The 100,756-nt window shown below is 34.7% G+C and carries 91 protein-coding genes and 3 tRNA genes; 53 read left to right on the forward strand and 41 right to left on the reverse strand.

Features of this window, described 5'->3' with window-relative positions; genetic code table 11:
• Positions 1 to 644 precede the first annotated feature (644 nt).
• Both BKH43_RS04375 and BKH43_RS04380 read right to left on the reverse strand, forming a co-directional pair.
• The gene (locus BKH43_RS04375) at positions 645 to 2,594 is read right to left on the reverse strand and encodes an acetate--CoA ligase family protein (RefSeq protein WP_253248045.1); all 1,950 of its coding nucleotides are present in this window, start codon (positions 2,592 to 2,594) and stop codon (positions 645 to 647) included.
• A gap of 275 nt (positions 2,595 to 2,869) precedes the next feature.
• On the reverse strand, positions 2,870 to 3,964 hold the full coding sequence (locus tag BKH43_RS04380; RefSeq protein ID WP_095228969.1) for an NAD(P)-dependent alcohol dehydrogenase: 1,095 nt from the start codon (positions 3,962 to 3,964) through the stop codon (positions 2,870 to 2,872).
• Positions 3,965 to 5,349: 1,385 nt separating this feature from the next.
• Here BKH43_RS04380 and BKH43_RS04385 point away from each other — a divergent pair.
• Both BKH43_RS04385 and BKH43_RS04390 read left to right on the forward strand, forming a co-directional pair.
• Positions 5,350 to 5,706, forward strand: a complete 357-nt coding sequence (locus BKH43_RS04385) for a hypothetical protein (protein WP_095228971.1) — start codon at positions 5,350 to 5,352, stop codon at positions 5,704 to 5,706.
• A gap of 112 nt (positions 5,707 to 5,818) precedes the next feature.
• Positions 5,819 to 6,589 carry an ATP-binding protein gene (locus BKH43_RS04390; protein WP_095228973.1) on the forward strand — a complete coding sequence of 257 codons (771 nt, stop codon included), beginning with the start codon at positions 5,819 to 5,821 and terminating at the stop codon, positions 6,587 to 6,589.
• Between the two features lie 135 nt (positions 6,590 to 6,724).
• Here BKH43_RS04390 and rho read toward each other — a convergent pair whose 3' ends face one another.
• From rho to BKH43_RS04445, 11 genes are all read right to left on the reverse strand, one after another.
• Positions 6,725 to 7,963 carry a transcription termination factor Rho gene (gene rho, locus BKH43_RS04395; protein ID WP_253248049.1) on the reverse strand — a complete coding sequence of 413 codons (1,239 nt, stop codon included), beginning with the start codon at positions 7,961 to 7,963 and terminating at the stop codon, positions 6,725 to 6,727.
• Positions 7,964 to 8,196: 233 nt separating this feature from the next.
• Positions 8,197 to 8,273: transfer RNA gene (locus BKH43_RS04400), tRNA-Met, on the reverse strand.
• A gap of 10 nt (positions 8,274 to 8,283) precedes the next feature.
• Positions 8,284 to 8,358: transfer RNA gene (locus tag BKH43_RS04405), tRNA-Gln, on the reverse strand.
• 609 nt (positions 8,359 to 8,967) lie between these two features.
• Positions 8,968 to 11,265: a carbamoyltransferase HypF gene (gene hypF, locus BKH43_RS04410; RefSeq protein ID WP_095228978.1), complete on the reverse strand. Its 2,298-nt coding sequence runs from the start codon at positions 11,263 to 11,265 to the stop codon at positions 8,968 to 8,970.
• Positions 11,266 to 11,358: 93 nt separating this feature from the next.
• On the reverse strand, positions 11,359 to 13,065 hold the full coding sequence (gene ggt / locus BKH43_RS04415; protein ID WP_095228980.1) for a gamma-glutamyltransferase: 1,707 nt from the start codon (positions 13,063 to 13,065) through the stop codon (positions 11,359 to 11,361).
• A 179-nt stretch (positions 13,066 to 13,244) separates the two neighbouring features.
• A complete protein-coding gene (locus BKH43_RS04420) occupies positions 13,245 to 13,580 on the reverse strand; it encodes a hypothetical protein (RefSeq protein ID WP_172402313.1) in 336 nt (111 codons plus the stop codon).
• Positions 13,581 to 13,638: 58 nt separating this feature from the next.
• Positions 13,639 to 14,763, reverse strand: coding sequence for an alpha-1,2-fucosyltransferase (locus BKH43_RS04425; protein ID WP_095228984.1), 1,125 nt, complete (start codon positions 14,761 to 14,763; stop codon positions 13,639 to 13,641).
• Positions 14,764 to 14,777: 14 nt separating this feature from the next.
• Entirely contained in the window at positions 14,778 to 15,851 is a 1,074-nt protein-coding gene (locus BKH43_RS04430; protein ID WP_095228986.1) for a M24 family metallopeptidase, read from the reverse strand.
• A 10-nt stretch (positions 15,852 to 15,861) separates the two neighbouring features.
• Complete coding sequence (locus BKH43_RS04435) at positions 15,862 to 16,944, reverse strand: argininosuccinate synthase domain-containing protein (protein WP_095228988.1); 1,083 nt, start codon at positions 16,942 to 16,944, stop codon at positions 15,862 to 15,864.
• Positions 16,941 to 18,602, reverse strand: a complete 1,662-nt coding sequence (gene dnaG, locus BKH43_RS04440; RefSeq protein ID WP_095228990.1) for a DNA primase — start codon at positions 18,600 to 18,602, stop codon at positions 16,941 to 16,943. The genes BKH43_RS04435 and dnaG overlap by 4 nt, the downstream gene beginning before the upstream one ends.
• A 7-nt stretch (positions 18,603 to 18,609) precedes the next feature.
• Complete coding sequence (locus BKH43_RS04445; RefSeq protein ID WP_095228992.1) at positions 18,610 to 23,865, reverse strand: AsmA-like C-terminal domain-containing protein; 5,256 nt, start codon at positions 23,863 to 23,865, stop codon at positions 18,610 to 18,612.
• Here BKH43_RS04445 and mltG point away from each other — a divergent pair.
• Positions 23,864 to 24,769 carry an endolytic transglycosylase MltG gene (gene mltG / locus BKH43_RS04450; RefSeq protein ID WP_253248046.1) on the forward strand — a complete coding sequence of 302 codons (906 nt, stop codon included), beginning with the start codon at positions 23,864 to 23,866 and terminating at the stop codon, positions 24,767 to 24,769. The genes BKH43_RS04445 and mltG overlap by 2 nt on opposite strands.
• A gap of 499 nt (positions 24,770 to 25,268) precedes the next feature.
• Here mltG and lpxD read toward each other — a convergent pair whose 3' ends face one another.
• The 5 genes from lpxD to BKH43_RS04475 are packed head-to-tail and all read right to left on the reverse strand — an operon-like array spanning position 25,269 to position 29,584.
• Entirely contained in the window at positions 25,269 to 26,303 is a 1,035-nt protein-coding gene (gene lpxD, locus BKH43_RS04455) for a UDP-3-O-(3-hydroxymyristoyl)glucosamine N-acyltransferase (protein ID WP_095228995.1), read from the reverse strand.
• A gap of 41 nt (positions 26,304 to 26,344) precedes the next feature.
• Entirely contained in the window at positions 26,345 to 26,539 is a 195-nt protein-coding gene (locus BKH43_RS04460) for a hypothetical protein (protein ID WP_095228998.1), read from the reverse strand.
• Positions 26,526 to 27,359: a class 1 fructose-bisphosphatase gene (locus tag BKH43_RS04465; RefSeq protein WP_172402318.1), complete on the reverse strand. Its 834-nt coding sequence runs from the start codon at positions 27,357 to 27,359 to the stop codon at positions 26,526 to 26,528. Before BKH43_RS04465 ends, BKH43_RS04460 begins: the two co-directional genes overlap by 14 nt.
• 30 nt (positions 27,360 to 27,389) lie before the next feature.
• Complete coding sequence (locus BKH43_RS04470) at positions 27,390 to 28,784, reverse strand: M23 family metallopeptidase (RefSeq protein WP_095229002.1); 1,395 nt, start codon at positions 28,782 to 28,784, stop codon at positions 27,390 to 27,392.
• 11 nt (positions 28,785 to 28,795) lie between these two features.
• On the reverse strand, positions 28,796 to 29,584 hold the full coding sequence (locus tag BKH43_RS04475) for a sulfite exporter TauE/SafE family protein (protein ID WP_095229004.1): 789 nt from the start codon (positions 29,582 to 29,584) through the stop codon (positions 28,796 to 28,798).
• Positions 29,585 to 29,728: 144 nt separating this feature from the next.
• On the opposite strand from BKH43_RS04475, the gene BKH43_RS04480 reads away from it, so the two are divergent.
• From BKH43_RS04480 to argB, 10 genes are all read left to right on the forward strand, one after another.
• Entirely contained in the window at positions 29,729 to 31,066 is a 1,338-nt protein-coding gene (locus BKH43_RS04480; protein ID WP_172402314.1) for a glycosyltransferase family A protein, read from the forward strand.
• Between the two features lie 90 nt (positions 31,067 to 31,156).
• Positions 31,157 to 32,248, forward strand: a complete 1,092-nt coding sequence (pstC, locus tag BKH43_RS04485; RefSeq protein WP_095229008.1) for a phosphate ABC transporter permease subunit PstC — start codon at positions 31,157 to 31,159, stop codon at positions 32,246 to 32,248.
• Positions 32,241 to 33,083: a phosphate ABC transporter permease PstA gene (pstA, locus tag BKH43_RS04490; RefSeq protein WP_095229010.1), complete on the forward strand. Its 843-nt coding sequence runs from the start codon at positions 32,241 to 32,243 to the stop codon at positions 33,081 to 33,083. Before pstC ends, pstA begins: the two co-directional genes overlap by 8 nt.
• 16 nt (positions 33,084 to 33,099) lie before the next feature.
• Positions 33,100 to 34,050 (forward strand): phosphate ABC transporter ATP-binding protein PstB, encoded by a 951-nt coding sequence (pstB, locus tag BKH43_RS04495; protein WP_343217644.1) that lies wholly within the window; start codon positions 33,100 to 33,102, stop codon positions 34,048 to 34,050.
• 222 nt (positions 34,051 to 34,272) lie between these two features.
• Positions 34,273 to 35,586, forward strand: coding sequence for an adenylosuccinate lyase (purB, locus tag BKH43_RS04500; protein WP_095229012.1), 1,314 nt, complete (start codon positions 34,273 to 34,275; stop codon positions 35,584 to 35,586).
• A 2-nt stretch (positions 35,587 to 35,588) separates the two neighbouring features.
• On the forward strand, positions 35,589 to 36,434 hold the full coding sequence (locus tag BKH43_RS04505; RefSeq protein WP_095229014.1) for a radical SAM/SPASM domain-containing protein: 846 nt from the start codon (positions 35,589 to 35,591) through the stop codon (positions 36,432 to 36,434).
• Positions 36,435 to 36,582: 148 nt separating this feature from the next.
• Complete coding sequence (metG, locus tag BKH43_RS04510) at positions 36,583 to 38,637, forward strand: methionine--tRNA ligase (protein ID WP_095229016.1); 2,055 nt, start codon at positions 36,583 to 36,585, stop codon at positions 38,635 to 38,637.
• 61 nt (positions 38,638 to 38,698) lie between these two features.
• Complete coding sequence (locus tag BKH43_RS04515) at positions 38,699 to 40,123, forward strand: DegQ family serine endoprotease (protein WP_095229018.1); 1,425 nt, start codon at positions 38,699 to 38,701, stop codon at positions 40,121 to 40,123.
• A 226-nt stretch (positions 40,124 to 40,349) separates the two neighbouring features.
• On the forward strand, positions 40,350 to 41,564 hold the full coding sequence (gene argJ, locus BKH43_RS04520) for a bifunctional ornithine acetyltransferase/N-acetylglutamate synthase (protein ID WP_095229020.1): 1,215 nt from the start codon (positions 40,350 to 40,352) through the stop codon (positions 41,562 to 41,564).
• On the forward strand, positions 41,564 to 42,349 hold the full coding sequence (gene argB, locus BKH43_RS04525; protein ID WP_095229022.1) for an acetylglutamate kinase: 786 nt from the start codon (positions 41,564 to 41,566) through the stop codon (positions 42,347 to 42,349). Before argJ ends, argB begins: the two co-directional genes overlap by 1 nt.
• Positions 42,350 to 42,414: 65 nt before the next feature.
• On the opposite strand, the gene BKH43_RS04530 is transcribed toward argB, so the two are convergent.
• From BKH43_RS04530 to BKH43_RS04570, 9 genes are read right to left on the reverse strand one after another with little or no spacing between them, the layout of a single operon-like run.
• Entirely contained in the window at positions 42,415 to 42,915 is a 501-nt protein-coding gene (locus tag BKH43_RS04530; RefSeq protein WP_095229024.1) for a flavodoxin family protein, read from the reverse strand.
• Between the two features lie 41 nt (positions 42,916 to 42,956).
• Positions 42,957 to 44,189 carry a radical SAM protein gene (locus BKH43_RS04535; protein WP_095229026.1) on the reverse strand — a complete coding sequence of 411 codons (1,233 nt, stop codon included), beginning with the start codon at positions 44,187 to 44,189 and terminating at the stop codon, positions 42,957 to 42,959.
• A 43-nt stretch (positions 44,190 to 44,232) separates the two neighbouring features.
• Positions 44,233 to 44,979 carry a hypothetical protein gene (locus BKH43_RS04540; RefSeq protein WP_095229028.1) on the reverse strand — a complete coding sequence of 249 codons (747 nt, stop codon included), beginning with the start codon at positions 44,977 to 44,979 and terminating at the stop codon, positions 44,233 to 44,235.
• Positions 44,976 to 45,773 (reverse strand): ABC transporter substrate-binding protein, encoded by a 798-nt coding sequence (locus tag BKH43_RS04545; protein WP_095229030.1) that lies wholly within the window; start codon positions 45,771 to 45,773, stop codon positions 44,976 to 44,978. Before BKH43_RS04545 ends, BKH43_RS04540 begins: the two co-directional genes overlap by 4 nt.
• 23 nt (positions 45,774 to 45,796) lie before the next feature.
• The gene (locus tag BKH43_RS04550) at positions 45,797 to 46,564 is read right to left on the reverse strand and encodes an ABC transporter ATP-binding protein (RefSeq protein WP_095229032.1); all 768 of its coding nucleotides are present in this window, start codon (positions 46,562 to 46,564) and stop codon (positions 45,797 to 45,799) included.
• Positions 46,564 to 47,541: an iron ABC transporter permease gene (locus BKH43_RS04555; RefSeq protein WP_095229034.1), complete on the reverse strand. Its 978-nt coding sequence runs from the start codon at positions 47,539 to 47,541 to the stop codon at positions 46,564 to 46,566. Before BKH43_RS04555 ends, BKH43_RS04550 begins: the two co-directional genes overlap by 1 nt.
• Positions 47,531 to 49,519 carry a TonB-dependent receptor gene (locus BKH43_RS04560; protein WP_095229036.1) on the reverse strand — a complete coding sequence of 663 codons (1,989 nt, stop codon included), beginning with the start codon at positions 49,517 to 49,519 and terminating at the stop codon, positions 47,531 to 47,533. Before BKH43_RS04560 ends, BKH43_RS04555 begins: the two co-directional genes overlap by 11 nt.
• A gap of 9 nt (positions 49,520 to 49,528) precedes the next feature.
• Entirely contained in the window at positions 49,529 to 49,918 is a 390-nt protein-coding gene (locus BKH43_RS04565) for a biopolymer transporter ExbD (RefSeq protein WP_172402315.1), read from the reverse strand.
• Positions 49,919 to 49,950: 32 nt separating this feature from the next.
• Positions 49,951 to 50,646 carry a MotA/TolQ/ExbB proton channel family protein gene (locus tag BKH43_RS04570; protein ID WP_253248051.1) on the reverse strand — a complete coding sequence of 232 codons (696 nt, stop codon included), beginning with the start codon at positions 50,644 to 50,646 and terminating at the stop codon, positions 49,951 to 49,953.
• A 212-nt stretch (positions 50,647 to 50,858) separates the two neighbouring features.
• On the opposite strand from BKH43_RS04570, the gene hutX reads away from it, so the two are divergent.
• The 6 genes from hutX to BKH43_RS04600 all read left to right on the forward strand — a co-directional run bounded on the left by hutX (position 50,859) and on the right by BKH43_RS04600 (position 57,893).
• Positions 50,859 to 51,353 carry a heme utilization cystosolic carrier protein HutX gene (hutX, locus tag BKH43_RS04575; protein ID WP_095229042.1) on the forward strand — a complete coding sequence of 165 codons (495 nt, stop codon included), beginning with the start codon at positions 50,859 to 50,861 and terminating at the stop codon, positions 51,351 to 51,353.
• A gap of 892 nt (positions 51,354 to 52,245) precedes the next feature.
• Entirely contained in the window at positions 52,246 to 53,277 is a 1,032-nt protein-coding gene (locus BKH43_RS04580; RefSeq protein ID WP_095229044.1) for a putative sulfate exporter family transporter, read from the forward strand.
• 186 nt (positions 53,278 to 53,463) lie between these two features.
• Positions 53,464 to 54,684: an NRAMP family divalent metal transporter gene (locus BKH43_RS04585; protein WP_253248047.1), complete on the forward strand. Its 1,221-nt coding sequence runs from the start codon at positions 53,464 to 53,466 to the stop codon at positions 54,682 to 54,684.
• Between the two features lie 21 nt (positions 54,685 to 54,705).
• A complete protein-coding gene (locus BKH43_RS04590; RefSeq protein WP_095229048.1) occupies positions 54,706 to 55,470 on the forward strand; it encodes a 5-oxoprolinase subunit PxpA in 765 nt (254 codons plus the stop codon).
• Between the two features lie 18 nt (positions 55,471 to 55,488).
• Positions 55,489 to 56,277: a putative hydro-lyase gene (locus tag BKH43_RS04595; RefSeq protein ID WP_095229050.1), complete on the forward strand. Its 789-nt coding sequence runs from the start codon at positions 55,489 to 55,491 to the stop codon at positions 56,275 to 56,277.
• Positions 56,278 to 56,285: 8 nt separating this feature from the next.
• On the forward strand, positions 56,286 to 57,893 hold the full coding sequence (locus BKH43_RS04600; RefSeq protein WP_095229052.1) for a 5-oxoprolinase/urea amidolyase family protein: 1,608 nt from the start codon (positions 56,286 to 56,288) through the stop codon (positions 57,891 to 57,893).
• A 142-nt stretch (positions 57,894 to 58,035) separates the two neighbouring features.
• On the opposite strand, the gene cybH is transcribed toward BKH43_RS04600, so the two are convergent.
• From cybH to BKH43_RS04615, 3 genes are read right to left on the reverse strand one after another with little or no spacing between them, the layout of a single operon-like run.
• Positions 58,036 to 58,743 (reverse strand): Ni/Fe-hydrogenase, b-type cytochrome subunit, encoded by a 708-nt coding sequence (cybH, locus tag BKH43_RS04605; protein ID WP_095229054.1) that lies wholly within the window; start codon positions 58,741 to 58,743, stop codon positions 58,036 to 58,038.
• 17 nt (positions 58,744 to 58,760) lie between these two features.
• On the reverse strand, positions 58,761 to 60,497 hold the full coding sequence (locus BKH43_RS04610; RefSeq protein WP_095229056.1) for a nickel-dependent hydrogenase large subunit: 1,737 nt from the start codon (positions 60,495 to 60,497) through the stop codon (positions 58,761 to 58,763).
• A gap of 25 nt (positions 60,498 to 60,522) precedes the next feature.
• Positions 60,523 to 61,683: a hydrogenase small subunit gene (locus tag BKH43_RS04615; protein ID WP_095229162.1), complete on the reverse strand. Its 1,161-nt coding sequence runs from the start codon at positions 61,681 to 61,683 to the stop codon at positions 60,523 to 60,525.
• 458 nt (positions 61,684 to 62,141) lie between these two features.
• Here BKH43_RS04615 and BKH43_RS04620 point away from each other — a divergent pair, with 458 nt between their 5' ends.
• The gene (locus BKH43_RS04620) at positions 62,142 to 62,552 is read left to right on the forward strand and encodes a hypothetical protein (protein ID WP_095229062.1); all 411 of its coding nucleotides are present in this window, start codon (positions 62,142 to 62,144) and stop codon (positions 62,550 to 62,552) included.
• A gap of 265 nt (positions 62,553 to 62,817) precedes the next feature.
• Complete coding sequence (locus BKH43_RS04625) at positions 62,818 to 63,042, forward strand: hypothetical protein (RefSeq protein ID WP_095229064.1); 225 nt, start codon at positions 62,818 to 62,820, stop codon at positions 63,040 to 63,042.
• 252 nt (positions 63,043 to 63,294) lie between these two features.
• On the opposite strand, the gene BKH43_RS04630 is transcribed toward BKH43_RS04625, so the two are convergent.
• Complete coding sequence (locus tag BKH43_RS04630; RefSeq protein ID WP_095229066.1) at positions 63,295 to 63,531, reverse strand: hypothetical protein; 237 nt, start codon at positions 63,529 to 63,531, stop codon at positions 63,295 to 63,297.
• A gap of 62 nt (positions 63,532 to 63,593) precedes the next feature.
• Between BKH43_RS04630 and BKH43_RS04635 the strand changes: the two genes are divergently transcribed.
• The 4 genes from BKH43_RS04635 (at position 63,594) to BKH43_RS04650 (ending at position 65,820) form a co-directional block, all read left to right on the forward strand.
• The gene (locus tag BKH43_RS04635) at positions 63,594 to 63,788 is read left to right on the forward strand and encodes a hypothetical protein (protein WP_095229068.1); all 195 of its coding nucleotides are present in this window, start codon (positions 63,594 to 63,596) and stop codon (positions 63,786 to 63,788) included.
• A 466-nt stretch (positions 63,789 to 64,254) separates the two neighbouring features.
• Positions 64,255 to 64,731 (forward strand): hypothetical protein, encoded by a 477-nt coding sequence (locus BKH43_RS04640; RefSeq protein WP_095229070.1) that lies wholly within the window; start codon positions 64,255 to 64,257, stop codon positions 64,729 to 64,731.
• 223 nt (positions 64,732 to 64,954) lie between these two features.
• Positions 64,955 to 65,191 carry a transcriptional regulator gene (locus tag BKH43_RS04645; protein ID WP_095229072.1) on the forward strand — a complete coding sequence of 79 codons (237 nt, stop codon included), beginning with the start codon at positions 64,955 to 64,957 and terminating at the stop codon, positions 65,189 to 65,191.
• 401 nt (positions 65,192 to 65,592) lie between these two features.
• The gene (locus tag BKH43_RS04650; RefSeq protein WP_095229074.1) at positions 65,593 to 65,820 is read left to right on the forward strand and encodes a transcriptional regulator; all 228 of its coding nucleotides are present in this window, start codon (positions 65,593 to 65,595) and stop codon (positions 65,818 to 65,820) included.
• 481 nt (positions 65,821 to 66,301) lie between these two features.
• Here BKH43_RS04650 and BKH43_RS04655 read toward each other — a convergent pair.
• A tRNA-Ser gene (locus tag BKH43_RS04655) sits at positions 66,302 to 66,389 on the reverse strand.
• Between the two features lie 148 nt (positions 66,390 to 66,537).
• Here BKH43_RS04655 and BKH43_RS04660 point away from each other — a divergent pair.
• The 6 genes from BKH43_RS04660 to BKH43_RS04690 all read left to right on the forward strand — a co-directional run bounded on the left by BKH43_RS04660 (position 66,538) and on the right by BKH43_RS04690 (position 73,840).
• Complete coding sequence (locus tag BKH43_RS04660) at positions 66,538 to 67,230, forward strand: outer membrane beta-barrel protein (protein WP_095229076.1); 693 nt, start codon at positions 66,538 to 66,540, stop codon at positions 67,228 to 67,230.
• A gap of 495 nt (positions 67,231 to 67,725) precedes the next feature.
• Complete coding sequence (gene feoB, locus BKH43_RS04665; RefSeq protein WP_095229078.1) at positions 67,726 to 69,747, forward strand: ferrous iron transport protein B; 2,022 nt, start codon at positions 67,726 to 67,728, stop codon at positions 69,745 to 69,747.
• A gap of 180 nt (positions 69,748 to 69,927) precedes the next feature.
• The gene (locus BKH43_RS04670; RefSeq protein WP_095229080.1) at positions 69,928 to 70,713 is read left to right on the forward strand and encodes a hypothetical protein; all 786 of its coding nucleotides are present in this window, start codon (positions 69,928 to 69,930) and stop codon (positions 70,711 to 70,713) included.
• 278 nt (positions 70,714 to 70,991) lie between these two features.
• Positions 70,992 to 71,708 (forward strand): hypothetical protein, encoded by a 717-nt coding sequence (locus BKH43_RS04675; RefSeq protein ID WP_095229082.1) that lies wholly within the window; start codon positions 70,992 to 70,994, stop codon positions 71,706 to 71,708.
• Between the two features lie 480 nt (positions 71,709 to 72,188).
• Positions 72,189 to 73,187 carry a polyphosphate kinase 2 gene (gene ppk2 / locus BKH43_RS04685; protein WP_095229086.1) on the forward strand — a complete coding sequence of 333 codons (999 nt, stop codon included), beginning with the start codon at positions 72,189 to 72,191 and terminating at the stop codon, positions 73,185 to 73,187.
• Positions 73,184 to 73,840: a CinA family protein gene (locus tag BKH43_RS04690; RefSeq protein WP_095229088.1), complete on the forward strand. Its 657-nt coding sequence runs from the start codon at positions 73,184 to 73,186 to the stop codon at positions 73,838 to 73,840. Before ppk2 ends, BKH43_RS04690 begins: the two co-directional genes overlap by 4 nt.
• A 75-nt stretch (positions 73,841 to 73,915) precedes the next feature.
• Here the strand turns inward: BKH43_RS04690 and thiC are convergent, their stop codons facing one another.
• Positions 73,916 to 75,265, reverse strand: a complete 1,350-nt coding sequence (thiC, locus tag BKH43_RS04695; protein ID WP_095229090.1) for a phosphomethylpyrimidine synthase ThiC — start codon at positions 75,263 to 75,265, stop codon at positions 73,916 to 73,918.
• A gap of 149 nt (positions 75,266 to 75,414) precedes the next feature.
• Between thiC and ispF the strand changes: the two genes are divergently transcribed.
• Genes ispF through BKH43_RS04715 form a run of 4 tightly spaced genes read left to right on the forward strand, consistent with a single transcriptional unit; the run spans position 75,415 to position 79,295 of the window.
• A complete protein-coding gene (gene ispF / locus BKH43_RS04700) occupies positions 75,415 to 76,716 on the forward strand; it encodes a 2-C-methyl-D-erythritol 2,4-cyclodiphosphate synthase (RefSeq protein ID WP_172402316.1) in 1,302 nt (433 codons plus the stop codon).
• A 14-nt stretch (positions 76,717 to 76,730) separates the two neighbouring features.
• Positions 76,731 to 77,618 carry a hypothetical protein gene (locus tag BKH43_RS04705; RefSeq protein ID WP_095229094.1) on the forward strand — a complete coding sequence of 296 codons (888 nt, stop codon included), beginning with the start codon at positions 76,731 to 76,733 and terminating at the stop codon, positions 77,616 to 77,618.
• Between the two features lie 16 nt (positions 77,619 to 77,634).
• Positions 77,635 to 78,807: a sulfate adenylyltransferase gene (locus BKH43_RS04710; RefSeq protein ID WP_095229096.1), complete on the forward strand. Its 1,173-nt coding sequence runs from the start codon at positions 77,635 to 77,637 to the stop codon at positions 78,805 to 78,807.
• An 11-nt stretch (positions 78,808 to 78,818) separates the two neighbouring features.
• Positions 78,819 to 79,295 carry a hypothetical protein gene (locus tag BKH43_RS04715; RefSeq protein ID WP_095229098.1) on the forward strand — a complete coding sequence of 159 codons (477 nt, stop codon included), beginning with the start codon at positions 78,819 to 78,821 and terminating at the stop codon, positions 79,293 to 79,295.
• A gap of 56 nt (positions 79,296 to 79,351) precedes the next feature.
• Here the strand turns inward: BKH43_RS04715 and BKH43_RS04720 are convergent, their stop codons facing one another.
• The 4 genes from BKH43_RS04720 to BKH43_RS04735 are packed head-to-tail and all read right to left on the reverse strand — an operon-like array spanning position 79,352 to position 82,178.
• The gene (locus BKH43_RS04720) at positions 79,352 to 80,308 is read right to left on the reverse strand and encodes a biotin-dependent carboxyltransferase family protein (RefSeq protein WP_095229100.1); all 957 of its coding nucleotides are present in this window, start codon (positions 80,306 to 80,308) and stop codon (positions 79,352 to 79,354) included.
• The gene (locus BKH43_RS04725) at positions 80,301 to 81,173 is read right to left on the reverse strand and encodes a carboxyltransferase domain-containing protein (RefSeq protein ID WP_095229102.1); all 873 of its coding nucleotides are present in this window, start codon (positions 81,171 to 81,173) and stop codon (positions 80,301 to 80,303) included. Before BKH43_RS04725 ends, BKH43_RS04720 begins: the two co-directional genes overlap by 8 nt.
• A 4-nt stretch (positions 81,174 to 81,177) precedes the next feature.
• Positions 81,178 to 81,414: an acetyl-CoA carboxylase gene (locus BKH43_RS04730; RefSeq protein WP_095229104.1), complete on the reverse strand. Its 237-nt coding sequence runs from the start codon at positions 81,412 to 81,414 to the stop codon at positions 81,178 to 81,180.
• On the reverse strand, positions 81,408 to 82,178 hold the full coding sequence (locus BKH43_RS04735) for a 5-oxoprolinase subunit PxpA (protein WP_095229106.1): 771 nt from the start codon (positions 82,176 to 82,178) through the stop codon (positions 81,408 to 81,410). The genes BKH43_RS04730 and BKH43_RS04735 overlap by 7 nt, the downstream gene beginning before the upstream one ends.
• Before the next feature lie 241 nt (positions 82,179 to 82,419).
• Here BKH43_RS04735 and gabT point away from each other — a divergent pair, with 241 nt between their 5' ends.
• Entirely contained in the window at positions 82,420 to 83,679 is a 1,260-nt protein-coding gene (gene gabT, locus BKH43_RS04740) for a 4-aminobutyrate--2-oxoglutarate transaminase (RefSeq protein ID WP_095229108.1), read from the forward strand.
• A complete protein-coding gene (locus BKH43_RS04745) occupies positions 83,676 to 85,109 on the forward strand; it encodes an NAD-dependent succinate-semialdehyde dehydrogenase (RefSeq protein ID WP_095229111.1) in 1,434 nt (477 codons plus the stop codon). The genes gabT and BKH43_RS04745 overlap by 4 nt, the downstream gene beginning before the upstream one ends.
• A 1,005-nt stretch (positions 85,110 to 86,114) precedes the next feature.
• Here BKH43_RS04745 and BKH43_RS04755 read toward each other — a convergent pair.
• From BKH43_RS04755 to BKH43_RS04765, 3 genes are all read right to left on the reverse strand, one after another.
• Positions 86,115 to 87,548 carry an APC family permease gene (locus BKH43_RS04755; RefSeq protein ID WP_095229115.1) on the reverse strand — a complete coding sequence of 478 codons (1,434 nt, stop codon included), beginning with the start codon at positions 87,546 to 87,548 and terminating at the stop codon, positions 86,115 to 86,117.
• A 223-nt stretch (positions 87,549 to 87,771) separates the two neighbouring features.
• The gene (locus tag BKH43_RS04760) at positions 87,772 to 88,509 is read right to left on the reverse strand and encodes a glycosyltransferase family 25 protein (RefSeq protein WP_095229117.1); all 738 of its coding nucleotides are present in this window, start codon (positions 88,507 to 88,509) and stop codon (positions 87,772 to 87,774) included.
• Positions 88,502 to 88,924: a hypothetical protein gene (locus BKH43_RS04765; RefSeq protein WP_095229119.1), complete on the reverse strand. Its 423-nt coding sequence runs from the start codon at positions 88,922 to 88,924 to the stop codon at positions 88,502 to 88,504. The genes BKH43_RS04760 and BKH43_RS04765 overlap by 8 nt, the downstream gene beginning before the upstream one ends.
• 104 nt (positions 88,925 to 89,028) lie before the next feature.
• Between BKH43_RS04765 and ccoS the strand changes: the two genes are divergently transcribed.
• The 16 genes from ccoS to BKH43_RS04845 all read left to right on the forward strand — a co-directional run bounded on the left by ccoS (position 89,029) and on the right by BKH43_RS04845 (position 100,069).
• Positions 89,029 to 89,223: a cbb3-type cytochrome oxidase assembly protein CcoS gene (ccoS, locus tag BKH43_RS04770; RefSeq protein WP_095229122.1), complete on the forward strand. Its 195-nt coding sequence runs from the start codon at positions 89,029 to 89,031 to the stop codon at positions 89,221 to 89,223.
• Positions 89,220 to 90,212 (forward strand): NAD(P)-binding domain-containing protein, encoded by a 993-nt coding sequence (locus tag BKH43_RS04775; RefSeq protein ID WP_095229124.1) that lies wholly within the window; start codon positions 89,220 to 89,222, stop codon positions 90,210 to 90,212. Before ccoS ends, BKH43_RS04775 begins: the two co-directional genes overlap by 4 nt.
• 15 nt (positions 90,213 to 90,227) lie before the next feature.
• Positions 90,228 to 90,767, forward strand: a complete 540-nt coding sequence (locus BKH43_RS04780; RefSeq protein ID WP_095229126.1) for a DUF502 domain-containing protein — start codon at positions 90,228 to 90,230, stop codon at positions 90,765 to 90,767.
• A gap of 17 nt (positions 90,768 to 90,784) precedes the next feature.
• Positions 90,785 to 91,660 (forward strand): menaquinone biosynthesis prenyltransferase MqnP, encoded by an 876-nt coding sequence (mqnP, locus tag BKH43_RS04785; protein WP_095229127.1) that lies wholly within the window; start codon positions 90,785 to 90,787, stop codon positions 91,658 to 91,660.
• Between the two features lie 12 nt (positions 91,661 to 91,672).
• The gene (locus tag BKH43_RS04790; RefSeq protein ID WP_095229129.1) at positions 91,673 to 92,221 is read left to right on the forward strand and encodes a hypothetical protein; all 549 of its coding nucleotides are present in this window, start codon (positions 91,673 to 91,675) and stop codon (positions 92,219 to 92,221) included.
• 25 nt (positions 92,222 to 92,246) lie between these two features.
• Positions 92,247 to 92,762, forward strand: a complete 516-nt coding sequence (locus BKH43_RS04795; protein WP_143429031.1) for a hypothetical protein — start codon at positions 92,247 to 92,249, stop codon at positions 92,760 to 92,762.
• 11 nt (positions 92,763 to 92,773) lie between these two features.
• A complete protein-coding gene (locus BKH43_RS04800) occupies positions 92,774 to 93,355 on the forward strand; it encodes a queuosine precursor transporter (protein ID WP_095229133.1) in 582 nt (193 codons plus the stop codon).
• A 2-nt stretch (positions 93,356 to 93,357) separates the two neighbouring features.
• Positions 93,358 to 94,095: an arginyltransferase gene (locus tag BKH43_RS04805; RefSeq protein WP_095229135.1), complete on the forward strand. Its 738-nt coding sequence runs from the start codon at positions 93,358 to 93,360 to the stop codon at positions 94,093 to 94,095.
• Between the two features lie 21 nt (positions 94,096 to 94,116).
• Positions 94,117 to 94,926, forward strand: a complete 810-nt coding sequence (locus tag BKH43_RS04810; protein WP_095229137.1) for a phosphatidylserine decarboxylase — start codon at positions 94,117 to 94,119, stop codon at positions 94,924 to 94,926.
• Positions 94,927 to 94,938: 12 nt separating this feature from the next.
• Complete coding sequence (locus BKH43_RS04815) at positions 94,939 to 95,382, forward strand: M67 family metallopeptidase (protein ID WP_095229139.1); 444 nt, start codon at positions 94,939 to 94,941, stop codon at positions 95,380 to 95,382.
• Positions 95,383 to 95,391: 9 nt separating this feature from the next.
• Positions 95,392 to 96,015, forward strand: a complete 624-nt coding sequence (gene serB / locus BKH43_RS04820) for a phosphoserine phosphatase SerB (protein ID WP_095229141.1) — start codon at positions 95,392 to 95,394, stop codon at positions 96,013 to 96,015.
• A 53-nt stretch (positions 96,016 to 96,068) separates the two neighbouring features.
• Positions 96,069 to 96,827: an outer membrane beta-barrel protein gene (locus BKH43_RS04825; RefSeq protein ID WP_095229143.1), complete on the forward strand. Its 759-nt coding sequence runs from the start codon at positions 96,069 to 96,071 to the stop codon at positions 96,825 to 96,827.
• Between the two features lie 149 nt (positions 96,828 to 96,976).
• The gene (locus BKH43_RS04830) at positions 96,977 to 98,056 is read left to right on the forward strand and encodes a cytochrome-c peroxidase (RefSeq protein ID WP_095229145.1); all 1,080 of its coding nucleotides are present in this window, start codon (positions 96,977 to 96,979) and stop codon (positions 98,054 to 98,056) included.
• Positions 98,057 to 98,230: 174 nt separating this feature from the next.
• Positions 98,231 to 98,932, forward strand: a complete 702-nt coding sequence (locus tag BKH43_RS04835) for a Sir2 family NAD-dependent protein deacetylase (protein ID WP_172402317.1) — start codon at positions 98,231 to 98,233, stop codon at positions 98,930 to 98,932.
• A 15-nt stretch (positions 98,933 to 98,947) separates the two neighbouring features.
• Entirely contained in the window at positions 98,948 to 99,625 is a 678-nt protein-coding gene (locus BKH43_RS04840) for a SprT family zinc-dependent metalloprotease (protein WP_095229150.1), read from the forward strand.
• 36 nt (positions 99,626 to 99,661) lie between these two features.
• Positions 99,662 to 100,069 (forward strand): YbgC/FadM family acyl-CoA thioesterase, encoded by a 408-nt coding sequence (locus BKH43_RS04845; RefSeq protein WP_095229152.1) that lies wholly within the window; start codon positions 99,662 to 99,664, stop codon positions 100,067 to 100,069.
• Positions 100,070 to 100,316: 247 nt separating this feature from the next.
• On the opposite strand, the gene BKH43_RS04850 is transcribed toward BKH43_RS04845, so the two are convergent.
• On the reverse strand, positions 100,317 to 100,756 hold a 440-nt coding region (locus BKH43_RS04850), incomplete at its 5' end, for a methyl-accepting chemotaxis protein (RefSeq protein WP_253248048.1).

Below are 100,756 nucleotides of genomic sequence, written 5' to 3' on the forward strand. Positions count from 1 at the left end.
CGTTAGCTCGCCCGTTTCGTGGTGCAAAAAAATGGAAACAAGTAAGCAGAAGTGCGAACGCCATTTTTTTGCTAGAAACGGAATTAGCGAGGCTCTCCCCTTGATTGCCGAAAAAGTACCTTTTTCGCAGGTTTTGCGGGAGTGAGGAGGGGTTAAACCCCTTTTTGGTTAAAAGAAAACATAAAAATAGTAAACAGTGTGAAAGAGAAACTGTTGGAATAAAGATTTAGCCAATCTTGTAAAAAGAGTAATCTTGCCTATGATATACGATCCATAAAAATAAAATAAACCCTAATATATCACTGATAAAGACTATATATCACTAATTAATATTTACTATTTATCCTAATGCTAATATGACCATAAAGTTTTAAAATAAAAGCTAGCTTACAAAGTGTCAACTTAAGTTGCTGCATCATGCTTGCTACACTCCTAGTAATTAAAATATAAAAACTTACTTAAATTTTATGATAAATGAGTTTTATAATAAATGCTAGGTTTGCATTTTATAACATGGTATTTATAAATTAGAAAAAAAGATAAAGATAAAATTAGGGTGTATTAAAACTATGGAATCTAAAAAGATTCCATAACTACTAAAGTCTAAAGCTAGGCTTTATATAAAAACTTAAAGGCTTACAATACTAGCAAAGTGTATCTCTAGCATCTACTATGTTGTCAAAGTATAAGATTTTATTTTTCAAGCAGTATTTTCTTGCTTCTTCCATAGTAGATCCACCCATTAAGATAGGAACTACTTTATGTTTGAATTTATTTTCAACTAAGATTTCTACAGTACCTAGAGGATCAGTCATATCTTGAGGGCTTATTATCATATAGATTAGATCTAAGCCTTCAAACTCATCTACGATTTTTAGTGTTTTTTCATATCTATCTTTTAAAGCATCCCCTATGATGTCAATTGGATTTGATCTAGGCCATACACTTGGTAAGATAGCATCTAGTTTTTTCTTATCATCTTCGCTTAACTCAAAAAGTTCTCTTCCTCTTGAAGCTATACCATCAGTTAAAACAGTTCCTGGACCACCAGCATTAGTTATGATAGCTATCTTTTTGTCGTTATGGAACATTGGTGCTAGGATTAGTGCATCTAGGTTATCTACTACATTTACACCTAAACTTTTCATAACACCTTCAAACATAGCGTAATTACCACTTAAGTTACCAGTGTGAGAAAAAGCTGCTTTTGCAGATGCTGCGCTTTTTGCAGATTTAAATAGATAAACTGGTTTTTTGCAAGCCCTTATAGCATTACATAAACTTCTACCTCTATTAACGCCTTCTACGTAAACTGATATAGCTTTACATTCAGGTGCAGAATTAAACATAGGGATAAACTCTGCAGTTCTTAAATCCATAGCATTACCAACACTTACAAGGTGAGAAAAGCCAATGCCAAGCTCATAAGCCCTATCCATTTGTGCGGCTAATACAGCACCTGATTGAGACATAAAAGATATATAGCCTGGTTTTACGTGGTCAGTTCCAAAAGTTAGGTTAAGGTGAGTTTCAGATGAGTAAAATCCTAAACAGTTAGGCCCTATAGCATTAATGTTATGTTTTTCTATAAGACGTGCTAGCTCTTCTTCTTCTGCTGCATGTCCACTTTCTTTAAAACCAGCTGTTATAACAACTAGATTTTTAAGACCTTTTTTTATTAATTGCTGTACTGTTGGTATTACAAATTTAGCAGGGATGGCGATAGCTGCTGTATCTATATTATCACAAGGGATTTCATCTACGCTTTTATAAAGTGTGTGACCAAAAAGCTTTCCGCCTTTTGCATTTACATAATAAAGATTCCCAGTAAAGTTAAGCGCATTTTTAGCTACAGCATATCCAGCTTTATCAGGCTCTGTGCTTGCACCAATTATTGCTACATTTTTATTATCTAAAAAGTTTGGTCTGTTTTCTCTTTTCATATCTTCATGATAAGTTTTAGTGCCTCTTTTTATCCTAGCATCAACTGCTACTAAACCATCTTTTGTTAGTTTTAATGGGTTTAAGTCAAGCTCTAAGATATCTTCGTTTTCTTTTAACATCTTTTGAACACTTTGTATAAAGCTAACTGCTTCTTTTAAAGTATGAGAACTTCCTCTAAATCCTTCAAAAAGTTTAGCTATCTTTGTAGTATTAAGCGCACGAACTATTTCTTCTTCAGTTGCATCACTTACAACATAGCATACATCTTTATATAACTCTAAGTAGATTCCACCCTTACCAAAAAGTATAACGTGGCCAAAAGTATTATCTTCAACACAGCCGATGTAAAGCTCTTCACCATCTATCATCTCAGTGATGATAAAGCCATCTTTAGAATCTAAAGTGATGTTGTGCTTTTTTAGATTTTCTATTATTTCTTTTCTGCCTCTTTCTAAGTCTTCATTACTTCTTAGATTTAAGACAACACCACCTACATCACTTTTATGCACGACTTTTGGAGACTGTATCTTAATAACAGCTGGAAATTTATCAAAACTGATTTTAGAATCTAAACCCACGGAGGTAGTTTTAGGAGTTCTTATGCCATATTTACCTAGAAATTCATAAAGCTGACTTTCATTCATGTCCATATTAAATCCTTCTTTTTTTTGATCTCTTGCACTTTTGCAAGACAAATATATCTTCCTTGCTCTTTACAAGCCTATTTGGTATATTTGAACGTATTTTAACGCTTTTTAAGACAATTAGGATTTAGATTAATAAGCTTTTTTTAAGAAAATGATATAAGTAGATTCCTTGAGTGGATGAAATTTGCGCACCTAAAGCCCATGAGACAGCTAGGAATCTTAAAACTCCTAACTGCTAATTTATTTTAGAAAAAATTAAAGCCTAGCTCACTTAAGTGCTACCAAGTGATCTTAACTGTTGGTTTAATAAGCCCTTTAGGTTTATCTTTCATGATAGCAAGTGCAGTTTCAATCTCACTAAAGCCACTTAGTCTATTAGTCATTAGTGGTCTTACATTTAGCTTTTTGGTTTGAAGTAGACTTGCTAAAGTCTCCATCCTATAGCGGCCTCCTGGAGTTAGTCCACCTTTTATGGTCTTGTGTCCCATACCTACGTTCCAAGAAAGACGAGGTATAGTTATAAACTCTCCTTTACCTAGATAGTTAACATTTGAGACTATACCTCCATTTTTTAAGCAATCACACGCTGCTCCTATAGTAGTTAAATCTCCACCTGCTACAAGAACTTTATCAACTCCAACGCCTTTAGTAAGCTCTATAATTTGTTCTTGGAAGGGTGCGTTTTTAAAGTTTACATAGTGGGTTGCACCATAGTGTTTATGGGCTATCTCATATCTATCATCTACTGCATCAACTGCATATATATGGCTAGCTCCCATTAAGTTAGCACCCGCTGTTGCCATAAGACCTACTGGCCCTAGACCTATAACTGCTACGCTTTCACCATGCTTTATCTCTGCGTTTTCAGCACAGTGAAATCCTGTAGTTACCATATCAGTTAAGATTACAGCATCTTCTATATCTACGCCCTCTGGAACCTTAGCTACGTTAGCATCAACGTCATTAACATGGAACTTGCTAGCAAAAACTCCATCTTTAAAGTTAGAAAATTTCCACCCGCCAAGTGCGTCACTTAGCAGTCTTCCACTGTGTTGGGCAAAGCCTCTTTGGGCATTTATAGTGCCCCAGTCTGGAGTGATAGCTGGGACTATGACTATATCTCCTGGTTTAAAATCTTTTACATCTTTACCAACTTCTAGTATCTCAGCTACGCTTTCATGACCTAAAAACATATCATGACGCTCGCCTATACCACCTTCATAAACAGTGTGTAAGTCACTAGTACAAGGAGCAACAACAACTGGACGACAGTAAGCATCTCTTGGACCAAGAGGAGTTAACTCTTTTTCGTCTTTTTCTATCCAGCCAACTGATCCGATTTTTAACATCGCAAAACCTTTAACAGTACCCATAACATATCCTTTATCTATACAATTTAGCAGTTTCTTAAATGTCTTTTAAAGATGCTTAAGCTTTTAACATCTAAACATATAGAAACTATGAATAATCTATCACTGAAAAATCTTTTTAGTAACAACACAAGCATTTTTATTAGAAATAAAATGCTTGCCTTTACTAAAAGTAACTACTATAAAAAAAGTATGTGTAAGCATTCACATTTTGAAACACTCACACCCTTCTTTGTCTTGCTACTTTTAATAAAAAGAGTAAGTTTTTATAGTGCGAACTCTCCATTAAGTTAAAGATTCTATGAAAGAAAAAAGTTAAGAAGAAGATAAACTAAGGTGTCTTTAGATCTAGTCTTTTAAGGCATATCACGCTTAAGAGATTTTAAAAATATTTCAAGTAAATCTTAGCTTTATGATACAAAGTTGCAAGAGAAAATATAAAGGTAGTAAATATTATATAAGTGTTAATTAAATGTTAATTATTCTTAATATATAATCCAAGCGTGCATTTACATACAACTAACTTGCACAAACTAACACTGCATTATTTTGTAATCACACTCCTAAAACTCTATGACTTACTTACCACAAGTCATAGGGCGTTTTTACTAACTACTTTTAGCTTTCTTAATTAACCTAAATATCCTAGCTTTTAAGCAAACTAGTATCTCTTAAACTTTAAAGATTATTTGTAACTTTTTATATAAGTAGTGTGTATATTTAACACAAAAGTTAAGTAAATATTTAATTATTATAATAAAATAAGATTCTATTAGCCAAATATCTTTAATTTTATAAATTATTAATTTGTAATAAATATCCTTAAACTTCATAAACTAGGGCATATATGTATCAATATGCTATCTTTTTAGACAAATAAAAAAAGTAAATCATTAATTAATATCTACTTAAGAATTCTTAACATATAATTCCACTGTGTTTATAGCATTTTATGTTCAGGCGCTTCTAAGAATATATTTACTGCTTTAGGCACATGGTTTTTTGGTCCTAGTTTTCAATCAGTCCTAGACTAACAGCATTAAGTACTTCTCATTAGTGCACTTCCTAGTCATTACTCCAACACGAACGGAAGTGCATTTATGTTTTTATCATTCCTTATAGCATTAACGTTGTTCTGATACCTATAACAAGGTGTCAGAAATCTAAAAAACTTAAATCCATAAAACCATACAAATATTTATTAGGCAAAAAATAGCAAAAGTGGTAAATATGTAGCCATATTTATGAACTTTTGGTTTACAATATGCAGTTTACTTAGAGCTCGGGTAGATCTTGTCCGTAAAAGTAGCATTATTTGATGCATTAGATTAGTGAAAGTAAGGTTGTTTTAAACACTTTATTTTCTTAGATTATCCTAGGAGGATATTATGTTAGATGAAAGTTCTCTCTGCCAAGCTGTAAAAGATGAGTTGTTAAAAAAGTGCTGCATAGTAAAAGAAGATGATGAAGTCTTAACTGATGCACTTAACTCTGTGGTTATAAAATACCTTCAAAACGTAGACCTTGCAACTCTGAAAAATATATCAGCTACTCAAAAAGAGCTTGACTCTCTAGTAGATGTCTTGTGTGCTGAGCTTATAAGTCAACTAGAAGAACTCATACGTAACTATAAAAGTTTTATGCATGATTTTGGTTCAACTTTAATAAAGCAAGTAGTAGACACAAGAGAAAACCACTCTAAGATTGAAGAAATAGATCTAGATAAACTAACCCCTAACTGCTAGTTTTTAAAATATAAAAAAAGCTAGGCGTTATGCCCATGCTTGCAGCCTTATGTTAAAATGCCTTTTTTGACTATACCTAGTCTTTAATATACAACTTAACCAAAGAACACCCATGAGTATAACGATAAGCAAAAAAATTCTAAACACAGTAGGAAGATGTAACGCAAAATATAAGCTAGTACAAGATGGTGATAAAGTCTTACTTGGTCTTAGTGGCGGGAAAGATTCCACACTGCTAGCTACTATCTTAAAACATATGCAACGCCATGCACCTTTTGATTTCGAGTTTTTAGCACTCACGGTAGATTACGGAAGAGGTGGGGAGCATGTTGATAACTACATACACTCACAAAACTATTGTAACTCCCTTGATATCCCTTTTAAGATTCAAAGAACAGACATTTATCAAACCTTAGAAAACTCCAAACGTGAAAATAGCATCTATTGCTCTTTTTGCTCACGCATGAGACGAGGTGAACTCTACTCTTACGCGCTTAAAAATGGCTTTAATAAAATAGCCCTTGGTCACCACTTAGATGATGCCTGTGAAAGCTTTTTTATGAATCTCACTTATAATGGCGCCTTACGATCCATGCCCCCACGCTATAAGGCTGAAAACGGCCTTGAAGTAGTGCGCCCCTTAATCTTTGTTAGAGAAAGACAGATTATAGATTTTATAGAATCTAATAAGATTTATATAGCTCCAGATTGCAATTGTCCTATTAACTGGCTTCCTGAAGATAAGCGTCCGCGTGCAAGAGCTGAAAATAAAGAGCTTTTAAAAGACTTAGAATCTAAAAATCCCAATCTTTTTAAGTCTTTAAAAAGTGCTTTTGAAAATATACATTTAAATAGTTTTTTTAATGAGGAGTATCTAGATTAGCTTTTTTTAATAGAGCAATCTAGTATTTTTATAGTTTATTAAAAAACTAGATTCTATAAAAGCTATGAGCTTTTTTTAATGCTAGTTTGATCACTCCTTACTTACAACAAAGTAGTAGTGGCATAATATAAGTTTTTAATTCATAGCGCTTAAAAACTCATCGTTATTTTTAGTATCTTTTAGCTTTGAGTAGATAAAAGTTAAGGCTTCTATATCATCCATTTGCTGCATAGTATTTCTTAGTACCCACACTTTGCTAAGCTTATCTTCACCAAGTAATAAGTTATCTTTTCTAGTACCTGACTTTAAGATATCAAAGGCTGGATATATACGTCTATCAGCGATATTTCTAGCTAATACTATTTCAGAGTTACCAGTTCCTTTAAACTCTTCAAATATAACTTCATCCATACGTGATCCAGTCTCTATAAGAGCTGTAGCTATGATGGTTAGTGAACCACCATTTTCGATATTACGTGCCGCTCCAAAGAAACGCTTTGGTTTGTGAAGTGCATTAGCATCAACTCCACCACTTAAAACCTTGCCGCTTGAAGGAGTGACTGCATTATAAGCCCTTGCCAAACGAGTTATAGAATCTAATAATATAACTACATCTTTACCTAGTTCTATACGTCTTTTTGCACGTTCTATAACTATCTCAGCCATGCGTATATGATTACTTGAAGGCATATCAAAAGTTGATGCAAAAACTTGTCCTTTAACACTTCTTTGCATATCTGAAACTTCTTCTGGTCTTTCATCTACTAATAAGACCATTAACTCAACTTCTGGATGATTATAAGAGATACCATGGGCTAGTTCTTTCATAAGCTCAGTCTTACCAGTACGTGGAGGGGCTACTATAAGGGCACGCTGACCTTTACCTATAGGAGTAAAAAGATCTAACATGCGACCTGTAACTTTTTTGTTGTTGTATTCTAACTTTAGTTGCTCAGTTGGGAAAACTGGAGTTAGGTTTTCAAAAAGTGGACGAGACTTTATCTCTTCAAAACTTACGTTATTAATACCTTCTATCTTTAAAAGGGCGTAGTACTTTTCTTGATCTTTTGGCGCGCGTACTTGACCAGTTATTATGTCACCATTTCTTAAAGCAAACTTTTGAATCTGACTTTGGCTTACATAGGTATCATGCTGGGTATCTGAAAACTTTTCATCCATACTTCTTAAAAAGCCATGACTATCATTTACTATCTCTAAGATTCCTGAGATAAGGATATATCCACCTTGTGAAACTTGGATTTTTAAAATCTCAAATATTAAATCTTGCCTTAAAAACTCATGGGGATTTTGTACACCTAGACTTTGGGCTATCTCTACTAGTGTTGAAAGGGGCTTTATCTTTAAGTCTTCCATCCTATAAGCATTAACAGGTGTATGAGTACGTTTTTCTTTAACTTCTTTTTTGTGTTTGTTTTCGTTGTTTTTTTCTTCTTGATTTTTGCCTGCAACTACTTTTTCATTCATAAAAACCCTTCTGAATTAGTACATGTTTTGGAATCGTAAAATCTCAATACCTTTTAGGAATAATATTATTAAATTTGGTAGAAAAATATTTATGCTCAATAAGACTAAATTAAAGTAAGAATTGGTTGCGGAGAATGGATTTGAACCACTGACCTTTGGGTTATGAGCCCAACGAGCTACCTGACTGCTCTACTCCGCGATAAAATAAATGGCTGGGATAAAAGGATTCGAACCTCTGAATGCCTGGACCAAAACCAGGTGCCTTACCGCTTGGCGATATCCCAACAATGATCATAATCTCGTAATTGAAAGTTGAATACTATCTTATTAAAAACTAAAAGTCAAGGAGGAAAACCCTTCTTTGTCCTAATAGAGATTCTTATAGAACTACATCATTTTATATAAGAAATTCCAATCTCCTTACATTATTGACCAGATATTTATTCCAATACTTTCTTTTTCTATATTTTCTTATCTATATATTTTTCTTCAACCAAACAAGTTATTAGATTTATAAAAAAGCAAAAAAAGAAAGTAAGGATAAGAAAGTAAGGGATAAGGTATAATTTTTTAGAGGTTGTCTACCCTAAGGGTAACAACCTTAGGGTAAATAAAAGCAATCTCCATCCACTCTAAACTTTTAGCAGAAGTTAAAAAGTGGATGTAAGGAGACTTAGCAATGTTTTTCCTTGAACTATTAGTAAAAGTTCTAGTCATTATTATAGCAGTTATTGAAATATATAAGCTACTAAGATAAAAACTAGAATTTAAGCAAGGCTTTAAAGCCTTCCCCTCTTTACAAAAAAAAGGGGGGTAATAGTTCTTAAAAAACCACTTCTTTCTTCCTTCCTTTAAAGCAAAAAGGAGAAAATATATAGAGAACTTTTTATAACTTAAACTTTTGCTTCTTTGCTTTCTAATAAAGCCGCGTACCCTGCTTGTCCTATACTTATAGAGTAATCCCCACTAGGAAGAAAGGGGAAAAATACCTCTAGTCCCCTTGTTTTAAACTGCCTTTGTATCTTCTCACAAAGCAGCATATTTAAAAACACTCCACCTCCAAAGGCTGCTTTCTTTTGCCCCATCCAAAGAGTTATATTTAAAGCGATATCAGCTAGCGTGTCTAAAAATCTATTAGCTATAAAGCATTTTTCTTTAGAATCTAAATCCTTAGCTATACCTTCAAACATCTCTTTTAAATCTATCTCATCTTTAGTTAGTTTATAGCTATAAGGACTATGCAAGAAAGTATTGCCCTTGCTAGCTAGACTTGCTATAAGCTCTCCACTTTGGCCTTCATACTCACTCACACTTACAAGACCTAGCATAAAAGCTACTACATCAAAGATCCTTCCAAGCGAACTAGATTCTATTAGATTAAGTCTTTTGTCAAATAAGGCTTCTAATATATTTTCATTTTCAAAGTTAAAGTTTTTAATCTTCACACCTAAGCTTTTAAACATAAAAAAAGTAGTCTTTTGAGCGTCTTTTATACTAGCTTCATTTCTCATTAGATAAAAATACTTAAAGTGAAAAACTCTTTTTATATCTTGCACCCTATCTAAAGACCCGCTAAAAACTTCGCCACCCCAAAGTTTTAAATCTAGCCCTAGCCCACTTCCATCCCATATAAAAGCTAGTACATTTTCATTTTTAGCGACTTTTGCTTCCATACAAAGAGCTATAAAGTGAGCATGATGATGATAGATTTCTAAAAGCTTAATATTAGATTCTAAGGCTAGGCTTTTAGCAAGCTTAGTGCTTTCATAACTAGAGTTTGCATCACAAACTAAGATAGTAGGCTTCCCAAAAAGTGCACAAAAATGCAAAAAAGTATTTCTTAAATGCTCTATATTTTCTAAACTATCAAGATTGGAGATATAAGGAGAGCTTATACATTCATCTCCTTGTAAAAATGTAAGTGAAGTCTTAGAGTGGGCGCCAAAAGCAGCTATCAAGCTTTTAGATTCTATACTTTTAAGCTTCATACTAAAAGGTGCTATCCCCCTGCTAAATCTAATCCCTCTTAAAAAATCCCCACTAATACAAACTATACTATCGTCCAAAGACTGAGTAAGCACTCTATTATAAGTTAGCACGCCATCTACTTCTAAGCCCTTTAACTCCTTAGCACTTTTAGCAATGTGTGCACCCTTAAGGTTTGCTGAAGTAAAACAAAGCACATAGTCTGGAAGAAAAGAAAAAAGCAAGCTTAAGTGCGCGCTAAAAGGTCTTGTGATAGCTAGGGTGTTATTAGGTGAGATTTCTTTTAAGATTGCTTGCATTTGTGGTGCTAGGTTTTTAAGTTTAGGGGCTATAACCATAGGCGAGCTTTGACCTAAAAGGATAGCCCTTAGTTTTAGATCTAGCCTTACTAGCTTATCTATGGTTGAAACTTCTGCCATCAAAGCTATGGGCTTAGTCTTTCTATGTTTTAAAGCCCTTAGTCTAAGCACAGATTCTAAGTTTTTAGCATCACATATTAATGCATAGCCTGTTATGCCTTTAAGTGCTAAGATCTTTCCTTCTTTTAAAAGCATGGCTGCGCGCTTTAAAATATCTAGTTCACTTTTAAAATCTAACTTTTTAGATTCTATGAGTTTAAGCTTCATCCCGCAAGTTTCACAGCTTATAAGTTCAGTGTGAAAACGCCTATCAGTTGGGCTTTCATACTCTTTTAGACATTCTTTACACATAGTAAAGTCACTCATAGTTGTAGAGCTTCTATCATAGGGAAGAGACTTTATAAGCGAGTATCTTGGACCGCATTTTGCACACGCACAAAAAGCGTAGTTAAAAAAGCGAGAGTTTGGATTTGTTGCATCTTGCATGCACCCTTTGCAAGTGGCAAAGTCAAGTGGGAGATTAAGACTAAGCTTAGTGTCTTTAATGCTTTTAAATATCTTAAAGCCTTCCCAAAAATAGCCACTTTTTAACTCTTCTAATACGGCTTTTTTATAAGGCAGTGCTTCAATGTTAAACTCTAAAACTTCAAAGTTTTTCAAAATAGATTCTATAAAGTTGTAATTTAAAGAATCTAAAAGCACGCAAGCATTTAATCCAGCATTTCTAACATAGCCTTTAAGCCCTAGCTTTTTTGCTAGGTTAAAGACAAAGGGGCGAAAACCCACTCCTTGGACACTTCCTTTAAAAGTTAAAATATAAGCATTACCTAGGTGTAAAATTGTTATGGCCTACTTTCATATTTTTTAACCCCCTCCTTGAACGCCCCTTAAATGCTAGTGTTGTTCCTTAAAACCCTTTTGTCTTAATATTCTTTTGCCTTAGTATTCCTTCCTTGGATCAGGACTTGCATAAAAGATGCCATTTTCTGGGATCATTATAGCGTTTACATCACCCATAGGAGCTTGAACACTTATAGTGTAACCCATATTTTCTAGCAATCTTTTTGTATCTGGACTAAGAGTATCTTTTTCAACGCGAAGTTCATCTGGTAGCCACTGCATATGGAATCTTGGTGCATAGATCGCTTCTGAGATATTCATATGATGATCTATAACATTACTTATAACTTGAAGCACGGTAGTTATTATCCTAGAGCCACCTGGACTTCCTACTACCATGAAGATCTTATTATCTTTTAAAACTATAGTTGGAGTCATAGAGCTAAGTGGTCTTTTATTAGGCTCTATCTCATTAGCCCTGCCACCTACTAAACCATAAACATTAGCCACGCCAGCTTTAGCTGAAAAATCATCCATGGTGTTATTTAGTAAAAAGCCTGCCCCTTCAATCGAAGCGCCACTTCCATAGGCTTCATTAATAGAGTAAGTTAAACTTACTGCATTACCAAACTTATCAGCTACTGAGTAGTGAGTGGTGTTATTACCCTCTTTTAAAATTTTAAGTTTTGCTTTTATAAGGCCCATACCAGGTTTTACATCTTTACTAGGTTTAGCACTACCTATCCTAATGCTTTCAAAAACTTTTTTAGCATACTCTTTACTATCTAACTGTGCTATAGGCATGTTTTTTACAAAGTCTGGATCACCTAAGTAAGCTGACCTATCAGCGTAAGCCTGCCTCATAGCCTCTGCCATAATGTTTATAGTGCTTGCACTATTAAAGCCAAGCTTAGAAAGATTAGCATTTTCCATAACATTAAGCATTTCTATAAGATGTACTCCTCCACTACTAGGTGGTGGCATGGAAACTATAGTGTAGCCCCTATAAGTGCCTACAACTGGCTTTCTCCATATGACTTTATAGTCTTCTAGGTCTTCTTTAGTTATAAGGCCGCCATTTTTTTCCATATCTTTTACTATTAGATCTGCAACCTTGCCTTTATAGAATCCATCCTTGCCTTCTTTTTCTATAGCTTTTAAAGTGTTGCCTAAGTCTTTTTGTATAAACTTATCCCCTGCTTGATAGTCACTCCCATCTGGCTTTAAAAAGTATCTTTTTGAACCAGCAAAGCGTAAAAACTTAGCCCTTGCAGCTTGCATACTTTTGGCTTGATGAAGTGGCATCTTATAGCCCTCTTCTGCTAGTTTGATAGCTGGCTCCATAAGTCTTTCCCTACTCATAGTCCCATACTTTTCGCGTAACTCTTCAAGACCTGCTACAGTTCCTGGAACTCCTGCACTTTGAAAGCCATCTGTACTTGCACCAGGTATAACATTACCCTTTTTATCTTGATACATCTTAGTTGTAGCTGCATTTGGGGCTGCTTCTCTAAAATCAAGGGCTAGATTTTTACCATCTTTAGTTCTTATGATAGCAAATCCCCCTCCTCCAAGGTTGCCTGCAACTGGGTGAACCACTGCTAGTGCGTAGCCTATGGCCACTGCTGCATCAAAGGCATTTCCTCCATCTTTAAGAACATCATCACCTATCTTTGTAGCAATATCTACACTACTCATAGCTATGCCATCTTTACTTTCTACAGGCGCAGGGGCTGCTGCAGAAAGCACTAGTGTAAAGCTAAGGATAAAGGCTAAAAATAAAAATGCTTTTTGTTTGAGTTTCATATGTTTCCTTTTTTGATTAGAGTTAATAAGATTGTATAGAAAATATCAGGGGATTTAAAGTTTTTTTAACAACTTTAAGGTTTTTTGGTACTTTTAGTATCGTTTTATATGACATTAACTAGTCATTTTTACACATATTAAAAGAAAAAGATTCTATATTTATATAAAAAAAGACTTGCTTAAGATAGCTTGCCGCTTTTGCTTTTTAATCTAGCTCCAACCTTTGCGCCTTCTATAATCTCTAGCTTAACTAAGCTTATATCTAGGCTTTTTATCTCAGGGTACTTTATAAAAAGCTGCTTTGAGATATCTAAAAGTGCTTCTTCTACTAAAGAGTAGCCTTTAGTTTTAAGTCTAGATTCTATGTACTCTAGCAAGGAGGCATAGTCTAGATATCTCTCTTCATACTCATACTTTATCTTAGCTTTTAGACTTAGGCCTTGAGGCTTAGTTTCACTTTCAAGTATGCCTATGATAGCTTTAAGTTTAGATTCTATAAGCAAGGTAAAAAGCACTATATCTCCTTTAAGGTTTTAGTTATTTTCTACAAAAGTCTTAAAGCCCGTAAAATTTTTATTGACCATATCTGAAGGTGTTACCCCCCCCCCCCCCAGAGGAGTTATGGAATCTAAAGTATGAACTAGTGCTTTTTGAGTTGCTTTCTTGCTTATTTTTTGTTTTTAAGGTTTCATATAGATAGTCTTCTTTTTTTAGTACGTCCCCACTTTTATAATCAAGCACTATCCAACTATCAAGCAGTAAGTCTACATTAGAGTGTATAAAGTGAAAAGGAAAAGGTGCTATAACTACTTTTGGTTCTTCTATCAAGTAAGCACCCCACCAACTAAAACTAGAATTAGCAGTGATAGCTCCCTTACAAGCCCTCATAAGCTCTAAGTCTAAGTAACCTTCATTTTCACCATGTAAGTCCATAAACTCACACTCTAAGCCTTCAAAGCCAAGTAAGCTCTTACCTTCTTCTTTAACCCAAGCTATATCATCACTAAAGATATAAAACTTAGCATCTGGAATCTTTTCTAAGGCTAACTTTATAGCACTTTTATAGTAGTTAGCCCCTAAGCTAGCATATAGTGTTATATTAGCTGGGGCTAGGTAGTCCCCACGTCTAATATGCACAAAGATAGCTTTGCTATCTTGTCTTATCTTTGTAAGTGCTTTTTGTGTCTTAGACTTTAAAGGTGCTTTAAGAACAAAGTCTTTTTTTAAACTCTCTTTTATATCTTCAAAGTAAAGCTCACTTTGAAAGTAACCAAGTAGACACTTATTAAGACAGTCTTTTATGACATTTTCATCAAACTCACCTTGAGTATAGGTTTCAGTAAGTATGGGGAGTTGTATGTAAAAAGACTTCTTTTTTGCAGTATCTTTGATGCCTATTCTTATAACAGTGCCAGTAGATAAATATATAGCCTTTCTTGTAGCTCTTAAAAAAAAGTTAGAAGAAGAAATCCTACTGCCATAGAACTTTAAGTCAAATAAGCTAAGATCTATGTTGTATTTAAATATATCAGCACTAGCTAAGTTTTCATACTCATCACAAAGCAGTATGACTTTAGTCTTCTTGATATCTAGATTATCTGAAGACTGAAGTTTATGAAGTAAACTTTTAGCAAAAGCGTAGATAAAAAACTGATTGCCAAGTCGCCCTTGCATTTTGATTTGCACTTTGTTTTTCATTTTTACTTTTTGCCTTAAAGTATTTCTGCTCTACCATCTCTCAAAACTACCAAATCTTCTATCCTTATGCCAAACTCACCTGGCAAGTAAATCCCTGGCTCTATAGAAAAGACCATATTATCTTCCAAGATAGTCTCACTTCTAGCTGTTATAAAAGGCTCTTCATGTATATCAAGTCCTATGCCATGACCTAGTGAGTGTATAAAGTACTTACCATAGCCACCTTTTTCTATGATGTCTCTAGCTATAGCATCTAGCTCGCAAGCCTTCATGCCACTTCTTGCTTTTTTAGTGGCTTCATCTTTTGCTTTCTTCACTAAATCATAAATCTTTTGATGCTCTTTTTTAGCAAAGCTTTGTTTTTCTTTAAACTTAAAACCTTCTTTTATATAAGCACTTCTAGTTCTATCACTGCAGTATCTTTCATACTTTAGCCCAGCATCTACTAATAAGCAATCTCCCTCTTTTAAAAAGACTTCCTTGCTAGGGAGGGCATGAGGTTTAGCTGCGTTACCATTAATTGCAACTATAGGGTCAAAACTTAAAGGATAGTTACCTTTATCTTCTAAAAAGCTTTTCATCTTAAACCATAAAAACTGCTCACTCAAAGGTTGGCTGCTAGCTTCACATAAAAAAGTGTTTATAAACTTTGCTAATTTTTTATAGGCCTTTTTATTAAGACTTTGAGAGTGCTTTAAAAGATCTAACTCATAAGGTGCTTTTATAGCTCTTATCTTTTGAGTAAAGTTTGGAACCTCTTTTAAACTAACTTCATCTTTTAGTCTTAGATACTCACTAGCACTCATTCTTAAAGGATCAAAAACTAGTGTTTTTATCTTTTGCTTTTTTATAAGACTTAAGGCTGTATCTAGTAAATCTTTAGATTCTATAATCTCTACGCTTTTACACTTTTTGTGCTCGCTAGCGTTTATAACCTCTTTAGCCTCTGTTGTGTATCTAGAATCAGTTATAAAATAGCCTTCATCTCCATTTTTTAAAAATAAAACATTATCACAAGAAAAGCCACTCTCACTAAAAGCCGCGCTCTCATCCCTAGTTATAAAACTTAAGTTTTTAACCTCTTTCATAGCTTTTCCTTTAAGTTAGAAATATATATTTATGTGCTTCCTCTTTTGGTAGAGGACTTAGTTTGTAAATTTCGCCGCCTAATTTTACATTATAAAGCTTGTCTTTTTCAGCCTTAGAGTAACCTAAAACTATACTGCAAGCTAGCATCTTATCTCCCTTGCTGGCATCTTTTTCCACTAAAGCTATAGGACCTACTATATCAGGCAAGCTTATATGCTCCATTAAGGAGTGAGGCAAACTTAGTTTTTTACTCTCTTCTTCATTTCTTGCAACAACACACCTTGCTCCATCTTTTAAGACTAGATAACGCCCAACTTTTAAGATACTTAAGTCATCAAAAACTATCTTTCTGTGACTTTGTAAGTCTTTCATCTTTGAAGACACTCCAAGATCTGTTAGCAAACAGCCGCCACCAGGCTTTTCATGATACTTCCAATTATACTTTTCTACAAGGCTAAGCTGTAAACTCCTACCTCTTCCACTCACATCTAGCAATCTTTCTCTATCCACCCAGCCTATCTTTTCAGGAAAACTTGGTTCTAATAACTTTGCACTCATAGGCCTAAGGATTAACTCATCTAAACTTTTTGGCTTAGAAGCATCACTTCCATCACGGCTTAATATGGAATCAAATATAGCCTCATTACTTAGCTCACTAACTAGTTTTTTAACTTGATTAAGCGCGTCTTTTCTTTGGCTTTTTGGTCTTTGTCCTAGCACTTCTCCACTTATAGCAAAGTGAGCACCAAGTTCTACCATCTTATAAAAGGCAAAGCGAAACATATTTGCATGGCAGTCTATACAAGGGTTAAAAAAACGCCCATAGCCATACTTTGGTTTAAACAGTACTTCATCAAAAAACTGTTTTTTAATATCTACTGGGACAAACTTAGCGCCAACTTGCGCGCTTGCATTTTTAAAGTACTCACTTTTATCTTTATTACTCCCAAAGCCTATGTTAAAGTTTAAAGCATAAACTTCTATACCCTGCTCGCTTAAAAGCTTCATAGCTATCATAGAATCTAGCCCACCACTAAAAAGTGCTACTGCTTTAATCTTCTTATTTTCTTTTACTGCCTCTTTTGCACTCATACTATCACTAACTCCCCACTTCTTAGTTTTGCTATCTTTTTTTGTAACTCTGTAATCTGGCTAAATCTCTCTTTTGGATCTAGCATAATATTATTTTTTAATATCTCTAAGTTTGACATAGCACAGCCTAGTAGCAAAAGTCTTAGTTGGGCTGTGAAATCTTCAAGGTTTAAAGTCTTAAGATTATCTTCAACATATAAAAAGTTAAGTGTTTTTGTATCTCTATCTTCTAAAAGAGCTTCAAAAAAGTAAGGCTCGCTAAAATTTTTAGAATCTAGATAATTAAGCCCTAACTCAAAAAGGCTAACATCTTCTTTCATAGATAAAAGGATATTTTTTTCAGCTATGGAAAGATGAGATTTTATACTTGTAGGCTCTATCTTATTTGTCTTTTTAGCACTTTGTACATTAAGTCTTTTAGGGGCTATAAGTTTAGAATCCATCCCTAAAAGCAAACTTACATAGCTTTTATATTCATTAAATAAGAAAGGATCTAGGGTGTTTAAAAAACTAAGGCACTCTTCATAAGCCTTCTTTTTTTCTACTGGATGCGAAAGATTATAGTTTTTAACTATCTCTTCTAAGACAAATCTAAAAAAGTCTTTTGAGTTTTTTATCAAACTTAAAAACTCTTCTTTCTTATTAAGGCGCATCATATCTGCTGGATCAAGACCTCCTTCTATGATGCTTACACTTCCATCAAATGAGTGCTTAGCTAGCAAACTAGCTGCGCGAAATGCCGCCTTCACACCAGCACCATCCCCATCAAAACAAAGCCTTATCTTAGAATCTAACTTTTTTAACTGAGATACATGCTGCTCATTTAAAGCTGTGCCTAGGGTTGCTACTACGTTTTTAATACCAGCTTGAAAAAGCATAATGACATCAAGATATCCTTCAGTTATGATAACTTCTCTAGCATTATAGATATAAGGCTTTGCAAGGTTATAGCCATAAAATAGTTTTGATTTGTTAAAAAGTCTACTTTGAGGAGAGTTTAGATACTTAGCTATATTTTTTTCAGCACTTAGTGTACGACCTCCAAAACCTACGACATTGCCAGTATTACTTTGTATGGGGAAAATTATGCGATTAGCAAACTTAGCATAGATTCTATCATTACCCTCAGTTATAACACCTAGTTCTAGGGCTTCACTTTTAGAAAGTTTATTAGCCTCTATAAAGTTCATAGTTTCTATACTGCTAGCACAGTAGCCTATCTTAAAAGCCTCTATGCTTTCTTCGCTAACACCTCTTTTAGTTAAGTACTCTAAAATCTCTTTATGCTTATAAATATTAGAGTGATAAAACTTAGCTAAAACACCTAAGATATCACTTAGTGGTTTATCTTTGCTAAAGCCTTCATTAGTGTACTCTAAGGTTACATTAAACATAGAAGCAAGCTTAGTTGCTGCTTCGTTAAAATCTAACTTTTCATATTCCATCAAAAAAGAGATTCCATCTCCACTTTGACCGCAGCCATAGCAGTGATAAAAGCCCTTTTCTTTGTTTATGACAAATGAAGGCGTTTTTTCATTATGAAAAGGACAAAGGGCCATATAGTTTATACCGGCTTTTTTTACTTCTATATAGTTACTTATTAGCTCTACTAAGTCTATGGAATCTTTTAGCCGCTCTAAGCTCTCTTTTTTTATCATTTTATTTCTACTTATTGTTATCTATGATGGAATCTATTAAAAAATCTATTGGAGTAAATACTCTTTTTAGTATGTTAAAAGGTGCTTTTATAACATCTTCTGCAAGACTTATATTAACTTTTGGGTTATCATACTTGCCTGTTAGGATTAAGTTAGTGCTTATCTTGCCTTCTCTTCCTAGTATGATATATCCTACAACTGGTATCCTACTAAGTAGGCTACTTACGTTTTTGATAGTTGAGATATTAAGCGTGATAGAAGTTTCTTTACTTGCAAGATCTATTATCCCCTCTCCATTTATATCCATAGTAGAACCCACTAAGTAGATATTTTCTAATCCTAAGTAGTCTTTATTCATAGCAAGTTTTATTATCCCTCTATCAACTTTATAGCCATCAGCGCCAAGGTGAGGATTTTTAAAAACTATTAAAGAAGGTACAGTGTCTATTAAAGCAAAGATGTTTTGTACAACTTTAAAGTCAGTAAAAGCAGTGTTATTCATACTTATAGTTGCACTTATATTACCACCTCTCATAAAAGCCTTTAAGTTAAAAAGCCCTCCACTAACTATATCTTTACTCTCACCATTAGACTTAAGTACTCTGTTAACAAAATCACCACTAAAATTTTTAGCATCAAAAAACATCACGCCATCTACCATGGTCATATTAAAGATTCCATTACCATAGGAGCCATCAACTATAGTCTTATGGCTTTTAATGCGTGCATTAACATCTTCTAGTGGAATCTTATAGCCTTTAAACAAAAAGGTCATATTATTTAATACTATATTAAAGTCCATAGCATGGAGGCCTAGCTGCTTTCTTAAGGTAGCTTTTGCTTGTTCTAGTTTTGCATTTTGTTCTACTTCTTCTTTAGAAACTGGTAAGGAGTTAGTATCTTTAAAAAGCTCAGCTAAGAAAGGTATCTTAGAATCTAGTGCTGCATCCATATCTATAGTGTAGCCACCACTTTTAAGCATGCTTAAAGAATCTTTGCTCTTATAGACTATGTTTTTATCACTAGTGATGTTTAAAAAGCCATTTTTACTCTCTCCACTTAAAGATATCTCAGTTAGCTTTTTATCATCTTGTGAGTAGATAGGGTAATCAAGTTTAGTAAGCTTGCCTTTAAAGCTAAAATCATGGGTTTTATTATCATCTAGTGGATAAGCAAGGACTGCATCTCCATCTTTTAGGCCATAGTAAACTAAAAGTGGTGATATATCAACTAGCTTTTGTAGGTTGCTTGCTTGTACGTGCAAGATTCTATGCAGTGGCGTGCTAGGTTGTGGCGTGCTAGTAGGATCTGTAGTAGTTATATCTTTAGCGTCTTTGGTGTTAGGGTCTATGCTAGTTTGACTAGCATCTTTTAAAGAAGTATCTGGAAGCTCATCTATGCTTAGGTTAAGGTCTAAAGTTGGGATTTTTAAAACTAGGTGATGCTTAAAGTCTATCTCTATGGCAAGCTTTTTATCTTTGATATCTAGCAAGTCTTGATCTAGGTTTAATTCCTTTTCTTTTTCTACTTCTTTTTTTGCTAGATTAGCTATCTCTTTAGGACTTAACTTTTTAAAAGGCCTAGTTTCTTGTTTTTGAACCTTTAGCTTATCCCATACTTGACTTTTAGTAGGCTTAGTTATGATCACATCTTTTGTGCTTTGTGCATCTTGCAAGTCCTTAGTAGCTTGTGGGTTTTGGATGGTGTTATCTTGTATATTTGTATCACTGGGTGAAGTTAGCAAGGCCTTAGATGCACTTTGGGCATCTTTTAAGTCTTTAGAATCTTGTGAATTAGCACTATTAATATTTGGTTTTATATCTTTGTTAGGTTCTAAAGTTTTATTAGCATCTTGATTAGTATCTTTAGGTGTGCTACTAGCGTTTTGAATAGATTCTTTAGTAGGTTCTTTGCTAGGTTTAGCACTAGTATTTGAAGTGCTTTCTAGCGGTGTGATAGGAGCTATGATGATAGGTGCACTTGGAGTAAGTGGAGCTAGTGGAGTGCTTGGAACTTCTAGTTCATTAGAAGTTGCTTTAGTGTCTTTATCCTCACTAAAAGTATTTATAGTTTCTTCTTTAGGTACGCTACTTTTACTACTAGTGCCATCTATAGGAGGTATAGTATCTTTTATAGGAGAAGGCTTAGAGGCTTGTATATCTGAGTGGAGCTCAAAGTATAAATTCTTATCTTTAGTATCTAGCTCATTAGGCCTACTTATATCAGCATCTAGGTTTTTAGTTTCATCTGGGGTAAAAGCAGTTTTTATAACTTTAAAGCCATAAGGGTTAAAACCTACCTCATCACTAAAACTTATAGGTGAGTTTACTTCTAGACTTGGTGCTTCCTTAGCTTTAGGTGTTTCATATAACTTAGTAGAATCTACTTCTTTTAAAGGGGTAAATTTATCTAAATCGCTAGTAGCTATCTTAGCTTTTTTTATTAGAGTATTAGCCTTTAAGACTTCAGATTTCAAGTCTAAGGAAGCTTGCATATTGCCATTAACTAAGTCTTTGTAAGTAACATCATCACCTGTTATATAAAGCATCTCTTGGGTGTGGTTTATATCAAGGGCTACTTGTAAGTTCTTAGCACTTAGTGGATAGTCATAAAGTGCAAGCTGCATATTTTTGCCAGTTATAATCCCCTTAGTATTAAACTCATCTTTTTTAGTCTCAGGGTTATAGATAAGATTCATAGCAAGACTTAGCTTCATGGTATTATCTAGCATATTACTATTTGTAGCATCTTCTTTTGAAGTATCTGTACTGTGTGCATTAGTAGCTACATCTTCTTCTTGAGTGCTAGTGTCATTTGTAGCTTGTGCTTCATCTAAACCTGTGCTAGTTTGTGTATCTTCTTTTTGCATATCTTCTTGAGGCTTTGCTTGCAAGTCTTCTTGTGAGCTCTCTTGAGCGCTCTCTTGTGTGTTTAAAGAGGTATCACTAGACTTATCATTTAAAGCAGTACTAGTTTGTTTGACTTGGCTAAAAGTTTCTAAAATAGCCTTTGTTGGGATATCAAGCTGTCTTATAGGCATATGAACATCATAGTGGTTTAAGATAGCTTCTAAGCTTTTATCAAGGGTGGCATTTTGTGCGATTATGTTGATATGTATATCTGGATGAGGCATATTAACTATATCTACACTTGATCCATCTAAGATGGCTTCATTAAAGTTAGCTTTAGGAGTTTTTATATAAAGGCCCTTATCTTTATAAGTAAGATAGGCATTAGGCACACTTATAGGATCTAGACCTGAGGCTAGAGTGACATTTAAGTCTTTGAAGCTTATCTTAGCATGGGTTTTATGCAAAAAATCCTCAGCTATATCTTTTGGATCTAACCTTACATCTAACCTTAAGTCTTCTATCTTAAGACTGCTGTAAGCGATATTAGTATAAAGCCACTCTTCTAAAGTATCTTTTAGGTGTTTATCTTCTATTAGATCAAAATACTTTTTAAACATATCTAGACTTGCTAGATTAGTGCTTTGAGTGCTAAGACGTAGCTTTTTAGTAGTGCTTATACCTGTAAAAGTTAGGGCTTCTTTTCTAGTAAAGTTGGCTTTTATATTAAAAGCTAGCTCTTTTTTAGGCACAGAGTAGATTAGATCCCCGCCTAATATTGCATCAAAGCCTTTTATCAAAAACTGCTTTACATTTAGCACCAAATCTTTGCCTTCACTTACTATGCTAAAGCTAGCATTAACCAAAGGTGTTTTTAAGATATAGCTTTTACCATCAAATCTAACACTACCAGTATACTTGTGATTAATGCTTATATCTTTTATCTCTAAAAACTTAAAGTAAGAAAAGATGAAGATACTTTTTTGTATGTAGTTTATAGCGTCATTAACATTTTCTTCTATGGTTTTAGTGTTTTCTTGCTTAGCTTTAGAATCAGTTACATCAACCTTATCTATGGTTAGTACAAACTTATTTTCTAGTTTTAAGAAGGCATTTTGCACTTCTATACCAGCTATATTCATATCTTTGATATGTATACCACTTGCTAGGATTCTATAAAATACTACTAAGATTATGATGATAACTATGACAACAATAGAAAGTTTTAATAAGCCCTTGTTAGATTTTTTTTTTGCTATATGCTTGGGATTTTGAGGTGGTTTTTTAAGAGAGTTTAGATTAGGTGTATCTTGCTTTGTTGATGTATGGTTAAGTGAAGAATCTGATGCATTATTTAATGAAGGTGATAAAACCTCATCTTTACTAGGCTTAGCTAAATTTTCTAGGCTTTTAGTGTTTTTTTTTAGATCACCATCTAAGGGCATGTCTTCACTAGAGTTTTCTTTTTTAGCTTCATCTACACTAGTTTTTTCAACACTTGTAATTGCTTCTTTTTTATTTGTCTCTTCTTTGTTTGAAGTAGTATCTTTTTGCTCATCTAAGTTTTTTATCTCATAAAGTTTAAACTTTGGTGATGAAAGCTCATCTACCAAAAGAGTTTGATGTGCAAAATCTTGTGTTTTTTTAGTATCTTCATGCAAACTAGTTTCTCTAGTGTTATCTAACTCCCTAGCCTTTGCTTCTGCTTCAAGTAAGGAATCTTTTATGGTTTTAAGGTTACTTAGATTAAGATTTAAAGACTGTTCGTTTGGATAGTCTTCAACTTTTATAGCTTTTGGACTTATATCTTCTAGAGGGATAGTTTTTACGCTAGGCTCTTTTGAAGGCTTTTTATCTTTTGCTAAAGTCTTTTGTGTAGTATCTTCTTTTGGAGTACTTGCTTGTACTGCTAGCCCATCTTTAGATTTAAGCTTACTTTCTTGCTTGGAATCTATTTTGGAATCTATTTTAGAATCTGGCGCGCTAGATTCTAAATTTTTTTCTTCCTTACTGCTAGCTTCATCATAGGGCTTTAACTCCAACTCTGTATCTTCACCTAAGTCAAGATTTTTTATCCTAGATATATCATCATCTAAAATGTTAAGACTTTTATCTCCTTCTTGACTTATAATATCTCTAGTTGGAACAGCTTTTGTTATCCTAGTCTTTGTACCAACTGGCTCTGCTAAGATATCAATCTTTTTATCTTTCTTACCAAAGAGCCCTTTAAAGAAGTGCGCTAGTTTATTCGAAGGAGCTTTTTTGTCAGCATCTACATCTTTTAGCAAGCTAATATCTCGCTTCTTTTTTACTTCCATCTTTTCTTTTAAACGCTCACTTCCTAAAGGTTTAGAATCTACTTTAGTATCAGCTAGGATACTGCTAAATTTTTTATTATTTTTATTGATTGCCATGTCTTTTTATATCAGCTACCCTATGAAGTCAGCAGTTGTTTTATATATCCCAAAAGGAACTACTAAAGAGATTATAACACAGTTAAAGAGCCAAAATTACGATGTAAGCAAGGTGGATGCTTATATCACTAGACTATTTGGCTTTACTCAAAGTGGTTACATAGAAATGCCTTCTACCACACTTACAAAGGGTGAGTTTTTATACTATCTAGTTAAATCAAAAGCGGCTACTAGAAAGTTTACTTTAATACCTGGTGAGACAAGCTACTTCTTTTTAAGGGACCTAGCAAGTGCGTATAATCTAAATATAGACAAGCTTGAAAAGCTATATAACCAAAAGTTTCCCTACACTGATGGTGTCATCTTGGCTAATACTTACTACCTACCTTATACTGCAAGTGAAGAACGCCTAACTGACATACTTTTAGATACTTCCATGCAAGAACAAAAAAGGTTAGCTATAGAGCTAACTGGTAGTTATAATCAAAAAAAGTGGTTTAAGGTTATAACTAAGGCTTCTATCATACAAAAAGAAGCGGCTAACACTAGTGAGATGCCTATCATCTCTGGAGTTATAGATAATCGCATAAAGATTGGCATGCCTTTACAGATGGATGGTTCACTAAACTATGGCAAGTACTCTCACATAAGAGTAACACCTGAGCGCATACAAAATGATAAGACTACTTTTAACACCTATAAATATTTAGGCCTCCCAAAAGAGCCTAGTGGAAGTGTAAGCATAGCTGCTATAAAAGCTGCCTTGCATCCTGCAAAAGTCCCCTATCTTTACTTTATGAGAAATGACAAAGGTACTCATAACTTTTCTACCACCTATCAAGCCCACTTAAATAATGTAGAAAAACGCCAAAAAACACTAGATATAACAGATAAGGCCAGATAAAAAGAAATAAAAAAAAGAGATAAAAAGCGTATACAAGCTTTTATGTTAAATAGATTCTATTTAACAGGCAGCTATGTATACATAATGAAGTTTTTAATAATTATACCTTCCTAAGCTAAAGGCATTCTCGCTTTGTTTCGTGGTGCAAAAATCGCAATAGAAATGAAGTAGTAGTGTTGAATGCGTGATGTTTCAAAGAAGCTTACGTTTTCAAGGAAACTTCGTTTTCAAGAAAGCTTACGCTTTGCTAGAAATGAATACGTGCCAAGACCCTTCCCTTAGCTTACGTCAAAAAAAACACTTTTTTTTTAAAGGGCTTGTGAGGAGTAAGGCGTAGGCAAACCCCCCCCTTTTTTTTTGTTAAAAAAACATATAAGTTAGAACAAATAGAAAAAAGAAACTGTTGAAATAAAGATTTGGTTAATAGTACAAAGAGTTTGAAGATGCCTATTAGACAAGGTACAAAATCCACTACAGACTATTTTTACTTTAGTTTTTATCAGTCATTTTTATGATTTTTTAAAAGCATCTTTTTAGTCATAGCATGGAATCTTAAAAAGTCTTTTAATGGCAAAGCAGGCATACCACTCCACTTACTACCAGGAGTTAGTAAAGACTTAGTGATACCAGCTTGTGCACCTACTTGCACAAAGTCAGCGATATGTACATGCCCACCTACTCCAGCTTGACCACCAAAGACTACATTACGCCCAGTAGTTGTGCTTCCTGCTAAGCCTACTTGAGAAACTAGCAAGTTACTTTTACCAAGCACACAGTTATGAGATATCGCTATAAGCTCGCCAAGTTTAGAGTTAGCTCCTATTATGGTTTTATCAAAAACTGCCCTTGATATAACAGTATTAGGCCCTATTTCTACCTCATCTTCTATAATGGTTATGCCATTATGAAATATCTTTTTGTTTTCACCCATTTTTGAAGTACCAAAACCAAAGCCATCACTTCCTATAACCACTCCAGCGTGTAATCTTACATCCTTACCTATAAGGCTTTTATGATAGATAGTAACGTTTGGATAAAGGATGGTATTATCCCCTATAACTACGCCATCACAAAGAACTACATTAGGCATGATAGTGACATTAGCCCCTATATAAACATCATCTCCTATAGTGACATTAGGCATGATAGTAGTGCCTTCTTTAATTACTAGATTCTTTCCTGCTAGTACGTTTTGATGGATTTTTACTTTTATAAAACTTTTAGAATCTAAAAGATTAAAGTCATTACCTTCAAACTCTCTTACTTCAAAAAAAGCACTAAGCCTAGCTAGGTTAAAGTGCATATCTTCAACCACTATGCTTTGTAAGTTTTTTGGTGCATGTGCCACAAACTCTTTTGACATAAAAACAGCACCAGCCTCAGTTTCTTGCAAATCTTTTAAGTACTCTTTTTGCATGATAAAAGATATATCTTTAGGACTAGCCTTATCTAGTGTAGTTAGATTTTCTACTTCAAAGTCACTACTTAATTTGGAATCTATTTTTAAGATTCCTAGTATTTCACTTAGCTTCATCTTTTCTCCTTGTGTATAAAGGCTAGGTTTTTTATAAGGCCTTAGTTAAAGTCAAAACTTCCGCCCTGCCCGTTATTCATACTTTCATAAACTGAACTTACATAGCTTTTTCTAGTATCGCACTCAAAAACTTTCTCGCACTTAAGACAAGAGCTCAAGGCTTTTTGTTTTTGACAAGCTTCAAGTTTAGCCTTACTTTCTTCTAAAGCAAGTTTTAATTTCTCATCTGTAGACATCACTAACTTCTTTCATCTCTTCTTTACTTCCAAAAAAGCAAGGTGTGCTTGCATGAAGACTAGGCACTTTTATATCTAGTAGCCTATCTTTGCCATTGGTAGCAAAACCACCAGCTTTTTCATATATAAAAGCAAAAGGAAAAACTTCAAATAAGATTCTAAGTTTTCCACTCTTAGCATCACTTGTAGCTGGATAGCTAAATATCCCGCCTTTCTTGCATAAGATCTGATGTAAGTCTGCAACCATCCCCCCACTATATCTAAGCCTATAACCTTTAGCAAAAAAGGAATCTATTAAGGCTTTATGTTCCTTACTCCAGTGTTGTTGGGTGCCTCCAGGAGAGTTTAACTTGCCCTTAGATTCTAAGTTAAAGTCTTGGATAAACTGCCATTTATCTTCACTATAAACATAGTGTTTAGCCTTAGAGCTAGCTACTACCATCTCAAGTCTAGGTCCATAGATAAAATAAAGTGCACAAACTAGTTTATCACCACTTAAAGTGCCATCATAGATTCCAAAGATAGAGCCTATGGAGAGGTTAGAATCTACTAGTGAAGAGCCATCTAATGGATCAAAAGCAACTATTAAGTTAGCATCTTTATTAACATCTACAAACTCAACTTGCTCCTCACTCACATAGCCCTTTACACACTTAAGCTTTTTTAAAGTATCTCCAAAAAGTAAGTCAGCTTTCATATCTATCTTTAATACATGATCCCCACTTGCATTATTACTCTCAGAGTATCCAGCAAGACGCACTTTTAGCATCTTACTTAAAGTCACTGCACTAACTTCTAAAGCACGTAAAATCTCTTCTATATCGTTATTATTTGGCATTACTACTCTCCGTTATTTAGCTTCATTTATATTGCCATAAAGTTTGGTTACTGTCTTTATAACCGGGTTAATATTAGTATTAATCCAGTCTTCATCCATCCACTCACTAGGTCTTACATAAAGACCTTGTACTAATGTCTCAAGATGCACATGATCCCCAAAAGCAAGCCCTGTATCACCACTTAAGCCTAAAAGCTCACCTGCACTAAGATTGCTTCCAAGCTTTTCAACCTTAGACATATGTGCATAAAGCGTGCTAAGGCCTAGTTCATGATTTACCATTAAGGTGTTTCCATGCACACTTAATCTTTCATTAATAACTACTTTCCCATCATTTTGAAGTGTTAGTTTAGTGTGTCTATGAGTATCTACTAAGTCTATACCCATGTGCATGGCAGTGCCTATGTTTTGCCCTTTAAACCAGTAAGTTCTTTTATCATAAAAACTACCTACTATACGAGGATTTTTAAAAGGAGTTATAGCGTTAAATGGCTCTAAGGTAGTTACTTCATAGTTAGTTGGCGTAGCCTTATCTAGTATCTTTTGGGCATCTTGTGTACGCAAAACTTCATTTACATATCTAAAGCGATCTATAAAATCACTTGGAGCATCAACGTTTGTGACTTTTATTATCTCATTAATCTTTTTTCTAAGAAAAGATTCTCTAAGTCTGATATTTGACTTCCTCATCATAAAGCCTACACTTTTGTTGATATTAAGCCTTACTTGAGTTTTATTTAAAGCATCATCAATTGCTATTATCTTACCTTCAAAAAAGTCATTACTACTAGGCCAAGCCATAAGTGTTATATAGATGTCTTTACCATCTTTTTGTTTATATAAAAAAGGCTTAAAGGTATTTATCCCATTACTTAAAGAGACACTTTTTACATTTTTACCTTTAACGCTAAAAGCAACTATCGCACTTCCACCATTACTAATCTTAGGAGACATGGCTATGATTTTTACAACTGGAGACTTAGTATCAACTATGAAGTCTTTTTTTACTAAGGTTTTATTGCCTCCAAAAAAGCCTGCATTACTCCAGTCTTTAACTTCTAGTAGGTAAGTTATCTTATCACCATCTTTTAAGTTAGCAACTTTAGGAAGATTAATGTCTATATTTTTATCTTTTTTTAAAAAGATTCCATATTTTTCGCCTATGACCTTAGAGTTAGAATCTAAGATCTTAAAGCTATACTCTCTTAATCCGCTACTATCAAATGACGTGAAACTAACTGCGTTATTTGGATTAATGTACTTAGAATTTAGTGGCACTTTTTCATGGCTAGAGTTAGTTATATAAAGCGTTACGCTGGGCTTTACTCTTTCAAAACTTGAACTATCAAATAAAACATAGGCAAAAGCAAGTATGATGATGCAGATAACAAACCCGATATAACGCATTAAAACCTAACCTAAAAAAGATTTGCTACAGACACGTGGAAAAAGTACTCTATGACCTTATTTAAAGTAGCTAGAACTGAAAGCACATAAATTATTATTAAAACTATCTTGTGCCATTTTAAGCTCATCTTAGTTATTAAAAAAATGCCTATGCTTACGCCTATGATGCTTCCTATACCAAGTATGGATCCATTTTTTAAGACCACGTGATCAACAACGTGTAATCTTAGCAGAGATACCATCCCAGCAATAGAGCTAAAAACTATAAAAAATAGCGCAACTGGTGCTATCTTTTTACTATCAAGCCCTAGTATCTTTGAAAGCAAAGGCCCTAGTATAACGCCTCCACCTATACCTAAAGGTATGGCAAAGATGCCAGTTACAAAGCCTATAAAAAGCATACCTATGAATCTTTTTATCTTATTAACCTGCCTTACTACTGCTTCTTTTTTCTTGTTAAAAATAAAGTTAAGTAAGGAGTAAATACCTACTAGTAAAAAGATAAGCATAAGCCATCTTGAAGGTATATAAGTTAAAGCTACTCCACTAAAACCAGCTCCTATAAAGCCACCTATACCAACTGTTAGTCCAACTAAGATAGAAAGCTTTTTAGTCTTAAGATTAATTATCGTTCCAAAGATTGAAGAAAAAATCATCTGCATAACAGATATGGCAACAGCCTCAGTAGGAGAAACAAAGTAAAGCATAACTGGGACTATAACTGTTCCCCCACCTATACCAAACATCCCGCTTAAAGCCCCTGTAACTATGCCAAGAATGGCAAAATACACTATATCCATACTAACCTACCCTTCATAAAAGACTAACCACTTAGTCCTAGAACTTTGTAATAACGAAAAAAACTAAGTCTATTGAGAATGAAAATATTTTAGCCAAAAAGACTGCTACAATTAAAAAGTAAATTAAATGCATAACGGATGGCTATGTCGGATTTCAAACCTCTAATCTCAATTATCACGCCATTTTACAACACTGCTGCTTACTTTAAAGAATGTTTGGATTCTTTAACCAAACAGACTTATAAAAACTTAGAAATTATCCTCATAGATGATGGCAGCAGCGATAAAAGCCTAGCTATCGCAAAGGAGTATGCAACTAAAGATCCTAGAATCTTTATCATCTCTAAGCCTAATGGAGGACAAAGCAGTGCTAGAAACATAGGCCTAGAGTTTATAAGTGGCACAAATCTAAGAGAAGCACTAAAAAGTAAAGATTATGTAAACCTAACAGCTAGAGAAAAAGAGTTTTTAGAACTAGTAGAGATAAAAGATGCTAATCACATCTTTGTTAAAAAAGAAGTACTAGAAGATGCTATCTCTAAACTTCCTGAAGATAAATATATACACTTTGTAGATAGTGATGACTTTTTAACACTAGAGTGTATAAAAGACTGTGTAGATACCCTAACGCCTGAAGTTGATATAGTATGGCATGGAATGTGTACTCAAGTAGAAGGCTATGGGTTAGGAGAGTTTATAGCTGACTACTATATGATTTCTTTAAGCAGGTATCCTAAAAAGATACTCTCTACTTATCAGATACTTAATGACTTAGAGTTTGGCCATCTTCCTTGGACTTGTAATGGCATATTTAAAGCTAGTAAATTAAATGTACTAGATTTAAGATTTCGCTACATAGAGTGTGAAGACCATCTTTTTGGCTTACTGCTTTTTATGAGCTGCTCTATAGGCATAACTAAGCAAAGCTACAAAACACACCCAAACCTTAAGCTAGTAAACAAGCAAAGCTATATCTATAGGATAAGGACTAACTCAACTTGTGACTACTTTAAAAGTAAAGATATAGACTTAGTACCTGAACACCTAAAGCCTATATCTACTTATTTCAAAAACTTTAAAAAACTTAAAAAGTACTATCATGCCTACTGCTTTTCTATAGTTTTAGATGAGATATTAGCTCATAAAGACAAGCTTCAACCAGAGGCTTTAAGAGTTATAGTTGCTTCTTATGTGCATATAAGTTTAGGTCTTAAAAACCCAAAAGTAGACCCACTAAATGCAAAAGCACTAGATATCAAACTTTTAGAATATATCTACACTCAAAATAAATTTTATAGATTTATCTCAACTAAACCTAAAACTAGTAAGGTCATCTTTGCTTTTAAAGATGGGGCATTTTTAACTTATAAAGCTGCTAGAAAAACAGCTGTGATGATAATAGTGACACTAGGACTAAAACAAGCTATCAAAAAACTTTTAAAAAAAGGTGAGTTTAAAACTCCTCCTTCAAATACTAACTAATCAAGAAACAAACAAACTAGTCATAATTAAGTCACTAAACATTCTTACAATGCAAACACTACTTACATTAACTCAAAGATAGGAGAGTATATGAAAGGACAAAAAGACAAAAAAGCTTCCAAGCAAGAACAAGCAAACTCTAAGTACTTAGAAGAGCTTGCAAGGGCTAACGAGCTAGAAGCTAGATCTAAAAGCGAAAAGCCTTTAAAGTTTATACTTAGTCCTCTAGCTAAAAAAGAACGTGAAAAAAAGAGAAAAAAACTAAGATTTTTAAGAAAATTTAGAAGGCTTAGAAAAAATCTAAGACGACATAGAATCACAGTAGCAGACATCATCTATCAAAACATCTCCACTATCTTTGCTTGGCTAGTAGTGCTAGTCCTTTTTGCCATAGCAATTAGCATCATCATAAACTCAATCCCCGCTTTTGAAAAATTTGGCTTTAGCTTTTTAATCTCTACTAAATGGGATTCTGGCCGTGAGACCTTTGGGGCATTAAATGCTATTTATGGAAGTATCATAGGCGCAATAATAGCCATGGCTATAGCAGTTCCTATCTCAGTTGGCATAGCTATCTTTTTAACTGAGCTTGCCCATAAGCATGTAAAAACAGTAGTTGGAGTAGCAGTAGAACTACTAGCTGCCATACCTTCTATAGTTTATGGCATGGTTGGGCTTATATTTTTAGTACCACTAGTTGCTAAGCTTAGTAGTGATGGAACTAGTATAGGGGTTGGAATCTTAAGTGCCTCTATAGTCTTAAGCATCATGGTGCTTCCTTTTATGGCGTCTTTAATGAGAGATAGCATAGATGCAACTCCAGACATGCTTAAAGAATCTGCTTATGGATTAGGGGCTACTCGCTTTGAAGTTGTAAAAGATGTAGTTTTTCCTTATGCAAAAACTGGCGTTGTAGGCTCTATGATACTAGCCTTATCGCGTGTTTTAGGAGAGACTATGGCAGTGGCACTTTTAATAGGCGGCACACAAAAGATTCCAGCTTCTTTAATACAACCAGCAACTAACATCCCTTCAACCATAGCTATAAACTTTGGGGAAGCTGGTGAAGGTATATATAGCTCAAGTCTTTTCTACCTAGCCTTAGTCTTGCTAGTCTTAAACTTTATCATCATCTTCATAGCTAAAAAATTTATAAACAAAAAGGGAGTTAAACATGCATAATGCTAGATTAACAAGACGAAAAGTAGTAAATGTCATAGCTCTTAGTTTTAGTTATATCTTTGCGATATTTGGCGTTTTAGTCTTACTTTTTATAATAGGTGCTGTGCTTTATAAAGGCTTAAGTCACTTTGGACTTCATCTTTTTATAAATGATGACTTAGGGCCAAGGGATGCTAATAGTGGTCTGCGTGCTGCCATAGTTGGACAGATAATCTTAGCAGTTGGAGCAAGCATTATCTCCATACCTATAGGCTTACTAGCTGGGACATTTTTACGTGAGTACTGCCGTAGTCAAAAGTTACTAGGCCTTGTAAGGATGTGTAGTGACTTATTAAACTCTATGCCAACTATCATAATAGCTACTTTTATATACGCCGTAGTAGTGCTTCCAACACATGGCTTTAGCGGCTATGCTGGAATCTTAGCCTTAAGCATAATCATGATTCCTATAGTTTTAAAAGTAACTGATGATATGCTTTCTTTAGTACCTGATAACTTAAAAGAAGCTGCCATGGCACTAGGGGCTTCAAAGTATAAAATGATAACCCAGATAGTTTATAGAGCTGCAAGAAAGGGGCTTATGACTGGAATCTTACTAGCTTTTTGCAGGGTTAGTGGAGAAAGTGCGCCTTTACTTTTTACAGCTAGCAACTCTCAAATCCTAACCTTAAACCCAGTAAATCCTATGCCTAGCCTTAGTATATGGATGTATAACTTTGCGACTAATCCAGAACATATCTATCAAACCTTAGGGTGGAATGCTGCTTTTTTACTAACTGCGTTTATCTTAATAGTAAACATAGCAACACGCCTACTAATAAACAGAAAGAAATAATTTAAGGAGCCTTGTAATGAAAGACAACAAAAAGCTTGATATCCACAAAGAGATAAAAACTAAGCCTATGACTAAAGAAGATTCTAGTGCTATAGAATCTAAAGACCTTAAAAGTGACTTAAAAGATAAAAGTATAAAAAGCCCTAAGCATATAAAAGAGATAAAAGTCACAAAAGACTTAAAAGAGATAAAAGCCCAACCTAAAGAACAAACCATCTTGCAAGTTAAAAATCTTAGTTTTTATTACCCAAAGGCAAAGGTTGCAAGTATAAAAAATATAAATCTAAAAGTTGATGCTAATAAAGTCTTAGCTCTAATAGGACCTAGTGGCTGCGGTAAAAGTACACTTTTAAGGTGTTTTAATCAGATACATAGCCTTTATAGTGGAGTTAAATACGAAGGTGAGATAATTTATGAAGGGCACAATATCTTAAGTAAAAAAACTGACCTTATAAATCTTAGAAGCAAGATAGGCATGATATTTCAAAAGCCTACTCCTTTCCCTATGAGCATTTTTGATAATATCGCCTATGGACTAAGACTAAAAGGCATACATTCTAAAATGGAACTTTATCCTAGGATAGAAAAAGCACTTAAAGGGGCTAATCTTTGGACTGAAGTAAAAGATAGGTTAGATGATAGTGCCATGGGTCTAAGTGGAGGGCAGCAGCAAAGACTTTGCATAGCAAGGGCTATAGTTTTAAACCCTGAAATACTCCTTTTTGATGAGCCAACTTCCGCCCTAGATCCAATCGCAACTAAGGCTATAGAAGAACTAGTAATAGAGCTAAAGAAAAAAGTCACTATCTTAATAGTCACTCATAATATGCAACAAGCTCAGAGGGTAAGTGATGAAACAGCTTTTATGTACCTAGGGAATCTAATAGAGCTTAATAAAACTAAAGATATCTTTGAAAATCCAAAAGAAAAGCTAACTAAAGAGTACATTGGCGGTAAGTTTGGTTGATATGACAAAATATTAGATTACTACCTAAGTTTATATGCATTCACTCCTAGCACAGGGAGTTTTTAAGAATAGATTCTATACTTAAAAGATAAGAATCTAAGTGCAAAAAGCCTTTGTAAGTATCACATCTCTAATATCAAAGCCCTAATTCTAGCTTATGGCATTATTTGCTAAAATCTTAAAAACTCTTTTAAAACCCCCACATAAAAAAGGATAAACATCATGGTTAGTAGATACGCAAGAAAAGAGATGCTAGATATCTGGAGTGAACAAAGCAAGTATGAAGCTTGGCTAAAAGTGCAAAAAGCACTAGTTTTAGCGTGGCACAAACTTGGTCTTATAAACAAAGAAGAAAATGACAAGATTCAAAAAAATGCTAGCTTTAACATAGAACGCATCAATGAGATAGAAGCAGACACTAAGCATGATTTAATAGCCTTTACTACTTCAGTTGGGGAAAGTTTAGGAGAAGAAAAACGCTGGATTCACTATGGAATCACAAGTAGTGACTGCATAGATACAGCCTTAGCTTTGCAGATAAAAAGCGCTTTAAGGCTTATCATCCAAGATGTAGAAACTTTGATAGACACTTTAAAGACTAGGGCTTATGAACATAAAGCTACTCTTATGGTAGGAAGGAGTCATGGCATACATGGTGAGCCTATAACCTTTGGGTTAGTTTTAGCAAACTTTGCCAATATGCTTAAGCTTAATCTTAAGAATCTAAAAGAAGTTTTAGATTGCGCAAGTGTTGGTCAGCTAAGTGGTGCTATGGGGAATATAGCCCATACTCCTTTTGAGTTAGAAGGCATGGTTTGTAAGACTTTAGGGCTCAAACCTGCCCCTATAAGCTCTCAAGTTATCTCACGTGATATACACGCAAGGGTTATAAGTGAGCTAGCCTTACTAGCTAGTACTTGTGAAAACATAGCCCTAGAAGTAAGACACCTTCAAAGAAGTGAAGTTTATGAAGCTGAAGAGTACTTTTCACCTAAACAAAAAGGCTCTTCAGCCATGCCCCATAAGAGAAATCCAGTCTTAAGTGAAAACATAACAGGCCTTTGTAGGATGATAAGAAGCTATGTCATCCCAAGTCTAGAAAATGTAAGCCTTTGGCACCAAAGAGATATAAGTCATAGCTCAGTTGAACGCTTTGTCTTTCCTGATAGTTTTATAACGGCTGATTTTATGCTTGCTAGGCTTACAGGGCTAATTAAGAATCTAGTGATATATCCAGATAATATGCTTAAAAACTTAGAGCTTACTGGTGGGCTAGTCTTTTCTCAAAGAGTGCTTTTAGAGCTTCCTAAAAAAGGTTTAAGCCGTGAAGATTCTTATAAGATAGTGCAAAAAAACGCCATGAAAGTTTGGGAAAGACTTCAAAGTGGGGAAAATGTAAGGGGGCTATTTTTAAAGCTACTTTTAGAAGATGAGACTTTAAGACAGCATTTAAGTGAAGCAGAGATAAAAGAGTGTTTTGAATATAACTACTATCTTAAAAATGTAGATTTGATACTAAAAAGAGTTTTTGGCTAGTTTTGAAGTGGCATAAAGTTTATATAGAGTTAAGTGATATCTGTCATCTAAAGTGCTCTTTTTGCACACCTAAAAAAGGTGTACGAGGCGTTATGGACTTAGGACTTTTTGCAAAAATTACCTCTTTTTTAAAGGGCAAGACTAAACTTATAAGCCTTCATGTACTAGGTGATCCTTTAATCTTAAGTCCAGAAAGTTTAAAAGCCTATCTTGATATAGCTAAGACTTATGAGCTAAAAGTAGACCTTGTAACTAGTGGCTTTTTTTTAGATGAAAGCTACTTTAAGATTCTAAGTAGCCCTCCTTTGCATCAAGTAAGCTTTTCTTTAGAATCCTATTTTGCAAATACACACAAACCATCTAACTACTTTGAAAATATAAAGCATTTTTGTGCTTATAAGCTAGAGTGTAAAAGCGAAGTCTTTATAAACTTAAGACTTTTTAGTGATAGCTTGCATTTAGATTCTATAAAAGAAGATTTTTTAAGTTTTTTTAAAAAAAATGGATTTGAAAAAGAAGTCAGAGCAACTAAACATGGCTTAAGACTAGCCCCAAAAGTCATACTTAAAACCCATGATAAGTTTAACTGGAGCACTAATACTGCTAAATCTAAGCCTTTAAGAAGTTCTACTTGTCTAGGGGCTATAAAACAACTAGGCTTTTTATCTAATGGAACTATAGTGCCTTGCTGCATGTGCACAAGTGGTGAGATAAGCTTTGGAAGCACTTTAACTAACTTAGAAAATTTTTTAGATTCCAAAGACTTTTTAGACTTTACTAGTGCCATGAAACAAGGGGTATTTATAGAAGACTTTTGCAAGACTTGCACTTTTAAAGGTATAGCCTAAGAAAGGTTGCTTTTAAAACTCTAGGCTACCTTTCCACTTAGCTACCTTCACTTAGGCCAAAACCACTAAATGCAAAAAAGTTGTATTACAATACTCACATACTAAGATAGACACAAAATGTAATTCTCCAACAAGGAAGTCTCTAGACATGAAACAAAACTATATAACCACGCCTATATACTATGTAAACGACAAACCTCACATCGGCCACGCCTACACAACTATAATCTGTGACTTACTTAAAAAGTACGCTGAGATTAATGGAATCCCAACTTTTTTACTAACTGGTACTGATGAAAATGGCCAAAAGATAGAGCAAGCTGCCACTGCCCATAACACCACGCCTCAAAAGTATGCTGATATGATTAGCGCTAAGTTTAGAAGCGTTTGGGATAGCTTTGATATTGATTATGACAAGTATATGAGAACTACTGACTTAGAGCATAGATATGGCGTGCAAAAAGCCTTTGAGCTTATGTATAAAAAAGGTGATATTTATAAAGGTGAGTATGAGGGGCACTACTGCGTATCGTGTGAGAGTTTTTTTACAGCCACTCAAGTTATAGATGAGCTTTACTGCCCAGACTGCGGCAAACCAACTACACTAGTAAAAGAAGAGAGCTACTTTTTTGCCCTTTCAAAGTACCAAGACAGACTTTTAAAGTGGTATGAAGAAAATCCAACTTGCATCTTGCCTCTACATAAGCGTAATGAAGTAGTGCGTTTTGTGAGTGATGGTTTGCAAGACTTATCTATCACGCGTACTAGCTTTGATTGGGGAGTTAAGATACCAGAAAGCTTAAATGACCCAAAACATATAGTTTATGTTTGGCTTGATGCGCTTTTAAATTATGTGAGTGCTTTAGGTTATGGGCTAGATTATAAAGATGCAAAAGAGGCTTTAAGCAAGCTTGCAAGAGAAGACATTAAACGACTCCCAAGCTTGGAATCTAAAATGGAGCTTTTTAACAACACAACCCACGTTGTAGGAAAAGATATCTTACGCTTTCACGCCATCTACTGGCCAGCGTTTCTAATGAGCCTTGATTTGCCTTTACCGCGTCAGATTCTAGCGCATGGCTGGTGGACACGCGAAGGCGTGAAAATGTCTAAAAGTTTAGGTAATGTCATAGACCCACTAGAAGTAAAAGAAGCCTATGGCACAGAGGCATTTCGCTACTTTTTACTAAAAGAAGTGCCTTTTGGGCAAGATGGCGACTTTAGTGAGCTAGCTTTTAAAAATAGGATAAATGGCGAGTTAAGTAATGACTTGGGGAATCTTTTAAATCGCCTCATAGGTATGAGCGAAAAGTACTTTAGTTTTAGCATAGAAGGAAGTAAAGAAGAGTTAGAAAAAGACTATAAAGATGAGTTAGAAAAGATAGATTCTATAATCTCTAAGCTAGCAAGTTTAATGGAAAACGTGCAGTTTCATTTGTATTTAGAAGGAGTTTGGGAGCTTTTAACTTTGGCAAATGGACTTATAACAAAAATGACACCTTGGACTTTAATGAAAGAAGGGCGCATAAAAGAGTGTAATGCCTTTTTAGTCCTAATCGCAAACATCCTTTTAAAAACCGCCCTCTTGCTTTACCCCTTCCTTCCAAAGTCAACCAAAAAGATAGGAGAAAGCCTAGGCGTAAGTATAGATGCAAACAACTATAAGCACTTTATAAAAGAAAAAGGCTTAAAAGAAAGCTTTCATATAACTAAGTGTGAAGCCCTCTTCCCAAAAGTTGAAGACTTAAGGATGCAAACTACAGAATCTAAAAAAGTACAAGAGACTAAAGTAGCAGACTCTAAAACAAAAGATTCCAAAACAAAAGATTTTAAAGTAGATTCTAAAAACCAAAACCTCCCTGAAAGTAGCACAGAAAATCTAATCAGCATAGAAGAGTTTAAAAAGATAGATATAAGAGTAGGCAAGATAGTAAGTGCAACTGAAGTTCCAAAAAGCACAAAGCTTTTAAAGCTTGAAGTGGACCTAAACGAAGGACGGCTTCGTCAAATCCTAGCTGGTATAAAAGAAACTTATACTTCAGAAAGCCTAGTAGGAAGGCAAGTAGTAGTGCTAGCTAATCTAAAGCCGGCCAAACTTATGGGCCTAACTAGCGAAGGCATGCTTTTAGCTTGCAAGGATGAAAACGGCCTTAACTTACTAAGCATAGAAAACTCTAAAATCTTAGGTTCTAAGATTAGTTAGCCAAAATCAAACTTACTGGTAATACAATGCACAGATATTTGTATTAACGTAAGGAGTTTTAATGAAAAAACTAACATATGTAATGGTAGCTTGTGCTTTAAGTGCAAGCTTGCAGGCTTTTAGCATAACTGAGATGCCTTCAACTTCAAACAGAGTTGCCCCAAGCAATCATAACAGTATCTACTCTTACCACGATTCCATAAAAGATGCTTCAAAAGCTGTAGTTAATATCACAACAGAGCAAAAAGTAAAAAACAACAACTCTCCGTTTAATGATCCTTTCTTTCAACAGTTTTTTGGAAACATGATGCCCCCACAAATGCAAAACAGAGAACAAACTGGTCTAGGATCAGGAGTTATCATGACTAGTGATGGCTATATAGTTACTAACTACCACGTAGTAAAAGGTGCAGATAAGATAACAGTGACATTGCCAGGAGATAACAAAAAGTATAAAGCTAAACTTGTAGGCAAAGACCCTCAAAGTGACCTAGCAGTCATTAAGATAGATAAGAAAAACCTTCCAGTTATAAAGTTTGCTGATAGTAATACTTATAAAGTCGGAGATGTAGTTTTTGCTATAGGGAATCCTTTTGGTATAGGAGAAAGTGTCACTCAAGGCATAGTTTCAGGGCTTAACAAACATGGCTTTGGTATAAGCAACTATGAAAACTTTATCCAAACTGATGCAAGTATAAATCCAGGTAACTCAGGTGGAGCCTTAGTAGATAGCCGTGGAGCTTTAATAGGTATAAACACAGCCATCATCTCAAGAACTGGTGGAAACAACGGCATAGGCTTTGCCATACCTTCAGATATGGTTAAAAGCATAGCTACTACTTTAGTAAAAGATGGCAAGGTACAAAGAGGATTCTTAGGTGTTATGATGAAAGATCTTGATAGCTCTCTAAGTTCATCTTATAACAATGCACAAGGTGCTTTAGTTATACAGATAAGTCCAAATTCTCCAGCTAAAAAAGCCGGCATACAAGTATGGGATCTAATAACTGCAGTAGATGGCAAACCTATAAAAGGAAGTGCTGATCTTAAAAACACTATAGGCGCTTACGCACCAAATACTAAAATAACTCTAACTATCATGCGTAACAAAAAGCTAGAAAAAATCCCTATCACTCTAGCAAAACAACAAAATGATGATGATGGTTTTGCCACTATGGATAATGGCAGTTCAACTGAAAATGCTGAAGGTATAACTGGCTTAAGCGTAGCACCACTTGATGATCAAGTAAGGCAGCTTTATAATATCCCAGATGAGATACATGGCGTTATAGTTGATAAAGTTAAACCTAACTCAAAGGCTGATATAGCAGGCTTTAGTAAAGGAGATATCATATCACGTGTAGAAAATGATGATATAAAAAATATATCTGACTTTAATAAAGCTATGCATAAATATAAAGGCAAACTAAAAAGAATCCTTGCTTACAACATAGATGGAACAGTAAAAGCCATCACTTTAAACTAAGCTTTTTACAAACTCCCTATTTGTAGATTCTAAAAGTTTTTTTAGAATCTAAGTTTTGCTTTTTAAGTCTACTTTTTACTCAATCTAGACTTAAAGAGCCAAGCTTATAAACTTAGTAAACTTGTCTTTTAAGAAATTTTTATCATTCCTTCCTTCTACCCTTGCTAAATCCCACAGACTAGATAAAATATACTAATTAACATTACATATATTACTAGGGATGAAAATGGAAATTTTACAAGGTGGGATAAGTACTCCAAAAGGTTTTAAAGCAGGTGGAAAGGCTATAGGCATAAGAAAAGTTAGAAAAGACTTAGCCCTAATAATAAGTGATGATCTTTGCACATTTTCAGGAGTGTTCACTCAAAATAAAATCAAAGCAGCCCCAATCATATGGAGTAAAAAACTACTTCATAGTAAGATAAAAGGCATAGTTATAAATAGTGGTAATGCTAATGCTTGCACAGGTGAGCAAGGCTATGAAGATGCTAAAACTATGGCTGCAACACTTGCTATGAACTGTAATATGGAGCCAGAAAACATCCTTGTAGCAAGCACAGGAGTTATAGGCGTGCCCTTACCTATAGAAAAGATAGTTAATGGCATAAAAAGCATGAAAGACACTTTAGAATCTAGTGCAAGCGCAGACTTAGACTTTGCTGAAGCTATCATGACTACTGATACTTACTCTAAAAGCTACTGTGTGGCGACTGTGGTAAATGGCACTAGAGTGATAATAGGTGCTAGTGCTAAAGGCTCAGGCATGATACATCCTAACATGGCAACAACTTTGTGCATGATAACTAGTGATGTAAATATAGATAAAGCCTTGCAAGATGAGATATTAAAAGATGTTGTAGATGATACTTTTAATATGATGAGTGTAGATGGCGATACTAGCACTAATGACTGCATGTTTTTAATAAGTAATGGCGAAGCGGGCAATGTGATATTAGATTCCAAAGGGGCTAGTTATGATAAGTTTAAAGCAGCCCTTTTTGCTGTTTGTAAACACCTAGCCATTGAGTGCATAAGAGATGGTGAAGGTGCTACTAAACTAATGGAAGTTAGCATTAAAGGTGCAAGAAGTAAAAAAGATGCAAAAGTTATGGCAAGAAGCGTTACAAGCTCGACCCTTTTTAAGGCCGCTCTTTTTGGAAGTGATGCTAACTGGGGGCGCGCCCTTTGTGCTATAGGCTACTCAGGCGCTGAGTTTGATGAAAACAAAGTTGATATATCTATTAGAAGCATTAAAGGTACTTTGGAGTTAATGACAAGCTCTAGGCCTATAATCTTTGATGAAGAAAAGGCAAAAGAGATCCTTTTAGAAAAAGATATCTACATAGATATCAATCTAAATGATGGAGATTATAGTGCTACTGCTTGGGGTTGTGATCTAAGCTATGAGTATGTAAAAATCAATGGAGACTATAGATCATAATGCAAAACATTATAGTTATAAAGTATGGTGGCTCCGCTTTTGTAAATGAGATAAATAGCATCATAGATGACATAGTAGCCTTATATAAAAGTGAGTTTAAAGTAGTTTTAGTCCATGGTGGCGGTAAAGATATAAGCGAGGCCTTAGCTAAAGAAGGCATAGAATCAAGATTTATAAATGGCTTAAGGGTTAGTGATAAAAAAAGCATGGAAGTTATAGACTTAGTCCTAACTGGCAAGATTAATAAAAATCTAAGCTTTCTTTTAAGCTTGCAAGGAGTTAACGCCCTAGGGCTTAGCGGCAAAGATAGTTTACTTTTAAAAGCAAGTCCACTAGATCTAGATACTCTAGGTCACGTTGGGAAGCTAGAATCTATCAACACAACCATGCTTTTAAGCCTTTTAGATTCTAAGTTTTTACCTGTTATCTCGCCTATTGGAGTAGATAATAAGGGCAATATTTATAATATCAATGCTGATCATGTAGCCTTAGGCGTAGCCTGCTATCTTAAAGCTAGCAAGCTAATCTTTTTAAGCGATATAGATGGGGTGCTAAAAGATAGGCTAGATCCAAGCACTAGAGTAAGTAAGCTTAGTAAGGCTGAGGCCCTAAGTTTTATAGAATCTGGCGTTATTAATGGCGGCATGATTCCAAAAGTGACTTGCGCACTAGAAGGAGTAGAATCTGGGATTAAAGAAGTAGTTATACTAAATGCTAATAGGCCTAATGTCTTAAAAGGCTTTTTACTAGAAGGACTAGATCTAGGCACTAGGTTTTATAAGTAAAAGGCTAGGTGTTATAATATTTTAATTACACATAAAGCTTTTATATTTTAAAAACAAAATGCGAACTACTTAAACTTCATAAAAGCCTTTACTGCATTTAAAACATCATTTTCATCAGGATGACTTTTAGCCCTCTCCCAAAGGGCTTCTCTCTCAGGTGTGATAGGAGTGCCTTCAGCTAGGGCTTTTTGTCTTACTTGCTCGATTAACTCCTGACTTATAGCACCTTGAGCGCAAAAAAGCTCTAAGACTTCATTATCATTACTTACAAAAAACTCTTCTATCCTTTCTTTTAAAGCTACTACTCTCTCACTTTTTGGATCCTCACCTAATGTAAAAAAAATCCCCATCTTTTTGTTTCTAATCTCACTAGCTATCTTTTCTACTTCTAAACTCATAAAGCCCTTATCTATATAAAAACCAAAGATGATATATCTAAAATCTTTTAAGTCTTTAAGACTGCAAGTTTGCATATCCCTAGCCTCACAGTTTAGATTCCTAGCTATAGCTAAAGCTAGCTTTTTTGTATTCCCTGTCACACTTGCATAAAGCACTATGTTTTTCATAACTCTTCCTTTTTTTATATTAAGTTGTTAGCACAAAGGATTTAGCAAACTTGATCTTTTATAAAACTAGCTTTGCTTAGCTCTATAGCCTTTGTAGCTATGGTGTTACCCCAAAAGATTCCATCTAGGTTATAAGTGATAAGATTATCTTTTAAACACACAAGACCCTCTTTCTCACATAGTTTAAAAAATGCATCTACTTCCTTAAAACTTGCTTCATTTAGATAGCTTTTAATATCACTAAGAGAAATTTTATCGTACTGAAAAAGATTAGAGTATCTAGCAAAGTTAGATTCTACTGGGCTTATTTTAGATACTACTTTTAGCCTCATTTTTGGATTAACTATACTAAACTCCCCTAGCCTTCCAGCCGCCCCTACACCAAGTGGTAAAATATCAACGCCCTTATGAGAAAGACGTATATAAAGATATCTATCACGCTTTTTGCGCGCAACCTTAGTGTACTCTAAAACTTCATAAGTCCCATCACTTAGCATACTTTCTAAAAAGGCATTATGCAACTTATGATCTATCTCTAAACTATAGTAACTTGAATCATACTTTTGTGAAAAAAGTGATCCTTCTTGAAACTGCAGTGAGTAAAAGCTAGCACTATCAAGTTTTAAGTCTTTTATCACTTTTGCGTCATTTAAAACCTCATCCATACTTTCTTCTGGATAGTTATAAATTATATCTATGCATATCATGCCTTTAAAACTTTCTCTTATTAACTCTAGTTTTTTAATAGCATTTAGTCCACTTCCTACTCTATTTAAGAGTTTTCGCCCCTTATTAGAAAAAGTTTGCACACCTATACTGTAGCGATTAACCCCATGGCTTTTCATGATTTCAATCTTAGACTTATTTAGATTATGCAAAGTAGTTTCCATGCTAAACTCTACATCTTTTGCTAACTTAAAGTGCTTATTAATAGAATCTAAAATTAGATCTAGTTGGTCTTCTTTTAAGATACTAGGAGTTCCCCCACCAAAATAAATGCTTTTAAAAACTTTGCCTTGTATGTATGGAAAGCTTGAGTAGTGCTCTATCTCATCTAATAAAAACTTTGTGTATCCATCTAGTTTGCTTTCAAGCTTAGTTCTATTTAGATTACAAAAAGAACAGATATTATCGCAAAATGGCACATGAACGTAGATGATGCCTTCCTTAGTAGAAGGTGCTTTTTTTAAAAGGCCCTCTAAGTCATTTAAGCTTGCACTTTCTTTAAGCCCTATGCTTTCTCTATGATGTCCTTTTACCCTTTTGCTAAACATTTTATTACCTTTTTATAATGCATTAAAGCCATACTGAAAGCCCTTATCTTGCTTCAAAGATAAAAGGCTTTATTAGATTACACTTTGCTACTTTGTCATTTAGCACTTTTATATTAAGTGCCTTTGTTAGTCTTATAGCCTCATCTTTAAAGATCGCATTTGATGCGTAGGCTTTGATGATTTCTATCTTGCCTTTATTTAGTTTGAAGCTAACTTCAGCCTTATAGCGTCCTTTAAGACCTAACATTTTTGCTTTTCTAGGGAACTCATAGCTTTGCTTTGCATCTATAACTTTAAAGCCTTTATCTTCTTGACACATATCAGTTTCACTTGCACCATTTTTACCATAGCCTGCTTTTAAAGCCTGGCTATTTAGTGTTGCAAGCTTTGAAGTTTTATTAGCCAACGCTTGTGTATTTTCTATCTTTTCACTTTCTACATTTTTATTTTCTGCCTTTTTATTTTCTAATTGCATGGCCTCTTTTACTTGAATATTTTTTGTCTCTTTTGGTTTTATAGAATCTTTTAGTACTTCTTTTGGTTTGTACTTTTTATGCTCTTTATGAGTTTGTTTTTTGTGTGTATGCTTTTTATTAGTTTGTACTTTGTTGGTTTGAGATCTTTGGGATTTTGGAGTGGACTTAGATTCTATATCTTGTCTTCCTAGTCCACTATCACTTATAGTTACTTTTAGTTCTTGCTCTTTGCCTTTTAAGCTCTTGCTTTCATTAAAAAAAGGCAAAAACAAAAGACTTAGGTTTATAACCAAAGAAGCAAGGATAAATCTCATTTAATAAACTCTCCATGAAGCTTTTCTATCTCATCAACTATCCTTGGGCTTCCTCTAAGCATGGCTGATTGACTAACTACAAAAATCTTATTGTTTTTAGCAGCCTTTGTATTAGCTAAAAGTGGATGCTCGCTTAAAAAGCTTTTAACACTGCTTGCCCCTGCTATGACCATAAAGTCTGGGTTTTGTTCTATCAAAAACTCTGGCGTTATGATGGGCGTTTTGCCACTTAAGTTATCAGCTAGATTCTTAACCCCTAAAGTTTTAAAGATATCATCAGGCAAGGTTCCTTTACCAAAGGCCATTAGGTTAGCTGTAGCATAGAAAAATACTGCCTTTTTATTAGTTAGCTTATCCTTACTTAGACTTGCTAGTCTTTGTTTGTAGCTAGCTAAAAGCTTGCTTGCAGCTTCCTCTTTATGACACATAGCCCCAACCATGCTTATGCTTTTATAAATGTCTTCTAAGCTATCACTAGGCATTTCTTCATGTTTTATTTTTAATCTATCAAGATCTGGGATGATAGAGCTTGAGCCAAAGCTAGTTATGACCATGCTAGGAGAGAGAGCTACTATCTTTTCTAAATTAGGCTTCATATAAGTGCCTACGCTTAAAAGCTTATCAGTCTTATCTTTAGGCCATATCTCACTACTTTGCGTTTTAGCAATGGCAGCTATTTTATCCTCGCACTTAAGCATGTAAAATATCTCTACGCTAGCTGGATTTAGCACCACTACTCCTTTTCCAAAAACTACACTTAAACCAAAAAGCGTTGTTAAAAGTACTTTTTTCATTTTTACTGTCCTTTATTTTAAAGTTAAAGGGCTATTACAACAGCCCTATTTTTATAATGCATAATCTCACACTCCAAGTCATAAACTTCTTTTAGAATCTCCTTTGTTAAAAGCTCATTTGGAGTGCCCTTATAAGCTATATGTCCATCTTTTATCATCAAAACCTCATCACAAAGCAAGGAGGCTAGATTTAAATCATGAAGTATCACTACACCTACTATATTTCTTTCTCTAATTATGTTTTTACATATTTTTAGAATCTGCACACCGTAATTTAAATCTAACGCAGAAGTTGGCTCATCAAGTAAAAGCACTTTTGGGCGACTTACTAAAGCACGCGCAAGCATCACTCTTTGAAACTCCCCTCCACTTAAAGAAAAGGCTATGCGACCTTTAAAACTCTCCAAGTTTAAAAGCCTCATAACATCTTCTACTTCTTTATAGTCACTTTTCATATAGCCCATAAAGCCACTTTTAAGATTAGAGTAACGCCCCATTAAAATCACATCTTCTACTAGTAAGGGCATAGCAAGCTCACTTTTTTGAGGCACAAAACCTATCATTGAACTAAGCTCTTTAAGACTATATTCACTAAGTGCTTTTTTTTCTATGTGTATAAGTCCAGCACTAGGCTTATAAATATTAAGTATGTTTTTTAATAAAGTGCTTTTCCCACAGCCATTAGGCCCTAAGATTCCAACAAAGCAGCCTTTTAAGGCTTTTAAATCAATACTATTTAGAATCTCTTTTTTACCAAAAGAAAACTTTAGCCCTTCGATATCTAAACTCATCATCTGCCTCTATTAAAAAGTGCTAAGAAAAGGAAAAATGGCGCACCAAAAAAGGCAGTTACTACGCCTATTGGAATCTCAGTTGGAGCAAGCACACTTTTTCCTATGTCATCACTAACTAGCAAAAACAAAGCGCCAACAAGAGCTGAAAAAGGGATAATGACTGCATTATCTGAAGTTTTAAAAAGCAGCCTTATAGTATGGGGGATAATTAGTCCTACAAAGCCTATCATCCCCGTAAAAGCTACACTAAAACTAACTGCAAGGGCTGAGACTATCAAAAGATGTTTTTTAGACTTTTCTACATCAACACCCAAACTTTTTGCCTCACTATCCCCACTTAAAAGCACATTTAGCTCATGCCTTTTAGAGTAAAAGTAAGCTAGTGTTAAACAAAGTGGGATGATGATAATCCCAACTTTTCCCCATGAAGCCCCACCCATATAGCCCATCATCCACGCTACTATCTTAAAGCTATCTTCTCCTATCATATAAGTAGCAAAGGAAGTAAAGGCTCCAAGGAAGGAAGAAAACGCTATGCCTATGATTAGCAAAGTCGCTATGCTTCTTGCTCTAACATACATTTTAAAAATCACTAAAGATAAAATTGCCGAAAAGATAAAAGCAAAGATTCCATAAAAGATATCTGGGAGCTTTAAAAAGTAGGCTACCACCGCACCAAAAGTAGCTGAACTTGCTATACCTATAATGTAAGGATCTGCTACTGGGTTTAAAAACACACTTTGAGTGACTACCCCACTAGTGCTTAAAAGCATACCTATTAAGATAGCCATCACTATGCGAGGTGCCCTTATGTCAAATAAGATTATTTTGCTAGATTCATTTAAAGTGCCAAAGACTGCTTTCCACATCTCTTCTAAGCCGATATTTGCCCCTCCTAAGTGCATGGAAAACAAAGCCACTACTATAGTAAGCACAAAAAGAGTAGCAAAATATATCCTTTGTCTAGAAGTCATACCTTGCCTCGATGTAATAGCTTCTACCATCAGCTACACGAAAGGCATCTCTTGCAAAGTCTGCTGCTATAAAATACTCAGTATCAAAGAGATTATTTATCCCACCTGTGATACTAAAGCTTTTTATTTTATATCTAACGCCTACATTAGTTACATTATATGGAGCTATCTTATCGCCACTTGAAAAGATTTGCTTGCCATAAAAGATGCTATCAACAAAGGCTATTAAATCCTTTCTTAAGTTATAGTCTGCTCCTAAGACTATCTTATAGTCTGGGACGTTTGGAACTCTAGCGCCTTTTTTAACCCCTCCTATATTCATATTTCCTATGCTACTTACTACAGTTTGTTTAATCTCTGTGTATATGTAGCTAATGCTTTCACTTAACCTTAAAGTATCTGCAAGCAAGCTTTGTTCTGAGTAAAGCTCAACTCCAGTGCGCAAAGTTTTGCCAATGTTATAGTGTGTAAAACAGCTTGGTGGGCTACACTCTGGTGTAAAAGGAGTAAAAATCTCATTTCTACTATCTGTATAAAAAGTACTTATACTAAAAAACTGCCCAAAGATAAGATCTTTTAGTCCTAGCTCAAAAGTATCATAGGTTTCAGGCTTTATATTACTAGGTGAGTAACCTGTAGTTTTGCTTCTATTTAGCATCTTATTAACTGGAGGGGAAGTAAAACCTCTTTCGTACTTAAAGTAGACATTACCTGTATCTCTATACTGGATGCTTGGAGTAAACTCCCACGCATAGTTATTTAAAGCTCTTTTATCTCTAAAAGCAGAAGTTGCAGGTATAGTCGTACTGCCATTGCTACCTCCAGGAAAAGAGCTTTGTGGCTTTGCAGAACGCCTACTATCATAGTAGGCATTTTCATATCTAAACCCAGTAGTTAAAGATAGCCAGTCTACATAGAGGTTAACTTTGTTAAGCAAAAAAACTGAATTACTTAGCTTTAAGACTGGATCGCCTGTAGCACTACCACCATCATTATAGATAAGATCATAACCACCTATAAGATTACCTATCTTATAGTCATATTTAAGCTTATTTCTAGATCCTATCTTTCTATCTACAAAGGCATTAGGATCGTTTGCAAAGTTATAAGAACTATCTTGGAAAAAAGGCATGATATTTACTTCGATATGGCTTCCAAACTTGCCTGTATAGCTGACATTTAAGTTAGTGTTTTTAACTAGTGTTTTATCCACTCTGCCATTATCACTGCGCCTATCTTTTCTTAACTGCTTTGAAGTAGCATTTCCTGCTATAAAACTTGTACCTCCAAAGCTAGAAAATATAGCATTTATAGAGTGGTTTTCATTTATAGCATAGTTTAGCTCAGCACTGCCATATAGCCCAGTTTCTTTATCTCCATATCTATAGCCTTGGTTATTATAGGCATTAAAACTTAGTTTATAAGAAAGCTTATCTTTGATGATGGGCCCTCCTACGCCAAACCAGCCATTTATCTGCCCAAAGCTTCCATATCTTGCAGTTGCATGTGCATAAAACTTTTTAGCTCCAGCCTTAGTTATGATATTTATAACACCACCTTGAGTGCCATTACCATAAAGCACTGCTCCACCACCAGGAATGATTTCTATCTTTTCTATATCATCTATAGAAAAAGAATTTATTGGTATAGCCGTATGAGAGCTATCATTTAAGTTAGTTGAAACGCCATTTACCATAACTTGCACATTAGATGTTGCCCTACTTCCTTGCCCTCTCATATCTATACTAGACCCAAAAGCTGTTGGCACTAGTGTGATGCTAGGGGCACGCTGTAAAACTTGCTCTAAGTTATTTTCGCTACGCTTTTTGATATCTTCTTTTGTGATGACATTAACATTACCTACTTCTTGACCTATAGTTTCTTCAAAACCAGTAGTTGATATAACGCTAGTTTCTAGCCTCGTATCAGCATAAATTACACTAAAGAGTAGTGCACTTAATATACAAACTCTGCGCATATTTGTTCCTTACTTATCTACTTGTATATCTAAACTTATATTTGATACACCATTACTTTTTAAAGCAGTCATTAACATCACTATACGTCCATAGCTTAGGTCTTTATCAGCACTTACATGTATAGTTTCATAGCTATTTAGATTTAGTGATCTTAAGGTTTTACTTAACTCATCAAAGCTTGTAGCTATAGGTTTTTTGCTTCCTATGACTATTACAACTTCACCATTTTTTTGATAAAAGATAGTTACATCTTGTTTTTTATCTTTTTTAAAAGACGCCTTGCTTTTAGGGAGGTTTACATCAAAGCTTTGATTTTTCTTAAAAGTAGTAGTAAGCATGAAAAAGATAAGTAGTACAAAGATGACATCTATAAGATTTAATATAGATATGCTTTGCAAGCTCCTTCTTCTTTTTACCCTACTCATAAGCCCTACTCATAGTTTTGACCTTGTTTAGATTCCATAGAATCTAAACAAGCCGCGTTTTGATAATCAAGCTTAGGACATATAAATTCCTTACTAAACCTTCTTAAAAGCAGCATCTCAAGTCTGTCTAACTCACTAATAATTGAATCATTTTTCTTGCCTATACCTACATGGATGATTAATACTGGCACTGCTACTATTAAACCAAAAGCTGTTGTATAAAGTGCCTCTGAGATCCCACTAGCAACACTTGCGGTATTTTCTATATGACTTAGGGCGCCAAAAGACCTTATCATCCCAACTACAGTCCCTAAAAGCCCAAGCTGTGGGGCAGCCCCCACACAAACTCCTAATATCCACCCGCCTTTTTCAAATCTAGCTATTTCGTCATTTATAGTTATATCAATGTTATATTTAAGCTCATCTACATCTAAACTAGATTTGCTTTTTAAACCAACCTCACTTTGCAAACTGTCCATAAATAGCAAAGTAGACTTCGCAAGTGGGTTTTTATACCTCTTACAAAAATTTATAATTTTTTTAATATCACCTTCAACTATAAGGTTTGAAAGACTGGCTTTAAACTTCATAGTTAAGTCGCGATTAATAAACATATAAAAATATAGTTTTTCTAATATCACAGCAAGGGCAGCTATAGCTAATATAAATATAGGCCACATGAATAATCCACCAACTTGCATGTAATACAACAATGCTCAATCCTTTATATTAAGATTAATATTAATAATCATTACTAATATAAACTTAATCCTTTATTAAGAAACTTATTTTTAACTAATAATATTTTTGCTACAAAACTAAAGTTTACTTGCCATATAAAAAACAAAACTTTTTTAGATTCTATATTTAATTTTAAGTATAATTATTATTATTAATATATAAAGGAGACGCTATGGAAAGCCTTAAAGATAGGGTTGATGAACTTTTCAAAGATAAAAAGATGTCAGTAGTACAAGCAGCAGCAAAGTTAAAAGTCCCAGAATATGAAATCTTATCTCTTAGAGGAGGTGAAGAGTTTAAAGAGGTTAGTGGCTCTAAACTAGATGAAGTTTTAAAAGACTTAGAATCTTGGGGCGAGCTAATCTTTTGTAAAAATACACCTGATTTTATTATGGAGTTTAAAGTAAAGGTAGGCAAAGTAGCAAATGATAATGGCTACTATAACTTTAGTTGCAAAAGTGGCTTTTTAGGTGGGCATCTAAAAGAAGATTCTGTTAAAAAGATAGGTTTTGTGTGCACCACTTTTATGGGCATGCTAGGCTATAGTGTGCATTTTTATAATGAAAAACATGAAACTATCTTTAAGTTTTATATCACTCGTGATGAAAATATGCTGCTTAATCAAACACAGATAAAAAAGTTTGAAGCCTTGAAAAAAAGACTATAAACCTTAGGCTTAAGTGTATAAAAAATATAACTTTAAAATGCTATGAGAAGATTTATAGCATTTTTATCTTGCAAACTTGTCATATTTTTAAATCATATAGCGTGCGCAGTATTACTCTTTTTATAATTTTTACAAGCCATCATTACAAAGGGTGTGTAAAACGCCCTGTGGCAAGTACCAGATAAGCACTTAAGTTTTTTATTACATAGAATCTACTTTTATAAATTTCTATTTCTTTGGCAAAAGGGATAAAGGGACCTAATTGTGAAGCGGTCCCCTTATCCCCTGTAGTCCCCGCACGCTTGTTTTTGCTAATGCAAAAACGAAAGGTAAAGATTACCAAGTAGATGATTACATAATCTCCTGGCACATGACTCAATACAGTGAAATGTTTGGTGAAGCACTACTCGAGCCCGTTTCGTGGTGCAAAAAAGCGGAAGCAAGTAAGCAGTAGTGCTTACGCCGTTTTTTTTGCTAGAAACGGAATTGAGCCAAGGCTCTCCCCTTGATTGCCGAAAAAGAGCCTTTTTCACAGGTTTTGTGGGAGTAAGGAGGGGTTAAACCCCTTTTTCAAGGAAGCTTCGCTTTGGTTAGAAAAAATCTACAAATAATAAATAATATGAAAAAGAAAGTGTTGAAATAAAGTTTTAGTTAATAGCATAAAAAGAGTGAAGTTGCCTATATAAAACTAATCATTACAAGCATCATAAATACAACTATGGACAAGTCACAAAAAACATAAAATAGCTATAATAAAGCAGTATTACACAAAATTTTGGGTTTAGATTATAAAAAGACTTTAAGCCTTATATGATAGGTCTTACTTAAACTTTTTTTTGGTTTTTGGGTTATAGTCTATTAAGTGCCCTTTTATGTTTCATAAAGGATGTTGATGCATTTTATAGTTCAATTTAAAAATAAGCTTATAAGCATACTTCCAGGCTTGATAATATCTATCATCATAGCAGCTATTAGCCTGTATCTTGCACGCTTTGTACCAAAGCTTGGCGCTGCTACTGTGGCCATATTTCTAGGTTTGATACTAGGGAATTTATTCTTAGGGAAAAAAGTCTTTCAAAGTGGCTATAAGTACTCAGAATCTAGTCTTTTAACCTACTCTATTATCTTACTTGGTGCAACTATAAGCGTTTCGACCATAGCACAAATTGGCGTAAGTGGTGTTGCATTTATTATCATACAGATGATAGTTACTATCTTGGCTGTTTTATACATAGGCAAAAAACTAGGCTTTAATAGAAGCTTTAGTTTCATGATGGCTGGGGGGAATGCCGTTTGTGGCTCTTCAGCCATAACTGCCATATCTCCAGTTGTAAATGCAAACGATAAAGATAGAAGCATGTCTATAGCTATAGTAAATGTCACGGGTATAGTGCTAATGTTTGTTTTGCCAGGTATTGGCAAGATTTTATATGATTATGAAACCTTGCATACTTCAGCCTTGCTTGGTGGAGTTTTACAGTCCATTGGTCAAGTGGTAGCTGGTGGGGCCATGGTTAATGATGGAGTAAAAGATCTAGCGACTATTTTTAAGATAGTTCGTATCATATTTTTAGTAGTTGTTGTCTTAGCTTTTGGATACTTTTATCATAAAAGCAGCAAAGAAGTTATAAGCGAAGAAGAAGGCGCACTAAAGGCTAAAAAGATAGTTGTGCCTTGGTATGTTATAGGCTTTTTTGTAATGTTTGGACTGTTTTCATTTCATCTTATCTCACCTAGTGTCTCCCATGTTTTTAAGGTTATAAGTGGTTACTTAGAAGTCATAGCCCTTGCTGCTATAGGTCTTAGGATAAACATTAGAGAGCTTATAAAACAAGGTAAAAAGCTTACAATCTATGCTCTATGCGTTGGGATAGTGCAGATAGTTTGCGCCCTTATACTTTTAAGCTTTATATTTAAACTATAGAGTTTTTAAAGATTGCTTATTAAATGCCTAGTGGTAACACTCCATTAGGTATGAGTATATTTTTTTTAAGAAAGTTCCAAAGTAATTTTGCTAGAATGAATTACTTAGGCCCTAAATTATTCACATTATAAGGAAACTTAAGAACAAAAAACATGCATTAAGCAAGTGAATTTATAAGGGATGCAAATGCCAAACATGAGCTCCAAATCACGCAAAGAATCCTTACTAGCAGCCATTTTTTTAATGGCAACTTCAGCCATAGGACCAGGCTTTATCACTCAGACTGCAACTTTTACATCCTTGCTTGGTGCATCTTTTGCCTTTGCCATACTAATCTCTATAATCATAGACTTTATCATCCAACTAAACATCTGGCGTGTTGTAAGTATCACTAATATGCGTGCTTCAGATATAGCTAATGCTGCAATACCAGGAAGCGGCTACTTGCTTGCCATCTTAGTTATCATAGGTGGACTTTTTTTTAACATAGGAAATATTGGTGGTGCTGGTCTTGGGTTAAATATCTTATTTGGACTTGACCCTAAAGTTGGAGGCACTATAAGCGCTCTTTTTGCCATTGCTATCTTTTTATCAAAACGTGCAGGCATGGCTATGGATAAGTTTATAATCCTAGCAGGCATAGTGATGATACTTTTAACGCTTTATGTGGCCTTTAGCTCTAATCCTCCAGTGCTTACTGCTTTGCACCAAACTTTTTTGCCTGAAAAAATCAACTTCGCAACTATAACAACTATAGTAGGTGGTACAGTTGGTGGTTATATAACCTACTCTGGCGCACATAGACTGCTTGATAAAGGTATGGTTGGAGTTAGCAATATCAAAGCTGTAAATAAAGCAGCTCTAACTGGCGTTGCCCTAACTGGCATCATGAGATACATACTTTTTATAGCCATCTTTGGAGTTGTTGCTAGCGGGATAGTCCTTGATACAGTAAGCAAAAGCGCAAATCCTGCCGCACAAGCCTTTCAAGCTGCAGCTGGAGAGATAGGCTTTAAAATCTTTGGGATAATCTTTTGGTCAGCAGCTTTAACTAGCGTTATAGGTGCGGCTTATACTTCAGTTTCTTTTATTAATAGCTTTAAAAAAGGCTTAAGTGAAAGAAGTAAAAATATAGCCACAGTTATATTTATAGCCATCTCACTAATAAGCTATATTTTCATAACCACACCTCCTGCTGCCATGCTTGTTTTTGTAGGTGGGCTAAATGGACTAATACTGCCTCTTGGCTTTAGTATATTTTTATTTGCAATGTGGAAGAGAAAAGACTTAATGGGGGATTATAAATACCCTTTAGTGCTGTTTTATCTAGGGGTGTTAGTTTGCATCCTAACTTGGTATATGGGGATACAATCAATAGGGGCTATCTTTAAAATAATAAATCTTTAAACTATATCAAAGGAGAGATAAGTGGAAACTATAGACTTAAATAGTGACTTAGGAGAAAGCTATAGTGCTTGGAAGATGGGTGATGATACTGCCATGTTAGAAATAGTAAGTAGTGCAAATATTGCTTGTGGATTCCACGCTGGAGATCCAAGTGGAATCTATGACACACTGCAAGCTGCCATATCAAAAAATGTAAAAATAGGCGCACATATTTCTTATCCTGATAAAGCTGGTTTTGGAAGGAGATTTATAGATATAAGCTCTAAAGATCTATTTGCTGAAGTTATATATCAGATAAGTGCACTTGATGGCATGGCTAAAACTTTAAATGGAAAAGTAAGCTATATAAAACCGCATGGTGCTCTTTATAATAGGATGGCTACTGACTTAGAACACGCCAAAGTTGTGCTTGATGCTTTAAAGGCTTATAACCCTAAGCTTAAACTCCTAGCCCTTGCTAACTCAGCACTTATCAATTTTGCAAAAAACTTGGGGGTAGATGTGATAGCTGAAGCCTTTGCTGATAGGGCTTATACTAGTAAAGGGCATTTAGTAGCTAGAAATATTAAAGGTGCCTTGCTCCATGATGTAGATAAGATTTGCGCGCGTATGATTAAGCTTGTAAAGACTGGAGAGTTAGAATCTATTGAAGGTAAGAGCATTAAGATTGATGCTAGTTCTATTTGCGTTCATGGTGATAGTCCTGATGCTGTTGCTATAGCTAAGGCTATAGCTGTAGCCTTTAAACATGAAGATATATCTATAAAATCTTTTATCACAACTTAATACAACAAAGGATAGAGCATGGCTAGTGCTAATCAAACAAAAGCTAATGAAGCTAGGCTTAGATACAGAGCTGGAAGTGTAGAGCCAACTGCTGGAGTTGCTTTAGGGTACACACAGGCTAATCTTGTAGTGCTTCCAAAAGAATGGGCCTATGACTTTTTAGTTTTTGCTCAAAGGAATCCAAAACCTTGTCCTATACTAGATGTAAGTGATGTAGGAAGCTTTAAAACTTTCTTAGCTCCTAGTTCGGATTTAAGAACTGACTTGCCACTTTATAGAATCTGGCGTGATGGAAAACTATCTGAAGAACTTAGAGATGCTAGAAAAGCTTGGGATGAAAGAGATGATTTAGTAAGTTTTCTAATAGGCTGTAGTTTTACTTTTGAATCTGCCTTACTTGATGCTGGCATCAGTCTTAGACATATTGATCAAAACTTAAATGTAAGTATGTATCTAACTAATCAAAGCTGCCGTCCTGCTGGGCGTTTAAGTGGGAATCTAGTTGTTTCAATGAGACCTATAAAAGCTAGTCTTGTGCAAAAAGCTAGAGATATAACCGCCCTTTATCCAAGCGTGCATGGTGCCCCAGTTCATATAGGAAGTCCAAGCGAGCTAGGTATAGCTAGCCTTTCTAAGCCAGACTTTGGCGATGCTGTAGAGATAAAGAATGATGAAGTGCCTATGTTTTGGGCTTGTGGAGTAACACCTCAAGCTATAGTCATGGCTTCTAAGATACCTTTTGCAATCACCCACGCCCCAGGTCACATGTTCATAACTGATGTTTTGGAATCTAATTATAAAGTCTAAGGTATAAAATGCGTTTTTTACCCATAAATCTTAATTCATTTCTAATTGAGCTAAAAGATTTAAATGAAACTCTTAGACTTTTTGATATGCTTAATGAACTATCTAGCAAAGAGATAACTTTAATAATCCCAGCCATGAAAACGCTTCTAATCTCATTTAATAAAGACCTAACTACCAAAGAAGAGCTAATTAAAAAGATAGCAAGTTTAGATTTAAGTAAGAGTTTTTTAAAAAAACAAGATAGCAAAAAAGATTTAGTCACCATACCTATAACCTATGATGGAGAAGACTTAGAAGAAGTAGCTAGGCTTTGTAAACTAAGTGTTAAAGAGGTTATAAAACGACACAGTAGTAGTGAGTATAGAGTAGCATTTTGTGGTTTTACTCCAGGTTTTGCCTATCTTAGTGGTGGAGATAAAGTTTTAAAAGTACCTAGGAGAAAAAGCCCGCGCATTTCTATCAAAAGAGGTTCCATAGCCCTAGCTGATAACTTTTGTGGTATCTATCCAACCAACTCTCCTGGTGGCTGGCAGATAATTGGCAGTACTACACTTAGTATGTGGGATCTAAGTAAAAATCCAAGTGCTTTGCTTTTACCTGGGTTAAGAGTGCGCTTTGTAGATGCTTCTACTTTAGATTCTGCTTTAGATTCTAAAACTAGGTGTGATGAGACTATCTTAAGCTATGACATGATGCAGATAGATAAACTTGATAAAGCTATAGAGATAACTAAAATGCTACTTCCTGCAACTATTCAAGATCTCGGACGAAAAGGGCAAGAAAAGCAAGGAGTTTCTAGTGCTGGCGCACTTGATAGGGCCTCTTTTATAAGCGCTAATAAAATCTTAGGAAATGAAGAAAATGCTCCTTGTATAGAAATAGCCTTAGGTGGATTTAGCTTTAAAAGCCTAGCTGATATTAAGATAGCCATAACAGGTGCTACCTTGCCAATAACTATAAAACGAGATGGAGTTGAGATAAGGGCTAAAAGTTATAAGGTTTTAAAAATTCATAGTGGAGATGAGGTCATTTTAGGTATGGCAAGCCATGGAGTGCGAGCTTATATTGGCGTTTTTGGAGGGTTTAAAGTTAAAAAGATTCTAGGAAGTGCTTCAAGTGATACTTTAGCTAACATCAACCCTCTTCTTATTAAAGTTAAAACTAAGCTTTTTATAGATGATAATGCTTCCAAACTAACTCACACTCACATCAAAAAGCCTAGTTTGCTCCCAAAGGTAGGAGATATAGTAGTACTTGATATAGTACTAGGTCCTCGCACTAACTGGTTTAGCTATCAAACAGTAAGCGACTTTTTAACACAAGAATGGCTAGTAACTCCTAAGTCAAACCGTATAGGCATTAGGCTTTTAGCAGATAAATTAATTAAATCTAAGTTTGAAGATGAACTACCAAGTGAAGGCACGCTAAATGGAGCTATACAGATTCCTCATGATGGACAACCTGTGCTTTTTTTAGCTGATCATCCCATAACTGGTGGCTACCCTGTGATAGCTAATGTAGCAAACTATCATCTTGACCTAGCAGCACAGATACCAATTGGCGCTAAGATTAGATTTAATGTGATTGCTGATTTTGATGAGATTAGAGTAAAGTAAGTCTACTAGTCTAAATAAAGTGAGTAAAAAGATAAGATTTACTTTTAATGAAATCTAAGATTTCATTAAAAGTAAAATAGTACTTTAAAGCACTCTTAGAAATAAGGATACTTTAATAAAAAGATTTAAATAAAACTAATACTTACTTAGCAGGTTGTGCTACATCTTCAGCATTAGGATCTGGGAAATAGTGTCTACCACTTACCATTAAGTCAACTCCGCCATTTGGATACTTAACAGAGTTCCATATAACCATATAAACATGTACTGGTATGAAAAGCATAAAGCCCCACATACAAACATGGTGTATCTCTCTAACTACACTTAGTCCACCAACAAGAGGAGTAACCCAACCAAATATATCTCCTAAAACTTCACCAAGTCCTAGATGATAAACATTAGAGTAAAGCACAACTCCAGTTATAGAAACTAAAAATGTAAGCACAGCTAAACAGAAATAAACCACATACTGAATCGGGTTATATACACCTTTAATCTGTGGATGTTTAGATACAAAAAGGTAGTTCCCTAAAATCCCAAGCCAAACCTTACCACTAAAGATCTGTTTAAATGACGCGCGCTCACTTTTAGATGAAGGTGCAAATATATAAAGATACAGCCTAAAAAAAGCAGCACAAATCAAGATAAAACCAAAGATGATATGCCCACTTCTAATATAAGCTTGCAAAAACATAGTTGGCTTACCATCAGTCAAAGGCTGCAAAAATGGGAAGGCTATATAAAATCCTGAAGCTATAAGTATAATAATGCTTATAGCTCTCACCCAGTGCAAAAAGACAGTAGTACTGCCCATCATCACATCTTGTTTATAAAAAGTAGGTTGCTTCATACTTGCCTCCTTAAGACTTAGATTCTTGCCATGGAAGGATCTACTTTATAGTTACTTATCTCATTACCTTTAGTATCCACTAAGTGAACCGCACAAGCTATGCATGGGTCAAATGAGTGAATGGTGCGGATGATTTCTAATGGCTTAGTTACATCAGCTATCTTAGTTCCTATAAGACTTGTCTCATAAGGTCCTTTTTTGCCCGCTTTATCTCTTGGGCCTGCATTCCAAGTTGAAGGAACTACGCACTGATAGTTTTCTATAACTCCATTTTTAATGCGCGCCCAGTGACTAAGCATACCACGAGGCACATCACCTATATATCTTCCTTTATACTCTTTATCTTTATCTATAGAGTATGGGACACAAGTTGACTTATCTGACTTAAGGTTTTCTATCAAGGCATTAAAAGTAAGTATTCCGTAATCTGCGATAATCTTAGCTTCTATACCTCTTGCAGCAGTTCTTCCTAATGTGCTAAAGACAGCTTTTAGAGGAAGCCCAGTTTTTTTCAAAAAGTCAGTAGCAGTTTTTTCTACTCTTTCATTTTTGGCAGCCAAACCTACAACTAAAGATGCAAGTGGACCAACTTCCATAGGCATAGAATCATATCTTGGAGATTTAATCCAGCTGTACTTATCATCAGTTCTTAGCAGCTTAGAAGGCTCATTTTTACCGCTTAGTCCTATACTTTGTCCATCTACAAAACCTGTGTAGTTTGGATTAGTCTGACCATCATAAGGCTGTAAAGCTATCTCGTTAGTATTTTCATACTTATACCAAGAGTGAGTAACTTCTTCTTTGATTAAGTCTTCATTGATTGGATGAAGTTTGCTTATATCTCCATTTAACACTATCCCACTTTCTAGTAAAAAGTCATCACGCCCTACTCTTATCTCTTTTGAACTCATAAAGTTTAGTAAGTTACATCCTGCAGTTGCACTAGGTTCATTTACATAAACTTCTCCAGCCATGATAAGGTCTGGATAATAAGCCCTATTAACAAAGTCAGCGACTTTATCAAACTTAAACTTATACTCAGCCAAACGACTAGGGTCTAAAACATCCATTACAGAAGTTATACCACCAACTGTTAAGCTTTGAGGGTGAGGTTGTTTGCCACCAAAGATAGCCATCATTTTTGCTGCTTCTCTTTGAATCTCAAGCAGTTTTAGATAGTGAGAAAGCACTATCAAGTTTTGCTCAGGGCTAAATCTATAAGTAGGATGTCCCCAGTAGCCATTATTAAACGGCCCTAAAGCGCCTTTTGATACAAAGTCTTTTACTCTTTTTTGTACTGCAGTTAGTTCATCTTCACCAGCTGAGATTGGATTATCAGTATAAGCAAAGGCTAGTTTTGCAGCCTTTGCTGGAGAAGCGCTTAAAGCAGATACTACATCACACCAATCTAAACCGTGCAAAGTGTAAAAGTGCACTGTGTGATCGTGCAAGAAAAGTGCTTGATCCATCAAAGCCCTCACAAGTTGGGCGTTATAAGGTGGAACTATGCCTAATGCATCTTCAACTGCCATGATCCCTGCTCTATAATGGGAGTAAGTACAAACTCCGCATATCCTGCCAGCCAAAAAGCCCGCATCTCTTGGATCTCTTCCTTTTAAGATAGTCTCTATCCCTCTCCAAAGAGTAGAGCTTGAGTGGGCGTCTGTTATGACATTATTCTCATCTACTGTTACTTCTATCCTTAAGTGCCCTTCGATTCTAGTTATAGGGTCTACTACTATTTTCTTTGTCATCACTATCTTCCTTGTTTTTTAGAATCTATTTTGGTTTAGTTACACTAGATGCTACAGCATGCGCTGCTATGCCTATAACAGTTATGGCCAAAAGTACTATACCGGCAGTATCTGCGGTCTTATCAGCACCAAACCCTGCATAAGCTGTGCTATAAAGCCTATTACCTAAAGGCTCTTCAAAAGGACTCATAGTATCCCAAAAGTCTGGTTCACTACAGCCTATACAACCATGCCCCGCACCGATTGGCCAGTTAGTGTGAGTGTTAAACTTAAGTCTTGAACAGTTATTAAATGTATAAGGTCCCTTACAGCCCATTTTGTATAAGCAAAAACCATTTTTTGCATTCTCATCGCCAAAATGTTCTACAAACTCACCTGCATCAAAGTGGCCACGTCTTTCACAAAGATCGTGGATTCTATGTTGGTAAGCCCACTTTGGTCTATTAAAAGAATCTAGTGCTGGAAGAGAGCCCATAAGGATGTAGTTTACTAGGTTACCAACTATGTTTTTCTCACTCGGTGGGCAACCTGGTACATTTATAACTGGCTTATCTATCATCTTGCTTAGTGGCTGTGCATTAGTTGGGTTTGGATTTGCCGCTTGGACACCTCCAAAACTTGAGCATGTTCCTATAGCAAGGATGGCTGCTGCACCCTTTGATGCTTCTCTAGCTTCCTCAGCTCCAGTTCTACCTTGTGCGCCTATAGTTAAAAAATACTCATCTTTTGGTATACCACCTTCTACCATTAACACATAACGACCATAGTAGTTTTTCATAGCATCACGAAGGCTTTTTTCTGCTTGGTGCCCAGCAGCAGCCATAACAGTCTCATGATACTCAAGACTAATAAGATCAAATATTACAGAATCTATACCCGGATCTTCTGTCCTAAGTAAACTCTCACTGCATCCTGTACACTCAGCCATATGAAGCCAAATCACTGGCACTCTATTAGCCAACTCTGCTGCTTTCAAAGTAAGTGGCGCAAAGCTTGCAGGAAGGCCTATGGCTGCAGTCATAACAGCAGCCCATTTCATAAAATCACGCCTTGAAAAGCCACTTCTTTCTAAAGCCTCTGCTATATCTTTAGAATCTTCATCCTTATAGTAGGGCTTAAGTTTTGCTAGATTATTAAGTCTTTTTTGTATCCTTTTAAAAAGCTTAGCTTCTTCAGCTGAACTCATTTTAGACGGATTGGTGACTTTTTCTTCATTATCCAAACCTGTATCTTGCGGTGAAACTGGAGATATCATAGGGTCCCTTTGTAATAGAATCAAGTTAAAACATGCCACTAACTCTAGCAAAAATTACAAGAAATGCATTATGAAAGTGCTACAAGTTTGGTAGATTCTAGGACTAAAATGTTTAAAAAGGTAAATCAAAATTAATTTTTATTAAAACATGATAATGAGAATTTGCATTTTGTAAAAGATAAACTAACTATGACAGTCTATATGCCAAATCTAGCAGCATTTAAACACATGTTACTAACTGCTACATGACACAATGCAAGCCTTAGCTTAAAAAAATTAGTTTAATTACGCATAAATTTTCCTTTTTAGGTAATATTTTATTAATAATGATATGCAATAAAGGGCTGAAAGATTTTTTTAGCATTCAAAAAGAGCACAAGGAGATAATTATGTGGATTATGTGGTTTGTAGCGTGTTCATTTATCCTTATAGTTGTGGCTTTTAAGATAGTTGTTAGCTTGTTCAAGTTTGCATTTTGGGTTAGAGAAGACATTAAACTGGCTAAAAAAGATCACTATGAAAAACATCCTGAAGATAAAGAGTTTCGTGATATGCTGTATAAAGACTTTTTGTTTCAACTATTCTATGTGTTTGGTGCCTTATTCATTCTTGTATTTTTATGTGCTTTTGTCAAAGGCTATAATCTTTGGTTCTTTGGAGCTATAGACCTTGCTTTTTGGATGGGTTGCTTAGTTAGGATTTGGAAAATAAACTCTAAGCATGCATTAATTTTGAAAAAAAGAAATGAAAAAAAAGACATTTTAAAACTATTACCAAAAGAGCAACAAATAATGGTATAGCAAATAAAGACCTTACTCCAAATAAAAAAACTCTTCAAGCCTTAAAAGAAAGCGAAGAGATTATAAAAGAGATAAAAGCAAATAAGCGTCATGGCTACAAAACTAGAGAGGAGCTAGAAAGAGCACTAGATGCTTAAATCTTATCTTTATGAGATTAGCTATACAAAAAGCTTTAAAAAAGACAGAAAAAACTAAGTAGTGAAGACAAGGAAGTAAACTATGCTAGTCTTAAGTAGATATATAAAAATATGAGATAGCAAAACTAGTGCGCATCTTGCATCCTAAAAAAGATACATCCTTTCAGATGTACGCCAAACCAGTAGATAAATCCAAGCTAAAAGGCAAAGTTTTAAAAAACTATGAAGACTTAAAGGCAAGAATGGGAGAAGTACTAAGCTTTGATAGCTATGAAGACTTTAAAAAAGACATACTAGACCTACTAGAAACACCAGAAGTAAAAGGCGTTTTTGACAGGCTTAAAGACAAGTAGGTGTAATCCTTTTGCCGACAAAAAAAGTTAATCTTTTTGTGAAAGAGAGCGGGTTTTAAAGGTTTTTGACTTTTAGGGCTTGTTTTCCTATTTTTTAACTTCTTGCCCTTCATCGCTTTTTAATGAATCTTTTTTAAAACTATGCCTACTATTTCACATCTTTTAAACTGTCTCATATAATACATCTTAAAACCTTGCCTATTATCTTTATAAAATTTTTAAATCTATGGAAGCCTTTTATAGGTTTGCTTATTAAGGTCTCTTACTTCTTTGAGAGGCGATATTCCCAAGGTTTAGGTTAGTCTTTAACCCAGCTGTGGCTTTTTTTATAGAATCTCCTAAAGTATTAGTTAAATTGGCACCAGTAGCTCTAGTAATTCTATTTATAGCTTTACTTAAGTTATCAAAGTCTGGCTTTAGCTTTAAGGTTAGTTCAATTACGCATAAATTTTCCTTTTTAGGTAATATCTTATTAATAATGATATGCAATAAAGGGCTGAAAGATTTTTTTAGTGTTCAAAAAGGACTAAAACAAGCATAAAGGAGAGTAAATGTGGATAGTAACTGCGTCTATAGTGTTTTTATTTTTTCTTATGTTGCTACTTGTGGCCTTTTATGCAGTTAGGTGGTACATAGGGCTTATAATACGTGCGTATAGATTTAGTGCACGCAGTATAGAACTGCTTGAGCAACAAGAAAGGGAGAAGGAAAAACAAAAACAGTCTTTGCATCAAAACGCTAACTAAGCTTATGTGCGGTAGTTTTATATTGTGCTTCCCTTATATTAAAAGGGTAGCGTCCTTGTCGCACCCTTGCTAGTCAAGGCTACTAACCACTTACAAAGCCAACTATATAAATCTAACTATCCACCTTATATATGCCTTTATATGGGTATGTAAAATGCCATTTTTAACGATGTATTTTAAACTACCTATATAATGCATCTTAAAACCTTGCCTATTATCTTTATCAAACTTGTAGCTTTTATATTATTTGTAATCACTTTATGCTATACCCAACTTACATCGAGAGAGAAGGAGGCTATGTAAATCTAAAAAGGGATAAAAGGATAGATAAGTTCACCATCTCACAAGTTACCCACACCTTAGATTCTAGTGGCTGGAGTATGAGTTTAGTTTTAGAGTAAAAGTTATGTAGCGTTTACAAAAGTTAATAAAGTGTAGTATTATCACGCAAGATAAGGAGTTAACTATGCTTTGGATTATTCTTGCTGTTATCATTGCTCTACCTATTATTAGCTTATTTATCCCTGTTTTTGTCTTGTTTTGCAAGCAGGTTAGAAGGCAGCATAAAATTTATAAAAGTCAAAATGAACAATATATGAGTGAAATTAAGAAAAATAATGAAGTCAAACAAGAAAGCATAGAATATAGAAAAAGATTAAGACAAGAAACACAAGAATATAAAATCCAACTAAAAAAGAAAATGGAAAACTCACCTAATAACTCAACGCTCTATAGCATTATGGCGGCATGTGTCCTGTGGTGCATACTATGTGCTATAGGCGCTATAGTATCTTTAATGTTTTTTAATAATTTTTGGACTGTATATCTTTCTTTAAGTTCTGTTGTGCTTTTAGTGATTGCTGTTTTATTGAATAAAAAAATTAAAAAGAAAAGTTGCAATAAAAGTCAGTTAGAAGTTGGTATCTTACCCTCCAACTCCTAGCCCTACCTCAGCAAACTTTTTAGCATACTTTGTCAAAGTCTAAAAACTCTCCTAAAGTCATATCTTTTATATCACTTAAACTAAAATGCAAGGCATAGCCTATAATTTAAATAAAACTAATAACAAATATCTAAAAGGCCTATATTTAAGCCCATCTTTTACCGTGCTTAAAACTTAAAAAAGTTATAAGATAAAATCTCATAAAAACACTAAGGAGTAAAAGATGACTGGAAGCGAGCTAAAAGCCTTTTGCAAAAAGCAAGGACTAACTTATAAAGAGTTAGCTGAGAATATAGGCTATGGTGAAGGTGCTATAAAAGGAGCTATAGCTACTAATAAGGTATCTTCACCAATGGAGTTTGCTATAAGTATGTATCTAAAGATAAAAAAGCTAGAAAGTGAAATTAAGAGCTATCAAGAGTTAAAAAAAGTGCTTAAAGAGATTATAAAAGAAGATTAAAATATGTATTTTAGTTTTAAAAAAAAAGATTATAAAATCTCTCTTTTATCTTAACTTATCAATAGTATTATTATATAATAATATTATAAAAGGTTAAGGATTTAACCTTTTAGTCCAAGATTTGAAAGAGGTGCAAATGGAAACACTACTACTGATAACGGCAATTATCAATCTAGTGGTTGCTTTCTTTTAGCTTTTTAAGAAACTAAAGTAGCTAGGAGGGGAGGGCTTAAAAAGCCCTAGTGTTCCCATAACGCACCATGAGATATATTAACATAAGGAGGCTTAAAATGGACATTATAGAGATAGTGTTAATTATACTTTTAGGTATATGGGTAGCTGTAAATGAGTACAGGCTTAACAAATTAGAAAAAGAAGTAAAAAAGCAAAAGGATAGTTAAATGGAAGCTAAAGATATTAAAGCTTTTTGCAAGAAGAATAATATAAGCTACAAAGACTTAAGCACCTTTATAGGCTTTACTGAGCCAAGCCTAAGGACTATACTTTCAAGCGGTAAGATAAGCCCACAAGTTGAAGCTTCTATAAACCTTCTAAAAGAAAACTATAGGCTAAAAGAGGAGCTTAAAGACTGGCAAACTTTTAAAGAGATGATAAAAAAGATAAGCTAGCCCCATAGTCCCTCGTAATCCACTCTTTACCACTAGTAGGTAATATGCATTCATTAAGTAGTTCCATGTGCTTTATGTTTGCTTTTTCACTCCAGCTACTAGCTTTAGTATCAACTCCTGCGCTTCTTTGCTTTTTTTATTTATATAGCCTACATAGTAGGCTATATCTTTATTGTTTAATTCCTTTAAAACATACACCTTTATATTTTTTACTACTCTTATATATGCCCATTTCCTAGCTCCTTATAAGATTTTACAGTCCATATATAGTCTATTTGAGTGATTATTATAGGTTATTTTAAATGCCTTTGAGATTATTTTTTGATTAATAGACTACTTGAAATATGCATAACTACACCTTACAAGTATTGACTAAACTTCCTAAACTAGGGCTTTAAATGATGTAAAATGATATAAAAGTAGCTAAGAGTGACTAAGTATGGTTTTTAAGATTAGATTAAATTTAAGGGGGATTTTATAGTGGCGGAAAGAGAGGGATTCGAACCCTCGAAGGCTTGCACCTTACACGCGTTCCAGGCGTGCTCCTTCAACCGCTCGGACATCTTCCCACAAGAGAGAGGCTAATGCTAGTGGATTATTGTTAAAAAATAGCTTATAAAAAGACAAAAAAACATCACAAACTAAAATAAATCTTGTAAAATCCGAACTATTATCAGCAAGTATCACATCAACAACTAAAAAGGATTTGGAAAAACGATGTCTAATGTAAAGAAAATACAACTAGCACTAATGGCACTTGTAGCACTTGGTACGACTTTTATGTCAGCAAACGAAAGAGCTATAAGAAGATGTAGCGATGGAATCTGTACTAACTCAAGAGCAGCATATGCACATGATATAGTAACTGCTACTGATAAAACAGGAGTCTTTATAGGTATAGAAACTGGCTTTTCTATAGGTAGATACTATAATACTGGTGGAAGCCATCTAGATGACTCCTTAGGAGAGTTTGTAGGTGCAAAAGGTGGATATAACTTTTTCTTTAATAGGTATATAGGGATTAGAGCTTATGGAAACTACAGTTATGGGCCAATAGCATCCATAAAACTTAGTAGATACCTCCCTGTACCAACTATGCATGAAATGTATTTTAACGTCGATGCTTTACTTGATATTTATAGTGCTAATGACTTAAGTTTTGGAGGATTTGCCGGTCTTGGTGCTGGCTATATGTCAGGTCAAAATGTCTCTGGATTTAACGCAGTAGCAAACGTTGGTATAAGTGCTTTAATAAATATAAGTAATAAATTTGAAATCTTTGCAAGGATACCTATACTAAGAAATGACTATCTAAGTGGTAGCATTGATCCAACTCACTTTGTAGCGCCCACAATAATTGGCAGTTATAGACCTATACATATAGGGGTAAGCTACTCTTACGTATTTTAAGTAGTTTATATATAGCAACAAGCAAGAGTTCTTCTCTATAAAAGCACTTTTGCTTTCTTTTTAATCTTAGTTTTATCTATACATTACTTCCCCTACTCTATTTTTATACTCTTTACTAAATGATCTTAAAGGTTTGGAATCTTTTTTTCATAAGGCAAGGTTTTAAGTAAACTTAACAAAGTAGCAATATCTATAAACCATCATTTAATTAATAGTCATCCTTAAGCTATCAACTACTTAATTTCATACCATCTTATTTGCACTTACCCACTAAAATACCTCTTAAGATAAGGCATTAATACATCTTAATATAACTTGATTCTAAGACACAAAATGAGTGGTAAAACGAAAGTAAAAAATCTTCAAAATAAAAGTAATTTTTATTTGCATTTAAGCTTAAATTTTATTTAGATGATTATTATTATTATTATATTTACACGTAGAAAATCTTTTCTTATGTAATATTTTGCTATATTATAATTACAGGATTAAAATATGAAAAAAACATTCACAGTTGTGCTAGTTGGCCAGCCAAATGTCGGTAAAAGCTCACTGATAAATGCTATAAGTGGCTCCAAGCTCCGGGTTGGAAACTTTAGCGGTGTAACCGTAGAAAAAGCAGAAGCAAAACTCCACTATGAAGACTACATAATAGACATCATAGACCTCCCTGGCACCTATTCGCTAAATGGCTACTCATTAGAAGAAAAAATAGTAAGTGACTTTTTAAAAAATGAACAATATGACATCATCTTAAATGTTTTAGATTCCACAAACCTCGAAAGAAATCTAGTTTTAACCCTGCAGTTAAAAGAACTTAATAAGCCCTTATTCCTAGCTCTTAATATGACAGATGAAGCAGAAAAAGAAAATATAAAAATAAATTATGGTGAGTTAGAATCTAAACTTGGCGTAAAAGCTTGCCCAGTTAGTGCTAAGGGCCTAAATCTTAAGCTACTTTTAAAAGAAGTAGTTGAAATGTATAAGGATTTAGAACAAAAAAGCCCAAGTGCCAAAGAAGCGCCAAAACCAACTATAAAGCCAAGTATCACTAGTTTTAGTAGAACTGCAAAGCTAGAAGAAAGTGCCCCTAACATCTTAGTATCAAGTAATATAAGTGCTTATGCCATCTCAGCAAAAGCACTTGCAAGAGAGTGCCAAACAGTACCGCGGAATAGAGCAAAAAACACCCAAAAGATAGATTCTGTACTTTTGCATAAGCTATGGGGTATACCTATATTTTTAGTTTTAATGCTTATAGTTTTTGAAGTGGCCTTTGAGATAGGAGGCTGGCTACAAGATGTTATACAAGGCTGGATAGACTGGCTAAGTGGACATGTAGGAGTAATAATAACTAATGCCACACTAGCCTCTTTAGTTGGTGATGGTGTCATACAAGGAGTGGGGGTAGTTTTAAGCTTTGTGCCACTAATCGTCATCCTTTACATAGGCATAACCCTCCTTGAAGGTAGCGGTTATATGGCGCGTGTGGCCTTCTTGCTTGATGGCCTCTTTTTTAGATTTGGACTTCATGGTAAAAGCTTTATACCGCTAGTTACTGGCTTTGGTTGTTCAGTGCCTGCTTACATGGCTACAAGGACCTTACAAAACAAAAGAGAAAAAATGATCACGCTTTTTGTTATAGGCTTTATGAGTTGTAGTGCAAGACTGCCCATCTACTCGCTTTTTATAGCGGCCTTTTTTCCTATTAGGTACGCTGGGATCATCCTCTTTTTTATCTACTTTGGAGGGTCTTTTGTAGCCCTACTCTTAGCTAAGCTCTTAAAACTAACCATATTTAGAGGGGATAATGAACCTTTTGTTATGGAGATGCCAAAGTATAGGATGCCGACTTTAAAAGTACTTTGGTTTAGTGTGTGGACTAAGTGCTATATGTATATAAAAAAGGCAGGAACTGTTATCTTACTAGGAGCTATCATAGTTTGGGCTATATCAAACTTCCCAAGAAGCAGCGAAGTAGAACATAAATATGAAAGTCAAATCGCAGCGTTAAAAACTCAAAACGAACAAGCAAAAGCTGCTAATCATCCTTACTTAAAAGATGATGAGTTAGACGCCAAAGTAACTGACTTACAAAACCTTGAAGCAGAAAAACAACTTGACTACAGCATAGCTGGAAGGGTTGGAAACTTTATACAACCTGTATTTGCCCCTATGGACTTTGACTGGCGTTTAACTATATCTTTAATCACAGGCTTTAGTGCAAAAGAGATAGTAGTAAGTACGCTAGGCGTTCTTTATGCCCTAGGTGATAGCGATGATGGTGGTGGCTACAAACTACAACAAGCCTTACAAAAAAGTGTAAGTGTGCCAAGCTCAGTTGCCTTCATACTCTTTATAATGTTTTACATACCTTGCTTTGCTGCAACTATAGCTTTTGCCCAAGAAGCAGGTCGTAGGTGGTATGCCCTCTACTTACTAGTCTTTACTACAGTAGTAGCATATATCTTTGCTTATATAGGCTACCTTATAGCCTCACTCTTTTATCTCCACTAGCATTTATACCCCTTAAAAGATAGGCATAACTTTATGCCTTCCTTGACTAGGGCCCTTCAAATGGGGATATATTTCAAGATATATTGAGATATACTTTTAAAACAGGATAGTTTTTACTACTTAGTAAAACTAAGGCGCCTAAAAACTTTTTTAATAATTTTAAACTTTAAAGAGGAAGCGATGAAACCTTTAAAAAAGATAACTCTTGCAGTACTAGGCATATCTTTACTTAGTACTTCTTTTTTAAGTGCAAAAGATTCTACTAGGATGAGTAATCTTGTCAGTATAGAGTTTGGTACTGGCATAGGCTTTGATTTTAGGAGGGACTTTAGTCCTAATACTTTCTTTATAAGTGGTAATGTAAGGCCAATTGACGCTAACTTTAATAGCTACTCTACTAGGCTTACTCCAGGGATATATATAAGGCCTTGGATAGGGACTATAGTTAGATTTGCCCCTTTTATAAAGTTTGACTACTCTTTTGGGCTTATAAACTATCAGCAAAGAGATAGCATAGTTCAAGCCCAAACAACAATTAATGGGGGCACTACAACTACAACAGTAACTGAAAAACGGGTTAATAACCACGTAAACTATAACCCTAACTCTTCAAACTACGTTCCAAATAATAAAGGTGTTTTAGCAGGAACTGCTGACTATCCTAACATTATGTCTGGTGCTCTTTTAGGCTTTCAGATTCCAGTTATTAACGCAACTGTGTTTGCAGGGGCTAGTTACTCTACTTTTTTTAATACTAATGTATCAAACACATGGGCTATAAACTATGGCTTTAAGATTAATGTAGACTATGGCTATAACTCCAAAAATGAAAAAAGAGATAGATATGGTCTTCGCCGCTCACCAGTAGTGGGTATAGAAGGAAGCTATCAACAACCTTATGTTCAATCAGTAGGTGCAAAAGTACCACTTAATAGAATCCAACTTATACTAGGTATGGAATATTAGAACAAAAAGATCTTAGCTAGCTTTTTAAGTTTTAAAACTAAAGCTTGCTAGGATTTTATCTTTTATAAAATATGTATAAAACTTAACAAACTCCTTTTAAAAATATCAATACCACACTATATAGCCCTTAAATTTGTTAAAATATCTTAACAGTTCTATAAATACACTAGTCTGTTTGGTTTGAAACTAAAGTAGTTTTAGCTTATCTTTAAAGTTTTAAAGCACTTAGAGATAACGCTTTCTTAAACAAACTTTAAAAAACAAAAAAGGATAAAACAGTGATCTTAGATAAAAAAATATCAAAAATAATTATAAGTCTTACTATGCTTAGTGCACTAAGTACTTCAACTTATGCTTCAGATATGTTTCACTTTGAAGCCGGAGCTTCTTTAGGCGTAGATGCTAGGAGGGATAGCAGTCTTCATACAATCTATATAGATAAAAACACTAAGCCAAGTAACGCTAGCTTTGAAGACTACTCAGCAAGGACTAGTATGGGTCTTTACATAAGGCCGTGGATAGGTAAAACCTTCCGCTTTGCACCCTTTGTAAAGTTTGACTACTCAGCCCTCATATATGCAAATCAGCAAGGCGATAATATAATCGGGACAACTAGTAGCACTCAAACAACCATCACCACAAGCAAAAAGCCAAAACTAGACTATAGCTCTAAATTTATAAAGACTGATTATGGAGTAGTAGCAGGCACTATAGACTATATAAACTTGATGTATGGTGGTTTAGTTGGTGTGCATATAGATTCTATATGGACTACATTTTTTATAGGAGCTAGCTACTCTCAATTTTTACAATCAACTATGCATAACACTTGGGCAGCAAACTATGGCTTTAAGATAGACTTGCCAAAATATGGCAGCACTAAAAGCTACTCAACTATAGGTTTAGAAGGCTCTTTTCAAACCCCTTATGTATCCCAGCTTGATGCTAAGGCGCCACTACATAGAGTACAGATAACTTTTGGCATAGCTATATAAGTTATCTTTGCATCAAAATAAGAAAGTGTGATCTTATAAGTTTGATATGACACATTTTTTTTGTTGATAATATGCAAGTTAGGTTAAATTTAAAGATGGTATTTTAGTAAATAAATCCCATTCTTAAGAGTTTGAAGTATAATCAAGATAGCTACAAAGATAGCTACTATCAAAGTTGCTTAGTCTTAAAAAAAGAACCAAAAAGAGGAAAGATGGAAGCCTTAAGCAAAAAGTCTAAAACAAATATAAATCCTAAAAATATAAATATCCTTGCTGGGGCTTTTATAGGTTTTATTTTTAACATCTATTTAAAAAAATCTTTTACAAACCACATTGTTTTTAACAAAAAATCCCCTCTAATGCGCATCAAAAAAGTAGACTTTAAGCATGCTTGATACTATCTATAAACTAGTATTTATACCTACAACTTACAGCAAATGTTTTAAATCATGCAATTTTTAATATCCACAAGGAGTAAATATGGGCAAGAAACAAATAGTAATAAGACCAGAAGAAGAAAAAGACTTTAAAGATGTTTATGAGAAAACCAAAAAAGGTGGAATCTATAGGCTAAAAGAAGAGTTTTATGAAAAAGAGTTTAGAAAGCTTGAGATAGAGTTAGTAAAACTCCAAAGGTGGGTAACTAAGACTGGTCAAAAGATAGCCATCATCATGGAAGGAAGAGATGGGGCCGGGAAAGGTGGTACTATAAAAGCTTTGACTAATCACTTAAATCCAAGAGGATGTAGAGTAGTAGCACTTAATAAACCAACCGATCAAGAAAAAACACAGTGGTATTTTGCAAGGTATATATCACAGCTTCCTAATGGTGGTGAGATAGTCTTTTTTGATAGAAGTTGGTATAACAGAGCAGGCGTTGAAAAAGTCATGGGTTTTTGTACCCAAGCACAGTATAAAGAGTTCATCTTACAAGTGCCTAATGTAGAACAGATGCTAAATGCAAGTGGTACTATGATATTTAAGTATTTTTTAAATGTAAGTCAAGATGAACAAAAACGAAGGATACTAAGACGAAAAGATGACCCACTTAGAATCTGGAAGCTAAGTCCAATAGATGGAGAGTCTTTAAAACTTTGGGATGACTATACAGAAGCTTTTGAAAAGATGTTTTCTAGAACACACACTACACATAGTCCTTGGGTGATAGTTGATTCTACAGATAAAAAAAGAGCTAGGCTTAATATCGCTAGAGATCTACTAAGCCGCATAGACTATGAAGGCAAGGATCAATCAAGTGTATGTCTTTTAGCAGATCCTAACATCACAGGTCTTTATGCACAAAATTTTTGTAGAGTGACAAAAGAAAGAGAAAAGATGATAAAAGAAGAAGAAAAAGAAGAGCATAAGCATCACAATCACCACCATAAAGATCAAGATTCTAAAGTAGATTCTAAAAAAGAAGTAGATACAAAAAAAGATCTAGATTCTAAAAAAAGTATAGAAGTTAGCAAGAAGTGAGAAGCTTTAGTGTTTTAGGTTTTGAAGCTAGCAATATAGTTAGCCTAACTGCTAGCCTAGCTAGCAAGTATCAAGTTAGTTTAAGTGCAAAAAATGAAGATGAGATCTTTGCTAAGGGCAAAGACTTAGAATCTTTTTTCACTGAGCTAAAAACTCTTTTTAATCAAAGAGTGATAGTTGGAAACATCTACAAGGCTTTTTTAGATACTTTAGTATCTAAGAGATTAACTTTAAGCATGGCTGAGAGTTGTACTGGAGGCTTGCTAGCTAGCAAGATAACAGCTATTAGTGGTGCTTCACAAAGCTTTAAAGGAAGTATTACTAGCTATAGTATAGAATCTAAAGTTAATGTACTAAAAGTACCAAAAGACATCATAGATACTTTTGGCGTTTACTCTGAAGAGTGTGTTAAACACATGGCAAGATGTGCTTTAGAGCTTTTTAAAAGCGACATAGCATTAGCAACTAGTGGCATTTGCTCCCCTATAGAAAACCTTCCTTACAACTTAAAACTAGGTAATGTCTTTATAGCCATAGTTTCAAAAGACAAGCTTCCTTTAGTAACTAAAGAAAGCTTTGAAGGCACTAGGATAGAGATGCAAACTAAGGCCTGTAAACAAGCTATCTTAAATGCCTTAAGTTATCTATCTTAAAGATTCTAAGCTTTTAAAATGGCTTAAAAGCTAGGCTTTAAGCCTAAGCCTAGATGCTTACAAAAAGTTAAAGTCTTAGCTTTCTTCTTTATAGTTTTTAAATATATCTTGTGTGATTTTATAACTACAAAATTTTGGTCCGCACATAGAACAAAACTCAGCATCTTTAAACACATCTTGAGGCAAGGCTTCATCGTGATACTCGCGTGCCCTTTCACTATCAAGTGCTAACTCAAACTGTCTATTCCAGTCAAAGCCATATCTTGCATCACTCATTAAATCATCTCTAACACGTGCATTTATACGCCCTCTTGCTATATCTGCGGCGTGTGCTGCTATCTTATAAGCGATTATCCCTTCTCTTACATCTTTTGCATTAGGAAGGCCAAGGTGCTCTTTTGGAGTAACATAACAAAGCATAGCTACGCCCTTCCATGCTGCCACGCACGCACCTATGGCACTTGCTATATGATCATAACCTGCAGCTATGTCAGTTACTAGTGGCCCTAAGACGTAAAATGGCGCATCATTACAAAGCTCTTTTTGAAGCTCGACATTGCGCTCTATTTGATTTAAAGGTACATGCCCTGGTCCTTCTATCATCACTTGCACATCTTTATCATAAGCCCTCTTAGCTAGATCACCTAAAACTTTTAACTCAGCAAACTGTGCTTCATCACTAGCATCAGCTAGACAGCCTGGACGTAAAGAATCTCCTAAAGATAAACTTACATCATACTCTTGGCAGATTTTAAGTATCTCATCAAAGGCTTCATAGAAAGGATTTTGCTTATGATAGTGCATCATCCAAGATGCCATCAAACTTCCGCCACGAGAAACTACGCCCATCTTTCTTTTTGCAACATAAGGCATATGTTCTAATAAAAATCCACAATGTATCGTAAAGTAACTTACTCCTTGTTTTGCCTGTTTTAACAAGCAATCAAGCATAATGTCTATGTCTAATTTCATAACGTCATTTTTAACATCATGCAAGATTTGATACATAGGTACTGTGCCTATAGGAACACAAGAGGCGGCAATGATTGCCTCTCTTATGGAATCTAAATCGCCACCTGTGCTTAAGTCCATAACAGTATCTGCACCGTACTTTATAGATACTTTTAGCTTTTCTACTTCTTCATCTATATCTTCTACTATCTGAGAGCTACCTATGTTTGAGTTAATCTTAGTTTTTAAGGCTATGCCTATACCCATAGGATTTAGGGCCTTGTGGTTAATGTTGGCTGGGATTATAAGTCTGCCACGTGCCACTTCGCTAAGTATAAGTTTAGAATCTAACTCTTCAACGTTGGCCACATACTCCATCTCTGGAGTTATGATGCCCTTTTTAGCGTAATAAAGTTGTGTTCTAATCTTATTGTTTTTATTTTGTTCTATCCATTCATTTCTTGAAACTGACATGTTATTCCTTAAGTAGTTTATAGTTGGACTATCTTTGGTCAATTATATTATGTTTTAGCATTTTTCATAAAAATTAAATGTTACTATTTAGTCAAATCCATCTTTAATGTGTGTATAATTTTGCAACAAGAATATTTATGGGGGTGCTGATGCTGTCTTTGTCTGTTGTGATTCTAGCCGCTGGAAGCTCTAGGCGCTTTGCCTATGGCTCTAAAGTAGATATCAAAAAACAATGGCTTAGAAAGCACGATCTCCCACTCTGGCTGTATAATACTTACAAGATTCAGAAGATTCTTGTTAAGCTATCTAGCAAGATGTTACTAAACTACACTTTGGATGAAGTTATAGTAGTTGGCTCAAAAGAAGATGTTTCTTATATGAAAAAACTAGCTAACTCAGATATCAAAGTTGTAACTGGTGGAACTACTCGTCAAGAAAGCTTACAAAACGCCTTAGATTATACTAACTCAAACTTAGTTTTGGTAAATGATAGTGCTAGATTTAACACATCTACAAAAATAGTAAAAAGGCTCTTAAAGGCCTTAAAACAAACAGCTACAAAAAATGGTGTTTTACTTGAAAACACCTCTAATAAAAATTTTAACAACTCCCCCCTCTTAGAATCATTACCAGCAAGCATAGTACCTTACTTAAATGTAACTGACAGCGTAGTCTTAGATCTAAGTGCTTCAAAGGATCAAAACTTTAACTACTTAGATAGGTCTAAAGTCTACTTAATACAAACCCCACAGCTTTCTCAAACCAAGATCTTAAAAGCAGCTCTTTTAAAAGCTAGGGATGAAAACAAAGAATACAGTGATGAAAGTAGTGCTATTTATGCCTACTTGAAAAACAAAAAAGATAACTATAAAACTCCTTTAGTGTTCATTAAAGGAAGTAAGGCCTTAAAAAAAATAACCTACATAGATGATGTAAAGTTAAAATGGGATAAGTCTAGCATTAGTGCTAGTGGTATAGATATCCACGCCTTTGAGATGGGCAAAAAAATGTATCTTTGTGGAGTACATATAGAATCTAGTTTTGGATTTAAAGCTCATAGTGATGGAGATGTAGGCTTGCACGCCATAATAGATTCCATCCTTGGGTGTATGAACTATGGTGATATAGGAGAACTCTTCCCAGATACAAATGCACTTTATAAAGATGCGGATTCTAAAGTGCTTTTACAAAATGTTTACAACTACGCAAAAAGCGTAGGCTTTAAGCTCATCTCCTTAGACTTAACCTTACTTGCTGAAGTCCCAAAGATAAACCCTTATAAGACACAGATGCAAGAAAGTTTAAGCAAGATTTTAGGAGTGAGTAAGGACAAAATTAGTATTAAAGCAACTACTACTGAAAAACTAGGTTTCATAGGCAAAAAAGAAGGAATCTTAGCCCAAGCAGTAGTTAATATGAAAAAAATATCATTAAAAATGTTAAAGAAATAGGAAGGAATATAGCCATGAAAGTTTTGATTTTAGAAAATGAAACATACCTTGCCCAAAGCATTTCTAGTAAACTAGGTGATAATGGACATTCATGTACCATAGTTTCAAGCGTAGAAGAAGCACTTAACAAACCTAGCAACTTTGATGCCCTCTTGCTTTCAACAAGCGTAGCAGGCTCACAGTGTAAAGATATCATCTTAAAGTTTAGAGACAGTATCATCATACTGCTAGCCTCTTATGTTAGTGATGATACTGTTATGCGTCCTTTGCTTTTAGGCGCAAAAGATTACATCATAAAACCTTTTATCATGGATGAAGTGATAAGAAAGATAGAACACTATAAAGAGTGTGAAGATTTAAAGACTAAGATTAGATTCCTAAGAAGCTACTTTGCTTTTATAGAAAATGAGCTTCAAGTCCCAAATCTCCCACAGTATGCTCCACCTATACTGATAAAAGCCAACTCTCAAAGAAGTGCAGATATCTATGCTATGAAATATGCTAGAGAAAAGCAAACTTTTTTTAAGTTCTTAAATCTTAAAAGCATAGACTGGAATGAGTACAACTTTGATGATAATGAAATCTATTATATAACTAACTTTGAGTATTTAAAAAAGCAAGAGAAAAAAGACTTCTTAGACTTTGCTTTAAAAAAGAAGTTTATAATCTCTATGATTTCTGATGATAAGGTCATATTCCCTCAAATTGTCGACATAACAAGCATGGCTAACAACCTTGAAATAGGCAGCGAGATACTAAGCGTAAAAGACTATGAACGTATAGTGATATCAAAGTTTGAAGGACGCTATCCTGATGTAGAGCTTGCTAAAAAACTTGGTATGAGTAGAAAAAGTCTTTGGGAAAAACGTAAAAAATACGGAATCTTGAAAAAGAAGAATTAAAAGGAGAAGTTAGACTATGAGAAAACAGATTTACATAGACAAGGAGGCCTTAGCAGTGCTTTCACTTGCTAAGGCAGAACTTTTAAGCCCTGTCACTAGGCTTATGAACAAAGAAGAGATGGAGCAAGTAAATCGCGATTCCATGTATGAAGGTAAAAGTTTCCCTTGTCCCTTGCTTTTAAATCCAAGCGGTAAGCGCAACAAAGAAGTCTTAAAGTCTTTAAAGAAACATGAGCTTATAGATCTAGTAACTGAAGGTGAAGTAGTTGGCGAGCTAAAAGTAGATTCTACATTTAACATAGACTTAGATGTTAGGATAAGAAAACTTACTGGTGGAGACTTTAGCGCACACGACCTACCTTCCCTAACAGCACGTATGGGAGATATAGCTATAAGTGGGGAGTATAAACTAAAAGAAAATCCTCAGCTTGACTACTTCAAAAAACTTCACAGCACCATAACTTCTCTTAATGCAAAAAATATCACCGGTTTTTTTATAAGGGCTGAACCACTTCATAGAGTGCATGAAAAGATACTTCGCGAAGCCTTGATGAATACTGATATATTAGTTATCTTCTTGCTTAAGCCTTATAAAAAAAGTTTTATAGACTATGATTTAAGGCTTAGATGTGTGGAGTTTTTTATAGATGGCTACTTGCAAAAAGAAAGAGTAGTTGTTATACCAATTGATGATACTTACCTTTATGCTGGGCAAAACAAGATGGCACTAAATGCCATAGTAGCTAAAAACTACGGCTGTACTAAGATAATAACTGGTGAACATAACCCTGGACTTGGTGTGTACTATAAAGATAGGCAAATCCACTCCATACTTGATGAGCTAAAAGGCATAGATATAGATTTTGAGATAATCTCAGAGTTTGTATATTGCGATACTTGTAGAACTATAGTTTCTACTAAAGTTTGCCCTCACGGCCACCACCACCACATAAGCTATAACTCAGAATCTTTTATAGAATTTTTCAAGCTTGGACTTTTACCACCAGCTATGTTTGTAAGACAACAGATTTCTGCGATTATGCTTTCTCATATCTTCCCTAATAGATTTAAGAAACTAAATAGATTTTATTACGACATGATGACTTCAAAAGGTATAGTACAAGAAGCTCCAGAAGAAGAGTTTTACTTAAAGCTTATGCAACTATATCAAACTACATCTCTTACTTAAGCTTTTTAGTTTTGATTAATATAGCCACACTTTTTGGAATCTATAGGCTTGGGACTTTTGGCACTTTGCTTTGTTATATCTTTAGTTTAATAACTGGCTTTTTAGTTTATACCTACTTCAAAGAAAGTATATTTATAGCCTCTCTTGTTCTAGCAGCTCTTTGTTTTAGAGTAGTAAAAACAGATAACTCCTTAAAAGAAAAAGTACTTTTACAAAAAACAGCAGGCATATGGCTAGGCTTTTCATTTCTTGTCATGATTAACCCACTTAGTCTAATACTATGTTTTATAATCTTTATCATACTTGAGCGTTTTAGGTTTTCATTTATGAAAAAACTAATAGCTACTAATAAGAGTTATGCCCTAATCTTAGTCACACTTTTAAATGGCGTCATAAGTGGGTTTTTTACCGTAGTTATCTATAAGTTTTTACTTGAAAAAAGTGAGTTTTTAAATAGTTTAGGCCTAAGGATAGAACATCTTTTATAAGATATAAAAACTATTTATAGAATCTTTTAAAGATTCTATAAAACTAGATTCTAAAACTAGCTTACTAGCTTAGCTTTTATATCAAGTAGGCGTTTTTTAAACTTAGCCCTTTCAGCTAGGGCTTGCTCAAGGCTCACTTCTATGAAATATATCTTTTCAGCAGGCCTTAGCTGCCCAAGCTTTGATAGATCAGTAGAGATGATGGTTGCAAGGCAAGCATAGCCTCCACCAGATACAGCATCACTACAAAGGGCTATAGGCTGATTACCACCTGGAACTTGGATAGATCCTATAGGATAAGGCGCATCGACTATATTTGAAGGGTCACTTCCTGCACCAAAAGGAGGCTTTCTTTCTTTAAACTTTAAAGCCCTCCCACCTTTAAATCTATACCCTACCCTATCAGATTCTTGACTTACTTCCCACTCATCTTCTAAAAAGCTTTTTATAGAGCTTTCTTCTAATAAGTGAGCATAGATTCCTATAGTTATCTTTAACTCTTTTATAGGTTCAAGTTTTAGGTCAACTGACCTTAATTTATAAGGATGTGGGGGAAAAGTTTTTATCTCATCACCATCTTCAAGCTTTCTCCCCTTAAATCCTCCTATCTTTCCTAAAAGATAAGTAGATCTAGAGCCAAGTATCACTGGCACATCTATGCCCCCACTTATAGCTAGGTAAGATCTAAGGCCTATGGTTGCAAACTTAGTACTAAAGATATCACCCTTTTTAACTTCTATAGATGTGTTAAGTGGTCTTTCTTCACCATTAACTAAAGGCATCATATTAGAACCACAAAGTGCGATACTTGTATCTTCCATAAACTCTATAGTAGCCCCTAAGAAAGTAAACTCTAAGACTGCAGCATTTTCATCATTACCAACTAATAAGTTTGCTACTTTATAAGCTAGCTTATCTAAAGCCCCACTAGGTGGGATTCCAGCTTCATAAGTGCCATCTCTTCCATAGTCTTGCACACTAGTAGCAATGCCAGCTTTTAAGATCTTAATCATGCAAAACCTCCATTATCTTTTTGTTATACCCAAGCATATCTTTTTGAAAAGCTTCAAAGTTAAACTTAACTGGCTTTATATTTGGTTTAAATCTTCCTTGCTTTATCTCTTCACTTATGCGCGCATACTCTGCTTCATCTATAACTCTAAACTTAACTATATCCCCTGGCTTATGAAAGATTAACTCGCCATCAAAGTAGGTTACATCAAGATTAGAATTAAAAATATACATAGGAGAGATTCCAAGTTGTTGATAGCCTCCACCTCCTCTAACTGAGTAAGTAACCGCAAAGCAGCCTGCATGTCCTATAGTGTGTTGTAAGGTATCAGTTCTTGGACTTAGATATTTTGGAGCTTCTATCTGATCTTTTTTATCTACCATCTGATAAAACCAAGGAAGGCCTGCCACAAAGCCTACCATAGTTACCATCCATGGATTAGCGCTATGTTTTTCTATAAGACTTTCTACTGAAGGTAAGTTATTAATCTTTGCGGTGTATTCAATATCAGTTAGACTTGGGTCTTGATGTCTATCCCTAAAACGCATAACTATCTCTTTAGTATAAGGGTCATTATAAAAAACTGGCACTTCTATGATCCTAGTATCAAGATTTATAGAATCTAGTTTTAAGTCTCTTTCATAGTCTTTTAAAATCTTAAGTAATCTTCTACCATCAAGCAAATCTGGGTTATATCTTACTTGATAGCTAGCATTAGCTGGGCATATATCAATTATGCCTGGTAGTTTTAGAGCCTTAAGCTTATTAGTTATCTCTAGTGCTTTAAAAAAAGCCTCTAAACTCATATCCTCTTGTATCTCTACAAAGATAAACTCATCACCCGCTAAGCTATATCTAAATCCCATAGCTTCACTCCTCTACCCTAAAAAGAACACTTCCTGCCTCTACTACTGCTTCACTTTGAGCTAAGACTTCTACTATCTTTCCACTACACTCTGCTTTTATCTCTATAAAGGTTTTCATAACTTCTACTAAAGCTACTACTGTATCTGGAGTAACGACACTCCCTACACTTACAAACTCTGCTTCAGTAGGTGAAGGCTTTCTATAAAATGTTCCTGGTATTGGGCTAATTATCTCTAGCATGTTGCTCTCCTTATAGTTATATTATTATCATCTAAAGCTTCTTTAACAGCTTTTATTAGACTTAGGCAACCTATAGTGTCGCTATGTATGCACATAGTTTCAAAGTCTATATCTATCTCTTTGCCAGTGACTGATTTTATGCACCCCTTTTTTAAGGCTAGCTCTACTTTATCTTTGACTTCGCTAGGCGTGTAAGCCCTAGCCTTACGCACTAAAACAAAATTACCATCATCATCATAGTCCCTATCAACTAAAAGCTCTTTAATGTAAGGATGTTTAGCTTCAGTAGCTGCTTTTTGTAAGTAGCAGTTTTTGGAGCTAAAGCCTATGATAGGAAGTGTGGCATTTTGTTTTTGCAAGGCTTCAACTAGTGCATAAGCAAAGCCTTCATCAAGCACTGAGTGAAGATAAAGTGCGCCATGAAGTTTTACATGGCTTAAAGTTTCTCCATGAAGACTAGCCATTTCTTTCAAAGCCCCTAGTTGATAAAGGACGTCATTAACTAAAGTTTTTGGCTCTTCTTTTATGAGCCTTCTTCCAAATCCAACTAAGTCTCTAAACCCAGGATGTGCACCTATACCAACGTTATTAGCCTTAGCGCTAAGTACAGTTTGTTCCATGATGTTTGGATCGCCTGCGTGGAATCCACAAGCGATATTTGCACTGCTGATATACTTTACTATCTCGCTATCTACTCCATCTCCTATAACCCACGCGCCAAAGTTCTCGCCCATATCGCTATTAAAATCTATGAAAGTTTTCACTCTAATATCTCCTTTTTTTGCATTTATAAAGGCATAAGACTGCTTTTAGCCTTGAGTACAAGATAGCAAGTTTAAGGTGATAGATTAAGCATTTCACTTTTTAAAATACAGGCTTTTTATATAAAATCCTACAAAAGGTAACATAATTTCAAGAAAGATTATTTATTTTGTAAATCTTTCCCATTTTTCATATTTTATCTAATACCATGACTTACAACTTTATTGATAAAAAAGGACTTCTATGGAAAAACTAACCGAGCGAAGATTAAAAGCTACTCCTAAAGGCATAGGTATACTTTGTGACTGGTATGCTAAAGAAGCAAAAAATGCAACTATAACAAGTACAGATGGACGCGAGTTTATAGACTTTGCTGGAGGTATAGCTGTTTTAAATACTGGCCATTGCCATCCTAAAGTGCTTAAGGCTGTAAAAGATCAACTTGATAAGTTTACTCACACTGCCTATCAAATAACCCCTTATGAAAACTACATAACTTTGGCAGAAAAGATAAATGAAATAGTTCCTTTGGTAAATCCAAAAACTTGCTTTTTTTGCACAGGTGCAGAAGCTGTAGAAAATGCAGTAAAAATCGCTAGGGCTTATACTAAAAGAGATGCTGTGATATCTTTTGGTGGGGCATTTCACGGGCGTACTTTTATGACTATGGGGCTAACTGGCAAAGTCTCACCTTATAAAGGGCAGTTTGGAACTCCTAACTTTCCAGTCTACCATGCCTTATATCCTAACTTTAGTGATGACATAGGCATAGAATCTGCCTTAAAAAGCATAGAAAGGCTTTTTAAAACAACTGTATCTCCAAACGATGTAGCTGCTATCATCTATGAACCAGAACAAGGTGAAGGTGGCTTTAACGTCGCAAATAACGAGTTTGTAGTAGCCCTAAGACGACTATGTGATAAACATGGGATATTACTAATAGCTGATGAAGTACAAAGTGGCTTTGGGCGAACTGGCAAGATGTTTGCAAGTGAATATTTTGATGTTAAGCCAGACATTATAACTATGGCAAAAAGCATAGCTGGAGGCTTTGTGCTTTCTGGAGTTAGTGCTAGGGCTGAAGTTGTAGATGTAGTAGAAAAAGGCGGACTTGGCGGAACTTACGCGGGTAATCCAGTCTCAATCGCTGCCGCACTAGCCGTGCTTGAAGTTTTTAAAGAAGAAAAGCTTTTAGATAGATCAAACTATCTTGGTGATAGACTAAAAACTTTTTTAAATGAACTAATTGCAAAAGAAGACATCTCTGCTAATGTTAGAGGACTAGGCTCTATGGTGGCTTTAGAGTTTGGAAAGGCAGGATTCCCAACCTTAGAAGTAGCCTCCAAGGTTCAAAAACTAGCTATGGAATCTGGCCTTTTACTTTTAACTTGTGGAGTTTATGGCAATGTTATACGCTTTTTATATCCTCTAACTATTGAAGAAGCAACCTTTGATAAAGGGCTAGAAATACTAAAACAAAGTATTTTAAAGGCTATAAAATGACTAACTTAAAGCATCTTTTAAACCATCCTGATATCTCTTTTGAAGAGATTCCAAACTATATCAAAGTAGCAAATCCCGCTACAAATGAGACTTTATGCTATGTTAAAAAAACTAGCGCTAGCGAGTTAGAATCTAAAATAAAAGATTCTCAAAAAGTGCAAAAAAAGTGGCGTGAGCTAACTGCTAAAGAGAGATCAGAACTCTTAAACGCATGGCATGATGAGATATTAAAAGAAAAAGAAAACCTTGCTTTATTACTTACTAAAGAGATGGGTAAAAGTCTAACTGAAGCAAGGGGAGAGATAGGCTATGGGGCTAGTTTTATAAAGTTTTTTGCTGAAGAGTGCAAAAGATTAGATGGAGACATCATCCAAAGTGTGATTAAAAACCAAAGACTTTTAGTTTTAAAAGAGCCTATAGGCGTTACAGCTGCTATAACTCCTTGGAACTTTCCTAATGCCATGATAGCTAGAAAAGTAGGTCCTGCCCTTGCAAGTGGCTGTTCTATGCTAGTAAAGCCTGCAAGTGCTACGCCACTAAGTGCTTACGCCTTAGAAGTTTTAGGACTAAAAGTTGGCCTTCCTAAAGGCTTATTACAAAACGTTAGTGGCAGTGCAGATGAGTTAAGCAAGGTCTTTTGTAAAAGTGACATAGTAAGAAAGATAAGCTTTACTGGCTCTACTGAGATAGGGGCGAGACTTATGGAGCTTGGGGCAAGCACTATCAAAAAGCTTAGTCTTGAACTAGGGGGGAATGCACCCGTTATAGTTTTTGAAGATGCAGATATTAATAAAGCAGTTGAAGGCATAATGGTTTCTAAGTTTAGAAACAGTGGACAAACTTGTGTCTGTGCTAATAGAATCTATGTGCAAGATTCTATCTATGATGAAGTGGCTTTAAAACTTAAAGAAAAACTTCAGAATCTAAAAGTAGGTAATGGCGAAAAAGAAGGGGTTAATCAAGGCCCGCTAATTAACAAAGCTGCTGTTACAAAAGTAGAAGAGCATGTAAATGACGCTATAAAAAATGGTGGTAAAGTAGCCCTAGGTGGTAAGTCCCACTCTCTAGGAGGTAACTTTTATGAGCCTACTTTGATACTAGATGCTAATGAAAATATGAAAGTTTTTAAAGAAGAAACCTTTGGACCAGTAGCACCTCTCTTTAGATTTAAAACTGAAGAAGAAGTTATAGCTAAGGCTAATGATACAGTTTTTGGCCTAGCAAGCTATATCTTTACTGAAAATGCCTCTCGTCAATGGAGGGTCTCTGAAGCTTTGGAATATGGCATGGTAGGAGTTAACACAGGTCTTATAAGTAATGAAGTAGCGCCTTTTGGGGGCGTAAAACAAAGCGGACTAGGAAGAGAAGGCTCAAAGTATGGTATAGAAGAGTACTGTGAGTTAAAATATGTCTGTCTTGATTTAAGATAGATTAAATAAAGCTTATATCAAGGCCTTTGGCCTTGGTATAAAGCCACTATATCTTTATAATTTCTTTATAAAAGTTTTAGAATCTGCTTAAGAAAAAAGAGCGTTTTGTATGGGTAACTCTAATCTCTTTAGACTATTAACTAAATCTTTATTCCAACACTTTCTTTTTCTACTTTTTCTTACCTATATATTTTCTTTTAACCAAAAAGGGGTTTAACCCCTCCCCGCTCCCCTTAACCTCGAAAGCGTAAGCTTCCTTGAAACTGGTGTAGTTGCGTAAGCAACTAGGGCTTTCTTTAGAAAGCCTTTTTCGGCGTAGCAAGGGGAGGGCCTCGCTTGATCCGTTTCTAGCAAAGCGTAAGCTTCCTTGAAAACGAAGTTTCCTTGAAAAAAATGGCGTTCGCACTTCTGCTTACTTGTTTCCATTTTTTTGCACCACGAAACGGGCTCGAGTAGTGCTTCGCCAATCAACACATAACTTAAAAAACATATGAAGCATTTAAGCTTTTTGCCTTTCGTTTTTACGTAGTAAAAACAAGCGTGCGGGGGCTACGGGGGTTAGGGAAGGTGGATAAGGGAACTGCTTCGCTAATATAAGTCCCCTGTCCCCCTTGCCAAATGCTTTAAATTGATAAAGATAAATTTTGGAATAAAAGGCTTAAGCGCTTAACTAGTTTTTTTATAAGGTTGACTAGCCCCGTATTCCAACACTTTCTTTTTTTACTTTTTCTTACCTATATATTTTCTTTTAACCAAAAAGGGGTTTAACCCATCCTCACTCCCGCAAAGCCTGCGAAAAAGGTACTTTTTCGGCAATCAAGGGGAGGGCCTCGCTTGATCCGTTTCTAGTAAAAATGGCTAAGTCTGCACTTCTGCATCCTTTTAACGCCATTTTTACACCACGAAACGGGCGAGAATGCCTTCGGCTTAAAAAATGACATTTATTAAAAACCTCATTGTGTATAGATGGCTGCCTATATAAAACGATCACTTTATAAAAACCCCTTACTTATCGCCTATTAGCTTATCTATAACAACTTTAGATTCCTTAGTTCCAAACTTAACCCTTGCAACTGCATATAAAAACAAACCAAAAAGCACCCACACTGCAAAGATAACCCACTCTTGTTTAATTAAAGCAGCCGGAGAAAAAGGTAGGTACATAACTATTAAGATAGCACTTCCTATGATGCCTAAAATCCCTATCACTAATCCTTTTTTAAGCCTAAAAGGTCTTTCTACATTAGGATACTTAAAACGTAAAATCACAAAAGATATACACACTAAAAGATAGGCTATAACTATGGCTAAACTTCCAGCATCCACAAACCAAACTAGTGCTGGACGCCCAAGTAGTGGGGCTATAACAGTAGCAAGTCCCATAAGAAGTATAGCCCTTGTAGGAGTTTTGTGCTTTGGATGTATATAGGCTAAAAAAGAAGGCAACATCTTAGCTTTAGCTAGGGCGTATATAGCGCGGCTTCCGCCTATAAAAAAGGCATTCCAACTAGTGACTATCCCAGCTATGCCTGCTAGTATCATTAACTGGAATCCTATCTTATGCCCGCCAAAAACCGCTTGCATGGCTTGAGGAGTAGTTAAGAGATTAGCATTTATTAATGAAGGCTTTAAAACAAAGCCTACAGCAAAGGTAACCCCACAGTAAAATAACATAGCAGCGACTACTGAGATGATTAAAACCTTGCCTATTTTTACAGGAGGCAAGTTTATCTCACTAGCACTTTGAGGGATAACATCAAAGCCTACAAACAAAAAAGGCACCATGATAAGCACAGAAAAGATTCCAGCTATGGCAGGTGAAAAGAAGTGATGATTATCTGCGTGATTAAAAAGTGGCTCTAGGTTTGAAGAGTGCCCCATTATCAAAGCACCTACAAAAAAGATAGCGCCTATGACTACTATGATCACAGTAACTATAGTTTGAAAAACACTAGCTTGCTCTATACCAAAGTAGTTTAAAAAAGTTACTATGACAGCTCCTATCATGCCTATCAAAACCCAAGTAAGATATAAGTCAAAACCACCTATGTTATATAAAAACACATGCTGATAGTGAGGTATGAGATTATCAAAAACTGTAGGGAGGGCCACTGCTTCAAAGGCTACAACTGAAAAGTAGCCAAGGATTAAAGCCCATGTGCATATAAAAGAAGGGAAGTGCCCCATGGCCTTAAAAGAAAAGATTAATGCCCCACCTTCAAAAGGATAAGTACTAGCAAGCTCAGCATAACAAAGCCCTATAAAGATTATAGCTACTGAGCCTAAGGCCATAGCAATGATTGCCCCCATGCTTCCAGCACTTGTAACCCAACCACCAGTTAAAACTATCCATCCCCAGCCTATCATCGCTCCAAATGCAAGGGCTAAAACTTCTTTATTACCCAAAACTTTTTTAAAGTCTGTTCCACTTTGTTGCATGTCTTTCCTTAATCTAATAGTTACTTTTTGTGTTGTCTATATAGATTTAGAGTACAAGAAGATAGTGGATAGTGTTAATAATTTAAAAAATTTACATTTATAAGAGGAGTATTTATAACGTTTTTACACATATAGTAAGTATCAAGTAACAATATACTACATATATAAAGATTTAAGACATGGAATCTAAGGCTAGTTAGACTTAAAAGGCTTTAAGGTTTGCTTATATCTTTGGTGGTTTGTAACATGCTTTAAAGATAGCTTTTTTACTTTGAGTAAAGATTCTAAAAAACTCTCTTAAAAGCTTATATGCCAAAGGCTTTTTTATCCCATAGCGATTAGGTAAGGTTGTAGTTAGCACTAACTCATCTTTTATAGGATAGGGCTTATAAAGTATGTTATCTATCTTATGCCTTGCTACATAGTCCATCTGTAAGTCTACTGGCAAGTCCCAGTACTTTATAGCACTAAATGCACGTGCGGCCTTTGGAGTTAGATAGTAGCCCTGCCCTCCAGCTACATCTTCTAAAGTATAAAAAAAGTGCTCATTTATAGGTTTTAGCCCCTTTTCTTCTATACACATTAAACGCACATAAGAAAAAGTAGTTTTTTGTATATCTTCTAGGGCTTTAAAAAAGTTAGATTCTAAGCTCACATCATCTTCTAAGATGACTATAGGAGTATCTAAGTCTATACACTTTTGCCAAAGTGAAAAATGGGAGGCATAGCAGGCATTTTCGCCTTTAGTGTTGGGCATGGCGCGATTACGCAAGGCTTTTTTATCATTTATATATTTTTGAAAGGCTTTTTCTTCATCTTTGCTAGCATCTATGGCGTTAAAAAATATAAACTCATAGTTTGCATAATCTAGATTCTTAGATTCTAGATTTTTAATCTCATCTTGAATCCTAGCCTTACGATCCTTGCTAGTGCTAAGATTTATGATAAAGATTTTAAGCACTAACTAAAAGACCAGAGTGAAGATAGTTTATAGTGTGAAGTTTGTTTATAAGGGTGGCTATTAGACTTCTCATCTCAACGCTTAAGTTTTCATTTCTCAAAACTCTATCAAAATCTTCTAGTTTTGAAGTTGGGCTGTGCATGCTTAAGAATTTTACTGCTATCATATCATGAGAGTTAAGTATGTCTTCTCTTTGAAGTCTATTGGCTAAAGCTTGAAAGCTAGTCATATCATTAAGGCCACCTTTTATATCATTTCCTAGACCTTCTATCTTTTGAGTGTATTGTGATTTAACAAAAACATCTTGTGGGAAGTGCTCTAGTGGTATGTGACTTTTTTGCCTATCTTGCCTATCATCATTAGCTGAGGTTAACTGTCCTATGTGTCTTGCATTAGTTATGTTAGTAGTTTGCATTTTTGCTCCTTCAAAATATGAAAACTTACAAGCAAAAAGGAATCCAATCCATAGTTAGTCAAATATGATAGAATCTTAATTTTTATGCCACTAAGGAGTTGTCTTTGAGCAGTTGGGTTATAGCACTTATGCTAGGGATGTCAATTTTCATGGGCCTTATGGGACTTATAGCATTTCTATGGGGGCTTAAAAATGGTCAGTTTGATGACAAAGATAAAATGATGCAAGGCGTGCTTTTTGATAGCACAGATGACTTAAATAAACTTGCAGAAACAACAAAACCAAGGAATAAACAATGAGTACAGAAAATATAATACATGAAGTCGGGATAATAGGTGCGGGTCCTGGTGGGATAGCCGCTGCTGTTGAGTGTAAAAAGTATGACATCAAAGACGTTATAGTTTTTGAAAAAACTGATAGCATACTAAGCACTATACATAAATTTTATAAAGCTCATAAACACGTTGATAAAGACTATAAAAACCAAGTAGTGACACTTAGAGGCCATATACCTTTTGGCGATGGATTTAAAGAAAGCACTTTAGAGCTTTTTGAAAACCAAGTTGCTAGTAATCATATAGATGTTAGATTTAATACTGAGATTGATAAAGTTGAAAAAGATGGCGACTTGTTTGTAATAAGAAGCACTAGTAATGAAATCTTTAAAGCTAAATTTGTAATAGTTAGCATAGGTAAAATGGGACAGCCTAATAAACCAACTTACGCCCTACCTCCAACAGTTAGAAAATATATAAACTTTAATGCTAATGAGTGTCAAGTAGGTGAGAAAGTACTAGTAGTTGGTGGTGGTAACTCTGCAGTTGAGTATGCAGTAGATCTAGCTAGTCAAACCGAGACTACTTTAAACTATAGAAAGGCTGAGTTTACTAGGATTAATGATACTAATGCAGAAGCTTTAAAAAAAGTACTAGATTCTAAAAAACTACTAGGTAAGTTTGGTGTGGATATAACTAGTTTAGAAGCAGTTCCAAGTAGAAGTGGTGATGCTGAAAGAGATAGTATAAAAGTTAATTTCACTGATGGTAGCAGTGATATTTATGACCGCATAGTTTATGCTATAGGTGGGGTGGCTCCACTTGACTTTTTACATAAGTGTGGAATCAAGGTTGATAGTAATGGAGTCCCGCTAGCTGATGCTAATCATGAAACTCCAACTAAAAATCTTTTCGTAGTTGGAGATATACTATTTAAAAATGGCGGGTCTATAGCTATAGCTATGAATAATGGATTAGATATAGTAGAGTGTATAAGGAAGCGTTTAAGTTAAGGTAAAGGTTGTTAGATGGGTATTATTAGACTTTTTGGTAAGGGGATATTAGCCTTACTGCCACTTATTATTTTGATATGGATTATAAATTTTGTTTTTGGGATAGTAAAGGGTCTTTGGCAAATAGTTTTTAATACTACCTCTAATAATATAATAGTAACTACTATCATATTAATAGTTAGTGTTCTTATAATAATCTTCATAGGCTATCAGTTTGAGAAAAAGCAAAGAAACCTCTTTATGGGTATCTTTGAGTTTGTAGTTTCTAAGATTCCTATGTTTGGAAGCATATATCATGTTCTAAAAGACATGGTTGGCATGTTTACTGGAAATGCAAAAGAAGCCTATCTTGGAGTAGCTTATGTAGACTTAGTAGGAACTAGACTTATGGGCTTTATAACTAAGCAAGAAGGAGACTACTACTGGGTCTTTGTGCCTACTACTCCTAACCCAACTTCTGGGTTTTTACTAAGTGTGCATAAAGATCAACTAGTACACGCTGATATAACAGTTAGTGATGGACTTAAAAAGCTCCTATCTTTAGGTATGAAGTAAAGGCCTTTTGTAAGTTCATGTTCGCAAGTGTTAAAAAAGCTATTAATAACTTTAGTGAACTAGTGGTTTTTAAACACACTATCTTTAGTGCAAGTTTTATACTAGTATCTTTAGTAGTAGCAAGTAAGCAGTTAAATGGCTCTCCATGGTTTGGCTGGAGACTTTTAATCTTATGTATCATAGCTTTAATTACAGCTAGAAACTTTGCTATGGCTTTTAATAGATTCTTAGACTATGACATAGATAAAAGCAACCCTAGAACTGCTAGTAGACCTAGTGTAGATGGTAGGATAAGCAGGCCTGCTATAGCACTTTTTTGTATAGCCAACATAGTAGTTTTTATAGTTGCAAGCTACTTTATAAACCACCTTGCTTTTTATCTATCTTTTCCATTTATTATCATCTTAGGCTTTTATAGCTTCGTGAAACGCTTTAGCTATCTAGCCCATATAGTTTTAGGAGTTAGTCTAGGACTTGCACCACTTTCTGGTGTTATAGCAGTACTAGCAAACATCCCACTTTGGAGCATATGGCTTTCTATAGGTGTGCTTTTTTGGGTAGCTGGCTTTGATATTTTATACTCCATACAAGATATAAACCATGATAAAAAAGAAAAGCTTTACTCCATACCTTCTTACTTTGGACTTAGCAAATCTTTACTTATATCAAGAGTATGTCATGTACTAACAGTTATCTTTTGGCTAGCGTTTATAGTTAGTTATAAGGGAGGATTTTTTGCTTATATAGGGCTTATACTAAGTATTTTAATGCTTTTATATGAGCAATATTTAGTTTCTAAGAATCTAGAAAATATACCAAAAGCCTTCTTTGTGACTAATGGCTATCTAGGCTTTGTTTTTTTAATCTTTATCATCTTAGATACTATCTTTTAAGGAACTTTTATCATGGAGCTAAATAGCAAAGCTTTAAAAGAGCTAGGCACTAGGTTAGTAGAAACTAGATTAAAGCTAGAACTATCTTTAAGTGAAGATTCTAAAAATGCCTTTGAAGCAGAGTTTTTAGATATAAGTTTTTCTCAAGTTAGCCCAGTTGATAGGTGGATAAATAATATCTACTCAAGAAGTGAAGCAAGGGATAGTGACCCTTTAGTTTTAGAGCTATTATGCGAGCTTTATAAAAAACTAGATGGTCTAGAAATGATGCTAAGTAAGGAATCTAAAAGCTTTTTAGAACTAAAATATGAAGCATATAGCACTTTTCTTGGCCATGGAGTGATAGTCTTAGAAGATTCTAAAAACCTAGAGCCTTTTAAAGAGTACTACGCGAGGTTATCTTTGCCTGTTTTTCCCACTAGAGAGGTGCCTTTATTTGCCACTTTGGAGCCTGAAGGCATTTTAAAAATCACTAAGATGGGTAAAAAAGATATAGAGGATTTTGACAACTATATAGCTTTAGTCGAAAGAGAAAGCATTAGAAACTTAAAGCTTTCTTAATATTTAATAAGGGATAAGAGGTTATATGAACTCATTTGAAACGTTGAATTTCGATCTTGTAGTTAGTATCGTTGGGATACTTTTTTTAATTATATTAATCTTTTTGCTAGTTTATGTAGCACTTAGAGATAAAGATGTTTCTAAAAAGTTTATACGTATAGAGCAGTCCATTGAAGACTTGAACAAAGAGGTTTATAAGATTCAAAAGTGGATTATGGAATCTAAAAATACAAAAGATCCTCTAAGCCTTGATATGGTTTTAAAAAAAGATCTTGATTACATAATCAGCACGCAAAAAAAAGAGCTTGATGTTTTAAACTCTAATCTTCAGTCTGATAGAGAGTACTTTGAAAATAAGATCTTAATCTTAGAAGAAAGACTAAGAGAAATGGGGCATTTTGGAGGGTCTATGCAAAATAAAAATGAAGCAAAGATCCTTCAAATGTTTCAAGATGGACATAGCATAGACAAGATAGCAAAAGAGCTTCGCATGGGAAAAGGTGAGGTTGAGTTTATATTAAAGTTATCTGATATTAAGTAGGATTTTTATATATGAGTTATACACCGCATAATGACAAGATGCCTTTTAAAACTCTTGTCTGGACTACATTATTTTTTACTATCATCATCACAGCATCTAATGTTTTAGTTGCTTTTCAGATAGGTCATACACCTCTAACTTATGGGGCTATAACTTATCCTTTTTCATTTTTGCTAATGGATGTTATGAGTGAAAAGTATGATAGACGCTCAGTCATGAAAGCTTTAAGAGTAGGTTTAGTCCTAGCTTTTATACCCTCTATGTTTATAAGCGAAACACCACGCTTTGCCATAGCAAGCATAAGTGCGTTTTGTGTTTCTCAGTATCTTGATGTAGTTATATTTTTTAAGATAAAGCAGCGTTTCCCAAAACTTTGGTGGTTTAGAAACGCAACTTCAGCAAGCCTAGCACAGTTTATAGATACTATAATCTTTTTCCACGTAGCCTTTCTTTTTAGTGTGCACTACTCAGAAGTATGGCTTATGGGACTAAGTGACTACTCTATAAAGCTGATACTAAACTTTATAAATATCCCACTTTTTTATCTTATAGCTGTTAGAACCTATAAACGTTTTAGTTTTATAAAAAGATAGTTATGGAATGTTATGAATTTAACTCAGAACTGCATCCTTGCTCCTACTTTAAAGATAAACAAGGACGCTTTCACTACTTTTGTATAAAAGACTGCTCATCTTACTTTTATAGAGGACTTTTAGAAAGGGGCTATAGGCGTTTTGGTGAGTTTTTCTTTGTACCTAGATGTGGGGAGTGTAAAGAGTGCATAACTATTAGGAATCTAGTCTCAGAGTTTAGCCCTAGTGCTAATATGCTAAAGGTTATGAAAAAAAATAAAGAAACGCTTTTTACTATAAAGCGCCCCTTGGTCAATGACGCCCGCGTGTGTTTATATGTCAAGTATCATCTTAAGATGGCAAAAAAGAAAGGTTGGTCTTTTAATAATATAGACATGCAAACTTATAGAGAAACCTTTGTTGAAGGGGCTGGTGAGTTTGGCTATGAGATGTGTTTGTATAGGGATAATAGACTTATAGGAGTTAGCTACTTTGATATAGTTTCAGATTCTTTAAGTGCGATTTATTTCTTTTATGATCATGACTATGAACATCTAAGTCTAGGCACTCTTAATATCTTACTTCTCTTTTCCCTAGCAAAAAAGCTAAACTTAAAGTACTTTTATCCGGGCTATTGGATAAAAGATCATGATTCTATGGGGTATAAAGAGAGATTTAAGCCTTTTGAGATGTTAGTTAATGAACCTAATATCTTTGATAAAACACAGTACAAGCTCTACAAAACAAACCATAAAAAGTAAAAGACTTACTTAAGGAGAAATATGAACTTTAGTAATAAAACATCGCGTGTATTTGGCAAGATAGCAAATAAAGCCTTCCCCCACATCATCCAAACCTTTATTAATAGACTTTATGTCTATGTATTTAAAATAGACATGAGTGAGTTTGAAAAACCTTGTAGCTATAAAACTTTAAATGCCCTTTTCACAAGAAGCCTTATTAAGCCTAGAAACACAGATGCTAAGCCTTTTAATCTTATAAGCCCAACAGATAGTTTGATAATGGAACAAGGTGCTTTAAAAGATTATAAAGCTCTCCAGATTAAAGGTATGGAGTACTCAGTTTTGCCGTTTCTAGGACTAAGTGATACAAAAGAAATAGAATCTATAAAAGACTATAAGTTTATAAATCTCTATCTTTCACCTAAAGACTACCATAGATTCCATGCCCCTTGTGATCTAGAAGTACTAGAAGCAAAGTACTTTAGTGGCAGACTTTTACCTGTTAATAAGCCCTCACTCCTAAAGAATAAAGATCTTTTTAATATTAATGAAAGAGTAGTTTTAAAAGTACGCTTTAGCTATAACAAAGAGATAGCCTACTATGTCGCAGTTGGCGCACTTAATGTAGGTAAGATGAGTTTTAGCTTTGATGTTAAGATAAAAACTAATGCTAAGTTTGGTGATGCTATCTATACTTATAAAGACTGTTTTTTTAAAGCAGGTGATGAGATAGGAACTTTTGAAATGGGATCTACTATAGTTTTAATAGCAAATATGCTTTTTGCAAAAGATGCACAAGATACTATAAAGATGGGTCAAGAGCTAGCCTTGCTTAATAAAAACTCTTAATAAGGAGCTTTAGTGTTTGTAGTTACTAGCGAAGTTTATGAAAGCTTAATAAAGTACGCAAAAGAAAAGCAAGATGTTGAGATCTGTGGCTATTTACTAGGTAAAAGGCTTTTAAATGGTAGCTTTCAAACTAAGATAGCAACTGACTTTATCTATATGAAAAATGTACATGATAATCCAGTGTATTTTTTTACCATGGATACAAATGAACAACTAGGTGCTCTAAAAAGTGCTAATGATAAAAAGCTTAATATCATAGGAGTGTTTCACTCCCACCCACTAGCCCTAGCCTTTCCAAGTAAGGAAGACTTAAAGTATATGGGAGAAGCCTTTAGCTATATCATCATCTCTTTTTGGGATAAGGCTAAAAAAAGGCGGGATTTAGAAAAAGAGAGCCTTAACTCTTTTGCTATAACTAAAAGCGGCTTAAGGCAAGAAATAGTTTTTGTACTTTAAAGGATACTTATGAAGCTAGTGGTTTTTGACTTTGATGGAACCTTAATGGATAATGAGACTATAGATGAGCTAGCAAATGCTTATGATGTAAAAGATGAGATAGGTTATATAACTAAAGAGGCTATGGAAGGAAGACTTGATTTTTTTAGTGCCCTAACTCAAAGAGTAGCCCTACTAAAAGGCATGCCTTTAGATATAGCAACTAGTGTAGCCCACACTCTAACTCCTATGCCTAATGCAAAAGAGTGTATAGCTGAGTTAAAAAAAGCAGGCTTTATAGTGATCTGTTTTAGCGGAGGCTTTAACATCGCCACTGAGTACTATAAAGATATCTTAGGTCTTGATGCTACCTTTAGTAATGTCTTGCATGTAGAACATGGTAAGCTAACTGGCAAGGTGGGAGGGAGCATGATGTTTTCAGATTCTAAAGGCGTTATGTTAAAAAGCTTTTCTTCCATGCTAGGACTTAGTAAAAAAGACTGTGTCGCTATAGGTGATGGGGCTAATGACTTAAGTATGTTTGAGTATGCAGAAACTAAAATTGCCTTTTGTGCAAAGCCAGCTTTAAAAGCTAAGGCAAGCCATGTGGTAGATTCTAAAGATATGAACTTGATTTTAGACATGATTTTATAAGACTTTAATTATTAATATCAAAAGTCTATCTTACAAACAACAAAGGGGGAAAGATGTTACAAACAAAGATAAGTAAGGTCTTATTTATACTACTAGGACTAGCTAGTGGCCTAAGTGCAAAGCAGTGGTATGATAATCCAGACTATGGCGCTTTTGTAGGGGCTAGTCTTCAAGGCACAAGAAGCCTAAAGCCTTTTATGGACACTAAAAATGGTACACCTATAAGTAGTGGGAGCTTAGATATACAAACAGATTCTAAACTTGGCTATCTTATACAAGCAGGTGGTTTTTACTATCCAACAAAATATGTTGGATTTAGGGGCTATTACACCTATGGTTCTTTTAATACAACTAGCGATGCTACCTTCTCACAAGCTCTTGGAGGGAATGGAACTAGTTCTTCAAGCAGGAATCTTAATAATGAAGGAAGTTTTCAAAGCATAAACCTAGACTTACTTTTAAAATATGACATTACTAGCTATTTAAATGCTAGCTTATTTTTTGGAGTTGGGTTTGAACACTTAAGTTTAGGTAAATCTTCAACTACGCTTCATAGTGAAAGCACTGGGGCTATAGAGCCTACTTTAAGTATAGATGCGCAACAAAGAAATGGCGCTGTTATAAATGCTGGTATACAGGTTAGCTTTTTTAGATTTAACCAACTAGAACTAGGTATGAAGATACCAACTTATAGTCTAGATACTACTAGCTCTTATCAAGCTAGTAGTATAACAACTGCTCAAACCTATCATGAAAAGCAAGGATTACCTACAAGATTCTACGTAGGATATAACTTAGTTTTTGGATTTTAGGCATATTTTGTGAATATTTATCAATAAATATTCACAAAACGTATTTTGATTTAAACTTCATTAATAAACACTATTTTTTTTTCTCCACTTTAGTCGCTTTTTATCATTATTAGTTATATAATGCGTAAATAAATAACAAGGAGCAGATAATGACAAAGTATATTTTAATAGGAAGTTTAGTTGCGTTTTGTGCTGTGAGTGCTGTTAATGTTGTTAGCGCAAAAGACATTGATGGAAAAACTCTGCTTAAACAAGCTAAAGATGCTGGACTTGTTGCTATGCCTACTGGTGAAGCACTTAGAAAAAGACAAATAGAACTAGCTAATCACAACAAACTAGCAGAAGGCTATAAAGATAAAATGACACCAGCTCAAATCGAGTTAGGTAAACAACTATTTTTTGACCCACGTATCTCAACTTCTGGAATCATATCTTGTAACACTTGCCACAACCTAGGTTTAGGTGGAGTAGATGGCGTTCCAGCAGCTGTTGGTAACCGCTGGACTCCAAACCCACACGGTCTTAACTCACCTACAGTTTATAACTCAGTATTTAACAGTAGACAGTTTTGGGATGGAAGAGCTCACCACTTAAGCGACCAAGCCCAAGGACCTATCCAAGCATCTAATGAAATGGCAGCAGATCCAAAAGTAGTTATAGAAAAAATCCTTTCTATGCCTGGATATGTAAAAGAGTTCCAAAAAGCTTATGGTAAAAATGTAAAAATCGACTTTGACTTAGTAACTGATACTATAGCTATGTTTGAAGAAACTCTAGTTACTCCAGATAGCCCTTATGATCGCTTTATGAAAGGTGACCTTAAAGCTTTAACTGAAAAACAAAAAGAAGGTTTTGAGCTTTTCATAACAAAAGGATGTGTAGCTTGCCACGGTGGTGTTAACTTAGGTGGACAAATGAGACCTTTCCAACTAGCTGGCAAATATAAATATGATAATGTAGGTGACTTCCACGGAAATAAAGAAGGGCTAATAAAAGCTCCTACTTTAAGAAATATCCTTCAAACAGCACCTTACTTCCACAACGGTCAGTTCTGGGACGTAAAAGATGCTATCAAAGAAATGGGTAGAGTACAACTTGGTATAAAAATAACTAATGACGAAGCTCAAAAAATAGCTGCTTTCTTTGCTTCTCTAACAGGTAAAAAACCAGTTATAACTTATCCTGAGTTCCCAGTATCAACTGATTCAACTCCAAGACCACAGTTTTAATTTTTAACTTTGCCTTTTGTCCTTTAGCTTTAAGTCCTGCTCTTTTAAAGAGTAAGGTTTAAAGCCTTATATCTACTAAGTACTTTTTTTCATACCACTTTTTTTTGATTTCACATTTCACACATTTGGAAGTAGTAATATTTCATATATAAACTTAAAAGTAAAAGGATGCATATGGGAAGGATTATGACTTTTAGTGGTGCTGGTTTAAGTGCAGAATCTGGACTTAATACTTTTAGAGATAAAGATGGTCTTTGGACACAATATGATGCTTCTGAAGTTTGTAACATAAACAATTGGAAGAAAAACTTTAATCTAGTGCATGAGTTTTATAACAAAAGACGAGTACAGCTTGGCACAGTAAAACCAAATGCCATGCATGAGTACTTTAAAAACCTAGAAGATAGATATGTCACAGTGCATATAACACAAAATGTAGATGATCTTTTACTTAGGGCAGGCTGTAAAAACATCTTACAAATCCACGGGCAGATAGATAAAGTCTACTGCACAGAGTGTGGTGAGGTTTACACACTAGGTCATAGTGAGTATACATTTTGGCCTTGTAAAAAGTGTGGTAGTAAATGGATAAAGCCTTATGTAGTTTTTTTTGGAGAAGCAGCACCTAAGTATAAAAACCTATGGCAAGAGATAGCTACTCTAGACAAAGATGATATAGTCTTAGTTGTAGGTACTAGTGGGGCAGTTATAGATATAGCTTCTATGATAGCAAGTAAGCAAAGTTTAAAAATCCTAAACAATCTTGAAGATGATAAATATATGGATGATAATGTTTTTGATGAAAGATTCTATGGCAAAGCTACACATCAAATAGACCTAATAGACAACCTTATAAAACAAAAGATGGGATATTAACAAAGACTATAAAGCATGCTTGAAGATTTAAAGATTATTAAAAAAGATATAAAAAATATCATCTTAAGGATAAAACTTGATGGCAGTATCAGCCTGAGTGTGCCAAAAAGAGTAGGCAAAAAGTATATACAAGAGTTTTTAGAAAAAAAATCTAGCTGGATAGAATCTAAACTTAGCTATATAAAAAGTCTTCAAGCTAGTAAGCCCCCTACTCAAAAAGATTATATAAGTGGAGAAGACTTTTTTTATCTTGGTAAAAGCTACACTTTAAAGGTTATAGAATCTAAGGTTAATAAAGTAGTGCTTTTAGAAGATACCCTTAATCTTTATATTAAAGATGTAGATAACAAGATAAAAAAGCAAAGCCTTATAAAAGCGTGGTATAAAAAGCAAGCCTTTGAATGTTTTCAAAGCGTGATTGATAGATATGCACCTATAGTCAAAAAAGAAGTAAAAGCACTCAAAGTAAGAGAGATGAAAACAAGATGGGGTAGTTGTAATCACTCCAAGGCATATATCAACTTAAACCTTTCTCTTGTTAAATACCCACTTTGTGCTATAGAGTATGTAGTCTTTCACGAACTAGCACATCTTATACACCCTAACCACTCACCTAAGTTTTGGAGTTATATTAAAGCTCATATGAGTGATTACAAGCAAAGAAGTGATATGTTAAAGACTAAGCTAGCATAAGTGTATAATCTTTAAAAACTAAGTTAAGGAAAACATATGAAGATAAGAGTCTACTACGAAGATACAGACTGTGGGGGCATAGTCTATCATGCTAACTATTTAAAGTACTGCGAGCGTGCAAGGAGTGAATTTTTTTACGATAAAGGGCTTTCACCTGAGATAGAAGGCAAGGGCTTTGTAGTCATACACATAGATGCTAGTTTTATAAGTGTGGCAGTTTTGGCAGATGAACTAGAAGTAAAAAGCAGGGTTGTAAAACTTGGTAAAAGCGGCATGAGTGTTAGACAAGATATATATCTTAAAGATAAGCTTATATTTAAAGCTACTATTAAACTAGCTTGTATTGATATGCATACTAAAAGGATAGCTAGGATTCCAGAAGAGACTTATAAGATACTAGAACAAGATATGGAAGAAGGACTAAAAGAGTTACAGCTTAACTAAAGAGTAAGTAGTGCTTAGGTACTTAGGCTATTAAAACTATAAAACTTTTGCTGGCTTTTAAAAAATCTTTATCTTATCTTTAAGCCTTTAGATTACTTTAGCAAGCATGGCGATCTAAAGCTTTAAAGATAGAATCTAAACCCCAGATTCTATCTCTTCTCTTTCCCTTTTCCTATCTCCTATCTCTCTCTTCTTATCCCTTTCTCTTTTCCTCCCTTCCTTTACCCTAAAAAGAACAAGTCCTCCTTCACACCTTCTTCCTATTAGCATCACTCATTATCTCATCTGCTATATGAGTTACATTACTAGATATCTTAGTAGCATCATCAGCTATATTTACATTACCTTGAGTAGATTGTTCTAATAAAGATATAGCATCATTTATTTGAGTTATACCATTAGCTTGTTCTTTTATAGATTCAGCCATATCATTAATAGATTGAACTAAGATATTAGTATTAGATTCTATTTCTCCTAAAGACTTTTGAGTTCTTTCTGCTAGTTTTCTTACTTCATCTGCTACTACTGCAAAGCCTCTTCCATGTTCTCCTGCACGTGCTGCTTCTATAGCTGCATTAAGAGCTAAGAGATTTATTTGATCTGCTATGTCTTTAATAATAACAGTAACACTTTTAATATCTTCAGATTGAGATATTACTTCATTAGTCTTATTAGATACATTTTGCA

The sequence above is a fragment of the Helicobacter sp. 13S00401-1 genome, from assembly GCF_002272925.1.
GTDB lineage: Bacteria > Campylobacterota > Campylobacteria > Campylobacterales > Helicobacteraceae > Helicobacter_I.

Excerpts from the sequence above, each read along its gene's own strand:
- BKH43_RS04550 (WP_095229032.1), bottom strand. The coding sequence starts at position 46,564 with ATGAGTTTAGATATCGAAGGGCTAAAGTTTTCTTTTGGTAAAAAAGAG.
- purB (WP_095229012.1), top strand. The coding sequence starts at position 34,273 with ATGGTTAGTAGATACGCAAGAAAAGAGATGCTAGATATCTGGAGTGAA.
- BKH43_RS04480 (WP_172402314.1), top strand. The coding sequence starts at position 29,729 with ATGTCGGATTTCAAACCTCTAATCTCAATTATCACGCCATTTTACAAC.
- lpxD (WP_095228995.1), bottom strand. The coding sequence starts at position 26,303 with ATGAAGCTAAGTGAAATACTAGGAATCTTAAAAATAGATTCCAAATTA.
- BKH43_RS04810 (WP_095229137.1), top strand. The coding sequence starts at position 94,117 with ATGAACTTTAGTAATAAAACATCGCGTGTATTTGGCAAGATAGCAAAT.
- ppk2 (WP_095229086.1), top strand. The coding sequence starts at position 72,189 with ATGGGCAAGAAACAAATAGTAATAAGACCAGAAGAAGAAAAAGACTTT.
- BKH43_RS04830 (WP_095229145.1), top strand. The coding sequence starts at position 96,977 with ATGACAAAGTATATTTTAATAGGAAGTTTAGTTGCGTTTTGTGCTGTG.
- serB (WP_095229141.1), top strand. The coding sequence starts at position 95,392 with ATGAAGCTAGTGGTTTTTGACTTTGATGGAACCTTAATGGATAATGAG.
- BKH43_RS04720 (WP_095229100.1), bottom strand. The coding sequence starts at position 80,308 with ATGATTAAGATCTTAAAAGCTGGCATTGCTACTAGTGTGCAAGACTAT.
- BKH43_RS04475 (WP_095229004.1), bottom strand. The coding sequence starts at position 29,584 with ATGGATATAGTGTATTTTGCCATTCTTGGCATAGTTACAGGGGCTTTA.
- BKH43_RS04530 (WP_095229024.1), bottom strand. The coding sequence starts at position 42,915 with ATGAAAAACATAGTGCTTTATGCAAGTGTGACAGGGAATACAAAAAAG.
- pstA (WP_095229010.1), top strand. The coding sequence starts at position 32,241 with ATGCATAATGCTAGATTAACAAGACGAAAAGTAGTAAATGTCATAGCT.
- BKH43_RS04595 (WP_095229050.1), top strand. The coding sequence starts at position 55,489 with ATGGCTAGTGCTAATCAAACAAAAGCTAATGAAGCTAGGCTTAGATAC.
- rho (WP_253248049.1), bottom strand. The coding sequence starts at position 7,963 with ATGGAAGACTTAAAGATAAAGCCCCTTTCAACACTAGTAGAGATAGCC.
- BKH43_RS04755 (WP_095229115.1), bottom strand. The coding sequence starts at position 87,548 with ATGCAACAAAGTGGAACAGACTTTAAAAAAGTTTTGGGTAATAAAGAA.
- gabT (WP_095229108.1), top strand. The coding sequence starts at position 82,420 with ATGGAAAAACTAACCGAGCGAAGATTAAAAGCTACTCCTAAAGGCATA.
- BKH43_RS04600 (WP_095229052.1), top strand. The coding sequence starts at position 56,286 with ATGCGTTTTTTACCCATAAATCTTAATTCATTTCTAATTGAGCTAAAA.
- BKH43_RS04445 (WP_095228992.1), bottom strand. The coding sequence starts at position 23,865 with ATGGCAATCAATAAAAATAATAAAAAATTTAGCAGTATCCTAGCTGAT.
- BKH43_RS04560 (WP_095229036.1), bottom strand. The coding sequence starts at position 49,519 with ATGCGCAGAGTTTGTATATTAAGTGCACTACTCTTTAGTGTAATTTAT.
- BKH43_RS04470 (WP_095229002.1), bottom strand. The coding sequence starts at position 28,784 with ATGCGTTATATCGGGTTTGTTATCTGCATCATCATACTTGCTTTTGCC.
- BKH43_RS04790 (WP_095229129.1), top strand. The coding sequence starts at position 91,673 with ATGGAGCTAAATAGCAAAGCTTTAAAAGAGCTAGGCACTAGGTTAGTA.
- BKH43_RS04795 (WP_143429031.1), top strand. The coding sequence starts at position 92,247 with ATGAACTCATTTGAAACGTTGAATTTCGATCTTGTAGTTAGTATCGTT.
- BKH43_RS04780 (WP_095229126.1), top strand. The coding sequence starts at position 90,228 with ATGGGTATTATTAGACTTTTTGGTAAGGGGATATTAGCCTTACTGCCA.
- dnaG (WP_095228990.1), bottom strand. The coding sequence starts at position 18,602 with ATGATAAAAAAAGAGAGCTTAGAGCGGCTAAAAGATTCCATAGACTTA.
- BKH43_RS04775 (WP_095229124.1), top strand. The coding sequence starts at position 89,220 with ATGAGTACAGAAAATATAATACATGAAGTCGGGATAATAGGTGCGGGT.
- BKH43_RS04835 (WP_172402317.1), top strand. The coding sequence starts at position 98,231 with ATGGGAAGGATTATGACTTTTAGTGGTGCTGGTTTAAGTGCAGAATCT.
- BKH43_RS04615 (WP_095229162.1), bottom strand. The coding sequence starts at position 61,683 with ATGAGTTCAGCTGAAGAAGCTAAGCTTTTTAAAAGGATACAAAAAAGA.
- BKH43_RS04670 (WP_095229080.1), top strand. The coding sequence starts at position 69,928 with ATGAAACCTTTAAAAAAGATAACTCTTGCAGTACTAGGCATATCTTTA.
- ggt (WP_095228980.1), bottom strand. The coding sequence starts at position 13,065 with ATGAAACTCAAACAAAAAGCATTTTTATTTTTAGCCTTTATCCTTAGC.
- BKH43_RS04800 (WP_095229133.1), top strand. The coding sequence starts at position 92,774 with ATGAGTTATACACCGCATAATGACAAGATGCCTTTTAAAACTCTTGTC.
- BKH43_RS04435 (WP_095228988.1), bottom strand. The coding sequence starts at position 16,944 with ATGAGTGCAAAAGAGGCAGTAAAAGAAAATAAGAAGATTAAAGCAGTA.
- BKH43_RS04375 (WP_253248045.1), bottom strand. The coding sequence starts at position 2,594 with ATGGACATGAATGAAAGTCAGCTTTATGAATTTCTAGGTAAATATGGC.
- BKH43_RS04725 (WP_095229102.1), bottom strand. The coding sequence starts at position 81,173 with ATGGGATTTAGATATAGCTTAGCGGGTGATGAGTTTATCTTTGTAGAG.
- BKH43_RS04585 (WP_253248047.1), top strand. The coding sequence starts at position 53,464 with ATGCCAAACATGAGCTCCAAATCACGCAAAGAATCCTTACTAGCAGCC.
- BKH43_RS04645 (WP_095229072.1), top strand. The coding sequence starts at position 64,955 with ATGACTGGAAGCGAGCTAAAAGCCTTTTGCAAAAAGCAAGGACTAACT.
- BKH43_RS04515 (WP_095229018.1), top strand. The coding sequence starts at position 38,699 with ATGAAAAAACTAACATATGTAATGGTAGCTTGTGCTTTAAGTGCAAGC.
- BKH43_RS04845 (WP_095229152.1), top strand. The coding sequence starts at position 99,662 with ATGAAGATAAGAGTCTACTACGAAGATACAGACTGTGGGGGCATAGTC.
- BKH43_RS04705 (WP_095229094.1), top strand. The coding sequence starts at position 76,731 with ATGAAAGTTTTGATTTTAGAAAATGAAACATACCTTGCCCAAAGCATT.
- pstB (WP_343217644.1), top strand. The coding sequence starts at position 33,100 with ATGAAAGACAACAAAAAGCTTGATATCCACAAAGAGATAAAAACTAAG.
- BKH43_RS04610 (WP_095229056.1), bottom strand. The coding sequence starts at position 60,497 with ATGACAAAGAAAATAGTAGTAGACCCTATAACTAGAATCGAAGGGCAC.
- BKH43_RS04430 (WP_095228986.1), bottom strand. The coding sequence starts at position 15,851 with ATGAAAGAGGTTAAAAACTTAAGTTTTATAACTAGGGATGAGAGCGCG.
- BKH43_RS04640 (WP_095229070.1), top strand. The coding sequence starts at position 64,255 with ATGCTTTGGATTATTCTTGCTGTTATCATTGCTCTACCTATTATTAGC.
- BKH43_RS04840 (WP_095229150.1), top strand. The coding sequence starts at position 98,948 with ATGCTTGAAGATTTAAAGATTATTAAAAAAGATATAAAAAATATCATC.
- BKH43_RS04460 (WP_095228998.1), bottom strand. The coding sequence starts at position 26,539 with ATGTCTACAGATGAGAAATTAAAACTTGCTTTAGAAGAAAGTAAGGCT.
- BKH43_RS04425 (WP_095228984.1), bottom strand. The coding sequence starts at position 14,763 with ATGAAAAACAAAGTGCAAATCAAAATGCAAGGGCGACTTGGCAATCAG.
- metG (WP_095229016.1), top strand. The coding sequence starts at position 36,583 with ATGAAACAAAACTATATAACCACGCCTATATACTATGTAAACGACAAA.
- BKH43_RS04825 (WP_095229143.1), top strand. The coding sequence starts at position 96,069 with ATGTTACAAACAAAGATAAGTAAGGTCTTATTTATACTACTAGGACTA.
- BKH43_RS04580 (WP_095229044.1), top strand. The coding sequence starts at position 52,246 with ATGCATTTTATAGTTCAATTTAAAAATAAGCTTATAAGCATACTTCCA.
- BKH43_RS04620 (WP_095229062.1), top strand. The coding sequence starts at position 62,142 with ATGTGGATTATGTGGTTTGTAGCGTGTTCATTTATCCTTATAGTTGTG.
- BKH43_RS04555 (WP_095229034.1), bottom strand. The coding sequence starts at position 47,541 with ATGACTTCTAGACAAAGGATATATTTTGCTACTCTTTTTGTGCTTACT.
- ispF (WP_172402316.1), top strand. The coding sequence starts at position 75,415 with ATGCTGTCTTTGTCTGTTGTGATTCTAGCCGCTGGAAGCTCTAGGCGC.
- BKH43_RS04650 (WP_095229074.1), top strand. The coding sequence starts at position 65,593 with ATGGAAGCTAAAGATATTAAAGCTTTTTGCAAGAAGAATAATATAAGC.
- argB (WP_095229022.1), top strand. The coding sequence starts at position 41,564 with ATGCAAAACATTATAGTTATAAAGTATGGTGGCTCCGCTTTTGTAAAT.
- BKH43_RS04570 (WP_253248051.1), bottom strand. The coding sequence starts at position 50,646 with ATGCAAGTTGGTGGATTATTCATGTGGCCTATATTTATATTAGCTATA.
- BKH43_RS04710 (WP_095229096.1), top strand. The coding sequence starts at position 77,635 with ATGAGAAAACAGATTTACATAGACAAGGAGGCCTTAGCAGTGCTTTCA.
- BKH43_RS04535 (WP_095229026.1), bottom strand. The coding sequence starts at position 44,189 with ATGTTTAGCAAAAGGGTAAAAGGACATCATAGAGAAAGCATAGGGCTT.
- BKH43_RS04380 (WP_095228969.1), bottom strand. The coding sequence starts at position 3,964 with ATGGGTACTGTTAAAGGTTTTGCGATGTTAAAAATCGGATCAGTTGGC.
- mqnP (WP_095229127.1), top strand. The coding sequence starts at position 90,785 with ATGTTCGCAAGTGTTAAAAAAGCTATTAATAACTTTAGTGAACTAGTG.
- hutX (WP_095229042.1), top strand. The coding sequence starts at position 50,859 with ATGGAAAGCCTTAAAGATAGGGTTGATGAACTTTTCAAAGATAAAAAG.
- BKH43_RS04765 (WP_095229119.1), bottom strand. The coding sequence starts at position 88,924 with ATGCAAACTACTAACATAACTAATGCAAGACACATAGGACAGTTAACC.
- argJ (WP_095229020.1), top strand. The coding sequence starts at position 40,350 with ATGGAAATTTTACAAGGTGGGATAAGTACTCCAAAAGGTTTTAAAGCA.
- mltG (WP_253248046.1), top strand. The coding sequence starts at position 23,864 with ATGTCTTTTTATATCAGCTACCCTATGAAGTCAGCAGTTGTTTTATAT.
- cybH (WP_095229054.1), bottom strand. The coding sequence starts at position 58,743 with ATGAAGCAACCTACTTTTTATAAACAAGATGTGATGATGGGCAGTACT.
- thiC (WP_095229090.1), bottom strand. The coding sequence starts at position 75,265 with ATGTCAGTTTCAAGAAATGAATGGATAGAACAAAATAAAAACAATAAG.
- BKH43_RS04660 (WP_095229076.1), top strand. The coding sequence starts at position 66,538 with ATGTCTAATGTAAAGAAAATACAACTAGCACTAATGGCACTTGTAGCA.
- BKH43_RS04545 (WP_095229030.1), bottom strand. The coding sequence starts at position 45,773 with ATGAAAAAAGTACTTTTAACAACGCTTTTTGGTTTAAGTGTAGTTTTT.
- BKH43_RS04805 (WP_095229135.1), top strand. The coding sequence starts at position 93,358 with ATGGAATGTTATGAATTTAACTCAGAACTGCATCCTTGCTCCTACTTT.
- BKH43_RS04745 (WP_095229111.1), top strand. The coding sequence starts at position 83,676 with ATGACTAACTTAAAGCATCTTTTAAACCATCCTGATATCTCTTTTGAA.
- feoB (WP_095229078.1), top strand. The coding sequence starts at position 67,726 with ATGAAAAAAACATTCACAGTTGTGCTAGTTGGCCAGCCAAATGTCGGT.
- BKH43_RS04385 (WP_095228971.1), top strand. The coding sequence starts at position 5,350 with ATGTTAGATGAAAGTTCTCTCTGCCAAGCTGTAAAAGATGAGTTGTTA.
- pstC (WP_095229008.1), top strand. The coding sequence starts at position 31,157 with ATGAAAGGACAAAAAGACAAAAAAGCTTCCAAGCAAGAACAAGCAAAC.
- BKH43_RS04390 (WP_095228973.1), top strand. The coding sequence starts at position 5,819 with ATGAGTATAACGATAAGCAAAAAAATTCTAAACACAGTAGGAAGATGT.
- BKH43_RS04635 (WP_095229068.1), top strand. The coding sequence starts at position 63,594 with ATGTGGATAGTAACTGCGTCTATAGTGTTTTTATTTTTTCTTATGTTG.
- BKH43_RS04540 (WP_095229028.1), bottom strand. The coding sequence starts at position 44,979 with ATGAGATTTATCCTTGCTTCTTTGGTTATAAACCTAAGTCTTTTGTTT.
- BKH43_RS04730 (WP_095229104.1), bottom strand. The coding sequence starts at position 81,414 with ATGCTAGAGATAATTAGCCCAATACCAGGAACATTTTATAGAAAGCCT.